General features: G+C 68.7%; 118 protein-coding genes and 1 tRNA gene (2 of these 119 running past the window's edge). 57 read left to right on the forward strand and 62 right to left on the reverse strand.

The genetic code is table 11. The features are described 5' to 3' along the window. Window positions 1-1351, forward strand: the 3' portion of a protein-coding gene (locus EV193_RS17425; RefSeq protein WP_130345187.1) for a sialidase family protein. It extends 77 nt beyond the left edge of the window; only the last 1351 of its 1428 coding nucleotides appear in the window; its start codon lies beyond the left edge, outside the window; the stop codon is at window positions 1349-1351. On the opposite strand, the gene EV193_RS17430 is transcribed toward EV193_RS17425, so the two are convergent. Then, window positions 1336-2031 (reverse strand): TetR/AcrR family transcriptional regulator, encoded by a 696-nt coding sequence (locus tag EV193_RS17430; protein ID WP_130345188.1) that lies wholly within the window; start codon window positions 2029-2031, stop codon window positions 1336-1338. The two genes, EV193_RS17425 and EV193_RS17430, sit on opposite strands and share 16 nt — an antisense overlap. Window positions 2032-2109: 78 nt before the next feature. On the opposite strand from EV193_RS17430, the gene EV193_RS17435 reads away from it, so the two are divergent. Next, complete coding sequence (locus EV193_RS17435) at window positions 2110-3288, forward strand: FAD-dependent monooxygenase (protein ID WP_130345189.1); 1179 nt, start codon at window positions 2110-2112, stop codon at window positions 3286-3288. A gap of 162 nt (window positions 3289-3450) precedes the next feature. Beyond that, entirely contained in the window at window positions 3451-3825 is a 375-nt protein-coding gene (locus EV193_RS17440; RefSeq protein ID WP_130345190.1) for a tRNA ligase subunit PheS family protein, read from the forward strand. Window positions 3826-4108: 283 nt separating this feature from the next. Here EV193_RS17440 and EV193_RS17445 read toward each other — a convergent pair whose 3' ends face one another. After that, window positions 4109-5281, reverse strand: a complete 1173-nt coding sequence (locus tag EV193_RS17445; protein WP_130345191.1) for a trans-sulfuration enzyme family protein — start codon at window positions 5279-5281, stop codon at window positions 4109-4111. Between the two features lie 74 nt (window positions 5282-5355). Here EV193_RS17445 and EV193_RS17450 point away from each other — a divergent pair, with 74 nt between their 5' ends. After that, on the forward strand, window positions 5356-5835 hold the full coding sequence (locus EV193_RS17450; RefSeq protein WP_130345192.1) for a DUF4188 domain-containing protein: 480 nt from the start codon (window positions 5356-5358) through the stop codon (window positions 5833-5835). Here the strand turns inward: EV193_RS17450 and EV193_RS17455 are convergent. Continuing rightward, on the reverse strand, window positions 5825-6466 hold the full coding sequence (locus tag EV193_RS17455; protein ID WP_165401384.1) for a TetR/AcrR family transcriptional regulator: 642 nt from the start codon (window positions 6464-6466) through the stop codon (window positions 5825-5827). The genes EV193_RS17450 and EV193_RS17455 overlap by 11 nt on opposite strands. Window positions 6467-6570: 104 nt before the next feature. Between EV193_RS17455 and EV193_RS34570 the strand changes: the two genes are divergently transcribed. The 4 genes from EV193_RS34570 to EV193_RS17475 are packed head-to-tail and all read left to right on the forward strand — an operon-like array spanning window position 6571 to window position 10371. Further along, window positions 6571-8019 (forward strand): PDR/VanB family oxidoreductase, encoded by a 1449-nt coding sequence (locus tag EV193_RS34570; protein ID WP_341273171.1) that lies wholly within the window; start codon window positions 6571-6573, stop codon window positions 8017-8019. A gap of 60 nt (window positions 8020-8079) precedes the next feature. Beyond that, the gene (locus EV193_RS17465) at window positions 8080-8352 is read left to right on the forward strand and encodes a DUF3311 domain-containing protein (RefSeq protein WP_130345194.1); all 273 of its coding nucleotides are present in this window, start codon (window positions 8080-8082) and stop codon (window positions 8350-8352) included. After that, window positions 8349-9995, forward strand: coding sequence for a monocarboxylate uptake permease MctP (gene mctP / locus EV193_RS17470; RefSeq protein WP_423202178.1), 1647 nt, complete (start codon window positions 8349-8351; stop codon window positions 9993-9995). Before EV193_RS17465 ends, mctP begins: the two co-directional genes overlap by 4 nt. Before the next feature lie 4 nt (window positions 9996-9999). Continuing rightward, window positions 10000-10371: a hypothetical protein gene (locus EV193_RS17475; RefSeq protein ID WP_130345195.1), complete on the forward strand. Its 372-nt coding sequence runs from the start codon at window positions 10000-10002 to the stop codon at window positions 10369-10371. Here EV193_RS17475 and EV193_RS17480 read toward each other — a convergent pair whose 3' ends face one another. From EV193_RS17480 to EV193_RS34130, 8 genes are all read right to left on the reverse strand, one after another. Further along, a complete protein-coding gene (locus EV193_RS17480) occupies window positions 10372-10785 on the reverse strand; it encodes a type II toxin-antitoxin system VapC family toxin (RefSeq protein WP_130345196.1) in 414 nt (137 codons plus the stop codon). Continuing rightward, the gene (locus tag EV193_RS17485; RefSeq protein ID WP_130345197.1) at window positions 10782-11072 is read right to left on the reverse strand and encodes a type II toxin-antitoxin system Phd/YefM family antitoxin; all 291 of its coding nucleotides are present in this window, start codon (window positions 11070-11072) and stop codon (window positions 10782-10784) included. Before EV193_RS17485 ends, EV193_RS17480 begins: the two co-directional genes overlap by 4 nt. A 42-nt stretch (window positions 11073-11114) precedes the next feature. Beyond that, window positions 11115-12344 carry an RNA polymerase sigma factor gene (locus EV193_RS17490; protein WP_130345198.1) on the reverse strand — a complete coding sequence of 410 codons (1230 nt, stop codon included), beginning with the start codon at window positions 12342-12344 and terminating at the stop codon, window positions 11115-11117. Then, window positions 12334-12693 carry a YciI family protein gene (locus EV193_RS17495; RefSeq protein WP_130345199.1) on the reverse strand — a complete coding sequence of 120 codons (360 nt, stop codon included), beginning with the start codon at window positions 12691-12693 and terminating at the stop codon, window positions 12334-12336. The genes EV193_RS17490 and EV193_RS17495 overlap by 11 nt, the downstream gene beginning before the upstream one ends. A 67-nt stretch (window positions 12694-12760) precedes the next feature. Then, the gene (locus EV193_RS33755) at window positions 12761-13948 is read right to left on the reverse strand and encodes an ABC transporter permease (protein WP_207222681.1); all 1188 of its coding nucleotides are present in this window, start codon (window positions 13946-13948) and stop codon (window positions 12761-12763) included. Further along, complete coding sequence (locus EV193_RS33760) at window positions 13949-14608, reverse strand: ABC transporter ATP-binding protein (protein ID WP_207222682.1); 660 nt, start codon at window positions 14606-14608, stop codon at window positions 13949-13951. Further along, window positions 14605-15669, reverse strand: a complete 1065-nt coding sequence (locus tag EV193_RS17505) for a peptidoglycan-binding protein (RefSeq protein ID WP_242613458.1) — start codon at window positions 15667-15669, stop codon at window positions 14605-14607. Before EV193_RS17505 ends, EV193_RS33760 begins: the two co-directional genes overlap by 4 nt. Then, entirely contained in the window at window positions 15666-16208 is a 543-nt protein-coding gene (locus EV193_RS34130) for a hypothetical protein (protein WP_242613459.1), read from the reverse strand. Before EV193_RS34130 ends, EV193_RS17505 begins: the two co-directional genes overlap by 4 nt. Window positions 16209-16329: 121 nt before the next feature. Here EV193_RS34130 and EV193_RS17510 point away from each other — a divergent pair, with 121 nt between their 5' ends. Together EV193_RS17510 and EV193_RS17515 are read left to right on the forward strand one after the other, a co-directional pair. Next, entirely contained in the window at window positions 16330-16986 is a 657-nt protein-coding gene (locus EV193_RS17510) for a response regulator transcription factor (protein WP_130345201.1), read from the forward strand. Continuing rightward, window positions 16983-18140: a sensor histidine kinase gene (locus EV193_RS17515; protein ID WP_130345202.1), complete on the forward strand. Its 1158-nt coding sequence runs from the start codon at window positions 16983-16985 to the stop codon at window positions 18138-18140. Before EV193_RS17510 ends, EV193_RS17515 begins: the two co-directional genes overlap by 4 nt. Before the next feature lie 168 nt (window positions 18141-18308). Here EV193_RS17515 and EV193_RS17520 read toward each other — a convergent pair whose 3' ends face one another. The 3 genes from EV193_RS17520 to EV193_RS17530 all read right to left on the reverse strand — a co-directional run bounded on the left by EV193_RS17520 (window position 18309) and on the right by EV193_RS17530 (window position 21773). Further along, window positions 18309-19412, reverse strand: a complete 1104-nt coding sequence (locus tag EV193_RS17520; protein ID WP_130345203.1) for an SPFH domain-containing protein — start codon at window positions 19410-19412, stop codon at window positions 18309-18311. Window position 19413: 1 nt separating this feature from the next. Next, window positions 19414-19662, reverse strand: a complete 249-nt coding sequence (locus tag EV193_RS17525; protein WP_130345204.1) for a hypothetical protein — start codon at window positions 19660-19662, stop codon at window positions 19414-19416. Between the two features lie 65 nt (window positions 19663-19727). Next, window positions 19728-21773, reverse strand: coding sequence for an amidohydrolase family protein (locus tag EV193_RS17530; protein WP_130345205.1), 2046 nt, complete (start codon window positions 21771-21773; stop codon window positions 19728-19730). Between the two features lie 90 nt (window positions 21774-21863). Between EV193_RS17530 and EV193_RS17535 the strand changes: the two genes are divergently transcribed. The 4 genes from EV193_RS17535 to EV193_RS17550 are packed head-to-tail and all read left to right on the forward strand — an operon-like array spanning window position 21864 to window position 23939. Continuing rightward, entirely contained in the window at window positions 21864-22442 is a 579-nt protein-coding gene (locus tag EV193_RS17535) for a peroxidase-related enzyme (protein ID WP_130345206.1), read from the forward strand. A gap of 16 nt (window positions 22443-22458) precedes the next feature. Continuing rightward, the gene (locus EV193_RS17540) at window positions 22459-22911 is read left to right on the forward strand and encodes an RDD family protein (protein ID WP_130345207.1); all 453 of its coding nucleotides are present in this window, start codon (window positions 22459-22461) and stop codon (window positions 22909-22911) included. A 24-nt stretch (window positions 22912-22935) separates the two neighbouring features. Further along, window positions 22936-23382, forward strand: a complete 447-nt coding sequence (locus EV193_RS17545; RefSeq protein WP_165401386.1) for an RDD family protein — start codon at window positions 22936-22938, stop codon at window positions 23380-23382. Window positions 23383-23384: 2 nt separating this feature from the next. Then, window positions 23385-23939: a hypothetical protein gene (locus EV193_RS17550; protein ID WP_130345209.1), complete on the forward strand. Its 555-nt coding sequence runs from the start codon at window positions 23385-23387 to the stop codon at window positions 23937-23939. Here the strand turns inward: EV193_RS17550 and EV193_RS17555 are convergent, their stop codons facing one another. The 5 genes from EV193_RS17555 to EV193_RS17570 all read right to left on the reverse strand — a co-directional run bounded on the left by EV193_RS17555 (window position 23940) and on the right by EV193_RS17570 (window position 28583). Continuing rightward, window positions 23940-24866 (reverse strand): bifunctional helix-turn-helix transcriptional regulator/GNAT family N-acetyltransferase, encoded by a 927-nt coding sequence (locus EV193_RS17555; RefSeq protein ID WP_130345210.1) that lies wholly within the window; start codon window positions 24864-24866, stop codon window positions 23940-23942. Window positions 24867-24901: 35 nt separating this feature from the next. Further along, window positions 24902-25813: an ROK family protein gene (locus EV193_RS17560; RefSeq protein ID WP_130345211.1), complete on the reverse strand. Its 912-nt coding sequence runs from the start codon at window positions 25811-25813 to the stop codon at window positions 24902-24904. Window positions 25814-26184: 371 nt separating this feature from the next. Further along, complete coding sequence (locus EV193_RS33375; RefSeq protein ID WP_165401387.1) at window positions 26185-26337, reverse strand: hypothetical protein; 153 nt, start codon at window positions 26335-26337, stop codon at window positions 26185-26187. A gap of 260 nt (window positions 26338-26597) precedes the next feature. After that, entirely contained in the window at window positions 26598-27791 is a 1194-nt protein-coding gene (locus tag EV193_RS17565; RefSeq protein WP_130345212.1) for an AAA family ATPase, read from the reverse strand. Window positions 27792-28133: 342 nt separating this feature from the next. Then, window positions 28134-28583, reverse strand: coding sequence for a carboxymuconolactone decarboxylase family protein (locus tag EV193_RS17570; protein WP_242613460.1), 450 nt, complete (start codon window positions 28581-28583; stop codon window positions 28134-28136). 95 nt (window positions 28584-28678) lie between these two features. Between EV193_RS17570 and EV193_RS17575 the strand changes: the two genes are divergently transcribed. Next, on the forward strand, window positions 28679-29560 hold the full coding sequence (locus EV193_RS17575; RefSeq protein WP_130345214.1) for a sigma-70 family RNA polymerase sigma factor: 882 nt from the start codon (window positions 28679-28681) through the stop codon (window positions 29558-29560). Window positions 29561-29623: 63 nt separating this feature from the next. Here EV193_RS17575 and ligD read toward each other — a convergent pair whose 3' ends face one another. From ligD to EV193_RS17595, 4 genes are read right to left on the reverse strand one after another with little or no spacing between them, the layout of a single operon-like run. Next, window positions 29624-30559, reverse strand: a complete 936-nt coding sequence (gene ligD / locus EV193_RS17580) for a non-homologous end-joining DNA ligase (RefSeq protein ID WP_130345215.1) — start codon at window positions 30557-30559, stop codon at window positions 29624-29626. A 9-nt stretch (window positions 30560-30568) separates the two neighbouring features. Continuing rightward, complete coding sequence (locus EV193_RS17585) at window positions 30569-31150, reverse strand: dihydrofolate reductase family protein (RefSeq protein ID WP_130345216.1); 582 nt, start codon at window positions 31148-31150, stop codon at window positions 30569-30571. 19 nt (window positions 31151-31169) lie between these two features. Then, complete coding sequence (locus EV193_RS17590; RefSeq protein WP_130345217.1) at window positions 31170-32546, reverse strand: FAD-binding oxidoreductase; 1377 nt, start codon at window positions 32544-32546, stop codon at window positions 31170-31172. Window positions 32547-32581: 35 nt separating this feature from the next. Then, the gene (locus tag EV193_RS17595; RefSeq protein WP_130345218.1) at window positions 32582-33142 is read right to left on the reverse strand and encodes a dihydrofolate reductase family protein; all 561 of its coding nucleotides are present in this window, start codon (window positions 33140-33142) and stop codon (window positions 32582-32584) included. A 137-nt stretch (window positions 33143-33279) separates the two neighbouring features. Between EV193_RS17595 and EV193_RS17600 the strand changes: the two genes are divergently transcribed. Further along, window positions 33280-35967, forward strand: coding sequence for an ATP-binding protein (locus EV193_RS17600; RefSeq protein WP_130345219.1), 2688 nt, complete (start codon window positions 33280-33282; stop codon window positions 35965-35967). A 45-nt stretch (window positions 35968-36012) separates the two neighbouring features. On the opposite strand, the gene EV193_RS17605 is transcribed toward EV193_RS17600, so the two are convergent. After that, a complete protein-coding gene (locus EV193_RS17605) occupies window positions 36013-37293 on the reverse strand; it encodes an acetyl-CoA C-acetyltransferase (RefSeq protein WP_130345220.1) in 1281 nt (426 codons plus the stop codon). Window positions 37294-37393: 100 nt separating this feature from the next. Here EV193_RS17605 and EV193_RS17615 point away from each other — a divergent pair, with 100 nt between their 5' ends. Together EV193_RS17615 and EV193_RS17620 are read left to right on the forward strand one after the other, a co-directional pair. Next, window positions 37394-38761: a 3-oxoacyl-ACP reductase gene (locus tag EV193_RS17615; protein WP_130345221.1), complete on the forward strand. Its 1368-nt coding sequence runs from the start codon at window positions 37394-37396 to the stop codon at window positions 38759-38761. Between the two features lie 6 nt (window positions 38762-38767). Next, window positions 38768-39634 (forward strand): MaoC/PaaZ C-terminal domain-containing protein, encoded by an 867-nt coding sequence (locus EV193_RS17620; RefSeq protein ID WP_130345222.1) that lies wholly within the window; start codon window positions 38768-38770, stop codon window positions 39632-39634. Between the two features lie 59 nt (window positions 39635-39693). Here EV193_RS17620 and EV193_RS17625 read toward each other — a convergent pair whose 3' ends face one another. Further along, entirely contained in the window at window positions 39694-40704 is a 1011-nt protein-coding gene (locus EV193_RS17625; protein ID WP_130345223.1) for a zinc-dependent alcohol dehydrogenase family protein, read from the reverse strand. Window positions 40705-40784: 80 nt separating this feature from the next. On the opposite strand from EV193_RS17625, the gene EV193_RS17630 reads away from it, so the two are divergent. Beyond that, window positions 40785-41390, forward strand: a complete 606-nt coding sequence (locus tag EV193_RS17630; protein ID WP_130345224.1) for a winged helix-turn-helix transcriptional regulator — start codon at window positions 40785-40787, stop codon at window positions 41388-41390. 6 nt (window positions 41391-41396) lie between these two features. Here the strand turns inward: EV193_RS17630 and EV193_RS17635 are convergent, their stop codons facing one another. After that, window positions 41397-42206 carry an LLM class flavin-dependent oxidoreductase gene (locus tag EV193_RS17635; RefSeq protein ID WP_130345225.1) on the reverse strand — a complete coding sequence of 270 codons (810 nt, stop codon included), beginning with the start codon at window positions 42204-42206 and terminating at the stop codon, window positions 41397-41399. Window positions 42207-42258: 52 nt separating this feature from the next. On the opposite strand from EV193_RS17635, the gene EV193_RS17640 reads away from it, so the two are divergent. After that, window positions 42259-43437 (forward strand): winged helix DNA-binding domain-containing protein, encoded by a 1179-nt coding sequence (locus tag EV193_RS17640; protein ID WP_130345380.1) that lies wholly within the window; start codon window positions 42259-42261, stop codon window positions 43435-43437. On the opposite strand, the gene EV193_RS17645 is transcribed toward EV193_RS17640, so the two are convergent. Continuing rightward, window positions 43434-44099: a TetR/AcrR family transcriptional regulator gene (locus EV193_RS17645; RefSeq protein ID WP_130345381.1), complete on the reverse strand. Its 666-nt coding sequence runs from the start codon at window positions 44097-44099 to the stop codon at window positions 43434-43436. The two genes, EV193_RS17640 and EV193_RS17645, sit on opposite strands and share 4 nt — an antisense overlap. A gap of 104 nt (window positions 44100-44203) precedes the next feature. On the opposite strand from EV193_RS17645, the gene EV193_RS17650 reads away from it, so the two are divergent. After that, window positions 44204-44860, forward strand: coding sequence for an SCP2 sterol-binding domain-containing protein (locus EV193_RS17650; RefSeq protein WP_130345226.1), 657 nt, complete (start codon window positions 44204-44206; stop codon window positions 44858-44860). Between the two features lie 31 nt (window positions 44861-44891). Further along, on the forward strand, window positions 44892-45542 hold the full coding sequence (locus EV193_RS17655; RefSeq protein ID WP_242613461.1) for an SCP2 sterol-binding domain-containing protein: 651 nt from the start codon (window positions 44892-44894) through the stop codon (window positions 45540-45542). Here the strand turns inward: EV193_RS17655 and EV193_RS17660 are convergent. Beyond that, window positions 45539-46174 (reverse strand): TetR/AcrR family transcriptional regulator, encoded by a 636-nt coding sequence (locus EV193_RS17660; protein ID WP_130345227.1) that lies wholly within the window; start codon window positions 46172-46174, stop codon window positions 45539-45541. The two genes, EV193_RS17655 and EV193_RS17660, sit on opposite strands and share 4 nt — an antisense overlap. Before the next feature lie 122 nt (window positions 46175-46296). On the opposite strand from EV193_RS17660, the gene EV193_RS17665 reads away from it, so the two are divergent. The 3 genes from EV193_RS17665 (at window position 46297) to EV193_RS17675 (ending at window position 49580) form a co-directional block, all read left to right on the forward strand. Beyond that, the gene (locus tag EV193_RS17665) at window positions 46297-47148 is read left to right on the forward strand and encodes a poly(ethylene terephthalate) hydrolase family protein (RefSeq protein ID WP_130345228.1); all 852 of its coding nucleotides are present in this window, start codon (window positions 46297-46299) and stop codon (window positions 47146-47148) included. Between the two features lie 74 nt (window positions 47149-47222). After that, window positions 47223-48329, forward strand: coding sequence for a serine hydrolase domain-containing protein (locus tag EV193_RS17670; protein WP_130345229.1), 1107 nt, complete (start codon window positions 47223-47225; stop codon window positions 48327-48329). Window positions 48330-48371: 42 nt separating this feature from the next. After that, window positions 48372-49580 (forward strand): pentapeptide repeat-containing protein, encoded by a 1209-nt coding sequence (locus EV193_RS17675; protein WP_130345230.1) that lies wholly within the window; start codon window positions 48372-48374, stop codon window positions 49578-49580. On the opposite strand, the gene EV193_RS17680 is transcribed toward EV193_RS17675, so the two are convergent. Beyond that, window positions 49581-50123: a cupin domain-containing protein gene (locus EV193_RS17680; RefSeq protein ID WP_130345231.1), complete on the reverse strand. Its 543-nt coding sequence runs from the start codon at window positions 50121-50123 to the stop codon at window positions 49581-49583. It lies immediately after the preceding gene. Window positions 50124-50176: 53 nt separating this feature from the next. Continuing rightward, a complete protein-coding gene (locus tag EV193_RS17685) occupies window positions 50177-50800 on the reverse strand; it encodes a TetR/AcrR family transcriptional regulator (protein ID WP_130345232.1) in 624 nt (207 codons plus the stop codon). A gap of 99 nt (window positions 50801-50899) precedes the next feature. Between EV193_RS17685 and EV193_RS17690 the strand changes: the two genes are divergently transcribed. After that, window positions 50900-51616, forward strand: coding sequence for an SDR family NAD(P)-dependent oxidoreductase (locus EV193_RS17690; RefSeq protein WP_130345233.1), 717 nt, complete (start codon window positions 50900-50902; stop codon window positions 51614-51616). 3 nt (window positions 51617-51619) lie between these two features. On the opposite strand, the gene EV193_RS17695 is transcribed toward EV193_RS17690, so the two are convergent. Then, entirely contained in the window at window positions 51620-52078 is a 459-nt protein-coding gene (locus EV193_RS17695; RefSeq protein ID WP_207222684.1) for a MarR family winged helix-turn-helix transcriptional regulator, read from the reverse strand. Window positions 52079-52157: 79 nt separating this feature from the next. Between EV193_RS17695 and EV193_RS17700 the strand changes: the two genes are divergently transcribed. Continuing rightward, entirely contained in the window at window positions 52158-52958 is an 801-nt protein-coding gene (locus EV193_RS17700; protein WP_130345234.1) for a hypothetical protein, read from the forward strand. A gap of 46 nt (window positions 52959-53004) precedes the next feature. Here EV193_RS17700 and EV193_RS17705 read toward each other — a convergent pair whose 3' ends face one another. From EV193_RS17705 to pdhA, 3 genes are read right to left on the reverse strand one after another with little or no spacing between them, the layout of a single operon-like run. Further along, window positions 53005-54417, reverse strand: a complete 1413-nt coding sequence (locus EV193_RS17705; protein ID WP_130345235.1) for a dihydrolipoamide acetyltransferase family protein — start codon at window positions 54415-54417, stop codon at window positions 53005-53007. A gap of 10 nt (window positions 54418-54427) precedes the next feature. Then, on the reverse strand, window positions 54428-55456 hold the full coding sequence (locus EV193_RS17710) for an alpha-ketoacid dehydrogenase subunit beta (RefSeq protein ID WP_130345236.1): 1029 nt from the start codon (window positions 55454-55456) through the stop codon (window positions 54428-54430). Next, the gene (pdhA, locus tag EV193_RS17715; protein ID WP_130345237.1) at window positions 55456-56670 is read right to left on the reverse strand and encodes a pyruvate dehydrogenase (acetyl-transferring) E1 component subunit alpha; all 1215 of its coding nucleotides are present in this window, start codon (window positions 56668-56670) and stop codon (window positions 55456-55458) included. The genes EV193_RS17710 and pdhA overlap by 1 nt, the downstream gene beginning before the upstream one ends. 493 nt (window positions 56671-57163) lie before the next feature. Here pdhA and EV193_RS17720 point away from each other — a divergent pair, with 493 nt between their 5' ends. Both EV193_RS17720 and EV193_RS17725 read left to right on the forward strand, forming a co-directional pair. Continuing rightward, window positions 57164-58588 (forward strand): M20/M25/M40 family metallo-hydrolase, encoded by a 1425-nt coding sequence (locus tag EV193_RS17720; RefSeq protein ID WP_130345238.1) that lies wholly within the window; start codon window positions 57164-57166, stop codon window positions 58586-58588. Window positions 58589-58660: 72 nt separating this feature from the next. Next, on the forward strand, window positions 58661-59860 hold the full coding sequence (locus EV193_RS17725; protein WP_242613462.1) for a serine hydrolase domain-containing protein: 1200 nt from the start codon (window positions 58661-58663) through the stop codon (window positions 59858-59860). A 555-nt stretch (window positions 59861-60415) separates the two neighbouring features. Here EV193_RS17725 and EV193_RS17730 read toward each other — a convergent pair. Next, window positions 60416-60946, reverse strand: a complete 531-nt coding sequence (locus tag EV193_RS17730) for a hypothetical protein (RefSeq protein ID WP_423202179.1) — start codon at window positions 60944-60946, stop codon at window positions 60416-60418. Window positions 60947-60993: 47 nt separating this feature from the next. On the opposite strand from EV193_RS17730, the gene EV193_RS17735 reads away from it, so the two are divergent. Continuing rightward, the gene (locus EV193_RS17735) at window positions 60994-61296 is read left to right on the forward strand and encodes a hypothetical protein (protein WP_130345239.1); all 303 of its coding nucleotides are present in this window, start codon (window positions 60994-60996) and stop codon (window positions 61294-61296) included. A 28-nt stretch (window positions 61297-61324) separates the two neighbouring features. Next, complete coding sequence (locus EV193_RS17740) at window positions 61325-62167, forward strand: hypothetical protein (RefSeq protein WP_242613463.1); 843 nt, start codon at window positions 61325-61327, stop codon at window positions 62165-62167. Here the strand turns inward: EV193_RS17740 and EV193_RS17745 are convergent. Further along, window positions 62143-63330, reverse strand: a complete 1188-nt coding sequence (locus tag EV193_RS17745; RefSeq protein ID WP_207222685.1) for an alpha/beta hydrolase family protein — start codon at window positions 63328-63330, stop codon at window positions 62143-62145. The genes EV193_RS17740 and EV193_RS17745 overlap by 25 nt on opposite strands. 151 nt (window positions 63331-63481) lie before the next feature. Here EV193_RS17745 and EV193_RS17750 point away from each other — a divergent pair, with 151 nt between their 5' ends. The 7 genes from EV193_RS17750 to EV193_RS17780 all read left to right on the forward strand — a co-directional run bounded on the left by EV193_RS17750 (window position 63482) and on the right by EV193_RS17780 (window position 73373). After that, window positions 63482-65647 (forward strand): sensor histidine kinase, encoded by a 2166-nt coding sequence (locus tag EV193_RS17750; RefSeq protein WP_165401388.1) that lies wholly within the window; start codon window positions 63482-63484, stop codon window positions 65645-65647. Next, complete coding sequence (locus EV193_RS17755; protein WP_242613464.1) at window positions 65644-66285, forward strand: response regulator transcription factor; 642 nt, start codon at window positions 65644-65646, stop codon at window positions 66283-66285. The genes EV193_RS17750 and EV193_RS17755 overlap by 4 nt, the downstream gene beginning before the upstream one ends. An 88-nt stretch (window positions 66286-66373) precedes the next feature. Next, window positions 66374-68167, forward strand: coding sequence for a hypothetical protein (locus EV193_RS17760; RefSeq protein ID WP_130345241.1), 1794 nt, complete (start codon window positions 66374-66376; stop codon window positions 68165-68167). Window positions 68168-68383: 216 nt separating this feature from the next. Then, the gene (locus EV193_RS17765; protein ID WP_130345242.1) at window positions 68384-69364 is read left to right on the forward strand and encodes an ABC transporter substrate-binding protein; all 981 of its coding nucleotides are present in this window, start codon (window positions 68384-68386) and stop codon (window positions 69362-69364) included. A 5-nt stretch (window positions 69365-69369) separates the two neighbouring features. Beyond that, window positions 69370-70305 (forward strand): amino acid ABC transporter permease, encoded by a 936-nt coding sequence (locus tag EV193_RS17770; RefSeq protein WP_130345389.1) that lies wholly within the window; start codon window positions 69370-69372, stop codon window positions 70303-70305. A 19-nt stretch (window positions 70306-70324) separates the two neighbouring features. After that, entirely contained in the window at window positions 70325-71089 is a 765-nt protein-coding gene (locus tag EV193_RS17775; RefSeq protein WP_130345390.1) for an amino acid ABC transporter ATP-binding protein, read from the forward strand. Window positions 71090-71147: 58 nt separating this feature from the next. Next, window positions 71148-73373 (forward strand): translocation/assembly module TamB domain-containing protein, encoded by a 2226-nt coding sequence (locus EV193_RS17780; protein ID WP_242613465.1) that lies wholly within the window; start codon window positions 71148-71150, stop codon window positions 73371-73373. Between the two features lie 9 nt (window positions 73374-73382). On the opposite strand, the gene tgmC is transcribed toward EV193_RS17780, so the two are convergent. Genes tgmC through EV193_RS17805 form a run of 5 tightly spaced genes read right to left on the reverse strand, consistent with a single transcriptional unit; the run spans window position 73383 to window position 77017 of the window. Continuing rightward, entirely contained in the window at window positions 73383-74534 is a 1152-nt protein-coding gene (gene tgmC, locus EV193_RS17785) for an ATP-grasp peptide maturase system methyltransferase (protein WP_130345243.1), read from the reverse strand. Then, window positions 74531-75493 carry an ATP-grasp ribosomal peptide maturase gene (gene tgmB / locus EV193_RS17790; RefSeq protein ID WP_130345244.1) on the reverse strand — a complete coding sequence of 321 codons (963 nt, stop codon included), beginning with the start codon at window positions 75491-75493 and terminating at the stop codon, window positions 74531-74533. The genes tgmC and tgmB overlap by 4 nt, the downstream gene beginning before the upstream one ends. Further along, on the reverse strand, window positions 75490-75846 hold the full coding sequence (locus tag EV193_RS17795) for a hypothetical protein (protein ID WP_130345245.1): 357 nt from the start codon (window positions 75844-75846) through the stop codon (window positions 75490-75492). The genes tgmB and EV193_RS17795 overlap by 4 nt, the downstream gene beginning before the upstream one ends. Before the next feature lie 13 nt (window positions 75847-75859). Further along, complete coding sequence (locus EV193_RS17800) at window positions 75860-76378, reverse strand: hypothetical protein (protein WP_130345246.1); 519 nt, start codon at window positions 76376-76378, stop codon at window positions 75860-75862. 6 nt (window positions 76379-76384) lie between these two features. Then, entirely contained in the window at window positions 76385-77017 is a 633-nt protein-coding gene (locus EV193_RS17805; RefSeq protein ID WP_130345247.1) for a bifunctional DNA primase/polymerase, read from the reverse strand. A gap of 161 nt (window positions 77018-77178) precedes the next feature. Between EV193_RS17805 and EV193_RS17810 the strand changes: the two genes are divergently transcribed. Further along, window positions 77179-78462: a helix-turn-helix domain-containing protein gene (locus EV193_RS17810; RefSeq protein WP_130345248.1), complete on the forward strand. Its 1284-nt coding sequence runs from the start codon at window positions 77179-77181 to the stop codon at window positions 78460-78462. Here the strand turns inward: EV193_RS17810 and EV193_RS17815 are convergent. Next, on the reverse strand, window positions 78459-79172 hold the full coding sequence (locus tag EV193_RS17815) for a Type 1 glutamine amidotransferase-like domain-containing protein (RefSeq protein WP_130345249.1): 714 nt from the start codon (window positions 79170-79172) through the stop codon (window positions 78459-78461). The two genes, EV193_RS17810 and EV193_RS17815, sit on opposite strands and share 4 nt — an antisense overlap. Window positions 79173-79312: 140 nt before the next feature. Next, window positions 79313-79939: a winged helix-turn-helix transcriptional regulator gene (locus EV193_RS17820; protein ID WP_130345392.1), complete on the reverse strand. Its 627-nt coding sequence runs from the start codon at window positions 79937-79939 to the stop codon at window positions 79313-79315. Window positions 79940-80006: 67 nt separating this feature from the next. Here EV193_RS17820 and EV193_RS17825 point away from each other — a divergent pair, with 67 nt between their 5' ends. Then, window positions 80007-80897, forward strand: coding sequence for an alpha/beta fold hydrolase (locus tag EV193_RS17825; RefSeq protein ID WP_130345250.1), 891 nt, complete (start codon window positions 80007-80009; stop codon window positions 80895-80897). 31 nt (window positions 80898-80928) lie between these two features. Here the strand turns inward: EV193_RS17825 and EV193_RS17830 are convergent, their stop codons facing one another. After that, on the reverse strand, window positions 80929-81438 hold the full coding sequence (locus tag EV193_RS17830) for a DUF3558 family protein (protein ID WP_165401390.1): 510 nt from the start codon (window positions 81436-81438) through the stop codon (window positions 80929-80931). 152 nt (window positions 81439-81590) lie between these two features. Here EV193_RS17830 and EV193_RS17835 point away from each other — a divergent pair, with 152 nt between their 5' ends. From EV193_RS17835 to EV193_RS17845, 3 genes are all read left to right on the forward strand, one after another. After that, window positions 81591-82055, forward strand: coding sequence for an SRPBCC family protein (locus tag EV193_RS17835; protein WP_130345252.1), 465 nt, complete (start codon window positions 81591-81593; stop codon window positions 82053-82055). 113 nt (window positions 82056-82168) lie between these two features. Continuing rightward, a complete protein-coding gene (locus EV193_RS17840; protein ID WP_130345393.1) occupies window positions 82169-82462 on the forward strand; it encodes a GroES family chaperonin in 294 nt (97 codons plus the stop codon). An 11-nt stretch (window positions 82463-82473) separates the two neighbouring features. Then, window positions 82474-84363 carry a VanW family protein gene (locus EV193_RS17845; protein WP_130345253.1) on the forward strand — a complete coding sequence of 630 codons (1890 nt, stop codon included), beginning with the start codon at window positions 82474-82476 and terminating at the stop codon, window positions 84361-84363. Window positions 84364-84424: 61 nt separating this feature from the next. Here the strand turns inward: EV193_RS17845 and EV193_RS17850 are convergent, their stop codons facing one another. The 3 genes from EV193_RS17850 to EV193_RS17860 all read right to left on the reverse strand — a co-directional run bounded on the left by EV193_RS17850 (window position 84425) and on the right by EV193_RS17860 (window position 87691). Next, window positions 84425-84736 (reverse strand): GlsB/YeaQ/YmgE family stress response membrane protein, encoded by a 312-nt coding sequence (locus EV193_RS17850; protein ID WP_130345254.1) that lies wholly within the window; start codon window positions 84734-84736, stop codon window positions 84425-84427. A 181-nt stretch (window positions 84737-84917) separates the two neighbouring features. Next, entirely contained in the window at window positions 84918-86777 is a 1860-nt protein-coding gene (locus EV193_RS17855; protein ID WP_130345255.1) for an acyl-CoA dehydrogenase, read from the reverse strand. Between the two features lie 125 nt (window positions 86778-86902). Then, window positions 86903-87691, reverse strand: coding sequence for a LuxR C-terminal-related transcriptional regulator (locus tag EV193_RS17860; protein ID WP_130345256.1), 789 nt, complete (start codon window positions 87689-87691; stop codon window positions 86903-86905). Between the two features lie 310 nt (window positions 87692-88001). On the opposite strand from EV193_RS17860, the gene EV193_RS17865 reads away from it, so the two are divergent. Both EV193_RS17865 and EV193_RS17870 read left to right on the forward strand, forming a co-directional pair. Next, window positions 88002-88454 carry a DUF4304 domain-containing protein gene (locus EV193_RS17865; RefSeq protein WP_130345257.1) on the forward strand — a complete coding sequence of 151 codons (453 nt, stop codon included), beginning with the start codon at window positions 88002-88004 and terminating at the stop codon, window positions 88452-88454. Window positions 88455-88480: 26 nt separating this feature from the next. Further along, a tRNA-Gly gene (locus EV193_RS17870) sits at window positions 88481-88551 on the forward strand. 95 nt (window positions 88552-88646) lie between these two features. Here the strand turns inward: EV193_RS17870 and EV193_RS17875 are convergent. The 10 genes from EV193_RS17875 to EV193_RS17920 form a co-directional block, all read right to left on the reverse strand. Then, entirely contained in the window at window positions 88647-89846 is a 1200-nt protein-coding gene (locus EV193_RS17875; protein WP_130345258.1) for a tyrosine-type recombinase/integrase, read from the reverse strand. A gap of 2 nt (window positions 89847-89848) precedes the next feature. Continuing rightward, window positions 89849-90064 carry an excisionase family DNA-binding protein gene (locus EV193_RS17880; RefSeq protein WP_130345259.1) on the reverse strand — a complete coding sequence of 72 codons (216 nt, stop codon included), beginning with the start codon at window positions 90062-90064 and terminating at the stop codon, window positions 89849-89851. 14 nt (window positions 90065-90078) lie between these two features. Then, window positions 90079-91653, reverse strand: a complete 1575-nt coding sequence (locus tag EV193_RS17885) for a replication initiator (protein ID WP_130345394.1) — start codon at window positions 91651-91653, stop codon at window positions 90079-90081. A gap of 202 nt (window positions 91654-91855) precedes the next feature. Continuing rightward, window positions 91856-93451: a cell division protein FtsK gene (locus EV193_RS17890; protein ID WP_242613468.1), complete on the reverse strand. Its 1596-nt coding sequence runs from the start codon at window positions 93449-93451 to the stop codon at window positions 91856-91858. Next, complete coding sequence (locus tag EV193_RS17895) at window positions 93451-93795, reverse strand: hypothetical protein (protein WP_130345260.1); 345 nt, start codon at window positions 93793-93795, stop codon at window positions 93451-93453. The genes EV193_RS17890 and EV193_RS17895 overlap by 1 nt, the downstream gene beginning before the upstream one ends. A 161-nt stretch (window positions 93796-93956) precedes the next feature. After that, entirely contained in the window at window positions 93957-94214 is a 258-nt protein-coding gene (locus EV193_RS17900; RefSeq protein WP_242613469.1) for an AMED_5909 family protein, read from the reverse strand. A gap of 94 nt (window positions 94215-94308) precedes the next feature. Further along, a complete protein-coding gene (locus EV193_RS17905; protein ID WP_130345261.1) occupies window positions 94309-94539 on the reverse strand; it encodes a hypothetical protein in 231 nt (76 codons plus the stop codon). After that, the gene (locus EV193_RS17910) at window positions 94536-94835 is read right to left on the reverse strand and encodes a hypothetical protein (protein WP_130345262.1); all 300 of its coding nucleotides are present in this window, start codon (window positions 94833-94835) and stop codon (window positions 94536-94538) included. Before EV193_RS17910 ends, EV193_RS17905 begins: the two co-directional genes overlap by 4 nt. Before the next feature lie 3 nt (window positions 94836-94838). After that, the gene (locus tag EV193_RS17915) at window positions 94839-95111 is read right to left on the reverse strand and encodes a hypothetical protein (protein WP_242613488.1); all 273 of its coding nucleotides are present in this window, start codon (window positions 95109-95111) and stop codon (window positions 94839-94841) included. A gap of 5 nt (window positions 95112-95116) precedes the next feature. Beyond that, complete coding sequence (locus EV193_RS17920) at window positions 95117-95533, reverse strand: hypothetical protein (protein WP_130345263.1); 417 nt, start codon at window positions 95531-95533, stop codon at window positions 95117-95119. Between the two features lie 243 nt (window positions 95534-95776). Here EV193_RS17920 and EV193_RS17925 point away from each other — a divergent pair, with 243 nt between their 5' ends. Both EV193_RS17925 and EV193_RS17930 read left to right on the forward strand, forming a co-directional pair. Next, complete coding sequence (locus EV193_RS17925) at window positions 95777-96583, forward strand: GntR family transcriptional regulator (RefSeq protein ID WP_130345264.1); 807 nt, start codon at window positions 95777-95779, stop codon at window positions 96581-96583. Beyond that, window positions 96580-97290: an HAD family hydrolase gene (locus EV193_RS17930; RefSeq protein ID WP_242613470.1), complete on the forward strand. Its 711-nt coding sequence runs from the start codon at window positions 96580-96582 to the stop codon at window positions 97288-97290. The genes EV193_RS17925 and EV193_RS17930 overlap by 4 nt, the downstream gene beginning before the upstream one ends. On the opposite strand, the gene EV193_RS17935 is transcribed toward EV193_RS17930, so the two are convergent. Then, a complete protein-coding gene (locus EV193_RS17935; RefSeq protein ID WP_130345265.1) occupies window positions 97287-97862 on the reverse strand; it encodes a hypothetical protein in 576 nt (191 codons plus the stop codon). The genes EV193_RS17930 and EV193_RS17935 overlap by 4 nt on opposite strands. 1601 nt (window positions 97863-99463) lie before the next feature. Here EV193_RS17935 and EV193_RS17940 point away from each other — a divergent pair. Further along, a complete protein-coding gene (locus tag EV193_RS17940; RefSeq protein ID WP_165401391.1) occupies window positions 99464-100831 on the forward strand; it encodes an NsdA family TPR-like regulatory protein in 1368 nt (455 codons plus the stop codon). Window positions 100832-100842: 11 nt separating this feature from the next. Here the strand turns inward: EV193_RS17940 and EV193_RS17945 are convergent, their stop codons facing one another. Both EV193_RS17945 and EV193_RS17950 read right to left on the reverse strand, forming a co-directional pair. Next, on the reverse strand, window positions 100843-101289 hold the full coding sequence (locus tag EV193_RS17945; protein WP_130345267.1) for a hypothetical protein: 447 nt from the start codon (window positions 101287-101289) through the stop codon (window positions 100843-100845). Between the two features lies 1 nt (window position 101290). After that, window positions 101291-102253 (reverse strand): hypothetical protein, encoded by a 963-nt coding sequence (locus EV193_RS17950; RefSeq protein ID WP_130345268.1) that lies wholly within the window; start codon window positions 102251-102253, stop codon window positions 101291-101293. A gap of 30 nt (window positions 102254-102283) precedes the next feature. On the opposite strand from EV193_RS17950, the gene dcd reads away from it, so the two are divergent. After that, window positions 102284-102868, forward strand: a complete 585-nt coding sequence (gene dcd, locus EV193_RS17955; protein ID WP_130345269.1) for a dCTP deaminase — start codon at window positions 102284-102286, stop codon at window positions 102866-102868. A 52-nt stretch (window positions 102869-102920) separates the two neighbouring features. Next, window positions 102921-104000: an NAD(P)-binding domain-containing protein gene (locus EV193_RS17960; protein ID WP_130345398.1), complete on the forward strand. Its 1080-nt coding sequence runs from the start codon at window positions 102921-102923 to the stop codon at window positions 103998-104000. Between the two features lie 16 nt (window positions 104001-104016). On the opposite strand, the gene EV193_RS17965 is transcribed toward EV193_RS17960, so the two are convergent. Further along, window positions 104017-104373 carry a hypothetical protein gene (locus EV193_RS17965; protein WP_130345270.1) on the reverse strand — a complete coding sequence of 119 codons (357 nt, stop codon included), beginning with the start codon at window positions 104371-104373 and terminating at the stop codon, window positions 104017-104019. Between the two features lie 170 nt (window positions 104374-104543). Between EV193_RS17965 and EV193_RS17970 the strand changes: the two genes are divergently transcribed. The 7 genes from EV193_RS17970 (at window position 104544) to EV193_RS18000 (ending at window position 111018) form a co-directional block, all read left to right on the forward strand. Then, window positions 104544-105836, forward strand: a complete 1293-nt coding sequence (locus EV193_RS17970; protein WP_130345271.1) for an efflux RND transporter periplasmic adaptor subunit — start codon at window positions 104544-104546, stop codon at window positions 105834-105836. Beyond that, window positions 105833-106519 (forward strand): ABC transporter ATP-binding protein, encoded by a 687-nt coding sequence (locus EV193_RS17975; protein ID WP_130345272.1) that lies wholly within the window; start codon window positions 105833-105835, stop codon window positions 106517-106519. Before EV193_RS17970 ends, EV193_RS17975 begins: the two co-directional genes overlap by 4 nt. Beyond that, window positions 106516-107727, forward strand: a complete 1212-nt coding sequence (locus tag EV193_RS17980) for an ABC transporter permease (protein ID WP_130345273.1) — start codon at window positions 106516-106518, stop codon at window positions 107725-107727. Before EV193_RS17975 ends, EV193_RS17980 begins: the two co-directional genes overlap by 4 nt. 26 nt (window positions 107728-107753) lie before the next feature. After that, on the forward strand, window positions 107754-108251 hold the full coding sequence (locus EV193_RS17985; RefSeq protein ID WP_130345274.1) for a hypothetical protein: 498 nt from the start codon (window positions 107754-107756) through the stop codon (window positions 108249-108251). Beyond that, window positions 108248-108940 carry a response regulator transcription factor gene (locus EV193_RS17990; protein ID WP_130345275.1) on the forward strand — a complete coding sequence of 231 codons (693 nt, stop codon included), beginning with the start codon at window positions 108248-108250 and terminating at the stop codon, window positions 108938-108940. The genes EV193_RS17985 and EV193_RS17990 overlap by 4 nt, the downstream gene beginning before the upstream one ends. Continuing rightward, on the forward strand, window positions 108937-110382 hold the full coding sequence (locus EV193_RS17995; protein ID WP_130345276.1) for a sensor histidine kinase: 1446 nt from the start codon (window positions 108937-108939) through the stop codon (window positions 110380-110382). The genes EV193_RS17990 and EV193_RS17995 overlap by 4 nt, the downstream gene beginning before the upstream one ends. A 267-nt stretch (window positions 110383-110649) precedes the next feature. Next, window positions 110650-111018 carry a hypothetical protein gene (locus tag EV193_RS18000; RefSeq protein ID WP_130345277.1) on the forward strand — a complete coding sequence of 123 codons (369 nt, stop codon included), beginning with the start codon at window positions 110650-110652 and terminating at the stop codon, window positions 111016-111018. A gap of 63 nt (window positions 111019-111081) precedes the next feature. Here the strand turns inward: EV193_RS18000 and EV193_RS18005 are convergent, their stop codons facing one another. Continuing rightward, a protein-coding gene (locus tag EV193_RS18005) for an SH3 domain-containing protein (RefSeq protein WP_130345278.1) crosses the window boundary here: on the reverse strand, window positions 111082-111311 show its 3' portion. The gene runs 220 nt beyond the window's last position; 230 of the gene's 450 nt are visible here — the last part of the coding sequence; the start codon falls outside the window, past its right edge; the stop codon is at window positions 111082-111084.

The raw sequence follows: 111311 nt of genomic DNA on the forward strand, positions 1-111311 counted from the left end.
CGGCGCCACCGGCGCACCCAACGCGGTGCCGCCCGGCTGGCCACCCACGGTCAGCACGGCGAACCCGAACTGGATGCCCGCCGCCGCGGGCAACCCGCGACGCGCGATGCCGTCGCTGCACATCACCACCTGGAACGAGAACGGCGCCACCAAGCGCCGCCAGTTGCTCAGCCACTCCGACCATCGCGACGGCAGCGCCGACGATCCGGGCACGCCGACGCTGGACCACAAGTCGATGCGCCTGCTCTGGCGCGACGGCGACGGGGAGGCCTGGCACGTCGCGCGGCGCAAGGTCAACGGGCAGATCGACTGGTCGACGGCGCTGCACGACACCGAGCCGGGCGCCTCGTCCTCGTTCGCCAACGTGCACGAGACCGCGGACGGCACGCTGATCGCGATCAGCAGCCACCTGCGCAAGAAGCCGGACGGCCGTTGGGTGGCGATCCGCTGGGAGTCCACCGACCACGGCATCTCCTGGACGCTGTCGGAGTCGGCGATGACGTTCGGCAAGGGCGTGACACCCGGGATCGTGTACCAGGGGCTCTCGCTCGCGCCGGACGGGCGCACGCTGCTCGCGCCGATGTACTACCGCAACGAGGGCACGTACATGCGGTGGGCGCAGTCGGTGATCGCGTCCACCGACCTCGGGCGCACCTGGGCGGTGCGCGGCGTGGCGGCGCCGGCGAGCCCGTGGTGTCCCGGGCTGGACAAGGTCGCCGGCGCGGTCGTGCGCGACTGGAACGGGTTCACCGAGGCGACCGTGGCGGCCACGAAGGACGGCCGGCTGGTCAACGTCTCCCGCTGCGACCAGTTCTTCCTCAGCGCGCACACCTCGCCGCGCGAGCACGTGCGCTCCTACCTGTACCGGTCCCACTCCGCCGACGGCGGCGCGACCTGGAGCAAGCCGGTGCCGCTGGACGTGCCGAACACCGCGCCGGGCACCGCCGGCCTGCCCAGCTACGGGGTGTCGCCGAAGCTGGTGCGGCTCGGCGGCGACTCGCTGATGCTGGCGTTCGGGCGGCCGGGCAACACGCTGGCGTTCAACCACTCCGGCAACGGCGACGAATGGTGGACGCTGGAGGGTTGGCCGAAGAGCAAGCGGTGGGACAACGCGCCGATCGTGCCGGCCGGCGACGACGGCATCGCGCCCGAGGGCCGGCTCTGGTCGCACCACGGGTCCAGCGGGTACCTGGGCGTCGGGAAGCTCTCGCCGTTCCAGTTCATGGTCGTCGGCGACAACTGCCAGGCGGACTGGGGCTGTACGCAGTACCCGCCGCCCCCCGGATCGCGGTTCCCGCACGGCACCGGGTACCTGCTGTGGAACCTGCTGGTCAGCTACGTGCCCAGGTGAGCGGCGAGCCCGTCCAGGATGCGGTCGATGCCGAACTCCAGCGCCTCGTCCGACGAGCCGGAACCGCTGCCGCCGAGTGCGGCCACGACCTCTGGATAGCGATCACCGTGCTCGCTGAGCACGGACGCGATCGCCGCGCGCAGGTCGTGTTCCGGCCGGGGCGCGCCCGCGGTCTGCTGGATGAGGCCGCGCACGTGGCTGGTGAGCAGGACGATCGTGTCGAGCCGCTCGCCGTACGGCAGGCCGGTGTCGACCAGCGCGCCGAGCCCGCTCTCCAGCCAGCCCATCTCGTTCGGGCCCAGCACCCGGGGGCCGATCGCGGCCTCCAGCCACCACGGGTGGCGGTTGCCGGCCGTCCACAGGTGTAGCGCCCAGGCGCGCAGCTTCGGGCGCCAGCCGTCGCCCGCGTCGGCGAGGTCGGGCGGCGGGCCGAGCGCGGTGTCCAGCATCAGCGCGACCAGCTCCGCCTTGCCGGGGACGTACCGGTACAGCGACATCTTCGTGTAGCCGAGCTCGTCGGCGATGCGCTGCATGGACAGCGTGGCGAGCCCTTCGGCGTCGGCGCACGCGATGGCCACGGTCACGATCGCCTCGACGCTCATGCTCGGCTTCGGGCCTGGTCGCGGCCGGTCGCGGGTACCCCAGAGCAGGGCGACCTCGGGTGGCGGATCCACGGTCATCGGGCGCCTCCTTGCCAGTTATCTGTTTCTACCATAAACTGATCTGCGTCCACTAGAAACAGATAGCTTGGAGGGGTCATGACCAGCAGAACCGCGCTGATCTCCGGCGCCAGCATCGCCGGCCCGGCGCTGGCCTATTGGCTGAGTCGCCATGGCTGGCGGGTGACCGTGGTCGAACGCGCTCCCGCGTTGCGGCCCGGCGGCCAGGCGGTCGATTTCAAGGGCGAGACGCATCGCACGGTGCTCGAACGGATGGGAATCCTGGACGAGGTGATCCGCCGGCAGACCGGAAAGACCGACATGCTGATCGTCGACGAGCACGACCGGACGCTCGCCACCATTCCCGGTGAGCTCACCGGCGGCGATGTCGAAATATTGCGCGGCGATCTCGCTGAGGTTCTGTACGAGCACACCGCCGATTCCGTCGAATACGTCTTCGGTGACCGGATCGCCGCACTCGCCGACACCGGTGACAGCGTCGATGTGACATTCGAACACGGTGCGCCGCGCCGGTTCGACATCGTGATCGGCGCGGACGGCATCCATTCCGCGGTGCGCCGGCTCGCGTTCGGCGAGGAGTCGGAGTTCGTGCGGTTTCTCGGCCACTACTACGCCGTTATCGGTGGCAACGACCGCGTGGTGCGCTCCGACCGGGCCACCGGGTACATGTACAACGAACCCGGTCGTATGGCCAGCATCGACGGGCCGAAGGCTGCCTCGATGTTCGTGTTCGCCTCCGACGAGCGCGGACTCGATCGCGCCGACGTCGAGACCCAGAAGAAGGCGCTCGCCGAGGCGTTCTCCGGTGTGGGCTGGCGGGTACCCGAATACCTCGACAGTATTTCCAGCGCGCCGGATTTCTATCTCGACTCGATGGGCCGCGTGGAGATGGACCACTATACGAAAGGCCGGGTAGCGCTGATCGGCGACGCCGCGTACGGGAACACGCTCGGCGGATTCGGCAGCGGTCTGGCGATCGTGGGTGCCTATGTTCTCGCCGGCGAGCTGGCCGAATCGGACGGCGATGTCGGGAAGGCGTTCGCGCGATACGAGGAGCAGATGATCCCGTACGCCAAGATCGCGCGAAAGGCCAACGCGGGCCCGTATCTCGCGCCGCCGAGCCAGCGTCGGATTCGGATGCGGAACTGGATGTTCCGGCACTCGCTGCCGCTGCGGCTGATCATGCGCATCACCGACAAGTTCGCCACCGACATCGAGCTGCGCGAGTACGCGGTGCGAAATCCAGTCGAGTCATAGCCCGGCGCGCGCTACCGTCGAGACATGGTGTTACGGCGATTTCGCTGCCCCTGGCCCCTTTCGGGCGCCCGGGGGCTCGGCCACGCGCCTTGATCCCTTCGGAGTGAGCCGGCGGGCCAGGGGTTGTCTCCCCCGTCCGTACGCCACTTCCGGAGGACCACCATGCTCACCCGCGATCTGACCGACCCGGCACAGGGACAGCACGCGATCCAGCTACTCGTGCACGATGCCGTGAACGCGTTGGCACACAAGGAAAATCTCGCCGTGCGCTGGTGTCGCGGCGATCACGTCGTCACGGTCGAGGACAACTACGACCGGCTCGGCTACGACCCGGCCGACGTCACCCGAGACGCGCGCTACACCCGGTACGTCGACGCGCGCCGAATGCTGCGCAGCCACTCCACCGCGCTGGTGCCGGCCGCCTTGCGGGCACTCGCCGCCGACCCCGTCGACGACGTGCTGCTGGTGTGTCCCGGCGTGGTGTACCGCCGCGACCAGCCCGCCTCCCCGGAATTCCCCAGTAATGGGTGCCTTTAGTGGACTACTGCGGTCGCGTCGTTCCCGTGGCTGGCTTGCATCCCGTTCCCCTAAGGTGCGGCTGCGGAGCACGCAAGCTCCGACTGTCCGCTATCAAATGTCCACTGTGGACAGTGTGCTGGACCTCCAGGCGTACCGCCCGGTGTCGGCCATGTCGGCGTCCACATCGCGAGTTCCGCGTTCAGACACGGTGAGTCCCGCGCTCGAGCAGCCGGATGGGCCTGCCTGAGCGCGGGACTCGCCGGTGCACAGCGCGGGACTCGCGCGTTCGGGTGATGGCGGGTTAGACTTGGTCGAGGGCCTGCTCGAGGTCGGCGACCAGATCGTCGGCGTGCTCGATGCCGACCGAGATCCGGATCATTCCGGGTGAGACGCCCGCGTTTTCCAGTTCCACGCCGGACAACTGGCGGTGCGAGGTGGACGCCGGGTGCAGCACCAGCGTCTCGGTGCCGCCCAGCGACGGCGCGAACTTGGCCAGCCGCAACGCGGTCGCGAACTTCTCCCCGGCCGCGCGCCCGCCGTTCAGCTCGAACGCGAAGGTGGCGCCGAACCCGCCGGTGAGTACCCGCTTGGCGATCTCGTGGCTCGGGTTGCCCGGCAGGCCGGGCCAGAACACCGACGCCACGGACGGGTGCGTGGCGAGCCGGTTCGCGATCACCTCGGCGTTGGCGCAGTGCTGCCGCATGCGCAGGCTCAGCGTGGCCAGGCCGCGGATGGCCAGCCACGCGGCGAACGGGTCGGGTGTCACGCCCAGCTCGGCCGCCTCGCTCCACAGTGGACGGTGCAGCTCGGCGTCCGCCACGACCGCGACCCCGCCGAGGATGTCGGAGTGCCCGCCGATGTACTTGGTGATCGAGTGCACCACGACGTCGGCGCCCTGCTCGATCGGCCGGCACAGGATCGGCGTGGCGAACGTGTTGTCCACGACCGTGCGCACCCCGGCCTCGCGAGCCACCGCCGCCAGCGCCGGCAGGTCGGAGACGTGCGCGGCGGGATTGCCGATCGTCTCCAGGTAGAGCACCTTCGTGTTGTCCCGCAAGGATTTCCGCACCTCGTCGGGGTCGTGGCCGGACACGTAGTCGACCTCGATCTCGCCGCGCTGGGCCATCGCCCGCAGCGCGGTGTACGTGCTGCCGTAGAGCTGCCGCTGCGCGATCACGTGGTCGCCCGGCCGCAGCAGTCCGCGCAGTGTCGCGTTGATCGCGCCCATGCCGGACGCGGTGGCGATCGCGGCCGTGCCGCCTTCGAGATCGGTGAGCGCGTTCTCCAGCGCGCGCACGGTCGGGTTGGACATGCGGGTGTACACGAACGCGCCGTCCGGGCGGGCGAGCCCGTCGGCGAACACCTCGGCGTCGTCGAACGCGAATCCGGAGGTCTGGTAGATCGGGACGGACAGCGGGGCGGCGCCGTCCAGCTTCGGGGCCTCGACGTGGACGGCTCGGGTCTCAGGGTGCATGCCTCCATACAAGCATCCGGCGACGACAGATAACCGTGTTATCGTAACGATGTTATCAAACGAAGGAGTGCGCCATGCGCGAAGCCAACCCGGTGGTCCCCGGGCGGATGACCGCACATCTGGACGGCGAGTTCGTCGTCTTTCTGATCGGCATGCGGATCAACAAGCCGTGGAAGGTGCACAAGTGGTTCCCGGTGCTCCGGGCGATGCCGCGTTCGCTGCGCGCGTTGGACTGCGAGGATCTCGGCCTACTCGGCTACCGGCTGTCCATGACCGCCACCGGTCCACTGCTCGTGCAGTACTGGCGCAGCGTGGACGAGCTGGTGCACTTCGCCCGCAATCACCTGTATCCGCACCTGGAGTCGTGGCGGATGTTCAACCGCAAGGTCGGATTCACCGGCGACGTCGGCTTCTGGCACGAGACCTACGTGGTGCGCGAGGGCGACTACGAGGCGGTGTACGGCAACATGCCGCGGGTCGGTCTGGCCATGGCGGGCGAGCACGTGCCGATCGCGCGCAAGGGCGACACCGCGAGCGAACGGCTCAGCTCCTAGTCCGCCGGAGTTCCAGGTGTGCCTCGGCCAGTGCCGCCTCCAACTCCCGGACGCGCTCCTCGGCGGGCGGCCGCAGTAGCGGCAGCACGATGTCGTCCACGACCGTGGTCAGGTACTCCTCGTCCACCGGACCGGTGTGCGTGAGGAACCGGAACAGCACCAGCTCCGGGCCGAGGTAGGCGATCGGCGAGTCGATCACCTCGGCGCGGGTGGCGCCGGCGCGCAGGCGCTCGCGCATCGGCCCGAGGCGGGAGCCGAAGAACTGGCCGGCGAAGGCCGCGGCCAGTTTCTCGTCCTGGATCACCGCGGCCATGACCGCCCGCATCAGCGGCCCGGCGGGACCGGTGAGGAACTCGGCCATCGCGCGGAGCGCACCGAGCAGGTCCGTGCGCAGGTCGCCGGTCCACTCCGCCGCGCCGACCGGCATCGCCCGGTCCAGCGCGTCCAGGAGCAGCGCCTCCTTGGACGGCCAGCGCCGGTACAGCGAGGCCTTGCCGGTGCCCGCCCGCGCCGCGATGGCCTCCACGGTCAGCCCGGCGAGGCCCGTCTCGGCGACCTCCTCGATCGCGGCCTGGTGAATGGCCGCGATCAGGTTCTCTCCGCGCCGTCTCGGTCCGGCATCCGGCGCCACCGTCACCTCCGCGGTTCAGGGTCGAGTCAGGGTGATCCCTAGTGTACGTGCCGTATCCAGTCTGCAAGTTTAAGAGACGCAACGGCTCTTAAATGGAGGATCGGATGACACAGACGGATGGTGCCACGCGTGCCCGGCGGATGCGGCCGGGCACGCGCAAGGCAGTGCTCGCCGCACACATCGTCGGCTCGGTCGGCTGGATCGGAGTGTCTGCGTCGATGGTGGTGTTGTCGCTGGTCGGACTGGCGACCGAGCACCCCGGCATCCGGGCGGGCACCTACCACGGGCTGGCCGTGCTGGACGAGACGGTCATGGGGATCGCCGCGCTGTTGTCCCTGGTCACCGGGGTGTGGCTGGCGCTGGGGACGCCGTTCGGGTTGATCCGGCACTGGTGGGTGGTCGTCAAGCAGATCCTGTTCACCCTGGTCATGATCGGCGCGTTCGGGTTCACCCACGGCTGGGTGCTCGGCGGCCTCGACGAGGCACTGCGCACCGGCCAGCCGACCGGCGACGGCCGCGCCCTGGCGTTCGGCGCGCCGGTGATGCTGATCCTGCTGATCGCGACCGCCGTGGTGTCGGTCTACAAGCCGGGAGGACGCACACCGCGCGGGCGCCGGCAGGTGTCCCGGTCCTCGGGCACCCGCGAGGTCACCGTCACCGAGGTGCGGCCACTCGCCGAGGACGTCGTCGGGCTCACCCTGGCCGATCGGAAGGGTGGTGAACTGCCGGCCTGGGAGCCCGGCGCGCACGTGGACCTGGTGCTGCCGTCCGGCCTGGTGCGGCAGTACTCGCTGTGCGGTGACCCGGCGGACCGGACGAGCTACCAGGTGGCCGTGCTGCTGGAGCGCGACGGCCGCGGCGGCTCCCGGGAGATCCACCGGTTGCGGCCAGGACAGCGGATCGGCGTCCGCGGGCCGAGGAACAACTTCCCGCTGGTCGACGCGCCGGCGTACCTGTTCGTCGCGGGCGGTATCGGCGTGACGCCGCTGCTGCCGATGATCCGGGAGGTGGCCGCCCGAGGGCTTCCGTGGCGGCTGGCCTACCTCGGCCGTTCGCCGCGCACCATGGCCTTCGCCGCCGACCTGCGCGCGTCGGCCGGCGTCAGGCTGTACCCGAAGGACGCGGGCCGCCGGGCCGACCTGGCCGAACTCGTGCGCACCGCGCCACCGGCGACGCACGTGTACGCCTGCGGCCCGCACCGGCTGATGGACGCGCTGGAGCGGATGGTGCCGGCCGAGCGCCTGCACGTCGAGCACTTCGCCGCGGCCGCCGACACCGCACCGAAGCGCCCGTTCACCGCGGAACTCGCCCGCACCGGGGCCACCGTCGCCGTCCCGGCCGGGCGGACCCTGTTGGACGCCGTGCGCGAATACGCCCCTGGCCTGGAGGCGTCCTGCGAGAACGGCGTGTGCGGCACCTGCCGGATCACCGTGTTGCGCGGGACGCCGGAGCACCGCGACAGCGTGCTGCAGCCGGCCGAGCGCGGGCGGACCGACGTCGTCTACGCGTGCGTCTCGCGGTCGAAGTCGCAGCGTTTGGTGCTCGATGTCTAGTGACGTGATCGCCTTCGGCGTTTATGGTCATGCGTCACACACGACCCATGCGAGGCAACGATGTCCGCTCGTCCGGCAAGACCGGGGCTGCGCTGGTCCAACTGGAACCTGCTGCTCGCCATCCCGCTGTTGTTCCTGCTGACGCCGGTCTTCAACCGGGAGACCCCCGCGCTGTTCGGCATGCCGTTCTTCTACTGGTTCCAGTTCGTCGGAATCGTCGTCGGCGTGCTGTGCACCTCGATCGTCTACTTCAAGACGCGTGACACACCGGTGGTGCGAGACGCGCCAGACCGGCTTGGCGTGGATGACCTGGACGAGGGGAGCGCCAAGTGAACGGCGGCATCCAGTGGGTCGAGCTGGTCATCTTCGCGCTGCTGTTCGGCCTGGTGACCGTGATGGGGTTCGTGGCGTCGCGGTGGAAGGCCGGCAACACGCTGGACCACCTCGACGAGTGGGGCCTCGGCGGGCGCAAGTTCGGTTCGTGGATCACCTGGTTCCTGATCGGCGGTGACCTCTACACGGCGTACACGTTCGTGGCCGTGCCGGCGCTGATGTTCTCCGCCGGTGCCACCGGGTTCTTCGCGCTGCCGTACACGGTGCTCGCCTACCCGATCGTGTTCATGCCGCTGCTGCGGCTGTGGTCGGTGTCCCGGGTGCACGGCTACGTCACGCCGGCCGACTTCGTGCGCGGGCGGTACGGCTCGCGGCCGCTGGCGACGATCGTCGCGCTGACCGGGATCCTGGCCACGATGCCGTACATCGCGCTGCAGCTGATCGGCCTGGAGTCGGTGCTGCGCACGATGGGCTTCAACGGCTCCGGGGTCGTCGGCCACCTGCCGCTGCTGATCGCGTTCGTGATCCTCGCGGTGTACACGTACCAGTCCGGCCTGCGCGCGCCGGCGCTGATCGCGTTCGTCAAGGACATCCTCATCTACGTCGTGATCGTGGTCGCGGTGATCTACCTGCCGATCAAGCTCGGCGGCTGGGACACGATCTTCGCCGCGGCCGACGCGAAGTTCGACAAGAGCCCGTCCAAGACCGACGGCATGCTGCTGGGGCCGAACAACCAGTTGCAGTACGCCACGCTCGCGCTCGGCTCGGCGCTGGCGCTGTTCCTGTACCCGCACTCGGTGACCGGCGTGCTCGCCTCGCGCGGCCGGAACGTGATCAAGCGGAACATGTCCGCGCTGCCGGCGTACTCGTTCCTGCTGGGTTTGTTGGCACTACTGGGTTTCGTGGCGATCGCGGCCGGCACCACGGCGATCGTGAACCAGGCGACCGGCAACGCCGATCTGAACACGATCATCCCGAAGATGTTCGCCGACCAGTTCCCGTCCTGGTTCACCGGAATCGCGTTCGCCGCGATCGGCATCGGCGCGCTGGTACCCGCCGCGATCATGTCGATCGCCGCGGCGAACCTGTGGACGCGCAACGTGTACAAGGAGTTCATCCGCAAGGACGCGAGCTCGGCGCAGGAGGCCAAGCAGGCCAAGCTGGCCTCGCTGGTGGTCAAGTTCGGCGCGGTGGCGTTCATCCTGTTCATCGACCCGCAGTTCTCGATCGACCTGCAGCTGATCGGCGGCGTGATGATCCTGCAGACACTGCCGGCGGTCGCGATCGCCTTGTACACCAGGTGGTTCCACGTGCGCGGGCTGATCGCAGGCTGGACGGTCGGCATGGTGTGGGGAATGCTGCTGCTCTACGAGATCCCGAACCCGGCGACCGGCAAGCTGCACTTCGGCGGTTCGGCGCTCGCGCTGGAGAAGCTGAGCCTGTTCGGCTGGCACCCGTTCGCTGGCTCGCAGACGCAGATCTACGTCGGCATCGTCGCGTTGCTGTCCAACCTGATCGTGGCCGCGATCGTCACGGTGATCGCGAACCGGCTGCGCTGGCCGAACGGGCTGGACAAGACGAACTCGGAGGACTATCACGCCGACGAGGGCGATCCGAAGCTCAAGGCCGTCGCGGCGCACTGATCCGGTGCTGATCGCGGTCATCGAGGTCGCGGGCGACCCGCCGCTGGTGCGCTTCACGTGTGCGGCGGGCACCGCGACCGTGCGCTGGGACGGCGATCCGCCGCGCGCCGGCGAGCGGCACCACGTCGAGCTGGAGCTGGACGACTCGCGCGTGTCGATCATTCCCACCGAGGCGCGCCGTCCGTCCATTGTGGACACACCGGACGGCGTGCGGATCACCGGAACGGCGGAGGCGGTCGTCGCCGGTGTGCTCTCCGTACGGCTGGCACCCGACTGCGTCATCGACGTCGAACTCGGCACGCGCCGAGAACCCGTTGTGGGACAAGGCATCGAGTTACGCGCACCGCACCCGGTCGCCTACCCCTACCTGGTCTGATCAGCCCGTGAACGGGTTGATCACAGCGACCCCCGTGTGCTCGAAGTCCTTGGTGTTGCGGGTGATCACGGTCCAGCCGTGCACCTTCGCGGTGGCCGCGATCAGTTGGTCGACAGCCGAGCCGCGTGTCGCCAGATCTTGGTCGGCCCACGCCCGAGCGACGTCGACGGTGACCGGGGCGATGCGGTCGGCATAGGTTTCGACCACGTTGTCGAGCCATTCCGCGAACACGTCGGCCTGGCGTCCGTCTCCTCTCGTGCGCACCTTGGTGATGCCTCTGCCGACCTCGCCGATCGTGAGCGCGGACAGGTGAACGGCGGTCAGCGGCGTACCGGACATCCACTCGCGGACGCCGGGGTCGGCGTTCCGCTTGCGGGTTTCGGACAGGACGTTGGTGTCGAGCAGGTAAGTCACTCGGCGATCCCGAGGTCGACTTCACGCCCGAAGTCCTTCTTACGGGCAGCCTCGATCTCGTCCATCACTTCGATCATGTCGTCATCGAAGTATGGCGGGCCGGCCAGCGCGGACCAGGCACTTTGTGAGCCGCCGGTGAGCCGGCGGTACTCCTGGATGTCGATCACGACGGCGACTTCGTCGCCATGGCGCGTGATCGTCTGCGGTCCGTCATCCTCGACCGCACGGAGGACCTCGCTGAACCGCTGCTTGGCTTCCTGGACCTGCCAGTGTGTCGGGTGCGCCATGGTCCACCTCCAACTGGTCTGTCTAGACAGGACAGAATTTTATCACGCCGTGCAGAGGTCGAGCTGGCGGTGGAGGAAGCGGCGTTCCGGCTCGGAGCACCGGCGGGACAGTGCCTCCCGGTAGTGGTGGGCGGCGCTCTCCCGGTCGCCCGATCGCAGGTACAGCGCGCCGAGTGCGGCCGGCAGCAGGTGGTACTCGGCCAGCGCCGGCTCGTCGCGCAACTCCTCCAGCCAGGTCAGCGCCTCGTCCAGCCGGTCGGTCATGGCGGTCGCGATCGCCCGGTTGAGTGCCGCGACCGGTGACGGGCGGATCGCCAGCAGTTCGTCGTACAGCGACACGATCCGCGACCAGTCCGTGTGGGTCGCGTCCGAGGCGGCGGCGTGACATGCCGCGATCGCCGCCTCCACGTGATACACCGACCGCGCGTCGCCGGTGCACGAGTCGGCGAACGTGCGCACCCCTTCGGCGATCATGGCGTGATCCCAGGATCGCCGGTCCTGGTCGGACAGCAGGAGCAGGTCGCCGGCGTCGTCGGTGCGCGCGTGCAGCCGGCTCGCGTGCAGCAGCATCAGCGCCAGCAACGCGCGCACCTTCGGCAGGTCCGTCCGGGGGTCGGCGACCAGCAGCCGGCACAGCCTGATCGACTCGGCGCACAATTCCCTGCGCACCGCCGTGTCACCGTCGCTCGCCTCGTACCCAGCGTTGAACATCAGGTACAGCACGGAAAGCAGACTGTCCACTCTGGACTCGAGCCGCTCGGGCGGCGGCACCTCGAACGGCGCGGCGTTGGCGCGCATCCATTGTTTGGCGCGCACGATCCGCTGTGCCACGGTCGCCGGTTTGCTCAGCAGTGCGGTGGCGATCTCGTCCACGCTCAGGCCGCCGACCACCTTCAGCGTGAGTGCCACCCGGGACGCCGCGGGCAACCCCGGGTGGCAGCACAGGAACATCAGCGCCAGCTCGTCGTCACCGCGAAAGCCGTCCGCCGGCGCGCCGTCGACGAGCAGCGGCAGCTTGTCCCGCAGCACGTCGTCGCGCCGCACCAGGTCCACCGCGCGATTGCGAGCGACCCGATACAACCAGCCGCGCGGATTGTCCGGCAGGCCTTCGTGCGGCCAGACCCGCAGTGCCTGCAGCATCGCGTCCTGCAGGCATTCCTCCGCGATATCGATGCGCGATGGCCCGAGGTTCCGGCACAGCGCGGCCGTGATCGGACCCGCGCTGTGCCGGAACAGGTGCTCGACGAGCCCCCTGGCGTGATCAGGCCTCACAGCCGCGTTCGCCGACCTTGCGCACCTCGATCGAGCCGAAGTCGAGGTGCGGGTGGGTCGAGAACAGTTGCTCGGCCTCGTCCAGGTCGGCCGCCTCGATGGTGATGTACCCGCCGAGGATCTCGGTGGCCTCGACGAACGGCCCCGCGGTCACCGACAGGCCGTTCGCGTCGCGCCGCAGCACGCGGCTCTTGCTGGTGGACAGCCCGCCGCCGGTCGGCGGGTTGCCCTCGGCGGCGAGCTTCTCGCTCCACGCCATGTAGCGCTCCAGCGTGTGCTGCAGCTCCTCCGGGCTCAGATCCGACTGCGCCTCGCCGGTGCCGCGCAGGAATCCGACGTAGTTCGGCATGTCTCCTCCTCAGGTCGTGTCAACGACGAAGAGACGAACGATCGCGTCGGGAATCGACACTACGCGGTCACACCGTGGTCAACGCCTCGGTGGGAGCCATGCGTGCCGCACGAACCGCCGGGTACAGGCCCGCGATCGCCCCGATCAGCAACGTGGCGCCCACCCCGCCGGCGGTGGCCCACACCGGAACGGTCGCCGGCCACCCCCGGATCACGGCGTACACCGCGGTCACGCCGACCCCGAGCAGCACGCCCACGATCCCGCCGAGCGCGGACAGCAGCAGCGACTCGGCGAGGAACTGCAGCCGGATCTGCCCCCTGGTCGCGCCGAAGGATCGCCGAAGGCCGATCTCCGCCCGCCGCTCCAACACGGAGATGATCATCGTGTTGGCCACGCCGACGCCGCCGACGAGCAGGGCCACCGCGCCGAGGCCGAGCAGCAGACCGGAGAACGCGCGGTCGGTCGCCCGGTGCGCGGCCAGCGCGTCGGACGGCCGGGACACCCTGACCTCGTTGGGGGACAACGGGTTCGCGGTCGGTGCCAACACATCGCGCACCCGCTCGACGGCCGACTCCGCGCTGCGCGTGTACACCGTCGTCGGATGCCCGTCGAAGTCCACGATGGACTCCGCGACCTGCCAGCCGATCAGCGCGGCCGAGTCCAGCTCCGGCACCAGAGGCACCGGACGGAGCACGCCGACCACCGTGAACCAGGAGCCGCCGAGATAGACCTGGACCCCGACCGACCCGACGCCGAGCCGCGCCGCCGCGGCCGAGCCGAGCACGGTGGCCGGGTACCTCGCCGTCGCCGCGTTCAGCCAGGTGCCGCCGGCCAGCGTGGCGCCGACCGTCCGGGGCAGGTCCAGCGTGGCGGCCTGCACCGAGATCCCGCCGGACTCGGCGGCCCGGATCTTGTCGGTTCGGTACACCTTCGCCGAGGTGATCCGTCCGGTCGCGGCGACCTGCCGCACCGACGCGATCCGGGAGATCATCGGCACCGACTCCGGAGGGAGCGTGGCCTTGTCCCCGGTCAACGTGTCGCCGGGGGCCACGGTGAGCAGGTTCGTGCCGAGCGCGGCGAGTTGCCGGTCGAGCTGCGCGCCGCTGGACGAGGAGATGCCGACCACGGCGGTCATCGCCGCGATGCCGATCGCGATGCCCAGCGCGGACAGGACGACTCGCAGCGGCCGGGTGCGCAGACCGACGCCGCCGACGCGGAGCACGTCACGCGGGCGCAGGCGTGCCGGTGACAACATTCAGACCACCGCCCCGTCACGCAGGGACACCCGGCGCGGCATGCCGGCCGCGATCCCGACGTCGTGAGTGATCACCAGAACGGTCGCGCCGGCCGCGTTCAGCTCGCGCAGCAGCGACAGCACGCCGGCGCCGGACACCGTGTCCAGGTTGCCGGTCGGCTCGTCGGCCAGCAGCACGGCCGGCTCGCCGACCACCGCCCTGGCGATGGCCACCCGCTGCCGCTCGCCGCCGGACAGCTCGTGCGGCCGGTGGTCGAGCCGGTCGCCGAGGCCGACTCGCACCAACGCTTCACGCGCCTCGTCGCGCCGGCGCCGGAGCGGGACACCCCGGTACAGCAACCCTTCCGCCACGTTGTCCACCGCGGACATCCCCGGCGCGAGGTGGAACTGCTGGAACACGAAGCCGATCCGGCGCGCCCGCAGCGCGGAGAGCTGCCGGTCGGACAGCCGCGCCACGTCGTGGCCCTCGATGCGCACGGTGCCGGACGACGGGCGGTCCAGCGTGCCGACCAGATGCAGCATGGTCGACTTGCCGGAGCCGGACGGGCCGACGATGGCGACCAGCTCGCCGGGCTCGACGGTCAGCGTCACGCCGCGCAGCGCCGTCACCCCGCCCGGGTACTCCTTGGCCACGCCGGCCAACTCGATCACCGCGGTCATGACGGCACCCCGACCCGGGTGCTCTCGGTGATCCCGGCGCCGGTGATCTCGACCCGGCCGTTCGCGAACATGCCGGTCTGCACCGGAACCACGCGCGTGCCGGCGCCGTCGACGATCTGCACGCCGTACCCGCCCTCCGGCAGCGCGAGCAGCGCCGCCACCGGAACGGACAGCACGTTCTCCCGGCGCGACGCGGTGAACGCCACGTCCACCGACGCCTGGTCGAGCCCGGCGAGTACCTGCTCGTCGTCGACGGTGACGGTGACCTCGATCTTCGTGGTCTGGGTGGCCGCCGTGCCGGGCGCGACGATCGTGCGACTTCGCGCGATCCGCCCGCCGGCCACCGTCCCGTTCGGCAGCGTCACCGACACCGGTGTGCCCGTGCGGGCCAGCCGCTGGGCGGACACCGCGAGCTCCACCACGACCACGCGTGTGGAACCGGTGCGGCCGAGCAGTTCCCGGCCCGGCTGGAGCTCGTCGCCGACCGCCGACTTGTGCGCGTCCACCCGGACCGGTCCCGGCGCGTAGACGACACGGCCGAGCTCGACCACCCCGGTCTCCGGCAGCCCGAGGGACTTCTGCCACTTCTTCACGGCCGCCGCGGTGGCCTCGGCGTACTTGTCGTCGACGGCGAATCCCTTGTACCCCAACGCCTTCAGGTTCTGCTCGAACTGCTGGACGTCGGCGCCCACCGTCCCCGGCGCGAGCACGCGGTAGGCCGGCAGCGGGCCGTACAGCAGCACCACCGGCGTGTTGTCCGCCCGGTACAGCGACTGTCCACGGTGGACGGTCGACCCGACGGCTGCCAGCTCGGTCACGGTCCCGCCGAGCCTGCCGGCCACCGGTGTCACGTCGCCGTAGCTCAGCTTGCCGCTCTCGCGCCGCGTGTCGACCAGCGTCCCCCTGATCACCGGCGCGGTCGCCGGAGGGCCGCTGGTCGCGGGTTCGCCCGCCGGGTCGCGCAGCCCGAGGTCGGCGCCGAACGCGGTGACCGCCACGGCTCCGCCCGCGACGGTGAGCAGGACGACCGCGACCGCGGCCACTCGGCGTCCGCGGCTCACTTCGGATCCCGGGGGCTCAGGTGCGGGCCGGCCGCACCGGTCGGCCGGAACTGGGCGCAAACCCGTTCCGCCGCCTGGAACTTCGGGTCCTCGGGGTCCACGCCGCCGGAGCCGTTGGAGTTGCTGCCGTTGCCGTTGCGCTCGACCTGCGGGCCGCCGTCCGGCTTCGGATCGGGGAAGTCGGGCACGCCGTTGTCCCGCATGCACCGCGCCATCTTCCGCATCTGCTCCACCGTCTGGGGATCGAGCTTGCGCGGCTCGCCTCCGTTCGGCATGTACTGCTTGCAGTTCTTCGTCGCCGCGTCCGCCTTGTCCGGGTCGACGCCGTCGGGCAGGCTGACGCTGAACTCGCGATCGCCGCCGCTGGTCGGATCGGGCATGTTGATGCCCTGGTCGCGCATGCACCGCGCGAACTTGATCCCGTCGCCTTTGTCGGACGCCGGGGCGGCCGTCGTGGCGTCGTTCGCGGTGCCGCCGGTCGTGCCGCATCCGGTCAACGCGGCCAGCAGGCCGATCACCAGTCCGGTTCTGATGCGCATCGCGTTCTCCTTTCCCGTCGAGCCGTTCTCGACCGCGGAAAGCGAAGCGGGCGGGACATTTCCCGGCCGTTTCCGAAAACGTTGACGCCCAGGTGACGCCCTCGGCGGCCACCATGGGGAGATGCGGATCCTGGTGATCGAGGACGAGCCGCTGCTCGCCGACGCGGTGGCCACCTGGCTGCGCGGGGACGCGCACGCGGTGGACGTGGTGTACGACGGCGGTGCCGCACTCGAGCGGATCGGCGTGCACGACTACGACGTGGTGGTGCTCGACCGTGATCTCCCTGTCGTGCACGGCGACGAGGTGTGCCGGATTCTGGTGGCGGGCGACTCGCCGGCGCGGGTGCTGATGCTGACCGCGTCGACGCGGATCGACGAGCGGGTCGACGGCCTGGCGCTCGGTGCGGACGACTACCTGCCGAAGCCGTTCGCGTTCCCCGAACTGGCCGCGCGGGTGACCGCGCTCGGCCGGCGGGCCCGTCCGGCGGCACCGCCGACGCTGTCCCGCGCCGGCATCCGGCTGGACCCGCACCGCCGCGAGGTGTACCGCGACGGGCGCTACGTTCCCTTGTCCCGCAAGGAGTTCGCGGTTCTCGTCGAGCTGCTGCTCGCCGACGGCGCGGCGGTCTCCGCGGAGCACCTGCTGGAGAAGGCGTGGGACGAGCACGCCGATCCGTTCACCAACGCGGTGCGGATGACGATCTTGAAGCTGCGCCGCAAGCTGGGCGATCCACCGGTGCTGCTCACCGATCCGGGAGTGGGGTACCGGATCCCGTGAGGCGAGCCCGACTGACCATTCGCGCCCGCCTCACGCTGGTCTACGGCGGGCTGTTCCTGTTGGCCGGCGTGGTGCTGCTGGCGGTGACCTTCGCGCTGATGTCCGCCCGGCTGCCGCGCGAGGGGAACATGGAGTTCCACCAGCAGGGCTCCGCGCCGCCTCCGCCGGAAAGCCACGCCCAGCTCACCCAGGTCGCGGAGAACACCAGGGAGAACGCGCTCGCCGCGCTGCTGACCCAGGGCGGGATCGCGCTCGTCCTGGTCAGCGTGACCGCGATCGCGCTCGGCTGGCTGATCGCCGGCCGGATGCTCCAGCCGCTGCACCGCATCACCGAGACGGCCAGGCGGATCGCCGACTCGCCGGTCGCCGACCGGGGGCTGCACGACCGGATCGCGCTGGCCGGCCCGCGCGACGAGGTGAAGGAACTGGCCGACACGTTCGACGTGATGCTGGAGCACCTCGACCGCTCGTTCGACGGCCAGCGCCGGTTCATCGCCAACGCGTCGCACGAGCTGCGCACCCCGCTGACGCTCAACCGGGCGCTGCTGGAGGTGGCGGTGCACCGTGAACCGGCGACACCGGAGGTGCGCCAGCTCGGCGGCACGCTGCTGGAGATCAACGCCAGGCACGAGAAGCTGATCGACGGGCTGCTGCTGCTCGCCCGTTCGGAGCGGGACGTGGTCGAGCGGTCCTATGTGGACCTCGCCGACATCGTCGAGCACGTGGCGCACCAGCTCCCGTCGGACGGGGTCGCGGTGCACACCGAGGCGTCCGAGGCGCCGACCACCGGCGATCCGGTGCTGCTCGAGCGGCTCGTGCAGAACCTGGTGGAGAACGGGATCCGGCACAACGTCGTGCGCGGCGGCTGGGTGCGGGTGACCAGTGCGACCGACCCGGACGGGACGGTGTCGCTGCGGGTCAGCAACACCGGCCCGGTCGTGCCGGGTTACGAGGTGGCCAGCCTGTCCGAGCCGTTCCGCCGGCTGCACACCGAACGCCAGTCCGGCTCGCCGGGCTCCGGGCTGGGGCTGTCGATCGTGGCGGCGGTCGCGGCCGCCCACCGGGGGCAGGTGCACGCCGAACCGCACGACGACGGCGGCCTCATCGTCACCGTGACCCTGCCAGCGGCGGCCGATGCTAGCGCCTGTTCATAGTTGCTTGGGTAGTTACTTAGGGCACGCCCAGGCGGCGATCTACGGCGTTGGCGTCCGCTCGAGTATGCCCAATACGAGTCGCTCCCATCACACGACCCGATGTAGCTCAGCTCATCCACCTGGACGCGCCCGGTGGGTCACCCTCCGTGGATGGAGTCGAGACAAGGCCTAGTCGTCCGCCGCTTTCTCCTCGCCCGGCGAGAGTGCCTTCTGCAGCGAGTTGAAGACCGTCAAGCCCTGGCCGACCATGCCGTTGATCATCTCGCCGACGCCGTCCGGCCCGTTGAGCACCGTCAGGTTGGCGCCGGCCAGCCCCTGGGAGGCCTGGCGCACGATGTCGGGCAGCTGCTCGATCAGGAGCTGGTCGAGCGCGATGCGGTTGTTGGACGCGGCGGCGTCGGCCTGGATGCGGGTCCGGTCCGCCTCCGCCTTGGCCAGCACCCGAACGCGCTCGGCCTCCGCCTCGGCCGGCTTGATGACCTCGGACACCAGCTCCTGCTCGCGCAGGGTCGCCTGCTTGCGGGCCTGCTCGGCCTGCGCGTCGAGCACCTCCTGGGTGGCCCGCGCCTCGGCCAGTGGTCCGGCCTGGCTCGCCTCGGCGTTGGCCTTGTCCACGTCGCGCTGGTACTCGGCCTTCAGCAGCGAGGTCTCCCGCTGGTACTCGGCCTGCTTGCGCAGCGACTGCTGCTCGGCGTCGGCGGAGCGCTGTGCCGCCTCCGACTGCGCGATCTGGGCGTCTCGTTGCACCGCGGCGTTGTGCGGGGCGGCCAGTGCGGTGATGTAGCCGAGGTCGCCGTCGTCTATCGACTGGATCTGGAACGAATCGACCCAGAGCCCGATGTTGCTCATCTCGACCTTCGACGCGACGAGCACCTCGTCGGCGAGCTTCTGCCGCTCCCGGATGATCTCTTCCACGGTCATCGATCCGACGATGGAACGCAGGTGACCGGAGAAGATGCGACCGGTCAGCACCGACATCTCGCGTTCCTGTTCGGACAGGAACCGCTGCGCCGCGTTGACGATCGACACCGTGTCGTTGGCGACCTTGAACGCGATCACCGCGCGCACCTCGAGCTGGATCGCCTGCTTGGTGACGCAGCGCTCCTTGATCTCGGCCTCGAACATGGCCAGCGACAGGAAGCGCACCTTGCGGAGCACGGGCATGACGAACTTGCCCCGCCCGATGATCACCTTGAACGGCGCGTTCTCCTTGACCCGCGCACCGCTGACGAGCATGGCCTCGTCCGGATCCGGAACGTGATAGCCGAGCATTTCAGCCTTCTCCCCCTGGCCCGTGCCAGTTCATTTCATTGCCGATGGGTGTCCACGGGACGACGTCGACGATGCGTCCCGGATTGACCTGCACGATCAAGACGGTCGCGCCGGAGTCGATCGGCTCCGCCGACCGCGCGATGTAGAGCTCCGTTCCCCCACGAACAGCGACCAGTACCTCACTGAGGTGTCCGGATCCCCGGATAGCGGACGTCAGCGTACCGGTAAGACCCTGCACCGGATCGGTCAATCGTGCTCCTCGACCAAGGGAAATCGATTCGCACAGCGTAGAGCCTGCCGGGGGTGGCCCGTGGGCTATTCCGTTGCGCGGGCCCACATTCGCAGGTAGGTCTCCGCGCCGCGGGCCATGTCGGTCATGATCGCCGGGCCGTCGGGGCCCGCCGCCAGGCGCAGGTCCTCCACCCAGTCGGGCAGCAGTCCGTAGTGCGCGAACCCGTCGGTGTTGACGTCGTAGACCCGCTGTCCGGTGCGCTGGCGGTCGATCACCGTGCCGCCGTCGAAGGACGTGAACGGGTACCGGACCTTGTTGCTCGCGTTGTTCGCGCGCGGCGGGGGCTGTGTGCCGTAGCCGTTGGTGTCGAAGCCGGCGCCGAAGCCGAACAGGTACTTCGGGTCGGACGCCGCCTTGTACTTGCGCCACTGTTCGACGAACTTGGACGACTCGTGACCGTAGGAGGTGGCGATCCCGCCCAGCGCGTACAGGCGCTTCTGGTACAGCGGCTCCATCCACGAGTGGCCGGACACCACGCCCGCGTACTTGTTGTCCTCCAACAGTTTCAGCGTCGCGTCGGCGGCCTTCACGCTCATGTGGTCGATGTCCAGGATCATGTTTCGGGCGATCAGCCCGCGCACCGCGTGCGCGCCGAGGTCGGTCAGCCCGTTGATGTTGCAGTGCGGCGCCTTCGGGTACACCGGCAGCGTCACGCCGAGCGGCACGAGCGCGGCGAGCGGCCCGACGAGCACCTCGGTGAGCGGGTTGTTGAACTCGATCGTGTTGTCGTGCGCCGGACCGGTGCACGTCTCGGCCTGCCAGAACCGGCCGGTGGAATAGAAGTTCGCCGCGTTGACCGCGATTCCCTGCACACCGCCGTCGAATCGAACGCCGCACAGCGCGTTGTCGTATTTGTGGCACAGGAACATCTGCCGGACGCCGAGCGAGTGCAGTTCGTCCAGTCCCTTGTCGATGTCGGCCGCGGTGCACTGCGGGACACCGTTTTTGATACCGCACCCGAACGGCTGCGACATCTCCACGGCGAGTACCACCGCGAGCTTGCCCTGCGCGACGATCTGCCGTGCCTGCGCGGGATCGGTGACGATGCGGAACCAGCCGCGGCCGACCCCGCCGTGCTGCGCGTCGACGAAGTCCTGCAGCTCGTGGATTCGCCGTGACTGCAGGCGAATCGATTCCCGGTCGTCACACGAGTTCTTCTTCAGCGGGTAGATCTCGCACAGCGCGGCGTTGTTCACGAAATGGTTGGTGTACACGCGAAGGCCGCCGCGCCACGCGCGCTCCAGCCATTTGTAGTACGTGCCCTCGTGGGTGAACTGGTTCCATTTCGGCCAGTCCCGGAACGTGGGCCAGCCGGTGGTGTCGTGGGTCAGCGACGGGTACGCGCCGCTGGACACGTTCTCCCACCACGCGCCGAGCCCGGCCGGCTCGTGGTCCGGGCAGTCGCGCAGCGCGTCGGTGATCCCGTAGCCGCTCCACGGCTTCCCGCAGTGCGTCCGGCCGCCGATGCCCTCGAACATCGTCAGGTGGTTGTGCATGTCGAGCAGGCCGCGAACCTCGCCGTCCGGCGTGGTGCCGGAGACCGGTGGCCCCTCGAGGTTCAGCTCCGCCTCGGGGATGTCCGCGCACCCGCTCGCCGGTTCGAGCCGGAACCGGTTGTCGTTGGTGCCACTGGCGTTGCGCAGGGTCAGCGCGTTGACCAGCGGCACGGTGGCGAGCTGTTTGCCGGCCGAGGTCGAGGTGAGCGTGTACCCGTCGCCGGCGGGATCGATGCGCCATTCGGTGGCCGGGCCGGCGGACTTGGCCGGGACGGTGACGAGGTTCAGCGGCGCCGCGGCGATGAAGTCCTGCTTGGTGCCGTACAGCAGGTAGCGCCCCTGGTCGGTGGCCCGCAGGCGGAACACCTGCTCGGGCGCGGCCGCGTTCGCGTCGTAGTTGCCGAGCGCGCCGGTGGCGACGTACTTGCCGGAGCCCACCGACTTCACCGCGAAGCAGCCGCCGTCCAGCGGCTCGGCTGATCCGGCCGGCGCGCCGTCCGCGCCCGGCGCGGTGATCAGCAGGGTGCCCGCCGCGACGGCCACCAACCGGACGAGCATTCCGCGAGCGGTCATCGCCGACACCTCCGACGTGAAGAGAATTCGCATCAGCATCGCGACGAGCCGCGAGTCCGTCAAGCGCCGATTGGGGGATAGCTTTGGTCCATGACTGATGAGGTGAGCCGGTTCGGTGTGGTCGAGCCGGCCGACATGCCGGCCGATCTTCGCGAGCGGATCGGTGCGATCGCGGAGAAGGCCGGGTTCACGCCGAACGTGTTCCGCGCGCTGGCCCGCCGGCCGGACGAACTGCGCGCGTTCCTCGACTATCACGACGCGCTGATGGACAAAGACGACGGGCTCAGCAAGGCCGAGCGGGAACTCGTCGTGGTGGCCACCTCGGGCGCGAACCACTGCACCTACTGCGCGGTGGCGCACGGCGCGGTGCTGCGGATCCGGTCCAAGGACCCGCACCTGGCCGACCACGTGGCGAGCAACCCGTTCAGCGCGCCGCTGACCGGCCGGCAGCGGGCGATCGTGGACCTGGCGCTCGCCCTGTCGATCGACTCGTCGCTGTTCTCCGACACCGACATCGCCACCGCTCGCGCCGCGGGCCTGTCCGACGACGAGATCTGGGACGTCGGCGCGATCACCGCGTTCTTCGCCATGTCCAACAGGCTGGCGCACCTGATGTCATTGCGCCCCAACGAAGAGTTCTACCTGATGGGCCGCGTTCCCCGGGCCTAGGGCAGGATGGCGAGCCATGTCCGAGAAATCGTTCTGGCTCAACATCGTCCGGTACAGCGACCTGCGCAGGCTGCGCAGCGAGCCGGCGCTCCAGAACGCGAACATTCCGGTGGCGCACGGAGACGACAACGACCCGCGCTACCCGTCGAAGACGACCCTGCGCCGGGTGCTGGGGTTCATCGTCGATCTCGCGCTGCACTGGGGGATCGGGATCGGCGCGTTCCTCGCCATGAAGAAGGTGCCCGCGCTGGAGAAGTTCGCCGACAAGGCGTGGCTCGGGCTGTTCCTGGGCTTCCTGCTGGCGTCGATAGTGCACCGGATCTTCGTGCAGCGGCTGGTGTACACCACGCTCGGCAAGGCGATCTTCGGCGTGCGCTACATCCGCAGCGACACCGGCGGCCCGCCGACGCTGTGGTCACTGGTCAAGGAGTGGCTGTTCGGCATCCTGCGCTTCCTCGCGCACTACTGACCGCGGTACGGCAGGATGCCGGCAATGTCGTTCGAGCTGGTTCCCGCGCGGTTTCGCGACGTGCGCCGGCTGCGCCGCCACGGTGCGCCGGCCAGTGTGGCGCTGCCGGCGAAGCACGGCGGAATCGACGATCCGCGCTACCCGTCCGGGACCGGCCTCGGTGTGACGCTCGGATTCGTGATCGACTTCGCGCTGCACGTCGGAGTCGGAGTCGGCGCGTGCCTGGCGCTCCAACGGCTGCCGGCGCTGGAGCGGTTCGCCGACCTGGCGTGGCTCGGGCTGCTCCTGGGGTTCCTGCTGGCGTCGATCGTGCACCGGATCTTCGTGCAGCGACTGACGCACACCACGCTCGGCAAGGCGATCTTCGGCGTGTGCCTCATCCGCAGCGACACCGGCGGCCCACCGACGCTGTGGTCACTGGTCAAAGTGTGGCTGCGCGGTGTGCTCGGTGTGCTCGGCTCCGGGGTCTGACGGTGACCGATCCCTACCGGCGCCGGGAGGCCGTGCGCGATCTCGCCGAGCTGCGGGTGCCGGTCGACCGGGCGGTGGCGGCGCTGGACGGCCTCGGGTCGAGCCGCGAGCACGTGGTGTACACGCTGACCGCCGAGAACGTGCTGAACCTGCTCGCGAGGCACCGCGACGGCGCACTGTCCACAGAGGACTGCCGGCGGTGGGTGCGCGCGCTGCGCGAGTGTGTCGACGTCGGGCTGGAACCGGAGTTCGCCGACCTGCTCGAGCGATTCCTTGCCTCGCCGGTCACACCCGAGTGGGCCGCCGTCTGGGCGGAGCGGCTGCGTGCGAGTGGCGACGAGTTCGAGCCGATCAACGGGTTCGCGGGCAGGTCCGAGTTCCGCCGGTTCCAGCAGTGGATCACCGACCGGCTCGCCGACGGCACGCTGACCGAGGTGCCGGTCACCTCGCCGTACGGTCAGTTCGACGAGCGCTGGTTCCGCACGTCGGACGGGCAGACCTGGCGGTGGGTGTGGCAGGACGGGCCGTTCAACGGGTTGTTCGCGCGGGTGCGCTGATCAGAGGTCGAGCCGCCAGGTCTGGCCGACCACCTTCGTGCCGAACAGCTTCTCCGGCTGCTCGTCGACCATGGTGAACCCGGCGCGCTCATAGATCCGGCGCGCGGCGGCGAGCACGTCGATGGTCCACAGCTCGATCGCGGTGTAGCCGGAGTCGCGGGCGAAGGCCAGGCACTGCTCCACCAGTCGCGAGCCGACGCCGTGCCCTCTGACCGACGGCTCGACCAGCAGCAGCCGCAGTTTCGCGGTCGTGTCGTCCTTGCGCACGCAGAAGATCGAGCCGGCCGGCTCGCCGTCCAACTCGGCGATCCAGGCGGATTCGCGATCGGCGTCGTGCCCGTCGACGTAGTCGGACACGATTCGCGCGATCAGCGCCTCGTAGCCGCGATCGAGGCCGTACTCGTGCGCGTACAGCTCGCCGTGCCGCTGCACGACCCAGCCGAGGTCGCCGGCGCGCAGCGGGCGCAGCACGACGGTTCGCGGTGTCTCGCGTCCGCCGAGCCGGGCGGTGATCACGTCCATCGCCTCGATCAGCCTGCGCTGGCCGTCGTCGTCCACTGTGGACAGAAGTTCGGCGACCTCGGCGGCGGAGGCCTTGTCCAGCTTGCGGAACGCGCGCCAGCCGGCCGGGGTCAGCCGCACGACCTGGCGCCGACCGTCCGATGTGGACTTGCCGCGGTGCACGAGGCCGTCCGCGTCGAACCTGGCCAGCAGCCGGGACAGGTAGCCGCCGTCCAGATCGAGCGTGCGGCGCAGTTCGGCGACGTCGACGCTGTCCCGCTGGGCCAGCTCGAACAGCACCCGCGCCTCGGTGAGCGAGTACGGGCTGTCCAGCAGGCCTTCGTCGAGCGCGCCGACGATCCTGGTGTACATCCGGTTGAACTCGCGGACCCTGTCGATCCGCTGGCGGAGGTCCCGCGAACCCATGACGATCACAACCAATTCGTTGACTAGGTCAACGACTATATATCGGCTCGCAAGGCCATGGCCGCCGCTCCGATCATGCCGGCGTTCTTGGCCAGCGCGGCCGGGGCGATCCTGAGCTGGTCCACATAGGACAGCCGGGCGTGATCGGCGAGCGCCTCGCGCACCGGGTCGAACAGCAGGTCGCCGGCCTTGGAGACGCCTCCCCCGATCACCGCCAGCTCCAGATCGCACACCACCGCGGTGGCGGCGATCGCCATACCGACCGCCCGGCCGCCGCGCTGGAAGGTGGCCAGCGCGATCTTGTCGCCGTGGTTGGCCGCCGCCGCGAGGTGCGCGGCGTCGGCGTGATCGGGCGCCTGCCAGCCCTGGGTTCGAGCCCAGCGCACCATGTTCGGCCCGCTCGCGACGGTCTCCACGCAGCCGCGGCCGCCGCAGGTGCACGGCCAGCCGTCGTCCTCGACGATCACGTGCCCGATGTGTCCGGCGTTGCCGGTGCGCCCGGGGTAGGGCCGCCCGCCCAGCACCAGCCCGCCGCCGACGCCGGTGGACACGACCATGCCGAGCATGAACTCGCTGCCCTGGCCGGCGCCGAGCCAGTGTTCGCCGAGCGCCATGCACACGCCGTCGCCGGCCAGTTCGACGGTCGCCCCAGTGGCCAGCTCGCGCAGTCGCGCGCGCAGCGGGAACTCCCGCCAGCAGGTGATGTTGATCGGGCTGACCGTGCCGGCGCCGATGTCCACCGGGCCGGCGCAGCACGCGCCGATCGCCTCGACGGAGGTGTCCCCGAGGACCTGGCGCGCGCAGTCGGCCACGGCCTGCCAGGTCTGCTCGGCGTCGCCGGTGGGAGTGGGCACCACGGCCTCGGCGAGTACCGTGCCCGCCTCGTCCACCAGCCCCGCCGCGATCTTGGTTCCGCCGATGTCGATGGCCAGCACGGTCCTCGTCATGTGCGGAACTCTCGCCGGTCGGGCCATGCCACACAAGTCGGCGGTGCTCCCCGCACATCGGGGAGCACCGCCGTCTCGGCAGAGAATCGTCAGGGGGTCTTCTTGTCCCTGATCATTCCGTCGGCGCCGGCCTGGCCGCGCTCGCAGTCCTCGTGTCGGTGCGCGGGAGTGTGTCGCGACGGGCTGGGTGGCTCGCCTGGCGGAGTGGTCTCGACGCCGGCTCAGACAATGAGAAGCCCCGCAGTGCTGCCAGGTCGGGGGTCCGCCAGCACTGCGGGGTCACCCGGAACATCGGTCGCCGTTCCGGAGGCGTTACACCTACATCGTACTGTGGTCTGGATCACAGGAGTAGTAGGCGCGGAGTCGTGTCGTCAGCTGAGCTTCTCGCGGTGGGCCTGCGCCTGAGCCATGATGATCAGCTCGTGGCGCATCGCCGGCGTCGCGGCGCTCTCGATCGCGTGGTTGACCGCCCTGCGGTTACGGGCCTCGACGCGGCGGGCTCGGAACTTCGCAGCGATGTTCATCGGTCTGCATCCCCTTCGTTGGGTCGCTCGTTGTTGTGTGACTCCAGTATGCCGCAAACCTCCCTCGAAATCACTCGATTATCCGGTGACCTCCCGCACAAGCCGATGAATCATCGGCTGCGATCCGGTTGAGCCCGGCGTTCTTTCGGTCGTCGCGCGTGATGTGGGCGACAAAGGTGTAACGCCGGGCAGCGCGGAATCACCCGATATCCGGGTTTCTAGCGCAGACGCTAGACAGGTGGAGAAAGCTCGAGGAACGATCAGTCCTCGCGGTCGAGCAGGAACTTCCCGAAGTGCGGCACGGTGAACGCGATCCGGCCGCGCTCGCCGGAGTACACCAGCCCCTTCTTGATGAGGCTGTCCCGCGCCGGCGAGAGTGAGGACGGCTTGCGGCCGAGGAAGACCGCGATGTCCGAGGTGGCAGCGCCCTCGTCGCGCCCCTCGGTCAGCTCGGCCATCGCCCGCAGGTACTCCCGCTCGGCCGGCGTGGCCCGCTCGTAGCGCGAGCCGAAGAACCCGACCGCGAGTTCCGCGTTCGCCTCCGGTGCGGCCACCGCCACGTCCTCCGCGGTGATCGGATCGTCCGGCGCCGCGTCCCACGCCGCCTTGCCGTACGCCTGGATGAAGTACGGGTAGCCGCCGGACGCGACGAACAGCGCCTCCAGCGCGTCCGGCGTGATCCCGGCCTCCTCGCGGTCGATCGGCGCGAGCACGGCGTGGTCGGCGTTCTCCCGGTCCAGCCGGTCGATCCGCACGTACCGGAACAGCCGTTCCGAGTAGGACTTGCTGGCCGAGAGCACCGCCGGCAGGTGCGGCAGCCCGGCGCCGACCACCACCAGCGGCGCGCCGAGCTGGGACAGCTCGTGGCACGCGGCGCACAGCGCGGACACGTCGTCCGGCTCGATGTCCTGCATCTCGTCGATCAGGATCGCCACGCCGGTACCCACGTCCTGGGCCAGCTCCGCGACATCGGTGAACAGCTCCACCAGATCGATCTCGATGTCGCCGGAGTCCGCGCGCCCCTGTGCGGCCGGCACGTCGATGCCCGGCTGCCACCGGTCGCGCAGCTTCGCGTTGTCCGGGTTGGCCTTGAGCGCGAACGCCTTGAGCACGGCGAGCACCTGCTCCACGCGATCGGGCGCACGGTGTCGCACGGCGAGATCGCGCACGGCCCGGTGCAGTGCCGCGGACAGCGGACGGCGCAGATCGGCGTCCGGCCGCGCCTCGATCTTGCCGGCACCCCAACCGCGCCGGACGGCCTTGGATCGCAGTTCGCCGAGCAGCACGGTCTTGCCGACGCCGCGCAGACCGGTCAGCACCAGACTGCGCTCCGGCCGCCCGCGCGCGACCCGTTCCAGCACGACGTCGAACGCCGCGACCTCCTTCTCCCGGCCGGCGAGCTCGGGCGGACGCTGGCCTGCGCCGGGGGCGAACGGGTTGCGCACCGGGTCCATCATCGAAAGGTATCGGCGTTTCTAGTGTGGACCCGATATTGACGAAGAAACCGCTACGGCGTGTCGGTGTTTCTTTATCGAGGGCAAGGTCGCCTAGTCGGCTTCGCCGACGGCCTGTGGTTGTTTTGCTTGGGTGGTTGGGGGCCGCGAGGTGGGTGGCTGGGTTGATTGGGTAGTCCAGCCACGCCACCTCCACGACAGCGGGCTCGTTCCTCGCCCGCTGTCCCTCCGGTGTCGTAGGGGCGACCGCCCTCGACAATGAGTTTCGACCTCAGCGGGCTTTCGCTCGGTGCGGTCGACACACCCGGCTGCGTGAAGTCGGTAGGTGGGTAGGTGGGCCGATTACCAGAGTTGGCCGGCCGGCTCCTTGACCGTGGTGTTGACCCGGTTGAAGAAATTGATCATCCCGACGCTCAGTACGATCGCGGCGACCTGCTTCTCGTCGTAGTGCTTGTTGACCTCGGCCCACAGCTCGTCGGACACCGATTCCTCCGAACGGTCGGCCAGCCGGGTCACGACCTCGGTCAGCGCCAGCACCGCGCGCTCGCCGTCGGTGAAGAACGGCGCCTCCCGCCACACCGCCACCGCCGCGATCCGCTCGTTGGTCTCCCCGTGCTTGGTGCGCAGATAGTGATCGTGCCCGTAGACGCACGCCGCGCAGCCGTTGATCTGGCTCGCGCGCAGGGCGATCAGCTCCAGCAGCGACTCGGGAGCGCCACTCTCGGCCATGGCCTTGTGGAAGTGCTTGATGGCGGTCATGGCCGACGGCAGTGCCATCACGGGGTTGGTCATTCGTGCCTGCATGATTTTCCTCCTGTGTTCGGTCACATCGACCGGGTTTCGGTTCGTCAGCTACAAGACGGGTCGCGGAAAGGGGAATGTGACCGATGGACGAGAACTTTCTCGCCGAGCAGTTCGAGGAGCACCGCGCGCGCCTGAAGTCGGTCGCCTACCGCATGCTCGGGTCGCTCACCGATGCGGACGACGCGGTGCAGGAGGCGTGGCTGAAGGTGCGCCGCGCGGACACCGACGAGGTGGCGAACCTCGGCGCCTGGCTGACCACGGTCGTCGGGCGGGTGTGTCTGGACATGCTGCGCTCCCGGCGATCCCGCCGCGAGGAGCCGCTGGAGACACAGACGCACCTGCCCGATCCAGTCGTTACCCGATCCGAGAGCACCGATCCCGAACAGAGAGCACTGCTCTCGGATTCGGTAGGGATTGCCCTGCTCGTCGTGCTCGAGTCGCTCGGGCCGGCCGAGCGGCTGGCGTTCGTGCTGCACGACATGTTCGGTGTGTCGTTCGACGAGATCGCGCCGATCGTCGGGCGCACCCCGGCCGCGGCGCGCAAGATGGCCAGCCGGGCCCGGCAGCGGGTGCGGGGCAGTGCGCCGACCGGACGCGCCGACCTCGGCCAGCAGCGCAAGGTGGTCGACGCGTTCCTGGCCGCGGCGCGCGGCGGTGACATCGCCGGGTTGATCAGCGTGCTCGACCCGGACGTGGTGCTGCGCTCCGATGTCGGCATGGGCGCGGTCGACGTGATCTCGGGTGCGGAGACGGTGGCCACCCAGGCGGCCGCGTTCCGGCACGCGGTCACCGAGCTGGAGGTGTTCCCGGCCGTGGTCAACGGCAACGCGGGCGTGGTCAGCACGGACAACGGGGTGCCGCGCTCGGTGCTCAGCTTCACGGTGGTCGGCGACAAGATCGTCGAGATCGACATCATCGCCGACCAGGAGCGGCTCGCCGGTCTGGACGTGTCGGCGCTGCGCTAAGGGCGTATCCGGCTCTCTAGTGATCACACTAGAGAGCCGGATACTGTGTTACTTCCTACTGGTCTACTCCGCGTCGAGACCGTCCCGGTCGGCCCACTCCAGCAGCGGCTCCAGGGAGAACGCGCGATCGTCGATGCCGGCGTGCAGGTCGCCACGCTCGGCGAACCGGGCCGACACGGCCGACATCGTGCAGTCATCCGGCTCGACGTCGTCCACCTCGTCCCAGGTGACCGGCGTGGACACCAGCCCATCGGGCACGCCCCGCACCGAGTACGCGCTGGCGATCGTGTGGTCGCGGGCGTTCTGGTTGTAGTCCACGAACAGCGCCTTCGGGTCGCGGTCCTTGCGCCACCACGCCGTCGTGACCTCCTTCGGTGCCCGCCGCTCGACCTCCTTGGCGAACGCCAGCGCGGCCCGGCGCACCTCGCCGAACCCCCACCGCGGCTCGATGCGGACGTAGACGTGCAGCCCGTTGCCGCCGGAGGTCTTCGGCCAGCCGACGATGCCCAGCTCGTCCAGCACCTCGCCGGCGACCCGGGCGACCCGGCGGACGGTGTCGAACCCGCACTCCGGCATCGGATCGAGGTCGATGCGCCACTCGTCGGGCTTCTCGGTGTCGGCCCGGCGCGAGTTCCACGGGTGGAACTCCACGGTGGACATCTGCACCGCCCAGATCACGCTGGCCAACTCGGTCACGCACAGCTCGTCGGCGTGCCGGTTGTAGCGCGGGAAGGTCACCCGCACGGTCTCCAGCCACGGCGGCGCGCCGTGTGGGATCCGCTTCTGGTGCACCTTCTCGCCGGCCACGCCGGACGGGAACCGGTGCAGCATGCACGGCCGCTCGCGCAGCGCGCGCACGATGCCGTCGCCCACCGAGATGTAGTAGCGGGCGAGGTCCAGCTTGGTCTGCCCGGTGGCCGGGAAGTACACCCGGTCCGGGTTGGAGATGCGGACCGTGCGGTCGCCCACCTCCAGCTCGATCGCCGACGACGTGGCCATACCGGAACGCTAGCGCTCGTTCGGGTCGGTGACCGGGCGATAGCGCACGTTGAGGGTGGTCACCTGGTCGTGGTCGTTGAGCAGTTCGAGGTCGACGGGGGCGCCACCGGGATTGTCGAACAGTCGAATCCCGTCGCCGAGCAGCACCGGCACGATGTGCAGATCGATCTCGTTGATCAGCCCGCGTTCGAGGGCCTGGCGGCCGATGCTGGCGGACATGACCTCGAGGTTCTTGCCGCCCGCCGCCTCCAGCCCGATCCGGACGGCCTCGGCGACATCGCAGGTCAGAAACGTCGTGCCGGCGGTGGGCGGGGCGTCCTCGGGATGGTGCGTGAGGATGAAGACCGGGCCCTGCCAGCCGCCGTAGGTGCCGCTGGGCTCGGGGAAGGCGTCGAAGCCGTCCCGTCCGCCCAGCACGGCGCCGGTCGTCTCGACGTACTCCTCGACGAGGCTGGGACGGGAGACGCCCTTCATCCAGCCCATCGCGTGGTTCGGTCCCGCCACGAACCCGTCCAGCGACATCGTGAAGTGCCACAGCACCTTGCCCTCGGCGGTTTGCGGTTTCGTGTCGGCTATCGCTGCTGTGGACATGATCGATCCTCTCTGACGGTCATCGGCTGGGTGCGATGTTCTGGTTGAGCCGGAACACGTTGTCCGGGTCGTACCGGTCCTTGAGCGCGGTGAGGCGGGCGAGCTTGTGCGCCGGGTAGGCCCGTCGAACGCCGGCGGCGCCCTCGTCGATCAAGGTGTTGACGTAGGCGCCCCTGGCGTAGGGCTCGAGTGCGGCGGCGCACCGTCTGATCGCGGCGATCCGGCTGTCGTCCTCGCCGGGCTCGGTCCATCCGGCGGCGGCCACGTACTCGAACATCGTGTCGCGGTGGCTGAAGGCCGCGTCGTCGTCCGGCACGTCGGCGATCGCGCCGCCGTAGGCCTGCAGGCTCACCGACGGCAGGTGCTCGCCGGTCCCGTCCGCGGTGCCGCGCAGGAGAAAGGCGCGGATGGCGTCGTCGGAGAACTCGGTGAGGTAGTGGCCCTTCCAGTACCGGCGCCGCGCGTGTCCTCGCACGCTGTCGTCCGTGGTCTGCAGCCGCAGGTACGACAGCTCCTCGACCCGTTCCGCGACCGGCCGCCCGAACGCCCGCATCGCGGGGAGCAGCCGCCGGCCCTCCTCGAGGTCGCCGACCCACACGAAGCCGACCTGGGCCAGCGCGGTGCCGCGCAGCTCCGGCGGGACGAACTCGCCGTCGGCGATGCCGACCCCGGCGGTGAACGTGGCCGAGCGGGGTGCCTCGGCGTTGAGATCACGCCATTGGCGCAGGACCGGGAGCGCGTCGTCGATCGGGAAGAGGAAGTCCGCGATGAGGGCCTGGGTGCCGACCGGGTGCAGCCGGAACTCGAACTCGGTCACGATCCCGAAGTTCCCGCCGCCGCCGCGCAGCCCCCAGTACAGCTCGGGATGCTCGGTCTCGCTGGCCCGCAGCAGCTCACCGTCAGCCGTGACCATCGTGTAGGAGATCACGTTGTCGCAGGTCAGGCCGTACTGGCGGGCGAGCCAGCCCATCCCGCCGCCGAGGGTCAGTCCGCCGACGCCGGTGTGCGACACGTTGCCGGCGGTCGTCGCCAGACCGTGCTCCTGCGCGGCCCGGTCGAGTGCGCCGAGCAGCGCACCGCCCTTGACCCACGCGCGGCGCCGGACCGGATCGACCCGGACGGCGGACAGCGGCGTGAGGTCGATCATGAGGCCGTCGTCCGGCACGGCGGCTCCGGCGATGCCGTGACCGCCGCAGCGCACGCCGATGGTCAGCTCGTGCGCCCTGGCGAACCGCACGGCCGCCACCACGTCCCGGTCGCTCGCGCAGCGGACGATCAGCCGCGGCCGTCTGTCGATCATGGCGTTCCAGACGGTGCGCGCCTGGTCGTACCCGTCGTCTCCGGGCAGCAGCAGGTGGCCGTCGAGCCGGTCGGACAGATCGGCTGTGGTCTCCATGTGTCCTCCTCCTGGGAGCGAATGTGAGCGCGGCATCAGGCGGCCGATCCGGCGATCGGGCGGTAGACGAGAACGACGAGACCCGAGGTGAACGTCCTGGTCCGCTCCAGGCGCAGCTTCGCCGTGCTGCCGTCCCGAAAGAGCAGGTCACGCAGGTTTCCCCGGCCGAGGAGTACCGGGTGCAGCCAGACCCGCAGCTCGTCGAGCAGGTCGTGGCACATCAGGGTTTGCGCGACCGGGCCGAACCCGTACATCAGGAGGTTCTGGCCGCTCCGCATCAGCTTCGACACCTCGCCGGGGAGGTCATCGCCGATGATCGTGGTGTTGCCCCAGTCGGCCCTGGCCAAGGTGGACGACACGACGTACTTGGGCATCGTGTTGATGCGCGTCGCCACATCCGAATCGGTGGCAGCGGCCGACCACGCCCCGGCGAGCGTCTGGTAGGTCCGGCGGCCCATCACGAGCGCGTCGCTGGCCAGGAGTTGCCGGTGGGCGTACGCGGCGGCCTCGTCGTCGTGGTGGTCGAACATCCACCGTTCCGGGTGTTCGATCACCCCGTCCAGCGACATGTCGACCGATGCGACTGTCCGTTTCATGTCCGATCACCTCCGCCTGACCTCGGTCTTCGCTGCCAGGACAGAGTCCAACGGGACACGGTGGGCACACATCCGTGCCAGCACGGAGTCACCACCGATCGACCCCGGATCGACTCCGAATCGGTCAGACTGTCGCCGTGCATCAGGTCGAGGTGTCCGAGCGTGAGGCAGAGGTACTCGCGGCGGTCGGCGCGCGCCTGTCCAACGCCCAGATCGCCAACCGGCTACACATCTCGGTGCGCACGGTCGAGAGCCACGTGTCGTCGCTGCTGCGCAAGTACGGCGCCACCGACCGGTGGGACCTCGCCGAGCAGGCGCAGCGAGGCACGCCCCCACCCGGTCACCTGGCCGGGCTGCCGACCTCGCGCACCACGTTCGTCGGCCGGGCCCGCGAGCGCGACCTGGTCATCGGCCTGCTCGCGGACACGCGGCTGGTGACGCTGCTCGGCCCCGGCGGGATCGGCAAGACCCGGCTGGCGGCGGCGGTGGCCGAGGCGGCGGGGCCGTCGTTCCCGCTGGGCGGCGCGTTCGTCGACCTGGTGCCGGTGCGCGACGGGTTCGTCGAACGGGCGGTGGCGGCCACCGTCGGCGTGACCGAACGGCCGGGTCAGACGCTGGCGGACAGCATCGCCCAGCGCCTGGGCCGCGGTCGGTCATTGCTGGTCCTGGACAACTGTGAACACCTCGTCGACGCCGCCGCCGAGTTCGTCGAGCGGCTGCTGTCGACCTGTCCCGACGTGACGGTGCTGGTCACCAGCCGGGAGCGGACCGGTGTGCCGGGCGAGCGGACGGTGCCGGTCGAGCCGCTGCCGTTGGCCTCCGACGCCGAGCGGCTGTTCCTCGACCGGGCCACCGCCGCCGACCCCGACTTCACGGCCGGCCAGGCCGTCGTCGCCGAACTCTGCGGCCGGCTGGACGGCCTGCCACTGGCGATCGAGCTGGCGGCGGCACGCAGCGCGTCGCTCGGCGTCGACGGGTTGCTCGCCGCGCTGGACGACGGCCTGCGGGTGCTGACCGGTGGCCGAGGGTCGGTCGAGCGGCACCGGTCCCTGCGCGCGGTGCTCGACTGGAGTCACGACCTGCTGGCCGAGGACGAACGCGAGTTGTTCCGCCGGCTGTCGGTCTTCGTCAGCGGGTTCGACCTGACGGCGGTCGCCGCGGTGGTGCCCGGTCGTACCGGCGGCGCGGTCGCCGACGTGCTCGGCAGGCTGGTCGACAAGAGCCTGGTCGTGCACCAGGGCGGTACGCGGAGCAGGTGGCGGCTGCTGGAGACGGTGCGCGCGTTCGCCGCGGACCGGCTCGACGCGAGCGGTGAGCGGGCCGAGGTCCAGCAGTGGCACCTGCGCTGGGCCGTCGCGGCCGGCGCCGAGCTGGAGACCAGGCTGGACGGCGAGTGGCGGGGTGACTTCGACGCGGTCGTCGACGACCTGCGCGCGGCCCTCGCGGCGGCCGCTCCCGGCCCCGAGGTCCTCCCGCACCGGCTGGCCCGGTCGCTCGGGCACCTGACCTACGCCCGCCGGTTCCTGCACGAAGCCCCCGGCCACTACGAGGAAGCCGCCAGGCGGGCGCTCACTCCTCGGGAGGCCGCACGGGACCTGCGCAGTGCCTCCGACGGCGCGCACGCCTTCATCGACACGGGCCGCGCCTGCGACCTGCTGCTCGCCTCGGCCGAGCAGTCGCGGGTGGCCGGGGACGCGAACGCCGAGGCGATCACGCTCGCCTTCGCCGTCACCACGGCCAACCGGCACCCGGCCGGGTTCACCGAGGAGGTGCCGCACGAGCGGCTGCGCGAGTTGCTCGACCGGGCCACGGCCGTCGGTGATCACCAGGATCGGTTCGTGGCGGCCCATCTCGCCGCCGCGAACGCGTGGAACGCCACCGGGGAGAAGGTCACCCCCGAGCCCGACCTGGTGCCGGCCGCGGTGGCCACCGCCCGCGCGACCGGCGATCCGGTGCTGATCAGCGCGGGCCTCGACGGGGTCGGCATCACGGCACTCGCGGACGGCCGGTTCCGGGAGGCGCACCGGGTCGCCACCGAGCGGATGGCCCTGCTGGACGACATGTCCCGCGACGACCCGTACCCGGCACCCGAGATCACCGACACCTACCACATGGCCGCCACCTGCGCGGTCGCCGTCGGCGAGCTGTCCGCCGCGCTGTCCGTGGCCAGGCTGGCCGCTGCCGACGACCTCGTCGGCCACCAGTCGGCCGTCGCCATGAGCGCACTGCTGCCGGCGCTGGTGCTGCTCGGCGACCTCGACGGGGTCGTGCGCGACGGGCCGGTCATCTGGGACGTCTGCGAGCGGGCCGACAGTCCTCTCGGGTGGGTGTCACCGGCGGTCGCGTCGGTCGCGCTGGCCCACGGTCTGCTCGGCCACGACGACGAGTTCCGGCTGTGGCGGGACAGGGCCGAGCAGGTCGCCGGCAGCGCCCGGTCCCGGTATCTGGCTTCGTTCGCGGCGTTCGTCGACGCCCGGGTGGCACTGCACACCGGGCGGACCGACGACGCCGGCGTGCTGATCGAGCGCGCCTTCGCCGACTTCCCGCGCCAGGACTGGCACCGCGCGTTCGCCAACGCCGCCGGGGCGGAGCTGGCTGTCGCGAGTGGACTGCCCGACGCGGCCGACCGACTCGCGGCGGCGTCGGCCACGGCCACCGAGAACGACTGGGCGATCGCCTGCCTGGCCCGAGCCCGCGGCCGGCTCGACCGCGACGCGGACGCGCTCACCGCGGCCCTCGCCGCCTGGGACCGCATCGGCGCCCGCGTCGAACACGCCTACACCGAGCGGCTGATCGAGGAGCTAGATCTCTCTACGGGAGTCTAGGAACCCCTCCTAGACTCCCGTAGAGCTTGCTACTTCTCCACGCTGTTACTTCTCCACGATGGCGGTGACGCCCTGGCCGCCCGCCGCGCAGATCGAGATCAGGCCCTTGCCCGAGCCCTTCTCGTCGAGCAGCTTCGCCAGCGTCGCCACGATCCGGCCGCCGGTCGCCGCGAACGGGTGACCCGCGGCCAGCGAGGAACCGTTGACGTTCAACCTCGACCGGTCGATCGAGCCGAGCGGCGCGTCCAGTCCCAGCTTCTCCTTGGCGAACTTCGGGTCCTCCCACGCCTTCAACGTGGACAGCACCTGGGACGCGAACGCCTCGTGGATCTCGTAGAAGTCGAAGTCCTGCAGGGCGAGCCCGGCCCGCGAGAGCATCCGCGGCACCGCGTACGCCGGCGCCATCAGCAGGCCCTCGTCGCCGTGCACGTAGTCGACCGCCGCCGTCTCGGAGAAGGTCAGGTACGCCAGCACCGGCAGCTTGTGCGCCTTGGCCCACTGCGGGTTGGCCAGCAGCACGGTGGACGCGCCGTCGGACAGCGGCGTGGAGTTGCCCGCCGTCATGGTGCCGCTCTCGCCGCCGAACGCCGGCTTGAGCTTGGCCAGCTTCTCCGCGGTGGAGTCGGCCCGCATGTTCTGGTCCTTGCTCAGCCCGAGGAACGGGGTGACCAGGTCGTCGAAGAACCCGCGCGCGTACGCGGCGGCGAGCTTCTGGTGACTGGCGGCGGCCAACTCGTCCTGCTCGGCACGCGTGACGTCCCACTCCTTGGCGGTGATCGCGGCGTGCTGACCCATGGACAGACCCGTGCGCGGCTCGGCGTTCTGCGGAATCGCCGGCACGATGAAATTCGGCCGCAGTTTTGTCAGCAGCTTGAGCCTTCCGGCCGCGCTCTTTGTGCGATTCGCCTCCAGCAGCAGCTGCCGGTAGCCCTCGTTGAGCGCGAGCGGCGCGTCGCTGGTGGTGTCCACACCCCCGGCGATGCCGGAGTCGATCTGCCCGAGGGCGATCTTGTTGGCCACCTGGATGATCGCCTGCAGGCCGGTACCGCAGGCCTGCTGGACGTCGTAGGCGGGCGTCTCCGGCGACAGTCGCGAGCCGAGCACGCTCTCCCGTGCGAGGTTGAAGTCCTTGCTGTGCTTGAGCACCGCACCGGCCGCGACCTCGCCGAGTCGCTCGTCCTGCAGGCTGAACCGGCTGACTAGCCCGTCCAGCGCCGCGGTGAACATGTCCTGGTTGGACGCCGTCGCGTACGGCCCATTCGACCGTGCGAACGGAATCCGGTTACCGCCGATGATCGCTACCCGGCGGGTGCCGCTCGAGGCCATTTCGTCCTCCTGCAGAAGTTCTTGGCGCCGCATCGATGTGCACTGGCGATCCTAACCTACCCGTGAGTAGTATTACCACGAGTAGGGAGGCGTGAACGACATGACCGACAGGTACCAGCAGTTCGCCAAGTCCGGTGTTGGCAAGTTGCTCGTCAGCCGTCTGGGGCTGCCGAACCCGACGCCGCTACGCCGATACAAGCCTGGGAAACCACCACTCGATGGTCCCGCGCTGTTGGGCGCGGCGCCAGGCGGGCGACTGGTCGACGGCCTCGGCGTGACACTCAAGTCCGCCGGCGTCGACGTGCTCACCGAGCCGCTGCCGGCGGCACCCGAGGGCAAGCCGTCGCCCAAGTACGGCGCCCTGGTGTTCGACGCCACCGGGATCTCCAGCCCCGAGCAGCTGCGCGAGCTGTACGACTTCTTCAACCCGGTGATCCGCAACGTCGGCGCGTCCGGCCGGGTCGTGGTGCTCGGCACGCCGCCGGAGTCGGCGGCCGGCACCGGCGCGCTGATCGCCCAGCGCGCGCTGGAGGGCTTCACCCGTTCGGTGGGCAAGGAGCTCAAGCGCGGCGCCACCGTGCAACTCGTCTACGTCGAGCCGGGCCACGAGAGCGACGTCGAGTCCACCCTGCGGTTCCTGCTGTCCGGCAAGTCGGCCTACGTCGACGCGCAGGTGATCAGGATCGGCCAGAACACGGCCGGCAAGGTCGTCGAGCCGAAGAACTGGGAGCGTCCGCTGGAGGGCAAGGTCGCACTCGTGACCGGTGCCAGCCGCGGTATCGGCGCCGCGATCGCCGAGGTGCTCGGGCGCGACGGCGCGCACGTCGTGTGCCTGGACATCCCCGCGCAGGGCTCGGACCTGTCCAAGGTGGCCAACAAGGTCGGCGGCTCCACGCTGCAGCTCGACATCACCGCGGCCGACGCGCCGGCCAAGCTCATCGAGTACTTCACCGAGCGGCACGGCGGGCTGGACATCGTCGTGCACAACGCCGGCATCACCAGGGACAAGAAGCTGGCCAACATGAAGGACTCGGGCTGGGATTCCGTGCTGTCGGTGAACCTGGCCAGCCAGCTCAAGGTCAACGACGCGCTGATCGAGGCGAAGACGTTGCGCGCCAACGGAAGGATCATCGGCGTCTCGTCGATCGCCGGTATCGCGGGCAACGTCGGGCAGACCAACTACGGCACCAGCAAGGCCGGCGTGATCGGCATGGTGAACGCCTACGCGCCGATCCTGGCCAAGCAGGGCGCCACGATCAACGCGGTCGCGCCCGGGTTCATCGAGACGAAGATGACCGCCGCCGTGCCGCTGGCCACCCGTGAGGTCGGCCGCCGGCTGAACAGCCTGTCGCAGGGCGGGCTGCCGATCGACGTGGCGGAAACCATTGCCTGGTACGCGAATCCGGCGTCGACCGCGGTCAACGGCAACGTCGTGCGGGTCTGCGGCCAGATGATGCTGGGAGCGTGATCACCGATGCCCACGCGTGAGCTGTCGTCCACGCCGAACCTGGTGTCGCTGTTCGGAAAGGCGGCGCTGGCGAACTTCACCCGGCGCGGCGGCGGGGGCGGCGCGACGCTGCCGGACACCGCCTACGAGCAGGCCGGGATCACGATCGACCCCGCGCACCTCGCCGCGTACAACCGGCTGTGCGAGTTCCGGCTGTCCGACGATCTGCCGATCACCTACCCGCACATGTTCGCGTTTCCGTTGCAGGTCAAGCTGATGACCGACGACGACTTCCCGTTCCCGCTGATCGGGTCGGTGCACCTGGCGAACCGGATCACGCAGGGCCGGCCGCTCCGTGTGGGTGACACGCTGGACGTGAAGGTGCGCGCGGAGAACCTTCGCCCGCACGACAAGGGCCAGCAGTTCGACATGATCAGCGAGGTCTTCGTCGACGGGAAGCCGATCTGGGTGGAGCAGAGCACCTACCTGCGGCGCGGCGGCTCGTCGGCGAGCAACGGCAAGCCCGCCGAGAAGGAGGAGCGGCCGCCGGCACCCGAGCCGACGGCGATCTGGCGGGTGCCCGACGACATCGGCCGGCGGTACGCCAAGGTGTCCGGCGACCACAACCCGATCCACCTGCATCCGTTGACCGCCAAGGCATTGGGCTTCCCCAAGGCGATCGCGCACGGCATGTGGACCAAGGCGCGCAGCCTCGCCGCGTTCGAGGGCCGGCTGCCGGCGGCGTGCAGCGTGGACGTGAAGTTCAAGACGCCCGTGCTGCTGCCGGCCAAGGTCGGCTTCATCACCGAGCACGCCGACGACGGCTGGACCTTCCAGCTGTTCGACGCGCGCAAGGGCAAGCCGCACCTGGAGGGCACCATCACCGCCGGCTGACCGCGAGTTCCGCGCCCTGCACCGGCGAGTCCCGCGCTCTGCACCGGCGAGTTCCGCGTTCAGCCGAATGTCAGCAGCGGTTTCTCGTGGCCCGGCAGTTCGGCGGCACGGGCGGCCTCGGCTGCGGCGTCGAGGCCGAACGGCGTCCCGGCCGGAATCGTGAGCGCGCCCGTGGCGGTGAGGCCGACGACCTCGCCGAGCGCTTTCCCGATCCGGTCCGGGGCCGCCGTGGTGAGCCATCGGTAGAGCCAGAACCCGCGCAGCGCCTTGGTTCCGAAGATCAGGTCGGGCGCGGCCACGGGGAACCGCAGCGCGGCCGGGTCGGCCTGCCGGTGCGAGGACAGCGCGCCGTAGACGACCTGCTCACCACCGGCGGCGAGCGCGCCAAAGACCTCGGCGCCGACATCGCCGGCGAGGCAGTCGATCGCCTTGCGCAGCTCGCCGCCGCCGAGCGCGGCGAGCCGCGCCGGCAGGTCCTCGTCGGCCGTGCAGATCACCTCGGTACCGCCGAGTGCCCGGATGTCGTCCACCGCGTCGCGCCGCCGCACGACGTTGATCGTCCGGAACCCGACGTGATTCGCGAGCTGGACGACCAGCCGTCCGACGGTGGACGTGGCCGCGGTCTGCACCAGCCACTCGCCGTCGCCCATGGCCAGTTCCTCGGTGACCAGCAGCCACGCCGTCAGCGGGTTCACGGTGAGCTGGGCGGCGGCCGAGTCGTCGATGCCGGCGGGGATCGTGACCGCCTGGTGCACGGGAGCGACGACGTACTCCTGCCACGTCCCGGTGACGCCGACGGTCACCACGCGATCGCCGATCCGACTCGCCGCGACGCCGTCGCCGGCCGCGACCACGGTGCCCACACACTCGAGGCCGAGCACGGCCGGGAACTCCGGTCGCAGCGGGTAGCGCCCGCGGATCATGTGCAGGTCGCTGGCGTGGATCGGGGCGGCGTGCACTCGCACCAGGACCTCGCCGGGGCCGGGTTCGGGCACCGCCTTCTCGGTGACACGTAAGACATCGCCGGGTTCGCCGGTCCGCCCGGCCACCACCGCTCGCATCGTCGTCATGACTCCACCTTTCCTGAGTGCTTTAAAAAGTAAAGTACTCAATCGCTTGAAAAAGTCAAGCGCGGGGGTATCGTCGAAGCATGCGCTCCTATGGCCAGTTCTGCGCGGTGGCACGCGCTCTCGACGTGATCGGTGACCGGTGGACGCCGCTGATCGTCCGTGAGCTGCTGCTCGGCCCGCGCCGGTTCACCGAGTTGCAGCGCGGCCTGCCCGGCATCGCGACCAACCTGCTCGCGACCCGGCTCACGACCGCGCAGGAGCAGGGCATCGTGGAGCACGACGGCGCGGTCTACCGACTGAGCCCCGACGGCGAGGCGCTCCGGCCGCTCATGCGCGAGGCGGTTCGCTGGGGCATGCGCCACATGGGTGAGATCGGCGAGGACGACGCCTTCCGCTCGCGGTGGCTGGTGCTCGCCCTGCGGGTGTTGCTGACCGCGCCGGACGGCACCCGGGCGACCGTGCTCATCGAGTCCGGCGACGAGCCGATCGTCGTCACGGTGCGGGACGGCCGGCTCGACGTCGATCTCGGTGACACGGACAGCCCCGACGCCGTGGTCGGCGGGCCGCCGGACGCGGTGCTCAACTACCTCACCGGCGCGATGTCGCTCACCGCCGCGCGCCGGCACGGCGTGCGGATCACCGGTGACCGGAAGGCCGTCGCCGCGCTGCGCACCGAAGAAGGCTGAGCGAGTTCACGAGCCGGCCGGGCCGTCGCGGAGCACGCCGCGCACGGTGTCCACCGACACCGCCTCGTGGTCGAACTCGGCCAGCCACCACGTGGCACCGGCGGCCGCGTACGGCGCGAGGTCGGTACCGGCGGGCAGCCCGACCGCGAAGTCGTACGGCGCGGTCGGGTCCTCCCGCAGCTCGGTGACCGCCGCGACCGCCTCGGCGAGCTGGTCCGGGTGGCTCAGGTTCACCGGGAAGAAGCCGTCCACCCGCGCGGCCCGCCGCCGCGGCTTCACCTTGCCGGGGAAACCGGCCGCCCACACCGGCACGCCGGGCCGGCGCACCGGCCGCGGCAGGAACCGCATACCGTCCACGGTGTGGTGCTTTCCGTTGTGCCACACGGGTTCTCCGCTCCACGCGGCGGCCAGGACGGTCAGCGACTCGTCCAGCATCTCGGCGCGCAGGCGATCGTCGACCTGCTCGCCGGTCGCGGAGAACTCCCGGCCGAACCGGTCGCTGCCGAGCCCGACGCCGAGGATCAGCCGCCCGTCGCCGAGCCGGTCCAGCGTCGCGGTCTCCCTCGCCACCTTCACCGGCCTGCGGCGGGCCAGCGGCGTGACCATCGGGCCGAACCGGATCCGCTCGGTCGCGCTGGCGATCGCGCCGAGAATGATCCACGGGTCGGCCACCTCGACGACAGGCTCCTGCCAGTTCACGTGGTCCCACACGAAGAAGCCGTCCCAGCCGGCCTCCTCCGCCTCGGCGGCGAGCCGCACCACCACGGACGGGTCGGCGAGCTGGTCGAACAGTGGCAGCCATAACGCGGAACGCATGCGGGAACTATATGGCTGTCGTGGTCACCCCATAGGCTGACGAGCCGTGCGAATGTTCACCGTGGAACAACGCCGCGCCCGGCTCGTGGCGCGGCACCGGCTTGCCCCGAGCACCCGTGCCGACGACCCGGTGGACGTCGTGCGCTCGGTGCTCGCCCTGCACGGCACCGACCCGGCGTCGGTGTACCTGCAGGTGTTCGCCAGGAGCCGCGAGCCGAGCGCCGGCGCCCTGGCGACGGCGATCTACGACGACCGCCGGCTGATCCGCATGCTCGGCATGCGCCGCACGATGTTCGTGGTGGACCGCGCGCTCGCCCCGATCGTGCAGTTCTCCTCGTCCGACGCGATCGCGGTGAAGATCCGCAAGGGGCTGGTGCGGGAGATCGAGCAGGCCGGTGTGGTCGATGGCGACGTGAGCGCCTGGCTCGCCGGCGTTGAACAGTCCACAGTGGACGCTCTGGCCGAGCGCGGTGAGGCCATGCCCGCCGACCTGGTCGCCGATGAGCCGCGACTGGCCACGAAACTGTTGATGGCGCAGGGAAAGCCGTACGAGGCGGTCACCAACATCACCAGCCGGGTGCTGAACGGCCTGTCCGCCGAAGGCAAGATCATGCGTGGCCGCCCGCGCGGCTCATGGGTCTCCCGACAGTCCGCCTGGTCCACCACCGAGGCGTGGCTCGGCGCGCCGCTGGACGAGATCGACGCCGACTCCGCCAGGGTCGAGCTGCTGCGCCGGTGGCTGGAGCGGTTCGGCCCGGCCACGATCACCGATCTTCGCTGGTGGACCGGCTGGACGGCGGCCCAGGTGAACAAGGCGCTGGCCCCGCTCGCGCCGGTCGAGGTCGACCTGCACGGCACTCCCGGCGTGGTCCTGCCGTCCGATGTGGACAGTCCACTTGAGACGGTCGACGAGCCGGCGGTGGCACTGCTGCCAGCGCTGGACCCCACACCGATGGGCTGGAAGGAGCGTGGCTGGTTCCTCGGCGATCACCAGGAACCGCTGTTCGACCGCAACGGCAACATCGGCCCGACGATCTGGCTGGACGGCCGGATCGTCGGCGGCTGGGCGCAACGCAAGGACGGCGAGATCGTCACCCGCCTGCTCGAGGACGTCGGCACGGACGTGACCGCCGCGGTGCGCGCCGAGGCGGAGCGGCTGGCCGTGGCGATCGGCGAGATCCGGTTCACCCCGAGCTTCCGCACCCCACTCGAGAAGGAGCTGTGCGGCTAGCTTTCCGGGTGCGTCGGCGTCCAGACGTTGCCTTCCATCAGATCGCCAAAGCCCATCCAAACGAGATTCATCGCGCGGGTGGCGAGCACCCGCGCCGGGATGTCGGGGTGGTCGAGCCACCAGTCCGCCAGTGACTCGCACGCGCCGACCAGTGCCGCCGCGTGCGCCTCGGTGCCCTTGCGCGCCTGGGAGTCCATGCCCTCGCTGCTCGCCGTCTTGGTGAGCAGCGCGTCGATCAGGGTGATCGCGCGCGCCCGCATCTCCAGCAGTTGCCGGCTGAACGGGCCGCCGGCGGAGGTGGCCTGCCGGTGCAGCACCAGCCAGCTCTCGCGGTGATCGTCGACGTAGCCGAAGAACGCGTCCAGCCCGTGCCAGAGCTGCATGTCCGGGGTCAGCTCGGACCGCACGCCCTTGCTGATCGCCTCCATCAGGCCGATCGCCTCACGCCGGATGCACTCGGTGAACAGGTCTTCCTTCGCCCCGAGATAGGCGTAGATCATCGGCTTGGACACACCGGCGACATCGGAGATCTCGTCCATCGATGCGTAGTGGTACCCGTGCTCGGAGAACACCCGCACGGCGGCGTCGAGGATCTGCCGCTCGCGCACCTCGCGCGGCAGCCGCCTGGAGCGCTCCGGGCCCCGTCGTCGATCGCCATCCACGCTCACGATCTTCCTCCCGCTGTCCGTGGCACGTCAGCCGAGGTCCCTTGCCAGTCTACCTACTCGAACGTAGCCTTACTCCGGAGTAGGTAGCGGAGGTGCACATGTCCAACGGCAGCCCCGACGTGGAGGCGATCGGCAAGCTCGACCCCGGTCAGCTGATCGAGTTGCTCGAGCGGTTGGACCCCGCCGCCGAGGCCATTCGGAGTATCGACCTCGATGCTATCGCCGCGTCGATCGATCCTACGAAGATCCGCAAGGAGGAGTTCGTCCGGCTGATGGCCGCGCTGCACCGGCTCACCGCCTCCGGCGCACCGGTGGACCTCGGCTCGGTCACGCCCGAGGTGTTCGCCAGGCTGATCGCCCGCGCCTCCAAGGATCAGATCGACGGGCTGCTCGAACGCCCCGAACTGCGCCGGCTCGTACTCGACGAGATCTTCCTCAACAGAATGCCGGGCCACCTCAGGAAAGATCGCGCGGAAAAGGTGCGCGCGGTGGTGAACTGGCGCATTTCCGGCGGTGACGGAGAAGGCGGCTGCGACCGGTACGAAATGGTCGTGGACGGTGGTGTGTGTACGACGCGAGCCGGCTACGCGGAGAACGCGCGCGCTACGATCACGATATCCCCGGTCGAGTTCATCAAGCTCATCACCTCGAACGCCTCGGCGCCGGTGCTGTTCATGACCGGAAAGCTGAAGGTACGCGGCGACCTGGCATTCGCGGCCGGGCTGACCGGCCTGTTCGATCTTCCGCGCGCTTGACAACGGCCGGCCTTCTGGTTTCCATTCCGGTGTGAACCAACGGCGGGCCACAGTTCGAGGGCTCTTCGCTCGCATCAGGCCGCGACAGCAGGCCGATCCTCCGGCCGAGGCGGAGTCCGCGCAGGTCGAGGTGCCCGAGCTGGACGCGTTCGCCAGGCGGATCGACTTCTCGAAGCTGAGTACCAAGCAGTTCGTGCAACTGTTGGACGCGCTCGACATGCTCGGCAAGACCGGCGCCGGATTCGAACTCTCCACGATGCGCACCGAAACGTTCGTGTGGATCATCTCGCAGGCGTCCACCGAGCAGCTCGACGCTTTGATGGCGAAACCGAACCTGCGCCACGTGGTGTTCTCCGAGATCTTCCGGAGAATGAGCGACCACGTCCGTCCGGAGAGCGGAACGAACGAGCAGGTCGTCGTACACTGGCGGTTTTCCGGCGGCACCGGTGACGATGGATTCGATCGGTTTCAGACGGTAATCGACAAAGGCTCGTGCAAATCCACCATGATCCAGGATCTGGACCCGAGAGCGACACTGACGCTGACTCCGGTAGATTTCCTCAAGGTGGCCACCGGGAATGTCAACGCCACCCTGCTGTTCGTCAAGGGCCGGGTGAAGGTGCGTGGCGACATCCCGTTCGCCGCCAAGTTCGCCGACTACTTCGACCTACCGCACCCCTAGCGCAGGTCGACCAGGCCGTGCAGCACCATCCTGGTCATCTCCTCGACCACGGCGTCGATCGGCGGACGCGGCTCGATGACCGTCCAGTCCTGCATCATCCCGTTCACGGCGCCGATGAACGCCGCGGTGCTGAGTGAGAACTCGCGACGCTCGATCTCCCCGCGGTCGGCCGCCTCCGTGAGCGTGTCGAGGATGAAGTCCGACCACTGCCGCCGGGTGCCGATCCGATGTTGCTCCACGGCCCGGCTGACGCCGATGATCTCGACGTACGCGACCCGCGCGCGACGAAGATCGCTCGTGGTCGAGCCGAGGTAAACCCGAAGCAGGCGCGGCAGCCGGCTGACGTATCCCTCGTCCGGGTGGTCTCGCAAGGTCGCCTGCAGCGCGTCGGCCGCGTCTGTCTGGACCGTGTCGTAGACGGCGAGCAGCAGCGCCTCGCGGTCGGTGAACTCCTCGTAGAACTGGCGGGTGGACAGGCCGGCGACGTTCGCCAGCCGCGCGACCGAGGTGGCCGCGAACCCGACCGTGCCGAACAGTTCGAGCCCGGCGTCGATCAGGCGCCGGCGGCGGTCGGCCCGCCGTTGTTCGACCGAACGGCCCCCGTAGGTGCGTTTCGGCGCTGTCTCGGTCATCGCAACCACGCTAACAGCCGTTGGTGACGGTATGTGCGCACACGGATTGCCACGTGCGGTCACTCTGGCTACAGTGATCCAGCCCACTCTGAAACGCTGTCGTTTCACAACTTGGAGAGATCATGATCAAACGGTTGTGCGTCCCCGTCGCCTTGGCCATCGCGGCGACGGCACTGGTGCTGCCGGTGGCCACCGCGGCTCCAGCCCCGCCCTCGACGGTCGCCGACGTGCCGCCCAGCTTCTACGAGAAGCCGGGACCGTCCGCCGTGACCGTCGTGAAGGGCGGACCCGACCACACCCTGTTCTACCCGACCGACCTCGGCGCCGGCGGCACCCAGCACCCGGTCCTGATCTGGGGCAACGGCACCGGCGTGGACACCAAGCCCTACGACTCCGCGCTGCGCCACCTCGCCTCCTGGGGGTTCGTGGTGGCGGCGGCCAACACCAAGCGGTCCGGCTCGGGCAAGGAGATGCTCGCCGGCGCCAGGTTCATGATCGAAGAGGACAAGCGCCCCGGCAGCGTGTTCGAGGGCAAGATCGATGAGACGAAGATCGGCGCGGCCGGCCACTCCCAGGGCGGCGGTGGCGCGATCAATGCCGGCGCGGACCCGATGGTGAAGACGACGATCCCGCTGCAGCCGGGGCCGCAGGGAACCGTCGGCGCGCTCAAGGGTCCGGCCCTGTTCGTCGCGGGCCAGGTCGACGTGATCGTGCCGTCCTGGTTCGTCCGCAGCCGCTACTCGCAGGCGGGCCACGTTCCGGCGGTCTTCGCCGAGTTGAAGGGTTCCGACCACTTCTTCCCCGGCGAGACCAGGGTGCGCATGGTCGGCGTGGTGACCGCGTGGTTCCGCTACTGGCTGTCCGGCGACCAGCAGGCCAAGAGGATCTTCTTCGGGCCGGACTACTCGCTCGGCGCGGACCCGGCCTGGTCGGCCACCGCGCGCAACGCCAAGGCGGAACAGATCGCCCGCTGACGGGAGTCAGCTCTACCCCGTTGGTGGTGGCCGGCCGACTGACAACTGGCCGGCGCGATCGAGATCGTGGCGGCATGCGGAAACTTCTCGTGCCCGTCGCCGTCCTCGTGGCGGCGATCCTGCCCGTCCCGCTCGCGACCGCCGAGCCGGCGCCACCGGACCTGGACGCAGCCCTGCGCCAGGTCACCGCCGACGGTTACCCCGCGGCGGCGGCATATCTCCGGCATGGGGACCAGGTGAAGCAGGCCGCCGACGGAGTCGCCGACCGTGAGACCGGCCGGCGCGCGCACGCTGAGGACAAGTTCCGGATCGCGAGCAACACGAAGGCGTTCACCTCGACGGTCGTCCTGCAACTCGTGGACGAGGGGCTCCTCGCGCTGGACGAGCCGGCGCGACGGTGGCTGCCCGACGAGCTGCCGTTCGACGTGACCGTGCGGCAACTGCTCAACCACACCAGCGGCGTGTACGACCCGACTGACGAGCCGTCGTTCTGGGAGCCGTATCTGGGTGAGCACGGCAATCGCGGCTACGTGTACCGGCCGCGCGACATCGTGGCGCGGGCGGTCGCGCACGGGCTGAACCCCGGGCACGGCACGAAACACGACTACTCGAACACCAACTACCTGATCGCCGGCATGCTGATCGAGAAGGTGACCGGGCGGCCGGCGCACGTGGAGATCAGCGACCGGATCATCGGCCGGCTCGGCCTGCGAGACACCGAGATGCCGCGCCTCGACCCGTTCCTGCACGGGCGGCACCTGCACGGGTACGGCATGGACGGCAACGACCTCACCACGTTCAGCCCGTCCTACGACTGGACGGCCGGCGCGATCGTGTCGACCGCGCGGGACCTGGCGACGTTCCACCGCGCGCTGTTCGCCGGCAAGCTGCTTTCCCCTGCGGCACAACGGGAACTGCTGACCACCGCGCCCACCCCGATGGGCGGTTACGGGCTCGGTGTGGAGCAGATGACCGCGCCGTGTCCCGGCGGGCCGCGGCTGTGGGGCGCGTTCGGCGCGGGGCCGGGCTACCAGTCCATGTCGTTCACCACGCTCGACGGGTCGAAGCAGCTCGTGGCGGTCGGCACGATCTTCGACATCGGCCGGGAGGTCGCGCACGAGCCGCCGGCTCCCGAGGGCCCCGGCATGTTCGGCTTGATCAAGGCGGCGTTCTGCCCCTGACCACTATCGTGTGACCCCGATCTGGGGAACGCGGAGGGGTCAATGGACAAGTGGGCCGTCGGCGTACTGACGGCCGTGCTGTTGGTCGCCGTCGTCGCCGGCCGGCTGATCCGGAGCGGCTCGACGCATTGGTGGCTTCCGTTCAGGGCGGACGACTCGCCGGGAGTGGACCGCCGCATGGCGCGGTCGGTGGTCCTCTGGCTGCTGATCGCCGTCGTGGTCGGCTCGGCGGCCGGGCTCGGGCTGCTGGCGGTTCTCGGCTGGCCGAGGCTGCCGAAGTCGCCGGAGTTCACCTCGGCGCAGATGCTGGACCTGCTGAAGATCGGGCTGGCGGTTGTCGCCGGATTCGGCGGTGTCGTCGCGCTGGCGGTGACCTATCGCAAGCAGAAGGTGGCCGAGGAGGGACACCGGCTGTCGCTGCGGCAGGACGAGCGCGAGGGTACGAAGCTGTTCAATGAGCGGTTCGGCGCGGCCGCCGAGCAGCTCGCGCACGAGAGCGCGGCTGTGCGGCTGGCCGGTGTGTACGCGATGGCCGGGCTCGCCGACGACTGGGAGGACCAGCGCCAGACCTGCGTCGAGGTGCTGTGCGCCTACCTGCGGCTGCCGCGCAAGGTGGGCGGACAGCAGCCCGCCGGTGAGCCGGAGGTCGTCGGCACGATCTTCCGGGTGCTCCGCGACCGCCTCGCGGCGAGTGGTTTCAGCGACTGGAAGAACCTGGACTACGACTTCACCGGTGTGTCGTTCGAGGACGCGGACTTCTCCGGTCTCGAATTCAAGGGCCACGTGAAGTTTGATCAAGCGGTATTCACTGGCCACGCCGCGTCGTTCGCTGGAGCGCACTTTTCGGGCGAGCTGGGCTGTCAATTTGTGGGAACGTCATTTGAATGCGAAACTCTGGACTTCAACGGGGTCGTGATCGACGGCGCCGCCCGGGTTCAACTCCTTCGGATAGAACTGGCCGAAAACTCGTCGGTCGAATTCGCGGGATCGGCTGTAATATCCGGAACCCTGCTGTTCGCGGACAGCTCGTTCACGAACGTCAAGTTCTCGTTCACGAGAGTTCAGCTCGGCGCACAGGCCGAGTGGCACACTTCCGGCCGCGTCAGGATCAGCGACTGCGCTTTTGACGAATGTCGACTCGACTTTTCTGGCACCAGCCTTGAATTCGGCAGAGTTTCCATGGACAACCCCCGCATGCAGAACACCGAGGTGTCCGGTCTGCCGGCGGCGGTCTACCGAACACCTCAGTGATCAGGAGATCGCGCGGTACCCGAGCAGCCGCGCCGGCACCGACAGCGCCGCGCACAGTGGCAGGTACACCGGATACGGCGGCGCGGTGAGCCGCCATTCCTTCCGGAACCCGTACATCATCGCCATCGACTGCAGGAACGGCGGGCGCGGATTGCCGTGCCGGCCCATCTTGCCGTCCTCGACGAGGTTCCACATGGTCTTGAACATCTCTTCCGTGCGCATCGCCGGAGTGGTCCGCCAGACGAACCGTGCCGGCACGTCACCCGGATTCCACGCGGCGTGCGTCACCCTTTTCGGAATGTGCAGCTCGTCGCCGGCGTTGAGCGTTTTCTCCTCGCCGTCCAGAAGGAACACCAGCGTGCCTTCGAGCACCTGAAAAAGCTCAGTTTGGATTGGGTGGTAGTGCGCCGGCGGGCGGAGATCGCCCATCGGTCCGTAGGTCGCCTCCACCTCGAGGTACTCGCCGCCCGTGTCCGCACTGGTCTTGCGGAACACCATTGTGTCGGTATCACCCTGGCGGAGTGTGTCGCCCGTCTTGACCATGTCAGTCTCCGTGTGCGCCGCAGGAGATGTTCTCCTGAGTGGCGGTCAGCGTACTAGCCGAAGCGGCTGGTGAGCTGTCCTTCGGTGAGCGCGGGGACGTCGATCGGGTGGGCCGCCTCGGTGCGCAGCCCGTCCAGGAAGAACGCCAGGCACCGGCGCCACGCCTGGGGCGCGACGTCCATCGACTCGGTGATCACTCGGGACATGGCCCAGATCAGGGTGGCCAGGTCCGGCAGCTCGAAGTCCTCGCGCAGATCGCCGTTGTCCTTGGCGCGCTGGAGGATTCGGTCGATGTGCCGGAAGCCGCGGTGGCACGCCTCGTCGACCTCGGCCGGCACGGGGAACCGCTGCGCCAGCGCGTCGTTGAGCCCGCGGTCCTGCGCCTGCAGCGCGAACAGCCCCTCCACGAACGCCACGAAACCGTGCCACGGGTCGGGGTCGGCGATCGCCGCGTCGGCGATCCGGTCCAGTGCCGCCAGCCGCTCGGGGAAGATCGCCTCGTACAGCGCGTCGCGGGTCGGGAAGTGGTTGTACAGCGTGCCGATGCTGACGCCCGCGCGGCGCGCCACCTCCTCCAGCGGCGCGTCCAGCCCGCGCTCGCCGAACACCTCGGTCGCGGCGGCGCGCAGCTTCTCCCGGTTGCGGGCCGCGTCGGCGCGCAACGGTCTGGCGGTCATGCGCACAGTCTACTTACTTGAGGTCTCCCTCAAGTTCTGTGCTACGTTCGAGATGAAGTTGAGGGAGCCCTCGACTTACTGTCTCGAAAGGTGATCTCCATGTCCCACAACGGAAAGCGGGCCGCCGTTATCGGCGTCGGCCCTGGTCTCGGCATGTCGATCGCGCGCCGCTTCGGCCGTGAGGGGTACTCCGTCGCGCTCGTGTCCCGGTCCGCCGACCGGCATCCGGGGTACCTCTCCGAGTTGGCCGGCGCCGGTGTCGACGCCACCGCGTACGCGGCCGACGTGTTCGACGCTGAGCAGTTGACGTCGGTGCTGGAGGAGATCGGCACGCTCGACTTCGCGTACTACGGCCCGGGCTCGGTCGACCCGGTGAATCGTCCGGTGCCGATCACCGAGACCGACTCGGCGGCCGTGCGCGAGGCGATGCGCGGGGTGTACCCGGCGATCGACCTGGTCGGCGCGGTCCTGCCCGGCATGATCGAGCGCGGTGACGGCGCGCTGCTGTTCGCCGGCGGGCTGAGCGCCGTGCTGCCGATGCCGGAGTTGGGCAGTCTCGCGGTGCTCTCGGCGGCGCTGCGCAACTACGTGCTGACGCTCAACGCCGGGCTCGCCGACACTGGGGTGTACGCCGGCACGCTCACCATCGGCGGGCTCATCGAGCGCGGCGACATCCACAAGCTCGTGCTGTCCCAGCCGGATCTGGTCGGTGGCGTGCCGCTCACGACGCTCGACCCGGACGAGATCGCCGACGCGGCGTGGGACCTGGTCGGCAAGCGTGATCGCGCGGAGGCGACGTTCAGCGTGTTCGGCTGAGCGTCAGTCGACCATCTCGTCCAGCTCGGCCTCCAGCGCGTCGTCGATCTTGGTGAACGCCTCGGCGATCAGCCGCAACTGGTCGTCGTCGTAGTCGGACAGCGCGGCGTGCCACCGTTTCAGCAGCGGGGTGAACACCGGCGCGACGTGCTCGCGGGTGTGGGTCGGCCTCAGCTTCACGAGTACCCGGCGGCGGTCCGCGGTGTCGCGCACGCGCTGGACGAACCCGCCGGCCTCGAGCCGGTCCAGTGCGGTGGTGATCGACGCGGTGGTCAGGCCGGTCTCGCGCGCCAGCTCTCCCGCGGTGCGCGGACCGGCCTGTAGGAACTGCAGGCAGCGCAGGTCGGTGGTGTTGATCCCGAGCAGCCCCGCCGCCGTCTGGCTCATCTTCGTGGTGAGCACGCTGGTGCGCTGGATCAGGTCGGTGATCGCGTTGATCAACGCGCCACGGTCGCTTGACACGGGCAACTTCCCTTGGTTCTCTGATATCTAGAAGATCTAACTATCAGGTTGTCGAACTGAGGCTACCCCGGAGGACCCTATGTGGCTCAAACGCGCGCGAAAACTGTCCATCCCACTGATCGTGCTGGCCGCCGCCGCACTGCTGACCACGTCGTCGCAGGCCGCCGCCCACCCGCTCACCGACTACGAGGGGCGGTGGAACTACGACCTGCCGGACTTGTCCACCAACAAGAACATCGCGACGCTCGACGTCGGCGGGACGGTGCTGCGCGTGCCCCAGGTCGGCGACATCGTGCTCACCTCGGCGGACGACGGCGGCGTGATCGGCCGCACCGACGTCGGCTGCACCTGGCGGTTCGCCAGGAAATCGGGCGCACTGGAGCTGGACCCGCCCAACCAGCGCTGCTTCAACCCCACCTTCCGGGTGTCGTACACGATCACTCGCTGGACGATCGCCGGCACCGGCCGGCACGCCAGCGAGTCGCTCGTCGCGATCAGCCACCAGCCCACCGGCGACCGGCCGTTCATCCTGGAGAACGGCGCGCGCACGAAGGCGCCGGAACACGATCCGCACGCCACCCGCGACTTCACCGGCCGATGGCGGTACGAGTCGCCGGAACAGGGAGAAATCGCGATCACCCGGGACTACGGAAACCGGATCACCGCACACGAGGGCGGCTGCACCTGGGGTCTCGTGGCACGCGGAGGCACCGCCCGGCTCGACCCGCCCGCGCAGTCGTGCACCACGCCCGCCGGCCCGATCGTGCTGCGCCTGTGGACCATCGCCTCCGACAGCACGCGCCAGGTGACGAGCCGGGTGGGCACCGACGCGCAAGGCCGCGACTTCTCGGTGAGCGGCGCCCTGAATCGGATCCGCTGACCGAACGGGCGGGACCGTCCACAGTGGACGGTCCCGCCCGTCGTGATCAGTAGAGGATCGCGGTGGCCGGGTCGGCGAGCAGCGCGCCGACGTCGGCGAGGAACTGCGAGCCCTGCTGGCCGTCCACCACGCGGTGGTCGAAGCTCAGCGAGAGCTGGCAGACCTTGCGCACCATGATCTCGCCGTCCACCACCCACGGCATGTCCCGGATCGCGCCGAACGCGAGGATCGCCACCTCACCGGGAGTGATGATCGGCGTCCCGGTGTCCACGCCGAACACGCCCACGTTGGTGATCGTGAACGTGCCGTTCGCCATGGCCGCCGGCGTCGTCTTGCCCTCGCGGGCGACCGCGGTGAGCTGCTCGATCGAGTCGGCGATCTGGCGCAGCGACATGCCGTCCGCGTCGCGGACCTTCGGCACGATCAACCCACGCGGCGTGGCCGCGGCGATCCCGAGGTGCACGTACTCCTTGTAGACGATCTCCTGCGCGGCCTCGTCCCAGAACGCGTTCACGTCCGGAGTCCGTTGCACCGCAAGGCAAACCGCCTTCGCGCAGAACGCCAGCGGGGTCAGCTTCACGTCGCGGAACCGCGGGTCGTTCTTCAGCTTGGCGCGGAACTCCATCATCGGCGTGACGTCGACGGTGAGGAACTCGGTGACGTGCGGCGCGGTGAACGCGCTGCTCACCATGGCCGTCGCGGTGTGCTTGCGCACGCCCTTGATCGGCACCCGCCGCTCACGTGCCGCCGCGTCGTACCCGGTGTCCACAGTGGACGGTTCGGGCGCTCCGGAGGCGGCCTGTTGGACCGCGTCGCGGGTGATCACGTCACCGTTGACGGCCAGCGCGCGCAGGTCCACGCCGAGGTCCTTTGCCAGCTTGCGCACCGGCGGCTTGGCCAGCGGCACGTACCCGCCCGGCTCCATCAACGCGGCCGGGGTGTCCGGCACGACCGGCGGTGGCGGCGGGGACTCCGGCGCGCTGGCCGGACCCTGCTGCCGCTCGAACGCGGCCTGCACGGTCGACCGCGCGACGGTGGCTCCACCATCCGAGGCGGCCGCGGCGGCCTTGCGCGGGCGGCGCTTGGCCTGGACCGCCTTGGAGCCGTAGCCGACCAGCGGTTTCATCTCCTCCTCGCCCGAGCCGGCCTCCGCACTGTCCGAAGTGGACGGTGTGGCGGCAGCCGGTGCGGGTGCGGGCGCGGCGGCGCCACCCGGGTCGGTGTCGATGGTCAGGATCGGCGTGCCGACATCGACCGTCTGACCCGGCTCGACGTGCAGCTCGGTCACCACACCCGCCCACGGGCAGGGCAGCTCGACGGCCGCCTTGGCCGTCTCGATCTCCACGATGATCTGGTTGACGGTGACCTCGTCGCCCGGCTGAACATGCCAGGACAGGATCTCCGCCTCGGTCAGCCCCTCCGCGGTATCGGGCAGGGGAAAGCTCTTGAAGGTAGGCATCAACGTTCCCCTAGAAAGCCAGCGACTGGTCGACGGTGTGCAGCACCCGGTCGAGATCGGGGAGGAAGTGCTCCTCGAGCTTGGCCGGCGGGTACGGCACGTCGAATCCGGTCACCCGCATGATCGGGGCTTCGAGCGAGTAGAAGCACTCCCGCTGCACCCGTGCCGCGATCTCCGAGGACAGCGACGACTCCGACGGCGCCTCGGTCACCACGACCAGCCGGCCGGTGCGCCGCACCGACTCGAACACCGGCGCGAGGTCCAACGGGGACAGCGTGCGCAGGTCGATCACCTCGAGCGAGCGGCCCTCCTCCTCGGCGGCGGTGGCCGCGTCGAGGCACACCTTCACCGAGGGGCCGTAGGACACCAGCGTCACCGCCGCGCCCTGCCGCACCACCCGCGAGCTGAACAGCGGGTCGGGCGTGGCCGCCGTGTCGACCTCGGCCTTCATGTTGCCGGAGTGGTACAGCCGCTTCGGCTCGAAGAACAGCACCGGGTCGTCGCAGCGGACCGCCTGCTGGATCATCCAGTACGCGTCCACCGCGTTGGAGCAGGACACCACCCGCAAGCCGGCGGTGTGCGCGAAGTAGGACTCCGGCGACTCCGAGTGGTGCTCGACCGCGCCGATGCCGCCGCCGAACGGAACCCGGATCACGATGGGCATCCGCTGCCGGCCCTGCGTGCGCGCCTGCAGCTTCGCCACCTGCGACACGATCTGGTCGAACCCGGGGAAGATGAACCCGTCGAACTGGATCTCGCACACCGGGCGGAACCCGCGCACGGCGAGGCCCACGGCGGTTCCGATGATCCCCGACTCGGCCAGCGGCGTGTCCAGCACGCGGTGCTCACCGAAGTCCTTCTGCAGGCCGTCGGTGATCCGGAAGACGCCGCCGAGCTTGCCGACGTCCTCACCCATCATGATCACCTTGGGGTCGGCCTCCATCGCGGCGCGCAGGCCGAGATTGAGTGCCTTGCCGATGGTGAGCTTCCGCACGGTGGACGCCGCGCTGTTCGTCTCGCTCAGAACCGGAGCCGCCATCAGTGCTCACCTCCCGCGAAGCCGGCCACGTAGTCCACGTACTCGTCGCGCTGGGCTTCGAGGTACGGGTGCGGCTCGGAGTAGACGTTGTCGAACATCTGCCGGACCGGCGGGTCGGGCATGTTGAAGCAGTAGTCGCGCAGCTCGGCCGCCATCTGGTCGGACTCGGCCTGCACCTGCTCGAAGAACGCGTCGTCGGCCATCTCGTGCCGGATCAGGTGCACCCGCACGCGCTCCAGCGGGTCCTTCAGCTTCCAGGTCTCGACCTCGTCGGACAGCCGGTAGCGCGTCGGGTCGTCGGTGGTGGTGTGCGCGTCCATGCGGTAGGTGAACGCCTCGATCAGTATCGGGCCGTTGCCGTGCCGGCACTCGTCCAGCGCCCAGCGGGACACCGCGAGCGTGGCGAGCACGTCGTTGCCGTCCACCCGGATGCCGGGGAAGCCGTAGCCGCGGGCGCGCTGGTACAGCGGCAGCCGCGACTGGCGCTCGGTCGGCTCGGAGATCGCCCACTGGTTGTTCTGGCAGAAGAACACCAGCGGCGCGTCGTACACCGAGGCCCAGACGAAGCCCTCGTGCACGTCGCCCTGGGAGGTGGCGCCGTCGCCGAAGAAACATACGGTCGCCTCGGCAGTACCGTCACTGTCGTCGCCGACCTTGCCCTCGAAGCGCTGGCCCATCGCGTACCCGGCGGCGTTGAGCACCTGGTTGCCGATCACGATGGTGTACGGGTGGAACCGGGTGGCGGCCGAGTCCCAGCCGCCGTTGTCGGTGCCACGGAAAATACCGAGCAGCTGCTGCGGCGTGATGCCCTTGCACCAGGCGACACCGTGCTCGCGGTAGCTGGGGAAGGCCATGTCGGTGTGCCGCATCGCGCGGCCGACGCCGATCTGCGCCGCCTCCTGGCCGAGCAGTGGCACCCAGATACCGAGCTGGCCCTGACGCTGCAGTGCGTTGGATTCCCGGTCGGCGCGCCGGACGAGCACCATGTCGCGGTAGAGCCCGCGAATGTCCTCGTCGGTGACGTCGGCGATGTAGCGGTCGAACCGCTCGTTGGGGACGCGCTCACCCTCCGGGGTCAGCAGTTGGACGAGGTCCTCGCCGCCTTCGCTGGTCGCTCGCAAGCCGGCGATCACCCGTTCCGCTGTCGGTGCCGCCGCTGTGGCGGGTGGACCCTCTCCCGGTACCGGGTGCGTCCATTCATCTGGGGACGACATCGCGTCTCTCCTTTGTCGACGTCGCACACCGCGCTTGTGGCGGGGGTGCGCGGCTGCGCCGCGGTGCGGCTCGCTCCGAGGTGGCGGACGTCCCGCACCGTCGGCGTTGACGGTGGTTCGTCCCACATCCTGACACGGATAGGTCGGTATTGGTGAGCCCCGAACGTCGGTTCGTTACCCGTTACGTACCCCTTGAGCAGCGGAAACGCTTGGATGGCCGACGGTTGGGCGTCGAACCGTCGGTAGTACATGCGTGTGACCGCACGATCGCCGTCGGTTAAGGAGCCAGTTCAGGGTGCGTGATCAACAGGTGGCCGCCCAACACGCGGACGGGTGCTCCCGGAGAGCGGGAACACGGGTTGCGCAAGGGGTGATCGCGATGTGACCTCCGTCACGCACGCGCCCGTGACCGCGCGGGAACGTTCGACGGCCACGGGCGCGCACCACCGACCTTGCCCGCGCGCGCCTGAGAGAACGGCCAGCGGATGGCAGGATTGGCCGGGTGGACAACTCTGTGGTGAGCAAGACCGTCGGCCAGGCGTGGGAATCCTCCATCCTGCCGAGCCTCTCCGACTTCGTGGCGATCCCCGCGCTGTCGCCGGCCTTCGATCCCGAGTGGGCGGCCAACGGCCAGCTCGACGCCGCCGTCGAACACGTGCGGTCCTGGGTGAACGATCGCGGAATTCCTGGTGTCACAACGGAAATCGTGCGACTCGACGGTCGCACGCCCGTCCTGCTGATCGACGTTCCGGCGACCGGCGACACGACCGACACCGTGTTGCTCTACGGGCACCTGGACAAGCAGCCCCCGGTCGGCGGATGGTCCGACGGCCTCGGCCCGTGGCAGCCGGTGCTGCGGGACGGGCGGCTCTACGGCCGCGGCTCGGCCGACGACGGCTACTCCGGTTACGCCGCCACCGCCGCGATCGAGGCGGTGCGCGCGGCCGGCGGCTCGCACGCCCGCTGCGTCGTGCTGCTGGAGACCGGCGAGGAGTCCGGCAGCCCCGACCTGCCCGTCTACCTCGACCACCTCAAGGACCGGCTCGGTGATGTCTCGCTGGTCGTGTGCCTCGACTCGGGCGGCAACGACTACAGGCGACTGTGGATGACCACCTCGCTGCGCGGCATGGTGTCGGTCGACGTGACCGTGCGCGTGCTGCGGGCCGGTCAGCACTCGGGTCTGGCCAGCGGAATCGTGCCGAGCTCGTTCCGGATCCTGCGCCGGCTGCTCGACCGGCTGGAGGATTCCGAGACCGGCCGGCTGCTGCTGCCGGAGCTGCACGTCGAGGTGCCGGCCGACCGGCTGGACGAGGTGCGCGTGTCGGTCGAGGCGGTGCCCGGCGTGTTCACCCAGATGTTCTCCCTCCCCGACGGAATGTCCACTGTGGACACCGACGAGGTGGAGCTGGCGCTGAACAACAGCTGGCGACCGACGCTGTCGGTGATCGGCGCGTCCGGCCTGCCCGAGCCGCTCGACGCCGGCAACGTGCTGCGCACGCACACCACGTTGTCGCTGAGCTTCCGGCTCCCGCCGACGGTCGACGCGTACGCCGCGCTGGAGGCGGTCAAGAAGACCCTGACCACCGACGTTCCCTATGGCGCACAGGTGGAGTTGGGCCGCACGGACGTCGGGCCCGGCTGGAACGCGCCGGCCTTCGCACCCTGGCTCCGGTCCATTGTGGACGATGTGAGCGACGGCGTGTTCGGCGGCGAGCCGTACGGCACGGTCGGGCTCGGCGGCTCGATCCCGTTCATGGGCCTGCTCGCGGAGAAGTACCCGGACGCGCAGTTCGTGGTGACCGGTGCGCTCGGCCCGGACAGCAACGCGCACGTGCCCGACGAATGGCTGAACATCGCCCAGGCGGCGCGCGTGACCGAGGCCGTGGCGCACATTCTCGACGCACACGCCGCTCGGTAGGTCGACCGAATGACAGATAGATCAACCGAAGGTCGTATCGACGGTCGCCACTCTCGCTGATTCGCTGGTGTCGTGCGAATCAGAGATATGGGAGTGGCGGCCCTCTCCGCCGCGCTGCTGACGGGGTTGGCCGGGACCGCGGTCGCCGAACCGGTCACCGACGGTCGGCCGGAATTGCGGGCGGCCATGGACGAGTTGGCCGCCGCCGGTGCGGCGGGTGTGCAGGTGCGGCTGCACGATGCGCGCGGCGACTGGGTGGGCAGTGCCGGGGTGCGGGAGCTGGGTGGACATCGCCCGCCGTCCACGAAGGGCCGCTTTCGGGCCGCCAGCATCACCAAGACGTTCGTGGCCACGGTGATCCTGCAGCTCGTCGGCGAGAGGCGGATCGAGCTGGACGCGCCGGTCGACGGTTACCTGCCGGAGTTCGGGCTGGACGAGCGGATCACCGTGCGGATGTTGTTGCAGCACACCAGCGGGCTGTTCAACTACACCGGCGAGATCAACCCGGACGGCTCGTTCGAACCGGGAATTCCCGTGTCTGCGGGTAGGGAATTGGTGGAAAACCGGTTCCGTGAGTTCACGCCGGAGGAATTGGTCGGCGTGTCGCTGTCGAAGCCGCCGCGCTTCGAGCCCGGCGCACGGTGGTCGTACTCCAATACCAACTACGTTCTCGCCGGTCTGCTCATCGAGAAGATCACCGGAACGCCGTACGCGGAGCAGGTCGAGCACCGCGTGCTGTGGCCGCTGGGGCTGCACGAGACCCGGGTGCCCGGCAAGCGCGTGGGCATTGCCGGCCCGCACGCACGCGGGTACTTCACCTACACCGAGGCGGGCGTGCGGCGGACCGCGGACATCACCGAGCTGAGCCCCACCGCGGGGTGGGCCGCCGGCGAGATGATCTCCACGACCCGCGATCTCGATCGGTTCGTGAGCGCGCTGCTCGCCGGCAAGCTGCTGCCGCCGCCGTTGCTGGAAGAGATGCTGAGGACGGTTCCCAGTGACACCGGCGGTTACGGCCTCGGCGTGCGGCGGGTCGACCTCGGCTGCGGGTCTGTCTTCGGCCACACCGGAGGAATTCTCGGCTACGACTCGTTCATGTTCAGCTCGCGGGACGGTGCCAGGCGGTTCGAGATGTCGGCGACGATCGGTGTGCTGGACCAGACCGACGAGCCCGCGCTGGCGAAGTACGTGAACGCGCTCAAGACCGTGATGGACGCCGGCCTGTGCGGCTCGGCGGAGAAGATGGCGAGCCGTCCGGGCAAATCGGATTGAGGTTGTCGGCGACGCACCGTAATCTGGCGAGTGCGCAGGGCACTAGCGCTGCGAAGTGGACCCGGCAGCCTTCCGGACGGTTGGTGAGCCGGGTTTCGCGCTGTGAGAGGCAATCCGATTGAGGTTGTCGGCGACGCACCGCAGACTGGGAACTGCGCAGGGCACTAGCCCTGTGAAGTGAACCCGGTAGCCCGCCGGACGGCGGGTGGGCCGGGTTTCGCGCTGTCTAGGCCCCGTCGAGCGTGATGACCTCGGTGACGAGCGGCCTGATCAGGTTCTTCCAGTCGCCGCCCCGATTCCAGCACCATGCGATGGCGTCCGGCACCGAGAGAAGAGCCTCCTGACTGGCACGGCTGACAACTGGCGTGATCGCGGCATCATCGCCACAGCGATCAACGCGAGCGGCCTCACCGCGGTGCCGGGTTTCGCGCTGGCTGGGTAATCGGATTGATGTCGTCGGTGGTGGGTCGTAGACTAGAAACCGCGTAGGGGCACTAGCCCTGCGAAGTGGACCCGGCAGCCTTCCGGACGGTTGGTGAGCCGGGTTTCGCGTTTCTAACGCTGGTCGAGATCAACGACGTCGCCCACCTGGCGTGCGATCAACTTCCCCCAGTGTCCGCCCCGGTTCCAACACCAGGCGAGCGCATCCGGCACGGTCAGAAGCGGTTCTGCGCTCGCCCGAAGATGGCGGTAGATCAAGGTGTCCTCGCAAGCGTGCTCCCGCGCGCGCCGATACAGCGTCCGACGGTCGTTCTCCAGGAGAGAGTCGTCCTGTTCGAGGACGAGGAGTGTCGAGTCCTTCGCGAGGTCGGCGACGAGTTGCGACAGGCACGCGTTGCGCTGGTGCGCCCGATCCACTGCCGAGGTCCGGTAGATGGTGACGAATGGTCCGAGGTCGCTGATCACACCGATGATCTGCTTCCGGCGAGCGTCGCCCTCCTTGTAGAAGTGCACTCGTTTCTGGTTGGGCATGATCAGTGCGCGGATGGCTTGGCGGGCGGTGCGGACTTGGGCGGCCGGGAATGACGCGGCCACGACGACGTAGCCGCGCTCTTTGACCTCGTCGACGAAGACGTGGACCGGCACGGACGGCATCATGCCGTGCACGACTGACAACCGGGCGTGATTGCGGCATGATCGTCACAGTGATCGATGAGCAGTTGAGCCGCGCGGTCGTGGTGTTCGTGTGGAGCGACCCGCGCCGGCCGTGGCCGTCGTCCGACCCGGACGCCGTGGCGAGGGTTTTCGGGCCGGCGGCGCGCGATTTGCTCGGACACATTTCCGGCGTGCTCGCCCAGGTCGATCGCGTTCCGGTGGAAGGTGATCTGGCGCTTTACGGGCGACACGTCACCGAATTCCTGGCGGCGAAGCACCCCGAATTGACCGAGTCGGCACGCGAGGCGATCGCGGCGCGCTGCACCTACGCAGAGCGGTAGGCGGCCGGCGGCGATCTAGTCTTCCGTCGTGCTCAACGCTCTCGACCTGGCCACGCGCAAGATGTGGCGCGCCCTCGGCCGTCCCGTCGACCTGGCCGGCGACCATTCGTGGCTGCGGGCGCCGATGAGCGACGGCTCGACGGTCGCCGACGGCTGGCTGGCCGCCGAGGCGGCCGCACACGGCGGTGAGGTGCACGAAAATGCCCCGGGCGGCGGCCTGCTGCACGATATGAACGCGTTGAACGGTCCGGAATTCGACGCCACTCGACTGCGCCCGGAGATTCGCGACTTCTATGAGCGCACCTCCGCATGGCGAATGGAGGTGTGGACCGGTTGGTCGCCGGCCTTCTGGCTCGGCGGCGAATTGATATCGCGATTGTTCGGCAAACGAGTTCAACAATTGGCGCTGCCCATGCGGCCGCTCGACGTCGCCCGTGGAATGGACAGCCGAATCGCGTTGATCCGCGACCGCGACGGCCAGCAGGTCGCCGCCGCCTGGCTGCGCACGCTGCGCTCGACCGGCGAGTACGTCTACAGCGGCTGCTACGGCCGGCGGCTGCTGCCCGGTGCCGCCGGGCCGAGCGTGCACGTCGCGTTCCCGCTGGAGTCGGGCAACGTCCAGGTTTTCCTCCGGCCCCAGCACGAACCGGACGGCGGCCTGCTGCTGCGCTCCCCGCGCGGCCGGTTCGGCGACAACGGCGCGTACGTCGTGGTGCGCGATCGCGGCCGAACCTTCGCCGCGCGAGCACCGATCCACGAGACGTTCCGCCTTTACGTCGATGACGAGGGCGTGTTGCGCACCGACCACGAGCTGCGCATGTGGAACGCGACCGCCGTCCGGTTGCACTACCGGCTGGAGCCGCTGAGCTGATCGAACTCGGCGACCACCATCGGGAGCGCGAGCTTGACCGACTTGTTGTGGTCCACCTGGCCCACGTCGGTCAGCACCGCGTCCGTCTGCTGAGCACAGGTCAGCGCCTGGGCCGGCGCCACGTCCCGGTCACCGCTGGCGAAGTACACGTGCGTCGGCACTCGGGGCCGCCACCGGCACCCGTCGCTCTCGTCGCGAAGCGCGCGCCGCAGCGTGCCGGTCGGCTGCTCGAGACCGGCGAAGAACTCCGGCGTGAACATGTCGCGCGGCGTCTTGGGCAGCTGGGGAAAGATCTCCTGTGGCGGCGTGAACCCGTCGAACAACCCGGCCAGCTCCGGCTTGCGGAACGCGTCGGCCGGCGAGTCGTACAGACCGTGCACCCGATTCCACGCGGTGACAAGGAAACCGAGGTACGCGGTGGAGTTGGCGGCCTCGCCGGTGACGCCCGACCGCAGCGCGCCGCCCACGTCGTACGGTCCGCTGACCGGCGAGATCGCCCGCACACCGAGGCGCGGTTGGACGCCGTACTGCAACGCGCGGCCCAGGGCCATCGCGGCCGAGCCGCCCTGCGAGAACCCGCTCACCGCGACGTCGCGCTCGGGGTTCTGGCCGTGTCGGCGCGCCAGTTCCCTGGTCGCCAGCAGCGCGTCCACCGACGCGGTGACCTCGGAATCGAGATGCAGATACGGGTGGTAGCCCGGCCCGGTGCCCAGACCGAGGTAGTCCGGTGCCGCGGTGACGTGGCCGGACGCGGCGAGCAGATAGGCGGCCGCGCGATCGGTGCTCTTGTCGTTCATCGAGGCGACGTCGCCTCGGTACACCTGGGTGCCGTGCAGCCAGGCGGCCAGTTTCGGCCTGCCCGGCCCGGTGCGCGGGACGGCGGTCAGCCCGCTCGCCGTGGTCCGCCGGCCGTGCGCGTCGACCGTGCGGTACTCGATCCGATAACCGGTGACGCCGTAGCGCGCCCGGTCCGAGTCGATCCCGAACCGGCGCAGGTAGTCGTGGATTCCGCCGGCGTCGATCTCGTCCACCACGGTCGCCGACACCAGGGTTCCCCTGCCGGGTGTCGCCTCCGCTGAGGTGGCGGTCAGCATGGCCGTCACGGCGGTCGCCACGCACGTCACCGCGGCGACCCCGACCACGGCTCGTCGTTTGAGGTTCATGATCGAAGCGTGCCGGCACCGGGCCCTCGACCACATCCGGGATGATCCCGGAATCGGACCCGTACGGGACGATTCCACCGCTCGGACGACGCGCTCGATCGGCCGCTGCCGATACGATTCCGGTCCCGCGGAGCGATCGGGGGACGCCGAGGTGACGGGCAGGACCGAGCAGCACCTGTTGCGCACCGGCGTCCGGTACGCGCTCGGTGTGCGCACAGCCGTGGCCGGCGCGTCCAGCATCGCCGCCCTCTTCCTCGTCCCGGCCCGCGAACCCGCCGTACTCGTCGCGGTCGTGCTCGGGCTGAACGCCTGGAACGCGTGGTTCGCCTACCGGTTCCCGCGCGGCGGGCGGCTCGTGCCGGCCGACATCGCGGTGATGTGCGCGGTGTGCCTGTCCCAGCCGTGGACCACGCCGGCCGCGACCAGCGCCGAGGGCACCGTGCTGTGGATGCTCGCCGGCGTCGCGATGACCGTGATGACCTACGCGTGGCTGCTGCCGCCGCGCACCTACGTCGTTGCGACCGTCCTGCTGGTGACCGCCCAGCTCGCCGGGTACGCGATCGCCGCGCCGGACAGATGGCTGAGCGGGGCGCCGTTCCAGCTGTGGATCGTGGTCGAGGCCGGCCTGTCCTGGATGCTGTACCGGATGCTGCGGCGCGGTGCGCGCAACGCCGATTCCCTTGTGGCACAACGGGAATCGGCGCGCCGGACGGCGGCGATCGCGGACGCGCGACGGTCCGACGAACGCGAGTACCTTGCCGCGCTGCACGACACCGCGTCGGCCACCCTGTTGATGGTCGGCAACGGCGCGGTCGGTGGGCGGCGCGAACTGGCCGCGCAGGCGAGCCGCGATCTGGACGTGATCAGCGGGCGGATCGGCACAGCCTCCGGCGAGGTCGACCTGGTCGCGACACTGCGCGAGGCGGCGGCGCACACGCCGTTGACGGTGCGCTGGCAGTTACCTGAGCGGCTGTCGGTACCGGCCGTCGAGGCGGCCGCGCTGGCCAACGGCACCCGTGAGGCGCTGACCAACGTGGTGCGCCACGCACACGTCGACGAAGCGTCGGTTTCCTTGTCCCACAACGGAAACCACGTCACCGTGCGGATCACCGACGACGGTGTCGGGTTCGACCCGGCGAGCCTGAACGGCGACCGCTACGGCGTGACCAGGTCGCTGGTGCAGCGGATGGAGCGGATCGGCGGGCACGCCGAGGTGATCAGCCGCCCCGGCGCCGGCACCACCGTCACGCTGACCTGCGACCTCACCGCACCCGAGCCGCCGAGCGAGGACGCCGAGATGATCGGCGCCAACCTCATGGGCCGGATGCGCTGGGCGGCCGTGGCGATCAACCTGGTGATCCTGCTCGGGCTGGACCTGCCGAAGCTGATCGCCAACTGGAACGTGTACCCGTCGCCGTGGACGCAGGTGCTGTTCATGGCCGCGCTGATCGCGATCACGCTGGTGGTCGCGTGGCGGCGCACGCTCGGCCGGTGGACCTGGGTGCTGGCCGGCGCGGTGCTGGCGATCTCGATCGCGGCGCCGGCGGCGATGCCGGCCGAGCTGTGGCACACCTCGGCGCACTGGTCCTTCCGTGAGGCGGCCTGGACGCTCGTGGTGGTCGGGATCGAGTGGCGGCTGGCGGCGCTGGCCACCGTGCTCGTGGTGCAGCACGCGGTCACCCTTGTCCACATTGGACTGTCCGATTTGGACGGTGCGGCGCTGCCGGGTGTGGTGAACGCGACCGTGATGGTGCTCAGCTATCAACTCGCCGTCGGGATGATCGCCGCGCTGATGCGGCCGATCGCCGCCTCGGCCGCGCAGGCGGCGCACGAGCAGGAGCGGCTGCGCACAGCGGACGCGGTATCCGAGCAGCTCAGCCAGGACCGGCGAGACCGGTACGCCGAACTCGGCCGGACCGCCGCGCCACTGTTGGCCGGGCTGGCCTCCGGTGATCTCGACCCGGCCGACCCCGCGGTGCGCCGGTCCTGCGCCACCGAGGCGGCGCGCATGCGGCGGCTGTTCGCCGAGGACTCGACCGCGCCCGATCCGCTGTTGCACGAACTGCGCGCGTGCATCGAATCGGTGGAGGGCCGCGGGTTGACCGTGGCGTTCGCCGAGCGCGGCGACCGGCCGGCCGTGCCGGAGCGGGACGCGCGCACACTGGCCGAGCCGATCGTCGCGGCGCTCGCGACGGCGGTCAGCAAGGCGCGCGTCACGGTGGTCGGCGCCGGCGGACAGGTGACGGTCAGCGTGGTGGCCGACGGTCCGGACGGCGATCTGATGCACGTCAAATCGAGCTGGCGGGGTGAATCGTGATCACGGCGGTACTGGTGGACGACCATCCGGTGGTGGTGGCCGGCGTGCGGGCCTGGTGCGCGCTCGCGGACCCGCCGATCGAGGTCGTGGACGCCGGGCCGTCCGTCGCGGTGGCGTGGCTGGATCCGGGCGCGTCGGCCGACGTGGTGGTGCTGGACCTGCAGCTCGGCGCGTCCGGCGTGTCCTGGGGCGACCTCAAGCGGCTCGTCGACGCCGGCCGGCAGGTCGTGGTGTACACCATGCGCGACGATCGCGAGACCGCGCTGACCTGCCTGGACATTGGCGCGTTCACCTGGGTGACCAAGGCGGAGGGCGAGAGCCACCTGGTCGCCGCGATCCGGGCCGCCGCGCACAACGAGGCGTACACGCCGCCCGCGTTGTCCGGCGCGCTCGGCACCGACACCAACCCGAACCGGCCGAAGCTGTCCGATCAGGAGATCAACGTCCTGCTGTCGTGGTTCCAGTGCGAGTCCAAGGAGTTGGTCGCGGCCGAGCTGAACATCAAGGTCAGCACGGTCAACTCGTATCTGGCGCGGGTGCGCGGCAAGTACGCCTCGGTCGGCAGGGAAGCGCCCACCAAGGCTGCGCTCGTGGCGCGCGCGATCCAGGATGGTCTCGTGACCGTGGACGAGCTGTAGTACGAACAGATGGCATTCCCGCCCGGCGAATCCCCATAGCGTTCTTGTCAGGAATTCCAGGGGTATCGCTTCGGAAAGGGAATTTCCCATGAATTCAAGCTTGAAACGCTGGGGAATGGTAGGGCTGCGTGCGGCCATCCTCGGTGGTGGCGCGACCGTGCTCGGCGTCGTGCTCGCCTCCCCCGCGTCCGCGTCGTCGGGTGACGGCCGGGACGCGTCGGCCCACTGGGGTGAACGCCACGCGCAGTCGGTCGTGGTGTCACACCGGGACGGCGGTGGGCTGTCCGTGCGGTTGGGGCGGTCCGTTGACGTCGACCGGGAATCCAGTGCGCACAACGGTTTCCGGGACTCGGTGCGCACCGACCGGACTGACCGGACTGCCGCGCGGGCGGAGGCCGCACGACAGTCGAAGGCCGCGGCGGAACGGCTGGGGCAGGCGGTGGCCCAGCAGCAGACACAGCGACAGACACAGCGACAGGCACAGCGACAGGTGACCGCGGTCGCCGAACGGCGGGCCAGCATCGGTCAGGCGTTCCAGCAGGCGGTGACCGCGTCCAAGCCGGCATCCGCGCCCGCGTCGAAGGCGCCGGCTTCCACGAAGAGCGCGCCGACCAAATCGACCGGCACGGCCACCACGAAATCGGGTGCACCCGCCGGTTCCGGTGTGAGCACCACCGCCACCGGCGGACTCGGGACGGATTCGAAAGCGTCCGGATCGATCGGTCCGAGCGGCGCGAAAGGCGAGATCAGCGGAAAGTCGGGCCTCAGCGGAAAGGCCGGCGCGGAGATCTCGAACGGCACGGTGGGCGCCGGGACGTCGGTGGACGGTTTCGTCGGCGGCAAGGGCAGCATCTCCGGTGAGCTGGGCCTGGGTGGCGCCAAGGTCGGCGCGGACGGGTTCCTCGGGGCCGAGGTCGGCTGGGACGGTCACGTCGGGATCAGCGGGATCACCGCGGGCGTCAACGCCACCGGGCGCGCCGGGCTCGGCGCGAACGCCAACGCCGGCGCGACGTGGGGCGACGGCAAGATCGGCGTCGACCTGGGCGCGGGCGCCACGCTGGGCCTCGGCGGGAAGGTCGGCGGCTACGTCGAGGTCGACTACGGCCGGCTGGCCGACGACATCGCGGACGCGATCGACTCCTACTTCGGCGGCGACGAGGAAGCCGAGACGTCGTCGACACCGTCCAGCCCGCAGTCCGACACCGCGGACTCTCCGGACCGCCCGGACAACAACGGTCAGGGCACGGGTGCCAGTGGTGAGCCCTCGTCCTACGACAACTCGGAGAGCGACACCTCCACCGACACGTCGACCGGTTCGGGTGGCCACAGCTCGGGTCCGGACTCCCCGGATCGTGCGGACAACAACGGTCAGGGCACCGGCGTCAGTGGTGAGCCCTCGTCGTACGACAACTCGGAGAGCGACACCTCGACCGGTTCGGGTAGCTACAGCTCGGGTCCGGACTCCCCGGATCGTGCGGACAACAACGGTCAGGGCACTGGCGCGAGCGGTGAGCCGTCCTCGTACGACAACTCGGAGAGCGACAGCACGTCGGGGACCACCGGCGGCTACGGCACCGACAGTGACACCGATTCCGACAGTGGCGGCTACGGCGGCTATGGCGGTTATGGCGGCAGCGACTCGGACAGCAGTGGTGACACCGACAGTGGCGATGACGGCGGGTACTCCGGCGGCGGTGGCTCCAGCGGTGGTGGCGGCGCGTCGGGCGGCTGGGGCGGCGACAGCTCCAGCGACACCGACTCCAGTGACACCGACAGCTCCGGCGACACCGGTGGCGGCTACGACGGCGGGAACGACGACTCCGGCATGGGTGGCCCGGCGGATGGCACCAGTCCGTCGGACGGCGGACACGCCGTAGCCTGACGATCTTCCGGGAAACGACGGCGGCCACACCGGCCGCCGTCGTTTCGCGTCAGCCCTGAGCCACCGATGGAGGGTGTACCAGCGACGACACCCGACCTAAAGTGCGCGTCCAGTGATAACGAGGGTTGACACGTCCGTGACCTCAGACCTGATGCGCTGACCGTCTCCCAAATGGCAGGATGCCGAGCACTCGGTTTCCGAAGCGAGGAGTGACCCGTGTCTCGACGACCGCGTAGAACGGCGGCGTACCTGATCTCCACCTTCGCCGTGGCGGCACTGACCGCCACCGCGTGCGGTGGAACGACCGAAAAGCCGTCCGACCAGCCGCAGGGCCAGTCCTGCACGCCAGGGGAGGTCAGCAACGTCCCCGACCCGAAGCCGCTCGACGTCAACCCGGCGGCGGACCAGGCACTCGGCGCGAAGGTGCCGGCCAACATCAAGTCGAAGGGCACGCTGACCGTCGCCACCGACGCCTCCTACGCGCCGAACGAGTACATGGTCGAGGGCACCGGCGAGATCATCGGCATGGACATCGACATCATGCGGGCGGTCGCCAAGACCCTCGGCCTGCAGGTGAAGTTCGAGAACGCCAAGTTCGACGGCATCCTCGCCGGCGTGCAGGCCGGCCGGTACGACCTCGCCATCTCCTCGTTCACCGACACCAAGGAACGCGAGCAGGTCGTCGACTTCGTCACCTACTTCAACGCCGGCACCGGGCTGATGGTCCGCAAGTGCAACCCCAAGGGCATCAAGACGATCGAGGACCTCTGCGGCAAGAGCGTCGGCGCGCAGCAGGGCGTCATCCAGATCGACCAGTTGACCAAGGAAGACGCCGAGGACTCGGTCGTCAAGAAGTGCAAGGACGCCGGCAAGCCGCCGCCCAACGCACAGGGCTACCCGCAGCAGACCGACGTGAACAACGCGCTGCAGGCCAACCGGCTCGACGCCTACCTCGCCGACGGCCCGGTGGTCGACTTCGCGCTGAAGAAGACCGGCGCGGCGTTCGAGCGCGTCGGGTCGGACATCGGTGCGGCGCCGTACGGGATCCCGATCCCGAAGACGTCCGGCACGCTCAAGGAAGCCGTGAACGGCGCCATCCAGAAGATGATCACCGACGGCAGCTACCGCAAGATCCTGGACAACTGGGGCACCACCAGCGGTGCCGTCACGGAGTCCAAGATCAACGGAGCTAAGTGAGTGACATGACCGGACCGTCCCAACACGGGGACGAGCAAGGCAAGGACGCGCGGGCGGCGACGACTACTCCGGCGGAGCAGATCGTCGCCGTGCCCGTGCGCCACCCCGGACGCTGGGTGGCCGCCGCGATCCTGCTGGTGCTCGTCGCCATGCTGCTCAATAGTTTGCTCACCAACCCCGCGTGGGGCTGGAAGATCGTCGGGCAGTTCCTGTTCTCCGAACGGATCCTCGCCGGTCTGTGGGTCACCATTCAGCTCACCTTCTTCGCGATGCTGATCGGCGTGGTCCTCGGCGTGATCATCGCCGTGATGCGGCTATCGAAGAACCCGATCGTCTCCGGCGTCGCGTGGACCTACGCGTGGTTCTTCCGCGGCACGCCGGTCCTCGTCCAGGTCTTCTTCTGGTCGTTCATCGCGAAGCTGTATCCCTATCTGTCGCTGGGGATCCCGTTCGGGCCGGAGTTCGTCTACTTCGACTCCAACATCCTGATCCCGATCTTCACCGGCGTGGTGCTCGGCTTCGGCCTCAACGAGGCCGCGTACATGTCCGAGATCGTGCGCGCCGGAATCCTGTCGGTCGACGACGGCCAGACCGAGGCGGCCGAGGCGCTCGGCATGACCCGGATGAAGATCATGCGCAGGATCGTGCTGCCGCAGGCGATGCGGGTGATCATTCCGCCGACCGGCAACGAGACGATCTCGATGCTCAAGACCACGTCGATCGCCGCGATCGTGGGCGCCGGCGACCTGTTCACCAATGCGCAGCAGATCTACGGCAGCAACTACCAACAGATTCCGCTGCTGGTGGTGGCGAGCATCTGGTATCTGCTGATGACCTCGATCCTGTCGATCGGGCAGTACTTCCTGGAACGGCGTTTCTCCCGAGGTGTCCTGTCGGGACGCGGCGGGTTCCTCGGCCGTGGCGCCAGGTCGGAGGTTTGACGTGAACGACACCGTGGCGATGGTGAAGGCCGAGGGTGTGCACAAGTCCTTCGGCCGCAACGAAGTGCTCAAGGGCATCGACCTGGAGGTGCGGCCGGGCGAGGTGATGTGCGTCGTCGGGCCGTCCGGCTCGGGCAAGTCGACGTTCCTGCGCTGCATCAATCACCTGGAGAAGATCAACGCCGGCAAATTGTGGGTGGACGGCGAGCTCGTCGGCTACCAGCAGAAGGGCGACAAGCTCTACGAGCTGCGCGACCGCGAGGTGGCGGCCAAGCGGCGCGAGATCGGCATGGTCTTCCAGCGGTTCAACCTGTTCCCGCACATGTCCGCGATCGAGAACATCGTCGAGGCGCCGTGCCAGGTGAAGGGCGAGTCGAAGAGCGTGGCGCGGGAGCGGGCGATGAACCTGCTGGACCGGGTCGGGCTGGCCGACCGGTCGCGCGCGTACCCGCGTGAGCTGTCCGGCGGGCAGCAGCAGCGGGTGGCGATCGCCAGGGCGCTGGCCATGGAGCCGAAGCTGATGCTGTTCGACGAGCCGACCTCGGCGCTGGACCCCGAACTGGTCGGTGACGTGCTCGCGGTGATGCGCGGGCTGGCCGACGACGGGATGACCATGGTCGTGGTCACGCACGAGATGGGCTTCGCGCGTGAGGTCGGCGACTCGCTGGTGTTCATGGACGACGGCGTGGTCGTCGAGCAGGGCCGGCCGACGGACGTGATCAACAACCCGCAGCACGAGCGCACGCAGCGCTTCCTCTCCCGGGTGGTGGGAACGGCGCAGTAGTCTGGAGCGTCTCAACTACGTATCGTCCTGAACCGCTGACACTGGGGAGCGACGAGATATGGCCTCCACTGGGGGAGCGCCTTCGGAGTCGGATGAGGCCGCGCCGGTCGAGCCTGCCAAGATCAAACCGTTCGACCCGCGCGATCCCAATCCGGACAAGAAGTACCACCACAGCGCGGACGAGGTGCTGCGCGGGTTCGTCGACCCGGAGACCGGCACCTTCATCCAGCGGCGCTGGCGCGCACGCAGACAGCAGCCCGCGGCGCCGGTGGTGACCGTGCAGGGCAAGTACATCACCGGCGTGCTCGACCTGCGCGCGGTGGAGTTCCCGTACCTGTTGGAGTTCGTCGACTGCCGGTTCGAGAAGCCGCCGGACGTGCGTCAGGCCAAGCTCGCCGGCGCCACGTTCGACAACTGCTGGCTGCCGGGGCTGCTGGGCAAGAACCTCCGCAGTGACAACGACATCAGCCTGATTCGGTCCACTGTGGAGGGTTCGCCGATCGACCTGACCGACGGCGAGATCAACGGCTCGCTGGACCTCACCGGCAGCCTGCTGGACAACCCGCCTGGGCGCGGCCTGCTCGCCGACCGGCTGGTGCTCGCCGGCGCGCTGCTGGCGTACAACCTGGAGGTGCGCGGCGAGTGCCGGGTGCCCGGCCTGCGCACCGGCGGCAACGTCAACTTCTCCGGCGCGAAGCTGTACAACCCGCTGGGCAACGCGATCAACGGCAACGGCCTGCACGTGGGCGGGAACCTGCTGTGCGGTGTGGACGTGGAAAGCGATCAGCCGTTCCGGTCCACCGGCTGGGTGTTCATCCCGAGCGCGCGGGTGGAGTCCGACATGAGCTTCCGCGGCGCGTGGCTCGCGCCGGGCGAGGTGTACGACGTGCCGCCGGCGATGGACGACCGGCGGCCGACGCTGGTGGCCGATCGCATGCGGGTCAACGGCAACGTCGAGCTGGACCGCGGGCTGACCAGTACGGGCACGTTGCGCCTGGTCAACGTGACCATCACCGGCTCGCTGTGGCTGACCGACGCGACCGTGGACGTGACCGACGGCGAGCCGACGCCGTGGCCGCACCGCGCGCTGCACTTCGACGGCGCCGAGGTGCACGGCGATGTGGACGCCACGTCGATGACGGTGATCGGCCAGGTGCGGTGGATCGATTTCAGCGTGCAGGGCAACCTGGAGCTGGACGAGGCGACCATGCGCAATCCGGACGACGCGGTGCTGCTCGCGCACCGGTTGGTGGTCGGCGGCAACCTCGAGGCGCGCGACGTGGACGCCGAGGGTACCTTCGTGCTGCAGGACTGCTCCATCGGAGCGAACCTGGACCTCGGTGGCAGCAAGTTCATCGAGCCGGGTGAACGTGAGGCCGGTCTGCGTCCGTCGGTCGACGCGCGCGCGGCGAAGATCGGCCGCGACCTGATCTGCGTGAAGCGGGGCAAGCGGACGTTCACCGCCGAAGGCGGGATTCGCTTGCACAGAGCGGAAATCGGGCGCGAGGCGACGTTCAAGGGCGCGTGGCTGGGATCGCGCACACGGTTCAAGGACACCGCGCTGGACGCGCACGGCATGGTCGCACAGGAGCTGGTGCTGACGGTCGGGCGCCGGCCGTGCGGCAAGGTCAACCTGCGGCACGCGCGGTGCGCCTCGTTCGACGACAACGCGAAACTGTGGGACGCGACCGGCAAGATCATGCTGGAGGATTTCCGGTACGACGCGTTCGCCACGCCCATTCCGGTGAAGAACGACAAGGCCGTCGAGGAGCGGCTTTCCTGGCTGCACAAGGGAATGCGCGGCGTGTACAGCCCTGGGCCGTACGACCAGTTCGCCGCGATGCTGCGCGCGGCCGGCAACGAGGAGCACGCGTCGACGGTGCTCATGGCCAAGCAGCGGCACCGGTATCGCGCGCTCGCGCAGGGTTACAAGGTGCTCGGGCCGGGTGTGCGAGTGTGGAGCTGGTTCCAGTTCCTGATGGTCGGCTACGGGTACCGGCCGACCCGCGCGGTGGTGTGGCTGCTCGGGCTGCTGGCGTTCGGCACGGTGTGGTTCGCGGTGTACGGCCACCCGCAGCCGATCAACACCGACGACGCGAACCTGGTGTGGAACCCGTTCCTGTACAGCCTCGACCTCGTGGTGCCGATCGTCGACTTCGGCAACAAGAACAAGTGGCAGATCCTCGAGGCGTCCCAGTGGATCTCGGCCACCATGATCGCGATGGGCTGGATCCTCGCCACCACGGTCGCCGCCGGCGTCACCAGAATGCTCCGCCGCGCCTGATCGTCACCGTCAGGTGGTCAGGTTCCACGTGTGTTCGCCGTCGGGACTGTCCAGCCACACGCGTTGCGCGGTGGGCGTGACCGTCAGGCCGAACCGATGCCAGGCGGGGGCACCCATCGTGGCCCACTCGTCGTGTGCGTGTTCCACGTCGGCCCAGAGGTCACGCGGCCCGGCGTGGCGTACCAGGTACCGCCCCGACTCGTCGGCCGTCCGGTCCACCGAGCACCACGACCCGTCCCGGTTGGTCAGGCAGGTTGCCGTAGGCGTGCCGTCGTCAACCGTGAGCGTGTGCTGAGTGCCCGGTGGCAGCCGGAACTGAGCCAGGAACCGGAACCCGCCGTCCAGTTCCACCGGGTCCACGGCCGTGGTGCGTTCCTCGCCCTGGGAGCGGTCCACCGCGGGCCAGGCGTTCCCGACGTTGGCCGCGTCGTGCCGAAGGGCCATGAACCGCCCGTACCAGTCGAGGAACTTCCCTTCCGCCACCGGGTCTTCACCTCGGCGCAGGAGAACGAGATTGCCCGCGCTCAACTGGCCTTCCACGTCCACCAGGATGAGACCACCGGGCGCGGTCTGTTCGATCCACGCGCCGGGGATTGCCGCCACTGAACAGGTTGCGATGATCCGGTCATACGGCGCGTGCTCAGGCAGGCCGCCGCTCCCGTCCACGGCACGAAGCACGGGCCGGTAGCCGATCGCCGCGAGCCGATCTGCCGCCGTGTCCACCAGTTCGGGCCGAAGGTCGATCGAGAACACCCGATCCGCCCCGAGCCGGTGAGACAGCAACGCCGCGTTGTACCCGGTGCCGGTGCCGACCTCCAACACCCGGTGTCCGTCGTGCACGTCCAGCGCTTCCAGCATTCGGACCATGAGGTCCGGTTTCGTGCTGGACGACACCGGCACCTGGCGGCCCGACGAGTCGGCCACGACGGCGGTGATCAACGTGGTGTCCGAGTACACGAGGTCCAGCCACGCCTGGCGCGACGCATCATCGTCGGGCGTGATCAGCCGATAACTTGTGCCCTCCTGTTCGTAATACCGGGGAACCAACTCGTGGCGCGGCACCCCGCGCACGGCGGCTCGCCATTCCGCCGTGTGCAGGTCGCCGTCCGCGGTCAGCTTGTCGGCCAGAGCTTCCGCCCTGGCCTGCCACTCGTCGGTCACGTCGGTTCACCCCGTTCGAGAAGGTCTACCAGCGTGTCCGCGAGCGGGACGCCGGTCCGGGATTCCAGCCACCCATATTGCCCACCAGGGTTGGACTCCAACAGGACCCATTCCCCGGACGGTGTGATGACGAAATCGAACGCCGAGTACGTGATGCGGAACTCGGCCATGAACGCACGTAGTCCCTTCTCCACGTCTGGCGGTAGGTCGAGAACGCCGTAGCTCAGGGCGTCGTGGTCGGACCGCCAGTCGGTGTGACTGGCCTCGCTGCCCGCATAGATGCCGACTGCGTGCATCGTGTCGCCGATGACCACCACGCGCGCTTCGTGATCCTTCTCTACCCAATCCTGAATCTGGTGAAGGGTCACGTCTATTCCGCGAAGGTCGGACAAATCCTCGTCGGTGAGCCGCCGAGTGAATCCGATCTTCCGAACGCCTTCCTCCAGAACCCGGCTGGTGCCCAACGCCTTGTTGATGACACCGGTCTTGTTGTCCTTGGCGAACCTACGGACCGCATTGGGGTCATTGGAAATCAAGGTGCGCGACACGGTGAGTCCACACCGGGCCGCAACCGCGAGCTGCAGCGGCTTGTACACCGCATCGGCGGCCCGGTTCGGGTGGTTGACCCAGCACAACGGCAGGGACGAGAGCACACCACCGAAACCCAACTTGGCTTCCCGGTTGGCGTGCTCGCGCTCCGCCCGGCTCATGCCGGCCGGGAACTCGAACGCCGTAGGACTCCGATACCAGGCCGATCGCAACGATTCCAGCGCCACCGACCGGTGCGGAGTCCTCAGTTCCCCGACCCAACGTCCGCCGTCCAACTCGGCGTCCACGGTGAGCTGTCGCGGGAACCAACTCGTGTCGATCCGCAAAACGGGAATGTCGCGCTCATTGAGTTTGAGCACAACCTGATCCGCGCTCCGGTCGAAGTCCTGAGCAAAGATAAGGACGGTCATACCTGCACCGGATGATCCGGGGCGAAGTCGTTGCCCCAATCCTCGGACGGGCCTTCGTCGCCGTCGTTGTCGGTGATGGACGACCACTCCATGTTCGGAGACAGCTTCACCATCGGCGTTTCACTGTCGTCATCGGAAACCGACACCTGCTGATCGTGGCTGTACTCGTACGGCGGGACAATCGGTTCCGGCATCGCGCGCACGTTCCGCAGGCCGAACGGCCGCGTCTCCGGCGCGGACGGCGCATCGGTGTTGTCCACAGTCGCCAGACCTGGCCGGGTGAGCGGGAATTGCGCACTCACCGGAGCCAACGGATCGTCGTAGAACTGCTCAGTGTCCACTGTCGCTGTCATCGGTACGTCCTTTTCAGATGATGTGTTGTATAGGAGGTCGGACGGTCATTTCCTTGCGCTCGGCGCGGGTAACAATCAGTGGGTGCGGGAACCCGTATTGGTCCTCCCGTGGCGGCTCGTACAGGAGTCCGGATGCGTCTCGTGCATCGGGTGTGGCGAGGTTTCTCAACGCGGTCAGTGACTCGACCGATCCGCCGTAGAAATGCCACACGACGAACCGGGGGTGCCAGATATCGGCCTTGTCGTCGTTCGGGATGCGCGCGGCCTCGGCGCGATCCGCGCCGCGCACGTGGGCCACGTCGATGAACGCGCCGTTGATCCTGGACAACACGATCACGTTCGGCCGGTTCGCTCCACCCGGGTAATACGTCGTGAACCCGTGACGCGTGAACCAGAGAAGCAGGTCAACAGTTTCGGGCGGATCAACACTCGGACTCATGATCAGGCTCTTTCGCGCGTATCGGGCGAAAAACGCCAACGCGACCAGTATCTCGACGGCAAGCGCGAGGACGACGGCAATCGTGTCTGTCAATCGCGGTCACGCCGTCCCCGCCGACTCGGCGCGGTGGGTCGCTGCCAGGCGCAGCGCCTTGCCGAGCACGTCCACGTTGACCGGCGACCAGTCCACCGACCACGGCGGTATCCACCAGTAGACGCTGCTGCCCTGAACGTGGGTCGGTGGAGCTGGGATCCAATCGCCCGGCTTCATCTGGTCAACTTGGCTGCCTGGCATCGCGTCCAGCACCCCGGCCGGCGCGGTGCAGAAGTAGGCCCGTCCTGTGTCCGGGCGGAACGCCACCGGGCCGGGTGACGCCTGGAACACGCTGGTCTGTATCGCCTTGTCAGCCAAGGTGTGCTCCACAGACACCGCCACGAACGTGTCCACGCTGGTCCGCAGCAACACCGACGGCAACACCGACGCCGGCCGAAACCACTTCGCGATCACCCGCGAATCACAGGTGGCGTAGTTGCGCGGCTCCAACGGTCGCAGACCATTCGTGATCTTGCTCTGACCCGGTACCACGTACTGACTGCGCCCGTTCCAGGTCGAACCCGGCAGCACCAGCCAGCCGTGCGCGGCGTATTCCTGCGCGGCCCGCTCTACGCCGCTCGCCTTACCGTCCTCGGCCTCCGTCGACTCGTGTTCCGCGACCATCGTTGTCCCCGTCATCGCTCGTGCCCTTCCATGCTCGCCCTTGGAGTAGTCATGAGCAGGTCGCACACCTGGGAGGACGCGACCAGACCACCGGCTCAACCAGTAGGTTCGTGTGCTTCACTGAGTGAAGTCGATCGATCGCGGGTAGTTGTGAAGAACTGTCAAGAGGGTGGACAGTGTCAAGAGATCAGGGTCTCGGCGTAGTTCTCCGCGACATGCGTAAGTCGCGGAGCCTGACCCTCGCTGCTGTCGCGCGCGAAGCGGGCTGTGCTCCGTCCCTAATCTCGTACGTGGAAACCGGACAGCGAGAACTGCACGCGTGGCTTGCCGTCAAACTCGACAGCATCTATGAGACCGGAGGTGTAATCACTTCCCTGGTGCATGAAACCAGCCGCGCATCAACCAACCGTCGTGCGTCAGGGCCGAACAGCACTGAAATGCTGATCGTGGAGCTACCCGGTGGAGGTGGGGCAGTGCCATTGTCCCGCCGTGACCTTCTGGTCGCCCTAGGAGTCGGAATTTCGAGTAGTGTGGGTTATCGGGAGTTCGAATCGAAGTTAGACAAGTTTGGGTTCGACCCTGACATGCTATCGGTATTTGAAAAAGGGTACGCAGGCTTCCAGACCGCAGCACGCGCCCTGCCATCGTCTGAACTGGTAGACGGGCTAACCGGCAACGTTGCGCTCCTTGACGGGATGCGACGACGGGCCGAGCATCGCTATCGAACTCGCATAGCCAAACTGCAAGCACGATACGCGGAGTCCCTTAGCTGGCTAGCCGAAGAGGCTGGTGACCTTACGAGTGCAATGTATTGGATTGATCGTACCAGCCATTGGGCGGAATCGGCCGAATGGAAACCAATGATTGCGTACGGTTTCGTGCGACGCTCCATGATCGCGGTCAGTTTCGCTAACGACGGTCGTCGAGCGGTGGATCACGCCCAGTCGGTGCTTTGCATGAAGCGTGTGCCACCGAGGATTCGCGGCCTTGCTGCGAAGCAGATTTCATTTGGTTACGCACTCGCTGGAGACGAGACGCAAAGCAAGCGCGCGCTTGACGACGCTTTGACATTATTGGCAAAGCCGGTACAAGAAGGCGACGCGGTTCTAGGGCAGCGAAGTGTCGTCAATGACGATCTATTTACGATATTCAAAGCCACCTGTGATATTTACCTTGGGCGTGGTGAATCCGTAATACCTGTTCTGGAGCCGCGGTTGTCGTCTCTGTCGGGAGCATCGGTCCGGACGGCCACAATTACGCGCGCCAAGCTCGCGCGAGCCTATGCAAACGCGGGCCAGCCCGCAGAGGCAGCCCACCTTGCCGGCCGCGCACTCAGCGACATCGACAAGATCGAGTCGCTTTCGGCAAAGAGTGAGCTTCGGCGAGCGCTACCGATACTTCAACACTGGCATGGCCGGGACGATGTCAGGATGGTTATGGAACGGCTCGCGAACAGCTAGCGAAGTCTTTCGATCGGCAATTTGGTTTCTTCAATCAGACCGTCTTTCGTACGGGTGACCTTGTACGCGCCGCTGTTTGCGCGGTCGCTTATGGCGCGGACGAACGTTGACCCTTCGAAATGAAGACCTGCTCCAGCATCGGTTGCGTATCCGCCTGGCAACAGGCCGTCACGCACACTTGAGTGGAAGAGCTCTCGCCTATCGGCATAATGCACGGCATTGGAGAATGGCAAGAGACCAAGGCCATCTGCTAATGGGCGAACTTCTCCGAAAGAATCTGTCGTGCCTCCCTGAAACCAACAGAGGGATCCGGCGGACTCTCCACCGATCACCACGCCGCTCTGCCAGCAGTCACGTAGTACTTGGTCCAGTCCGTGTGCTTTCCAGACCGCCAGGAGATTGGCCACACTTCCGCGGTCAACCCAAATCATATCTTGTGACTGCAAGTGGCCCGCTACATCTGAGATGTTTGGCTTGTCAAAGAGCTCGACATGACTCGCGTCTACCTGACGGCCCAAAAATGCCGAGTAGAATCCTGAAATGCTCGATCTCCTGTCGCCCGTGCCCGTTGACAGAAAGCAGATCCTGGGCAAATCCCGACATCCAGTGAGTTCGATCGCATACCGAAATATGGGCGACGGCTTCCACGGTTCGCGCGCACGGTTGAACCCCATTGACGTGGCCAGGATAGTTGGCCTTTGCGCAGGCATACATCACCTCACTGGACTAATTGACGTTGTATATCCTATTCGGAATCTACTCTGCCGCACACGTTGACGGGATGATCGACATGTGGATAAGTCGCGCCTGTGGATGGGCGGCGTGACACTCACCAGCGGAGGCGGCCCCGTCAGGCGGCGAAGACGGTGCGGACGATGGACTCGTCGCCGTCGATCTCGACCAGTCCGAGGGCGCGGGCGTCGCTGAGGGTGAGGGCGCCGGCGGCGAGGCCGAGGACGTAGGCGGGGTCGGCGCGGACGGTGGCGTCGAGGTCGCGGCCGTCATGCGGGCCGACCTCGAAGCCGGAGCGCGTCGCGCGCAGTTGGAAGAGCGGGTCGCCGATCTCGAGGCCGACCGTCGCCGAGGTGCGGACCTTGACCCGGGTGTCGAGCAGGGCGGGGACGGCGAGGGTGAGCCACTCGGGGCGGAAGGAGTCGCCGTCGGGGCCGCGCACCATCAGCGGGGTGGACCAGCGGATCAGGCTCTCGATCGGCTGGCGCAGCTCGGCACCCCACGGCGTGAGGGCGTACTCGACCACGCTGCCCTTGCCGGCCAGTCGCCGCTCGACCACGCCCGAGGCCTCGAGGTCGCGGAGCCGGTCGGCGAGCAGGTTGGTCGCGATGCCGGGGAGGCCGTCGATCAGGTCCCGGTAGCGGGCGGGGGCGATGAGGAGCTGGCGGACGATGAGCATGTTCCACCGGTCGCCGACGATTTCGAGGGACCGGGCGAGCCCGCAGTACTGGCCGTAGCTACGCATCATACTTGATTGTCTCAAGTGCACGTGACAAACTCAAGCTTGGGAGATCGAGCCGAGAGGGGCCGCCATGGCCGAGACCACCGAGAGCGTGCGGCCCGCCTGGGTCGACGACGACCTGTTCCCGTTCGTGAGCCGCTTCGTCGACATCGACGGGCACACCGTGCACTACGTCGACGAGGGGTCGGGCCCCACACTGCTGCTCCTGCACGGCAACCCGACCTGGTCCTTCCTCTGGCGCGACGTGATCCGCGCGCTGCGCGACGACTTCCGGTGCATCGCCCTGGACTACCCGGGCTTCGGGCTGTCGACGCCGAAGCCCGGCTACCGTTACCTGCCTGAGGAGCACGCGGACGTGGTCACCGGGTTTGTCGACGCGCTCGGTCTCAAGGGGGCCACTCTGGTCGGGCAGGACTGGGGCGGCCCGATCGGTCTGACCGCCGCACGCCGTCGACCAGGCGTCTTCGATCGGCTGGTACTCGCCAACGCCTGGGCCTGGCCGGTCAACGGCGACCTCTACTTCGAGGCCTTCTCTCGCCTCGGCGGCGGACCCCCGATCCGCTTCCTGGCCCGGCGGCTCAACCTCCTCATCAACGCGTTCATCCCCATGGGCCACCGAAGGCGGAAGCCGACCGCGGCGGAGATGACCCACTACCGCCGGGCGCAGGACACCCCCTCGCGGCGCCAGGCCTCCGCCATACTGCCCAGCCGGATCATCGCCAGCCGGGCCTTCTTCACCGAGGTCGAGGCCGGTCTTGCCGACCTCGCCCACCTGCCAACCCTGATCGTGTGGGGTGACGCCCAAATCGGCTTCCGTGCACAGGAGCGCGAACGCCAGGAAGCGATCTTCACCAACCACAAGACCGTGATCCTCGAGGGCGCCGGCCTCTACGTGCAGTCCGACGCGCCCGAGGAGTTCATCGCCGCGATCCGCGACTGGGCGGCTGAGAGGGACCTGTAGACCACTCTCACCATTGGACGGTTGGAACCGATCACCAGCGGAGCCTGCCGAGGACGGTGGTCACCGACGTGGTCACCTCGGCGCACACGTCGCCGTCGTCGTCCACGGCGGATCGGCTGCCGGGTGCCACGTCCATCAGTACCGACACGCCTCCGGTGTCCACCTCCAGCCGGCAGGTGTGCCGCCCGTCCGGCGACAGGTACGCCGGGTTGCCGCCGACCGCGAGCTTGCGCGACTCGACCCGCTCGCTGTCCGCCGCCGGTGGGCGCAGGCTCAGCTCGACGAAGAACGCGCGATCCGGCCGCCGCCACACGCATCTCGGCTGCGCGCTGAAATCCTCCCGCCGCGCCTGCGGCTCGGCCAGCCGGTCCGATTCGACCAGGTACGGCGCGACCTCGTCGGCGGTGAGCAGCGCGCACGGGTCGATCGACAGGTAGTTCCTCGGCGACGACTGCTGCTCGTCGCCCTGGCCGCACGCGGCGAGCCCGAGCGCCACGCAGGCGGCCGCGAACCCCTTGCGTGGCAAGGATGTGCTCGGCAACGGCCACCTCCGGCCAGAGGACACCGGCCCCCGCCCGGCCTACTGTGCGCTGACCCTAGTCACGCGCGACGGTCGAACGATCCGCCGAACGGAGCAGGTCTGCCGGCAAAGGTGCACCAAGTCCGCCCTCACGGTGGGGCATACTCACGATCGTGAGCACACCGACAGCGCGGGGCGAGATCGACATCGACGCACCGGCCGAGGACGTGTACCGCGTGGTCAGCGATCTTCCGGCGATGGCGGTCGCCGCCGAGGAGTTCGTCGGCGGTTCATGGCTGCGCGGCGCGGAAGAAGCCGCCCCCGGCGCCCGGTTCCGAGGCCGCAACCGCCGGGGCTGGCGCCGCTGGTCGACGTTGGCCACGGTGACCGACGCCGAGCCGGGGCGCCGGTTCGCCTTCGAGGTGACCTCGCTCGGCCTGCCAGTCGCACGGTGGCAGTACGACCTCGAACCGCGTGGTGACGGCTGCCGGCTCACCGAAAGTACTTGGGACAAAAGGAAAAGCTGGTTCAGCCGGCTCACCGTGGTGGCGACCGGCGTGTCCGACCGGGCGTCGGTGAACACCGAGAACATCGCACGCACGCTGTCCCGCGTGAAGGTGGCCGTCGAGACCAGGTGAGCGTCCACAACCACCGAGCGTGAGCGCGAACGCACCGCGAGGGCGGCGCGCGCCGGGGGCCACGACGCGGCCGATACCATTTGGCAGTGCCGGAGCTCAAACTCGAGATTCAGATGCTGCACGACCGCCTGTTGGTGCAGTTGACCCAAGAAGAGGGTGAACGGCGCAGCGGCGGCGGGATCGTCATCCCCGCCACCGCGCAGATGGCGCGGCGGCTCGTCTGGGGCGATGTTCTGGGTGCCGGCACGCACGTGCGCAACGTGAAGGTCGGGGAACGGGTGTTGTTCAACCCGGAGGATCCGCTGGAGGTCGAAGTGCAGGGGCGGACGTACCTGGTGATGCGCGAACGGGACGTGCACGCCACGGCGAGCGAACGCTCCGAGCACGGGACCGGCCTGTACCTATGAGGGAGTGAGCTGTGCCGGATGAGCCGCGGTGGCCGGAGTCGCACTCCGAGCAGACCGACGTCTTCCCCGCGATCCGGAGTGACCAACCCGGTCCCCTGCCCCAACCACCACCGTCACCGGTGGCGCCCATGTCGGCTGAGCAGACCACCGCTTTCCTTGCCGCACAGTCGGAATCCGAGGACGCGAAGCCCAAGCCGAGCGGAGGCGGTCGCCGCCGCGCACTGATCATTGGCGGTGCCGTGGTCGGCGTGCTGGCCGTGCTGTACGCGGTCGACCTCCTGCTCAGCCAGGGCGACGTGCCGCGCGGCGTGACGGTGGCCGGCGTGGACGTCGGAGGCATGTCGCGCGAGGACGCCGAGCAGAAGCTGCGCACCGAGATCGAGCCGCGGCTGAGCAAACCGTTGCAGGTCAAGGCGGGTGACGTCAGCGAGACCGTGCAGCCGGCCGCCGCCGGGCTCACCCTGGACTGGCGCGCCACCCTGGACAAGGCCGGCGACCAGTCGTGGAACCCGATCACCCGGCTCACCTCGCTGTTCACCACCGAAGAGGTGAGCGTCGCGACCAGCACCGACCAGCGCGCGCTCCAGTCCACTGTGGACGGTCTGCGGGCGAAGGTGGACCGCGCGCCGGTCGAGGGCACGGTCACCTTCCAGGGCGCGAAACCCGTTGCGGTGCAACCGAAAACCGGTCAGACGCTGGACACCGGCCCGGCCGCGCAGCTGCTGCTCGACGGGTGGGCCTCCGGCAAGCCGATCGATCTGCCGGTGCAGGCCACGCCGGTGAAGACGACTGCCGAGGGCGTGAACGCCGCGCTCGAACAGATCGCGAAGCCGGCCGTCTCCGGGCCGGTGATCGTGCGCGGTGAGGGCAAGGACGCGCGGCTCGAGCCGGCGGTGATCGCCTCCGCGTTGAAGTTCGCGCCGGCTGAGGGCGGCGGGCTCACCCCGTCGCTGGACAACGCCAAGATCGTTGGCGCGCTGGCTCCCCAGCTCGCGCCGACCGAGAAGCCGGGCCGGGACGCCGCGGTGATCTTCACCGCCGGCCGGCCGGGCGTGCAGCCCTCCGAGGACGGCCGCACGGTCAACTGGGATCCGAGCCTCGTGCCGCTGCCCGAGCTGCTCAAGAAGACCGACGGGCGCGAGCTGCGCGCGCAGTACGCGATGAAACCGCCGAAGGTCACCACCGACCAGGCCAACCAGCTCGGCATCAACGAGGTGATCGGCGAGTTCACCACCGGCGGGTTCGCCGCCGACTCCGGGGTGAACATCCGCACGGTCGCCGCGCGGGTCAACGGCGCGATCGTCAAACCGGGGGAAACGTTCTCCCTCAACGGTTTCACCGGTCCGCGCGGCACCGGGCAGGGCTACGTCGAGGCCGGCGTGATCTCCGACGGCGCGCCCGGCCGCGAGGTCGGCGGCGGCATCTCGCAGTTCGCCACCACGCTGTACAACGCGTCGTACTTCGCGGCCATGAAGGACGCGGGGCACAAGGAGCACAGCTACTACATCAGCCGCTACCCCGCCGCGCGCGAGGCGACCGTGTTCCAGAGCCACAGCGGCGCCAGCCTGATCGACATCAAGTTCACCAACGACTCGCCGACCGGGGTGGCGATCCAGACCGTGTGGACGCCGTCGTCGATCACCGTGAAGTTGTGGGGCACCAAGCGGTACACCGTCGAATCGGTCCCCGGTCCGCGGACCAATCCGACCGACCCGCAGCCCAAGCAGGGCCCGCCGCCGCCGGAGAAGTGCAGCCCCAGCAACGGATCCCCCGGTTTCACCACCAGCGACACGCGGGTGCTCAAGGACGTGGCGAGCGGTGCCGAGGTGCGCAGGGAGACCCGCCACGTGCGCTACAACCCGCAGCCGAAGATCATCTGCGGACCGCCGCCACCGGGCTGACACACGACACGAGAAGGCCGCCGCGTCGGGTGACGTGGCGGCCGTTCGGTATCCCAATCGATCAGGTGCGGGCGGCTGTTCCGCCCTTGGACTTCGACCAGAGGGCTACGGCGAGCGCGACCACGCCGATTGCCCCGACCACCTGCAGACCGTGCCGGATCCAGTCGAAGCCGGCGGTCTCCCTGACGCCGAACAGCGCCGCCAGTACATTGCCGACGAGAGCACCGAGGATGCCGGCCACGATGGTCAGCCACCACGGGATGTTCTGCTTGCCGGGCATCAGAAGCTTGGCGAGGAAGCCAAGCACAATTCCGGCGATGAGCAGTCCGAGGATGCTGTAACCACTGAACGCTTCCTTGAACGCCTGTCCCATGTTCTCTCCTTAGGAGGGTTCCAGGGTTGCGGTACTTCATTGATCAGGGTCGCACCACTCGGGTGACTCCGCTTGACGAGCGTTACCCGGTCGTGGTCGGCACAGCACGACGGCGGCCCACCCGAAGGTGGACCGCCGTCTTCCGCGCCGCGGGATGGCTCGGAGGTTACGTGTGGTCAGATCAGAACGCGGCCTCGTCGAGGTCCATGAGCACGTTGTCGGCGGACTCGACGATCTTGCGCTCGGCGGACAGGGTCGGCAGCACCGTCGCGGCGAAGAACGACGCCGCGGCGATCTTGCCCTCGTAGAACGGCTTGTCGCGGTCGGTGACGCCCGCGTCCAGCTTGGTGATCGAGATCTCGGCGGCATGCAGCAGGCGCCAGCCGATGACCAGGTCACCGGCCGCGAGCAGCAGCCGCACCGCGTGCTGGCCGACCTTGTAGATGTTGCGCGGGTCCTCCTGCGAGGTGGTCAGGTGACCGATGAGCGCGCCGAGCATGCCCTGCACGTCCTCGAGCGCCTGCTTGAGGGCCGCGCGCTCCTCCTTCAGCCGGCCGTTGCCCGTCTCCGCGTCGACGACCTTGCCGATCTCGCCGGCCACGTAGGTCAGCGCCTGGCCCTTGTCGCGGACGATCTTGCGGAAGAAGAAGTCCAGCGACTGGATCGCCGTGGTGCCCTCGTACAGGGTGTCGATCTTGGCGTCCCGGATGTACTGCTCGATCGGGTAGTCCTGCAGGAAGCCGGACCCGCCGAGGGTCTGCAGCGACTCCGACAGCAGCGCGTACCCGCGCTCGGAGCCCACACCCTTGACGATCGGCAGCAGCAGGTCGTTGACCTTCTCGGCCAACTCCTGGTCGATGCCCGCCTCGCCGCCGGCGCGCGCTACCGCGATCTCGTCCTGGATCGACGCGGTGTACAGGTACACCGAGCGCAGGCCCTCGACGTAGGCCTTCTGCAGCATGAGGCTGCGGCGCACGTCCGGGTGGTGCGTGATCGTGACACGCGGCGCGGTCTTGTCGACCATCCGCGGCAGGTCCGCGCCCTGCACGCGCTCCTTGGCGTACTCCAGCGCGTTCAGGTAGCCGGTGGACAGCGTCGAGATCGCCTTCGTGCCGACCATCATGCGCGCGTGCTCGATCACGTCGAACATCTGCGCGATGCCGTCGATCTTCTCGCCGAGCAGCCAGCCCTTGGCGGGGACGCCGTGCTGGCCGAAGGTCAGCTCGCAGGTGGTGGAGGCCTTGATGCCCATCTTGTGCTCGACGTTGGTGACGAAGACGCCGTTGCGCTCGCCGGTCAGCTCGCCGGTCTCCGGGTCGAAGTGGTGCGCCGGCACGAGGAACAGGCCAAGGCCCTTGGTGCCGGGCTTCGGCTCGATGCCGGGGCCCTCGGGACGGGCGAGCACCAGGTGCAGGACGTTCTCGGTCATGTCGTCCTGGGCGGCGCCGGTGATGAACCGCTTCACGCCGTCCAGGTGCCAGGAGCCGTCCTCCTGCTTGACCGCCTTGGCGCGGCCGGCGCCCACGTCGGAGCCGGCGTCCGGCTCGGTGAGCACCATCGTCGCGCCCCAGTTGCGCTCGATCGAGTTCTCGGCCCAGCGCCGCTGCTCCTCGGTGCCGTTCTCGTGCACGATCTGCGAGAACGTCTTGCCGGCCATGTAGAAGAACACGGCCGGGTTGGCGCCCAGGATCAGCTCGGCGGCGGCCCATGCGACGGTCGGCGGGACGCCGAAGCCGCCGAGGTCGGTGCTGAGGCTCATCCGGTCCCAGCCACCCTCGACGATGGCGCCGAGGGCCTTCTTGATCGACTCCGGAATGGTGACTTCGTGCTTGTCGGGGTCGAACACGGGCGGGTTGCGGTCCCCGTCGACGAACGAATCGGCCACCACTCCGGTGGCGAGCGAGTTCAGCTCGCTCAGGACCGTGCGTGCCGTGTCCTGGTCGGCCTCGGCAAACGGCCCGCTGCCCAGGCGCTTCTGGATCTCGAGCACCTCGAAGAGGTTGAATTCCAGGTCTCGGACGTTGCTCTTGTAGTGGCCCATCTCGTTGCTCCGTTGGTCCTGTGGGATCGGGCTACTCGCCGGTAACTACAGGATATTACTTGCCGGTAACCAGCGGCAAGGAAAGTTCCCCCGGATGTGTTCTATCCCAACCCCTACAACTTTCGTCAGCCGCGGTTGCCAGCCCTGACGTGCGCGACGACGCGGTGTGGGGACTGCTCGGCGTGACTCATATCACGTGGGGCGACGAGCACGCCACTGCGAAAGGCGACGGCGACGGCGTGCGTGCGGTCTCGTGCGGCGAGCTTGCGCAGAATGCTCTTCACGTGGGTGCGCACGGTCTCCACCGAGACGTAGAGGATCTTCGCGATCGCCTGGTTCTCCAGGCCGTCGGCGATCAGGTGCAGTACCTGGTACTCGCGCTGCGACAGCGGGCGCAGGCCGTCGCCGTTGGTGTTGTTGTGCGGCGTGCGCGCCCCAGGGGCGGTCACCATCGACGTGAGGGCGGGGTCGATGTGTCGCCGGCGGTCGTACACCGCGCGGATCGCGTCCACGATCTGGGGCGGCTCGGAGGAGCGCAGCAGCACGCCGGCCACGCCGGCCGCGATGCCGTTCGCCACGTACTGGGTGTTCCGGTGGGAGTCGCGAACCAGGAGGATCACGGCCAGGTCGGTATCCGAGCCGACGAGCATGCGGCTGAGCTGGTTGCGCGGATCAAGGCCGGAGTCGACCAGCACCACGTTCGGCCGGAGGCGTTCGCACATCTGCATGGCGACGCTCGGGCTGTCCGCGGCGCCGATCCAGCGGAGCCCGGCGGTGCGCATGACCAGCGCGGACAGGCCCTCGCGGAACAGCGGCACACCGTCGATCAGCGCGACGCCGATGCCGCCGTTGGGAGCCGCCGACCGGCGTGGTCGAGCCGTTTGGTCGGGACGTTGGTCCGCACCCCGTGCCATCCGTCCTCCAGAGACTTGTCGCCCACCCGCCTGAGAGACGCGGCCGCACCCGCCGCGTGACGTGCCTCCTCGCCGTTTTCTGGAGAAACTTGTCGCCGCAACCATCCCATAATCCGCTGCTCAGGCCTTTTTGTCTGCCGTTGTTCATGATTCGGTACAGGTCAGCGCGGAGTAGCCGACCCGCGACGGCGCGGGATACAGCAAACCTTTAGCGTTGCTCTGCGCGATCAAGCTAGGGTCGCGCCACCCCCACGGAGTTGACAGTCACGGCGGCGTTCGCGCCGGCCCGGACCGAGCGAAGGGGCTAGGCGTGGAACCCGACGTGCGGCGCGGTGCGCAGGAATGGTTCAAGCTGATGGTGGATACCGGGCTGGCCCCTGCGTTTCGCGCGTTCGGATTCACCGGGGCCGGGCGGACGTTCAGGATTCCGGTGCACGGCTACTGGGCGCAGGTGACACTGCAACAGTCGACGCCGACGAGCGAGTCGGGCGTGCGGTTCACGCTGTGGCTCACGGTGCACGGGCGCAGCGAGTGGAGTGATCAACTGCGGGTGCGGCCGTATAGCCCGGGACTCACCGGCCGGCCGCTCTGGGAAGCGCCGATCGGCAAGCTGGTCGAGGTGGGTGGGTACCCGCTCGGCGAGCTGTGGTGGACCCTGGAGACGGGTCAACCGTTCGAGGAGATGGCCCTGGAGATCATCGGTGTGCTGCGGCGGTTCGGCCTGCCGGCGCTCTGCGACGAACTCGAGAGTCGGCTCCGCTGACGGCCGTGTATCCTCGTCGAGGTTTCGCGGATGTAGTTCAATGGTAGAACATCAGCTTCCCAAGCTGAGAATGCGGGTTCGATTCCCGTCATCCGCTCGGACGCAAAGATCCCCAGGTCAGACCCGGAATCTCCGGTGACCTGGGGATCTTGCTCTCTAGATCATCTTCTCCCGCGTGCCATTCACATGCCATTACCCATTCGGGACCAGCGCGCCGGCCGCGCCATCGTCTGAATCATCGTCGGGCGTCTCCTCGTTCTTCTGATCGCAGTCCCGGTGCTTGTCAATCAACTCCGAGAGCCGATCCGCGATCCGCTCGTCAGCGTCACTGGTCGCCCGCTGGTAGATCAGCGCGGCCCGCATGTCGTCGTGCCCCATGCGCGCCATGAGGTCACGGGTCGATGTACCCGACTTCGACGCCCAGATGTTGCCGGCGTGCCGGAGGTCGTGGAAATGCACTCCCTTGAGTCCGAGCTTGGCGACGACCTTTGTCCACTTGACCCGCTGATTGAAGTTCGGCCGGCGCAACGCGTTCTTGTCCCGCTGCCCGGTGAACAGCAACGCATCCCGCCCCGGCTTCACGAACTCGTCCAGGTGCCGCACGATCTCCGGCCGCACCGACGCCGGGATGATCAGCTCCCGCACGCCGGCCCGGGACTTCGGACTCCCGTCGATCAACCCGCGTCCCGGAACCTCCACGAACGCGCGATGCACCCGCACCCAGCTCGCGTCCTCGGCGATGTCGCACCGCCGCAGCGCGGTGACCTCTCCCCACCGCAGCGAGCCGAACGCGGCGAGCAGCACGACTACCCGGAAGCGAGCTGGCATCCGGTCCGCGATGTCGAACACCTGCTTGACCGTCAACACGGGACGTTCCGCCGGGTTCTCCCGGTCGGCACCACGCACGCGGCACGGGTTCTTGAGGATGATCTTGTCCTCGTCAACCGCCGTGTTGAGCACCGCCCGAACGAATCGGTACGCCTTGGCCGTGACCGACTCAGAAACGCCGGCCGCCAACCGGTCGGCGCGCCAGTGCCGAATGATCGCCGTGGACAGCTTGCCCAGCTCGACACCGCCGAGCCCTGGTCCAACGTGCTTGCGCAGCAGCCACCGATACAGCTCGACCGTGCGCGGACGCAGGCCCGGACGCTCGGTGATCCACCGCTCGGCGTAGTCGCGTAGGTGGACCTTGGCCCGCTCCGGGTCGATCCACTCGCCTTGCATGATCTGCGTTTCGGTGAGCGACAACCACCGCTCCGCCGCCTTCTTGGTGTCGAAGGTCTGCGGTGCTGTGCGGATCACGCCATCCGGTCCGGGATAGCGCGCCTGCCACCGTTTTGACGGGAGCTGCCGCACGTTGCCGAAACTTCGGTGTCCCTTCTTGTTCGCCATGATCACGCCCCCCGAAGCTGCCGAGCGACCGACGCCACCGTGATCGCTTCGACCCGTCCCGCGTGCACGAACGCGTCGAGGTCCGCGACCGCGATACGGACATGAGCGCCAACCTTGTGGAACGCGATTCGCCGTTCCGCGATCAACCGCCGGACGAACCGGACTTTCGTGTTCAGGTACTCGGCCGCCTGGTGGACGTCGAGGTACTTGTGTGTCATCTCGTCCTCCCTGGTCAGGCCGCGATTGGCGGAGTTGCCGAAGGATTGGGCGGATCGATGCCGGCGGCGAGTAGTGCCTTGTCGTACTCGGCGCGCCAGGTCACCCGTTCGGCTATGGCGTGCATGAGCAGGTGCGCTCTCGGAGGCGCGTTTCGGTCGCCGGGTTGGATCTTGTTCCACACGAACCGCGATCGATCCGGTTCGGTCTTCTCGATACCGACCGCTTTGAGCGCCTGGACGACAAACGCCTTCCGGTCGGCCCGGTGATCGGCGAGGGTCTTGCCGGACCATTTGCGTGACACGAGGACACGCCGGCCAGGCAGGCCGAGGGTGGTTCGCCGATGTGCACGGCCTTTGCAGTGCCCGGGTATGGTCTTGCCGTTGGCGCCCACCGGTTGGATGCCGTAGAGCAGCCACACCGGGCAGCGCGGCGAGCACGGCGTGCGGGACAGCTCCTCGTGCAGCCGGTCATGATGCCGGCGTTGCCGGTCGGAGTCCGCCGTGACGATCTCGCCGGTCGACTTGGTGAGGTACTTCGTCAGGTACCCGATATGCCGGCCCGCCTCTTCCGTCCGGCCGAGGATGCCCTTGGAGTGCACCTGCACCCCGAACCGGGCCACGTGCGCCGGCTCCTGGACGTCTTCGACGGCGGATTCCCAGTCCTGCAACGGTTTCCGGGTGTCCGGGTCCACGAAGTTCTCGCCGTCCCAGATGGGCAACCGGTCGCCGTCGTAGATCAGTTCGTCGTGCGCCGGCCACCACACCTGGTGATAGGTCGCGGCGGTGACTTGCCGCAGCACCTCGTGTGAGATCGAGCCCCGGATCGCGGCGTGCAGATGCGGAGCGGCCCGCTTCTGCGGTTCCACGGTGGCGAAGTACTGCACGTCCCACCCGACACAGCGGCGAAGGTTCTGCCACCACCGGTCGACCAGGGAGGCGAAGTGCACGGCATCCCGCGCTGCCCGCCAATAGTCGTAGGTGGCCGGGTTAGCAGGTGTCCCGTCGTCACGCACTCGCCCATACGAGTCAAGCGTGAGCGTGACGAACATCGACGGCCGGAACCGGCCCGCGTACTCCCGGCCGAGGGTGCGCTTCTCCACCTTCTTACGTGGAAGGTTCGGCGAGTCCTGCCGCCGACGAGTCGACCGCTTCACACCGCGCTTAGTCGGCCCATCCGGCGATGGGAGACGGCCACGCACGCCGAGCTGCCGCAACTCGGCATCGACGCCGCTGATCTCCTCGCGCAGCTCGTCGGCCTCAGCCTCTCCGTCCTCGACGGCTTGCTGATACGCCTGCACCAAGTCGGCACGGAAGGCCAACAGCTCCGTCTGATTTTGTGTCGGAGGCTCCGGCGTGAAGTCCGGTTCCTCCTCGGAGTGCCAGCCTTCCCGGCACTGGGTGATCCGCAGCGCCCGCGCTTTCGTGGCGCACGGTTTGCACACACTGTCCACAGTGGACCCACACGGAACTGCCACGTGTCGCAGCTCCCCGGTTTCCAGGTCGCCCACTTCCATCGTGAACGGCCGCACACACACGCCGTGCTGTTCGGCGGTCGCCGTGATCACGTCCAGTGCGAGCGGTTGCCGCATTCGTTCGGCCCGGGTGCCGGCGTTCTGGATGGTCTGGTCGTGTGTCGTCACTGGACACCTCCAACGGTTCCGGTGTCCTGCGGTGACAGGTCCGCAACCTTGGCGGCAAGCTCGTCGGCCTCACACCAGGGGCAGAGGCCGACGTTGTTGAGCCAGCCAGGCCCCCGGTCCTCGGCGCAGCGTTCACAGGTCGTCGTGTACATCAGGCGACCCCGCTTTCGTTGCGGGGCAACGGCTTCGTCGGCATAGACAGGACGGTGCCGCCAGTGCCAGGCCCGGTGTCGCCAGTCACGAACGCTTCCAGTGCCTTGATCGTCTCGTCGGGAACCCAGCCGACACGCACGCGCAGCGGTTCACGGACCCCTTCTCCGAACAGGTAGCCGACACCGGCTTCGTGTTCGGTGATCCGGTTGGCCCATGCACCGCGCTCGTGGGCCTGGTCGCCGAGGACCATGGTCACGTGCGACTTCGCGGCCACCCGCATGCACACCCGGCGGGGGAACAGATCCCTCACCGGCACCGTGTCCTTCGTGGGCTCCTGCACGTACCCGCGCACGCACACGTTGAGCGCCCGCCCCTGCGTGGTCAACAGGGCCACGCGATCGATGATCTGCTCACGGAGCCGCCGGTCCCCGATGTACTTCGTGAGGGTCCCTATCTCGTCAAACTCCAGCACATCGAGCGGGTTGTCCCGCGAGACCGGGACGGAGCGGGTTTTGCCGGCGAACTCGGCCTTGCGCTTGTCCATCGTGGCGACCAGCTCGTCAAGCAACCCGAGAGCGTCCTTGCCCGTGACGGCGTACCGGTCGCCGAAGATGCGCCGCCCGTAGGCCAGTTCCATTCCCTTCGGGTCGATTCCCCACGGCCGGACCAGGCCGTCCCGGATCGCTGGGGCCGCCGAGACCAGCGGGCACCACATCAGCGAGCCCTTGCCGGCACCGGTCGCCCCGGCCCCGAGTGTGTGGGAGCCGGCCAGCGACAGGAACCAGTCGGTGCCGTACTCCGTGCGTCCGGCGTACACCTTCTTGAGGTCGATCCCGGCACCGGGCACGGTCGACAACTCCGTCAGGTCCCGGCAGGGGACAGCCGCGGTAAGGAGGTTGCGCCGTTGGAAGTCGATCGACACCACGTTCGGCTTGATCTCGCGCACCTGACACCGATTCACCCCACGGGCCGTGGCCAGCGCACGAGTCGCGGCGTCGAAGTCCTCGGGCGTCTGACCCGGCACGAGCCGTACCCGCACCTCGTCCCACGACGGCCCCGACTTCACGCCGAGCACCTTCGGCACCCGCGCCTTGTGCGGCTTCGGTTGGCGGCGAACCTTGTTGCGTGCCAACGGGTTCACCGTCACATGAATCGGCCGATCATGCTCCCGCACCACCAGCCCACACGCGTCGATCCACCTGGGCAGCTTCCGGGCATAGATCGTCCAGCGCTGCCACCACGACCGAATCCGCCGGCCAACCGACCGGTCAAACGACAGCCGATGGAAGTGTCGCCACACCAACAGCGCCACCGTCACCACACCGGCCGTGATCGCGAGCGACGGCCACCCGAGCAGCAACCACCAGGCGACCACCAGCACGGCCGCGATCGAGGTACGCCAGTGCGTGACCAGGTTCCTCACCGCCCAGCCGACGGCCTTGACCGCAAGCCACACCCCGACCGCAACAGCGGCGATGGTCGCCAGGGCCTCCAGAATCGCCGTGAGCGCTTTGCCGATCTTGTTGAGCACCCACACCACCACGGCGACGCCACCGCCACCGAGGATCAGGGTGCCGAGCGTGTTCGCGTCCATCACGCAACACCCCGCAGAGCGCCGCGAGCGGCCAACGACCGGGACTGCTCGGCGAACTCGCGCCATGTTTCCGCGTGACGTTCCGCGCTGCACTGCGCCCTGATCGCCGCCGAGGTGTACACGTCGTATGGGCCGACCCGCGACAAGATTCCGAACCAGCGCGCCTCACGTGCGTACAGCTCCGCGCGCCGATCCTCCTTGACCGCACGCTCCTCGCGGGTGCGCTCCGGCATGTCGTGCCAGGCGATCTCCGCGTACAGCAGCCGCCGTAGGCCACGCTCGACCAGAGTCGCCGTATCAACCTTGCTCGAACCGGCGACCCCAGGTAGCGGCGACCGGTCCATGTGTTCTAGCGTGTTCACTGTCTACTCCAGTGGGTAGGCAGCGCAGGAGCGGCAAAGGTTGGTAGCCGGTCCGCTTCTGCGCCTAGATTCCTTGCAGCACAACAAGGGCGTGCGGCATCGCCACACGACCCAGCGTGTGTTGACTGTCTAAAGTGGACTATCTACTTGGGACTCTTCCCCTCCTCGCCCTTCTCCAGCGCCTCCGCACGTTCGCGATCCCGGCCCGCGAAGTACAGCGCCTCGTAGTGGTGGTCCCGGTCGATCTCGGCGACCTTCGCGTAGACCGCCGCGCTTTTGCGCAGGTACGCCACCAGCTCTGACCGAGGCGCGGAACGTCGAGGCCGCAACTGCCCCAGCAGCTCGTGCACCGCCGCCAACGTGTCGACCCTGTCGAGTTCCCGCCACCGTTCTACGCTCACTGTCACCACCTCTAATCACTCGTGTTGGTGTTGGGAGGCACGGCGGCGGGTGCTCGGCCTGCGAAGCGAGAGACGACCCGCCGCCGTGCCGGCTTCATGTCGGACCGCACCGTTCGGCGAGGCTGGTGACCGCGCGATCGATCGCCGCACGCAAGGTGTCGGCACCGGCCGGGGACATGCCGAGCAGGACGCGGCCAGGATGGCCTTCCAGTTCGAGCACCACCCGCCGCTCCAACACATCGACGTAGGTACGGATCTCGCTCGACGGCTTGATGATCACGGCTGCGTTGATCGGGCCGAACACCAACTCCGCACCCTCGTTCACGACTGCCCACCCTGAACACCGTTGTCATCACTGGTGAACAGGCGATGCCTCGGCTCGTAGGGCCTCCCCGACGCGGGCTCACTGTCCGGGTCGACCGCAGCCGCCAGACGAGCCGCCTCACGGGACAGCTCTCGGCAGAACCGCGCGAGGGCACGATCTCCGCCGGGAAACGGCGGTATCTGGATTGCCAGGTTCACCGGGTCCAGATACATCACCAAGGCCGGCAGCTCCGAGGTGATCTCCACGAAGCCGGCGGCGGCGTCCTTCCCCGGCGTACACGTCACGTTGAAACTCACGCTCTACTCCTCGATTGCTTGCGCGCGGGCGATCTCCAGCCCCACGCGACGTTCGAATTCCTCGGCGGCCACCGTCGCCGCATGCCGCGCCCACAGCGGGACGGAAGATTCCGCCGCCAGTGCGCGCCAGGCGTCGGCGACTTCGGCGTAGGCCGCAGCCAGACGACGGATCGCTGTCACGTCCACGAATCGGGGACTCATGGCCGCGAACAGCGCCGCCGTCTGCTCCGCGTAGGCCGTGTTCCAGCGGGCGACCGCTTCCCGAGACGCCCGCATGGTGATCACGCCGCCTTCGGCTCAGCAGCCACGGACTTGCCACGAGCACCGGCCGGCGCACGCATGCCCTTCGCGCGGAAGCTGTGCGCGATCCGCCCCTTGTTGTTGGCGTACGGCGTGATCGTCAGACCGTCGAACTCCACCGCCGGATACGGGAACCCGCTGGCCTTCGCGGGCGGTACCGGCTGCTGAGGCGCGGCCACCTTGACCTTGAACTCCGCACCAAACCGAGCCGCCTCTTCGTTGGCGTCCAGCGCCCGCACCGTCCACACCAACTCGTTGGTCTCCTTGTCTCGCTCCTGCCGCTTCGGCGCACTCGGGTCCGAGGAGAAGGCCATGGACGGCTCCACCCCCAGCACGAACGCCCCCAGCGGGAACACCTCTCCGAACTCCACCGCGAACCTCGTCGGGATCACCGGCATCGCTCTACCTCCACTTGTCTAATCGGTCTAGCTCGGTTGTACAAGTTACAAGCTACGACAGCTTGGCTAGACAGGTCAAGTGGTGCGAGGAAGTTTGTCTAGCCCGCTAGCTGAGCTAGACAACAGATGTCAAGCTGCGTCAAGATGCGTAAAGCGATGTTTAGATGGCCGAGCTACGGCAAGCGCGACTGACAGGACTGACTGATCATGGCTCTCGACCCGGACGACCCACGCCCGCCGTACGTGCAGGTGGCGAACGCCCTGCGAGCCGCCATCCTCACGCGCAAGTTCTCCGCAGGCGACAAGCTGCCGTCCCGGAACGAGTTGGCCAAGACCTACAACGTCGCCCCGATGACCGTGCAGAATGCCTTGCGCGAGCTACGCGACGAAGGCTTGATCGTCTCCCGACAGGGAAGCGGAGTGTTCGTCCGCGACCGCACTGAGCGCCCGGTCGGCCTGCGCCCGCACATCGAAGCCGCCTTCGAGGCCGAACAAGTGACGATCGACTTCGCCGGCTTCTCCGGCGAGACCCTGCACGGCGCGATGAGCGAGCCCCTAGACAAGATCCGACTCGGCCGACTCCGACCAAAGTCCATCAAGCTCCGCATCCTCGTCCCCGACACCACCGCACCGCTTGCCATCCCGTGCCGCGTTGATGACCTCAGCGACAGCCCCGAGTTTCGCGCTCGCGCCACGGCGATCACCAACCGCCACGTCGGCGCCCTGGTCGACACCGTGCGCGAGCTGGGCAGTCTCGGCCTGATCGAGGAGGCGACGGCGGAAGTCCGCGTGCATCACGCCGCACCGCTGTTCAAGCTCTACATCATCAACGAGTCGGAGACGTTCTTCGGCTTCTACCCCGTGCGCGAGCACGTGATCACCTTCGGCGAGACGCCCACGCCGATCTACGACCTCATGGGCAAGGACACGATCCTGTTCCACCACTCCGTGACCGAAGACGACACCTCCACTGGGTCGCAGTACGTCGAACAGGCCCGCACCTGGTTCGACAGCATGTGGAACACCGTGTCCGTAGAGTTCGCTGTGTGACACCGCCGATCGACGACCCCAAGGCGCTGCGAGAGCTGCTGGCCAACACGCAAGCGCTACTGCTCGACTTCGACGGCCCCATCTGCTCCGTGTTCGACGGTCTCGCCGCGCACCAGGTCGCCGATCAGCTCCGCGACACCCTGTCCGTCCCGGCCGCCGATCTGCCCGCCGAGGTCCGCGACTCCGACGACCCCTTCGACGTCCTCCGCTACGCAGCCACCATCAGCGACGACGAAGCCCGCTACGTCGAAGCCGCCTTCCGAGCCCTCGAAGTCGAAGCCGTCCAAACCGCCAAACCAACGGACGGCGCACACGACCTCATCCACGCCTGGACCGACACCGGCCGCCCCGTCGCCATCGTCAGCAACAACAGCGCCGCCGCCGTCAACACCTACGTGGACCTGCACGATCTTCGCGACCAGGTGACCCACATCTCCGCCCGCGATAGTGCGGACGTTTCCCGGCTCAAGCCATCAGGTTATCTCGTCCAACGCGCCCAATTGGCGCTTCACGCCAACCCCAATGAGTGCACACTTGTTGGTGATGCGATGACCGACGTGCTAGCCGCACGAGTTTCAGATGCTTGTTCCATCGCCTATGTAAATAAGCCTGGCAAGAAGGGGGCACTCGTGGCGGCCGGGCCGAACGCAGTGATAACAACGATGGAAAGCCTTGCTCCTATTGTTGGAATTGACACAAAGAGTTAATGATTGGATGTCATCCAAGACATCGGGACGTCTTTGTCTGTGGCTACGCCCAAGTCGGTTCTACCTTCAGCGACGAACTTTTCGATCCATGTAGTCACGTTTTTGACCTGGTGGGTGAAGTCGCGATTCCCCCAATTCTTGATGACCAGAAGGTGGTAGTCGCTCAGCAATCCTACGCAGCCTCTTCCCAGGTTAGCCATCTCGCCAGGGGCCAGCATAGTCATTTCAGCAACTAGTGCTCTGCATTCACCGGAATGTTCCAAGTAGGAACGATCCATTAGGTCGTCTGGGTCCGGACCTGCCTCACCATGCTGCTCGGCGTAGGCGTTCGCGTCAGAGATTCCCCTGCTGAGATCCCAAAACCAGTCCCGAAGTTCATCGAGCAGCTTGGCGTATAGAGCTCGCTTGTTTTCAATGAAGCGATGCCTGTCCTCGCGCAGCCACTGCGTCTCACGCGCTTCCCTTTCGCGTTCCCACCTTCGATTCTCGTTCTTCCTTGTCGCCAATAGGGTCAGCCCGACACCACTAAGCGCGGAAGCTGCCGATACAACGGCTGTCCAGATGTCTGCCATTTCGTTGGACGCCTTTCAGCTATACGAGTACCGCTCGACCGCCTTGGGTGTCGATTGCCGAACTTAGCTCTATGGGATCAAGGGCGCGCCGCCGTTGGCGGCGCGCAGTGGCGGTTGCGTCGGCGAGCGCACCCATCCCGGCACGGGCGGCTGCCGCTCCGCTTACGCCGCCCGGCCGGTCGGCGCGCCCGCCGCAAGCCGAGCTGCGTACGCCACCGGCCGGCGTCGCGCCGTTGCCCTGTCGCATGTTCGGAAATCGAAGCCTCGTCGCGGCTCGTTACTGTCCGCGCACGGGCACCGGGACGAGGCGCAACGCGACTCACCGGGGCACCCTCGTGGCGAGATCGTCTAACGCCGGGCCACCGGCATCAAGAGCGCCTACGGCGTCGCTACGCGATGGTCGCAAGCGCCCACTCTTGACACCGCCGGCCCGACGCTAGGAGCGGCCTGTACGAGGGGCAGGGGAGGAACAGGGTGCGGGGAAGTTGTGCCATTGGCGTGCCATTCACGGCGGTCAACCACAGTCAACGAGGGCACATGGTGGCACGAGTCATCCGCAGGTCAGGGGCAGTTTCCAGTATGATCACGCTGGTTCCCAAGCTGAGAATGCGGGTTCGATTCCCGTCATCCGCTCGGGTTGGGCAGGGTGTGCCCGCGGAGAGCGCGGACCGAGACCCTCGCCATTATTTCTGGGGGCCGAGCCCCCAGACCCCCACGGTGCGAGTTCCGCACTTACCAGCATTGATCTAATGCACTGTGTGTCCGTAGCGGTTGCCGTGTGACACCGCCGATCGACGACCCCGAGGCCGCGAGCTGCTGGCCTACCCGCAAGCACTGCTGCTCGACTTCAACGGCCCCACCTGCTGGTCAGGATCGTTCCTGCTGGTTGTGGCGCGTCGTGGACAGGTTGGCCGGGTGTCCTTGACGCAGTGGGCGAATCACAACTGGGCGTTGGTGTCGCTCGTCTGGAGACAGGCCACAGAACGGTGGTGCGTTGGTGATCTGGGTCGGTGTTTTCACACTTGGCGGGCTTAAGCGTGAGGATGGACCGAAGCGCCAACGCGGCGGCGTGCTCGTGACGGCCGCGTGTCCAGCACCAGTGCACCCATCGCGGTGCGCTCGCCGTAGACGTAGATCGTCCAATGACGACGACGTAGTTCCTCCAGCCATTTGTCGACATCGGGCCAGTCGCTCATCGGACGACTTGCTTGTCACGGCGCCTTCGTAGCAACGCCCGTGCGCCGGCGCGGATGCCCATTAGCGCGCATGCGCCGTTGAAGAAAAGTGCGAGCCAGACACCGATCATGTCGACGGTGCTCATGATGTGCCCGGGTCCGTCGTTGCGGTGCCCTGCATTTCTCACCCCAGAATTGGCTTGTTCGCTCGTTGCTCACTGTCAGCCGTTTCCCGGCCCGGGGCCATGTCGACTTCGGCATGTTCATGCTTGCTCGGAATATCGCGTGGTCAGTGGCCCACGCCGCGACCCGCTGGTGGGACGTTGTGGCCGTATGTACGCTGGTCAGAGGCAGAGCGACAGCACGTCCGACGGGGGCTCGATGAGCGCATCCGGTCCACAGCGTCGGTGTCAGGGTTGCCAGTCGGTGCTCGCCGCCGACAACACCGCCCGGCTGTGCGGCAGGTGCCATCGGGACCAGCGCGACCAACTTCGCACCCCACCCGCAGAACTCCGCAACGAGTTCTTCGAGACTCCCGAGTTTCGTGCGGCTTTCGAGAGTCAGCACATCGGGAAGGTTTTCAAGGCGTACAGGAGCCATCCGCGCCACCTGAGACTGTTCGGCAAGCCGCTCAACCAGGAGCTTCTTGGTCGGTGGCTCGGTCTCAGTCAAGCTCAGGTGAGTAAACTCGAGAACGGCAAGGCGGAGCAGAATCTGGAGACGCTGCGCAATTACGCACGAATACTGCACCTGCCGCGACATTTGCTCTGGTTCGATTTTCCCGGACAGACCCGCCTGCTGCGGGCCGTCGAAGCCTCTCGAGAGAAGGATTCGCTGATAGCCCATACTGGCATGGACACGCTGGAGTTGTTGCAGCGCGTTCGGGCTTCGGCGATCAATCCGGCAACGATCGACGCGTTGAACATCACGATCGATCAATTGTGTTGCGAGTACTCGCATGCGGACGCCCGCGCGCTCGTCGCAACGGCGAAGCAATGGCTCGGCAAGATGACCGAATTGCTGAATGGTCGCCTGACTCTGGCGCAGCATCGCGATGTTCTCAACGACGCTGGCATGCTCGCGTTGCTCGTGGGTTGCCTCGAATACGACCTCGGCAACACCAGAGCCGCTGAGGCGACCCGGCACATGGCAATGAAGCTCGGCGAGGAATCGGGTGACTCGGCGATCGTCGCATGGGCACACGAAATGCTGGCATGGTTCCACCTGACCGCCGGGAGGTACGCCGCGATGATCCCGGCAGCGGAAGCGGGGGTGCTGGCTGCTCCATCGCAGTCGGTCGCGGTGCAGCTCTACGGCCAACAAGCAAAGGCATACGCCCGCATGGGTCAGGCGGAAGAGGCTCACCAAGCGCTGGAAAGCGGCCGTGCGCTGCTCGACAAGCTGCCCTATCCCGAACGGCCGGAGCATCACTTCGTCGTCGACCCGGACAAGTGGGATTTCTACGCGATGGACACGTACCGCATTGTCGGCGAGGATCAACTCGCGGAACGCAACGCGAACGAAGTCATCCGGCGCAGTGTCAACCCCGAAGGCGAATCGGTCTCTCCGATGCGCAACGCGGAAGCCCAGTTGACGCTCGCCGTCATCGCGGCGAGGCGAGGCGACATTGACGAGGCTGCGGCACTAGGCGTTCCGGCCCTCCAGCACGATCGGTGGAGTCGCCCATCTCTCCTCCTGGTCGCTGGCGAGCTGGAGGATGAACTCGACAACTACGGCGCGGATGCAGGCGCCGACTTTCGCGAGATGTTCGGCGACGTCAAGCGCGCCAGGTGATTCTTTCTGGGTCACTCGTTGAGGTTGTGCTCGCGCAGGATCTCGTCGAAGGCGTCGGGGTTTTGGCGCAGGCGATCGAATTTGGCCTCGGTGATCGGGGTGCTGCGTTCGGCGGACATGAAGTGGACCTTGGGGTCGTTGATGAGCCAGCTCAGGGTGTAGCCATCCGAGGTTCGGCGAGCTATCCAGCCGGGGCCGTAGATGTTGTCGGCGTCGTTGGGTGGCCGCTCGGGTGCGACCTGCGGCGGACCCATTGTGTAGCCGACCGCCTCGTGTTCGTGGGCTTGGGCGATCGAGGTGAGGGCGGCGGGATCGTCAGCGAGGCGCTCGAATTCCGCTTCGGTGATCGTCGCGATGTGCACGCGCGTGCCCTCGGGGATGGCGTGCTCCCAGGTGAGCATGTAGCCGTCCGGTCGACGTTGGGCGTACCAGCCGTCGCCGCGCAGGAAATCGTTCATGTCAGGTGCCGATCGACCAGGTGGCGATGCGCCATGATCGGTCCATGGCGGCGGGCTTCTCCTCCTCGCCCGTTCGAGAGTCGAGTCGGGCGGTCCACGGTACCGTGCGCTCCGCGCCGCTGATCGAGATTTCCATGTCCAACCGAAGCTCCTCGGAGCGCCCCAGATCCTCGGCCCATCCGATGGTTTCTTCCGGGGTGCCCGAGTATGTGGTCATCGCGTAGAAGTTTACGGTCGTCGGGGTCTCTATGTGGACGGCCGGAATGTCTCGCGTCTGTGGAAAGGGCGCGAAGTCGATATTCAAGACGAACGGTTCGCCGGTGGCGCTCTGAATGATGGCGCGTTGTCGATGGCGAGGAAATGTAACCGCGTTGCTGAGGTCGACGAATACCTTCGCGTGGAAGGTCAGTCGTATCACCGGGTCGGAGTCGATGTAGTACTCGGCCGTCGCGCCGGCGCTGAGGAACTCGATCTCCGGAATCTCGGCGGTCGGGGCGAGGAGTCGCATCAGCTCGCGGCGGCGGATGCTTCGCGTCGTGGAGCCGTCTCGCCAGGGGACTTCGAGCTGCGCCTGGCCACGGCCGTCGGTGCGGACGACGTAGGGTGCGCGATCTGTTTCCAGCAGTAGGCCGACTACCGCACCCTCGTCGACTGATACGACGAGGTGGGTCATATCGGGGCGCACGTCTTCGAAATACTTCGCTACTCCGGGCCACCAGTCTTGGATATCGGTCGACTCGGGTGTGTGGATCTGTCCGGTGCTCTCATCGATACCGACGATCCAGAGTACGTCTTCGCCACGCGCGGCATTGCAGATGGCGGCGATCTGGCGCGCTGCTTTCCGTTTGTCGTCCGGAAACTGTCTCTTCAGTTCCACGAAAGAGTCTTCGCGACCCTTGCGGTGCTGCTTGGCGTGTTCGATTTCCAGTAAGATCGCTGCTTCCAGCTGCCGCTTACTGCGCACTCCCCGATGCTAGCGCGCTAGGGTGGGCCGGTGCTGCTGAGCGATCGCGATCTTCACAAGGAGCTCGACTCCGGCCGGTTCGGGCTCGAGCCGTTCGACGAGGCGATGGTGCAGCCGTCGAGCATCGACGTCCGGCTGGACCGCTTCTTCCGCGTCTTCAACAACACGCGGTACACCCACATCGACCCGCGCCAGCAGCAGGACGATCTCACCTCGCTCGTGGAGACCGACGGCGACGCACCGTTCGTGCTGCACCCGGGCGAGTTCGTGCTCGGCTCCACGTTCGAGCTGGTCACGCTGCCTGATGATCTCGCGGGCCGGCTCGAAGGCAAGTCGAGCCTCGGGCGGCTGGGGCTGCTGACGCACTCGACGGCGGGGTTCATCGATCCCGGATTTTCCGGGCACATCACGTTGGAGCTGTCCAATGTGGCGAACCTGCCGATCACGCTGTGGCCGGGCATGAAGATCGGCCAACTGTGCCTGTTCCGGCTCACCAGCGCGGCCGAGCACCCGTACGGCTCGGCCCGCGCCGGGTCGAAGTACCAGGGGCAGCGCGGTCCTACGCCGTCGCGCGCGTATCGCAACTTCCACCAGGTGGACACGCACAGGGGCTGACGTCACACCCGCGTCGGGAAGGCCGGCGCACAGCGGAGCGTTGATCTCCCATGTGAACGTGGACGTGGTGGTGATCGGCGCGGGCCAGGCCGGCCTGTCGGCGGCCTTTCACCTGCGGCGACTGGGTTTCCGGCCGTTCGACGACTTCGTGGTGCTCGACTCCAACGCCTCGCCGGGCGGCGCGTGGCAGCACCGGTGGAACTCGCTGACCATGGCCGACGTGCACGGCATCGCGAACCTTCCGGAGCTGCCCGTGCCGGAGGCCGCCGCGGCCGAGCGTGCCAACGACTTCGTGCCGCACTATTTCGCAGACTATGAGCAGCGCTTCGAGCTTCCGGTGATCAGGCCGGTGACCGTCGACGCCGTGCACGACGGCGACCGGCTCGATGTGGTCACCAGCGACGGCACCTGGAACGCGCGGGCGATCATCAACGCGACTGGCACGTGGACGCGGCCGTTCGTACCGAGGTACCCGGGCGCGGACACGTTCCGCGGTCGGCAGTTGCACACGGCCGACTATCGGGGCGCGCACGAGTTCGCCGGCCAGCACGTGGTCGTGGTCGGCGGCGGCGCGTCCGCGGTGCAACTCCTGGCCGAGATCTCCGAGGTGGCGACCACCACGTGGGTGACCCGCCGCCCGCCGATCTGGCGCGACGACGACTTCACCCCAGAAGTGGGTCGCGCGATCGTGGCGATGGTGGACGAGCGGGTGCGCGCCGGACTTCCCCCACGCAGCGTCGTGAGTGTGACGGGGCTGCACCTTCGCGAACAGGAGCGGGCCGCGGCCGAGCGTGGGGCCTACGAACGGCACCCGATGTTCTCGCGGGTGACACCCGACGGGGTGACGTGGGACGACGGGCGCGAGCAGCGCGCGGACGCGATCCTCTGGGCGACCGGTTTCCGGGCGGCCCTGGCACACCTGGCACCGCTGCGGCTGCGCGGACCGGCCGGCGGAATCACCATGGACGGCACCCGCGTGGTCCACGATCCGCGTATCCAGTTGGTCGGCTACGGCCCGTCGGCGAGCACGATCGGCGCCAACCGGGCCGGCCGTGCCGCCGCCGTGGAGATCCGAAACCTGTTGCGGGACAAGGACTCCAACCTGGTCGGTGGGCTCCCACGCACAGCGTGAGAACCCACCGCGACCGTTACGGGCTGACCCGGCAGAGGAACCAGCGGCGGTTGGTCTCGTCCCACAGACACGCCTGGTCGGCGTACGGGCGACTCTCCGTCGTGACACGACCGAACCACATGCTGCTGGTGAGGACATGCACGTCGTGAATGAGCGCGACGTGCACCATGTGTCCCTCGTCCGAGATTCCCTCCGCGTATCGGGATCCGTCCGGGTTGATCCGGAGGCACGCGGCCCACTTGCCGGACCAGTCCCAGGTGCACCCCGACGCGTTGGCCGCTGCCGGAGCCGCACCCGCGGAACCGCTCGTCCCCATGATCACCGCTGTCGCCGCGGCGGCGATCGCCAGCGTCCCGCCCAGAATCTTCCGCATCCCGTGGTCTCCTTCGTTGTCGATCGGTTGCGCGGCGGACCATATGGGGCGGGTGCTGTCATTCCGCTGACATTCGCTGGTCCGGCCGCACATCACGTGATCGCGCGATTGCCAGGGAGTTCGCAGGAAACTCCCAGGGGCACGCCAGCCCGGTGCGATCTGATTCGCCCATGGCACGGTTACGACGTCGAACGTGGATCGTCAACGGGGCACTGATTCTGGTGCTGCTGGCGGCGGCAGGCGCGACGTACTTCTGGTTCACCGACGACGGCACCGACACCGGCAGCGCGCCGAGGACCTTCCCGGCCAGCACCGGAACGGTCAGCCAGACGGTGTCCGCCTCCGGCACGCTGCAGAGCGCCACCACCGCCGACGCGGACTTCGCGACATCGGGCACGGTGACCGAGGTCCTGGTCAAGCCGGGTGACAGCGTCGCGGCCGGCCGGCCGCTGGCCAAGATCGACCCGGCCGAGGCGAACGCCCAGGTGGAGATCGCGAACTACCAACTGTCCGCGGCGCAGCAGAACCTGAGCAACGCCAAGACAAAGCTCACCGAGGCGAGCGACGCCGGCCAGGACACCACCCAGGCCAGCGCGGCGGTCAACCAACAGCAGGCGTCGGTCAAACAGGCGCAACTCGCGGTCACCAACGCGAAGAAGGCGGCCGCCAGCACGACGCTCACCGCGCCGATCCCCGGCACGGTCACCGCGATCAACGGCGCGGTGGGCCAACGGGTGAGCGGCTCGTCGTCGACCGGCAGCACCGGCACCGGGAACACCGGCAGCGGGAATACCAGCAGTGGGAACACCGCGAGCGGGAATTCCGCCAGTGGGAATTCCAGCAGTGGGAATCCCAGTTCGGGAAACACCGGAACGGGAAACCCGGCGAGTACAGGCACCAGTTCGACGGCGTTCGCGCAGATCGCCGACCTGGGAAGACTCGAGGTGCGCGCGTCGTTCGCCGAGGTGGACGTGGCCAAGTTGAAGATCGGCCAGACCGGCAGCGTCACCCTGAACGCGATCCCCGGTCAGCCGATCGAGGCGAAGGTGGCCGCGATCGACGTGGTGCCGACGACCGCCAACGGCGTGGTCACCTACGGCGCCACGCTCAGCCTCGGCCAGCTCCCACCCGGCGCGCGGCACGGCCAGTCGGCCAGCGTGTCGGTGACCGTCGCCCGCGCGGAGAACGCGGTGGTGCTGCCCACCGCCGCGGTGCGCACGACGGGCGGCGAGAGCACGGTCAGCGTGCTGGACAACGGCCGCGAGCTGACCAAACCGGTGCGGCTCGGGGTGAAAGGTGACTCGACAGTCGAGATTCTCGACGGTGTCTCGGCCGGTGAACAGGTGGTGCTGCCCGGGGCGTCCGGCGGCAGTTCGGGCGACCGGCGCGCACCGAGCGGCGGCCCGATGATCGGCGGGCCCGGCGGCGGCGCACCACGCCAAGGTGGCGGTGGCGGCCGATGAGCACCGAGGCACCGGTGATCGAGGTGACCGCCGTGCACAAGACCTACGGCAGCGGGCACGCCGAGGTGCACGCGTTGCGCGGCATCGACTTCACCGTCGCGCGCGGCGACTACGTGGCGATCGTCGGCGCGTCCGGTTCCGGCAAGTCCACCCTGCTCAACGTGCTCGGCTGCCTGGACACGCCGACACGCGGCCGGTACCGGCTGGACGGCATCGAGGTGTCCACGTTCTCCGAGCAGCAGCTTTCCTTGCTGCGCAACAGAAAGATCGGGTTCGTGTTCCAGTCGTTCAACCTGATCCCACGCACGTCCGCACTGTCCAATGTGGAGCTTCCGCTGGTGTACGCCGGCATGCGGCGCACCCGCCGTCGAGCGCGGGCCCGAGCAGCACTCGAGCTGGTCGGGCTCGCGCACCGGGCCGACCATGTGCCGAACCAGCTCTCCGGTGGCGAGCAGCAGCGGGTCGCGATCGCCCGCGCGCTGGTCACCGGGCCGGCGATGGTGCTCGCCGACGAGCCGACCGGCAACCTGGACACTCACAACTCCGCCGAGGTTCTGTCCATTTTGGACCGTCTGCACGCGGCGGGCCGCACCATCGTGATCATCACGCACGAGTCCGACGTCGCCGCACACGCGAACCGCGTGGTCCGGGTGTCCGACGGGCGCATCGTGGGGGCGCCGTGAACCCGTTGGAGACACTGCGTTTCGCGCTCAGCGGGCTGGCCGCGAACAAGCTGCGGTCAGCACTCACCACACTCGGCATTCTGATCGGTGTCGCGGCGGTGATCGTGCTGGTCGCGGTGGGCAACGGCGCGCAGGCCGCGGTCGCCAACAGCATCACCAGCCTCGGCACGAACGTGCTCACGGTGAGCCCGTCGGCCGGTGGCTCGGCCGGCGCGGCGGCCACCAAACGCCCGCTGACCGTCGCCGACGCCCGCGCGCTGGTCGACCAGCAGGGCGCGCCGGACATCGCCACCGCCGTGCCCGTGGTCAGCACCAACAACGCGAGCACGACCGCCGGTGATGTCAACTACTCGGTGCGCCAGGTGGTCGGCACCGAACCGGGCTATCTGCCGGCCAGCAACGCCACGATCGCGTCCGGCTCGGCGTTCACCGACACCGACGTGGCCGAGGCGCGCAAGGTCGTGCTGCTGGGCCCGACCACGGCGGCGGCGCTGTTCCCGAACGCCGATCCGGTCGGCAGGCAGGTGCTGATCAACAACCTGCCGTTCACCGTCCTCGGCGTGCTGGAACCCAAGGGCGCCACCGGTTTCGGCGATCCGGACGACATCGCCGTCGCGCCGATCAGCACCGTGCAGAACACGCTGGCCGGCTACGGCGGGCTGAACCAGATCCTGGTCACCGCGCGCAGCGCCGACGTGATGGCGCAGGCGCAGGCGGAGATCGGCGCGATCCTGAACAGCCGGCACAACGTCACCAACCCGGCCAACGCCGACTACCGGGTGAGCAACCCGACTCAACTGCTCGCCACGCGCACCGAGGCCACCGAGACGTTCACCGTGCTGCTGGCCGCCGTCGCGGCGATTTCCCTGCTGGTAGGCGGAATCGGCATCACCAACATCATGCTGGTCACGGTCACCGAGCGGATCCGCGAGATCGGCGTGCGCAAGGCCATGGGCGCGCCGCGACGGGTGATCCTCGCCCAGTTCCTCACCGAGGCGACCCTGCTCGGGCTGCTCGGCGGCGGGCTCGGCGTGGTGGCCGGGCTCGTCGGCAGCCGGTTCACGATCTACGAGATCGAACCGGTGATCTCCTGGCCGTCGGTGGTGCTCGCGTTCGCGGTGTCCGCCGCACTGGGCCTGTTCTTCGGCAGTTACCCGGCCAACCGCGCGGCCCGGCTGCGCCCGATCGAGGCCCTGAGACACGAATAGCGCCACGAGTGAAGGAGTTTCCCCAAGTGTCACAACAACTTCCCGACCGGGACGACCTGCTCACCCAGCCCGATCAGTCCACATTGGACGCCGAGCTGCGCGAGTCGAGCGGGACCAGCAAGGTAACCGTCGTGCTCGCCGCGGTGGCACTCGCCGGAGCCGCGTTCGCCGGCGGGGTGTGGGCGCACTCCGCGCTCGCCGACGACGGTCAGCCGGCCGCCGCACAGCCGGGTGGCGGCATGGTGCGCGGGCCGGGCGGCGGTGGTGGCCAGGGCGGGCCGCGTTCCAATTCCGGCCCGGTCGCACGAGGGATCACCGGCACCGTGGTCCGGGTGGACGGTCAGCAGATGGTGATCAAGACAGAGAACGGCCAGGAGATCACCGTCGCGCTCGCCGGCGACACGAAGGTGCAGGTCGCGACGCCCGGCACGGTCGCGGATCTGACCAACGGCGCTACCGTTGCGGTCCAGGGTCAACCCGAGAACGGCACGATCAAGGCACAGGTGATCACGAAACAGCCATGACCGAGCGCATCAGGTTGTTGGTCGTCGACGACGAGCAGTCCATCAGGGAACTGCTCGCCGTCAGCCTGCGCTTCGCCGGGTTCGACGTCGGCACGGCCGCCACCGGCACCGAGGCGCTGCGCGCGGCCGAGCGCGACCAGCCCGACCTGGTGCTGCTCGACGTGATGCTGCCCGACCTGGACGGCTTCGAGGTGCTGCGCTGGCTGCGGACCGGCGGACGCCGGGTGCCGGTGCTGTTCCTGACCGCGCGGGACGCCACCGAGGACAAGATCAACGGTCTGACGCTGGGCGGCGACGACTACGTGACCAAGCCGTTCAGCCTGGAGGAGGTCATCGCCCGGGTGCACGCGGTACTGCGGCGCACCGGCGTGGAGGCCGAGGACAGTGTCAACGTGCTGCGCTACGCCGATCTGGAACTGGACGAGGACGGCTACCAGGTCGCCCGCGCCGGACGGCCGGTGCAGCTGTCGCCCACCGAGTTCAAGCTGCTGCACTTCCTGCTGCGCAACGCCGGGCGGGTGGTGTCCAAGCAGCAGATCCTCGACCAGGTGTGGAGCTACGACTTCACCGGCGGCGAGGGCGTCGTGGAGTCCTACATCTCCTACCTTCGGCGCAAGATCGACCACGTCGAGCCCCGGCTGATCCACACCGTGCGGGGTATCGGCTACGTGCTCAGAGAACAGCGATGAACGCCCGGCTCCCCCTGCGCTGGCAGCTCCTCGCGGTGCTGTTCCTGTTGCTGCTGCTGGCTTTCGTGGGCAGCGCGATCGCCGCGCCGGCGGCCATGGAGAGCTACCTCGTGTCCCAAGTGGACACTCGGGTGAAACGGGCGGCGCAGGGCGCGATGAACCAGGTCGACACCGGGTCGCCGCGGCCGCGGCCGACTCGGCCGGGCCAGGCTTTCGGCGCGGCGCCGCAGGTGTTGCCGAGCGACTTCGTGATGCTGATCAGCAATGTGGACGGTTCGCCGGCCGGTCAGGTGATCCGGTCCACGGCGAACGGGGAGCGGCCGGGCGAGCCCGATCTGCCGAGGCTGGACTCGGTGCGGCTGGGCGAGCCGTTCACCGTCGGGCCGGCCATCGGCGACCACGACTGGCGGGTGGTCGTGCAGCGCGCCGGCGAGGATCAGTACCTCGTGGTGGCCGCCGGGTTGGAGGACGTGGAGAGCACGGTCACGCAGTCCCGGGTGAACATCCTGATCATCGGCGGGTTCGCGCTGGTGCTGTTGCTCGGACTGGGATACCTGTTGGTGCGCCGCAGTTTCCGGCCGCTGGAGCAGGTTGAGCGGACCGCCGCCGAGATCGCCGACGGAGACCTGTCCCGGCGTGTTCCGGTGGACAACCCGCACAGCGAGGTCGGGCGGCTCGGCTCGGCGCTGAACACGATGCTCGGCCAGATCGAGTCGGCGTTCCGGGCTCGCGAGTCCTCCGAGGCGGCGGCGCGCTCCTCGGAGGAGCGGATGCGCCGGTTCGTGGCCGACGCCAGCCACGAACTGCGCTCGCCGCTCACCTCGATTCGGGGCTACGCCGAGCTGTACCGGCAGGGTGCGGTGACCGGCGATGCGGAGATTTCCCATGCACTGCAACGGATCGAGGACGAGGCGGCTCGGATGGGCTTGCTCGTGGACGACCTGCTGCTGCTCGCCCGGCTGGACCAGCAGCGGCCGTTGCGGTCCGAGGAGGTGGACCTGGTCGTGGTGGTCGTCGACGCGGTCGAGGACGCGCGCGCCGGGGCGGGTGGGCGCACGATCGGGCTGGACGTGTCCGGCGGTCCGCTGACCGTGCGCGGTGACGAGGCCCGGCTGCGGCAGGTGGTGGCGAACCTGTTGAACAACGCGGTGCGGCACACTCCCGACGACGCGTCCGTCCACGTTGGACTGTCCACTGTGGACAATGGATGGTTCGCCGAGGTCGAGGTGGCCGACACCGGCAACGGGCTCGCGCCGGAGCAGGCGGAGCGGGTGTTCGAGCGGTTCTACCGTGCCTCGCCGGGCCGGTCGCGCGACGACGGCGGGGCCGGGCTGGGGCTGGCGATCGTGGCGGCGCTGGTGGCCGCACACGGCGGCACGGTCGGCGTCGAGTCCCGCCCGGGTGAAGGTGCCACGTTCCGGGTGCGCCTCCCGCTCGTCTGACGTCACACCGTGACCCGTGTGAGTGAACAAATGCCCTGAAACCCCTGGTCAGCGCCCCACCGCGGGATCGAGCCCGCTGAATCCCGTTCGGGTTCACGGGTTCGTGGCGCCGTGTGCGTCGCTGGGCTATGACGCAGCGCGATCGGTGGCCGTGTGGGTGACACTCGTGCAGGTCAAGTTGATTGGCGGGACCGCTGGGGCGGTGGTGGACTCCTCGCGCGGCGAGACGCTCGCCGTGTGGCGTCACAAGATCGAGGAGTGTGTGTAGTGACCGATCAGGAGCGTTACGGGGAGTCCGAAGAGCGCGGCGGCTACGGCTCGTCGTCCGGTGGCCGCGAGTCCGGCGGGGGGTACGGCGACGGGGGTGACCGGGACAGCCGCGACAGTGGCTCAAGCGGGGGTTCCAGCGGGGGCGGCTACTCGTCGGGGCGCGAGTCCGGTGGCGACCGGGACAGTCGCGACAGCGGCGGGTACGGATCTTCCTCGTCCGGCCGGGAGTCCGGCGGGGATCGCGACAGCAGGGACAGCGGGTACGGCTCGCCCTCGGGCGGCGGCCGGGGTGACGGGGGCGACCGGGACAGCCGCGCCGGTGGTTCCAGTGGGGGTTCGAGCGGCGGCTACGGCGACCGCGACTGACGACCGTCCACAGTAGACACACCAGGGGCGCGACCCACCCGGGTCGCGCCCCCTTTCATCACGTCAGCCCTTGTAGCAGGTGCCCGGAATCAGGTCCAGGTACTTCGCGTAGACCCAGCCCACCTGCGGGACGGAGTCGTGATATCCGACCTTGTAGCCGTTCATGTTCTCGCCGTATACGCCCTTGAACCACTGGCCCTTGTACAGGAGGCCGACCCTTGGCGAGCCCTTCTTCGGGTCCTCGCGCACGGCGACCCCGTCCGCGGTGACCCGGTACTTGCAATACGTGCGCT

The sequence above is a fragment of the Herbihabitans rhizosphaerae genome (assembly GCF_004216555.1).
Lineage (GTDB): Bacteria > Actinomycetota > Actinomycetes > Mycobacteriales > Pseudonocardiaceae > Herbihabitans > Herbihabitans rhizosphaerae.

What these genes read in the sequence shown, in the direction of transcription:
- EV193_RS17560 (WP_130345211.1), bottom strand. Translation starts at nt 25,813, where the DNA reads ATGACGAGGACCGTGCTGGCCATCGACATCGGCGGAACCAAGATCGCG.
- EV193_RS17775 (WP_130345390.1), top strand. Translation starts at nt 70,325, where the DNA reads ATGGTGAAGGCCGAGGGTGTGCACAAGTCCTTCGGCCGCAACGAAGTG.
- EV193_RS17745 (WP_207222685.1), bottom strand. Translation starts at nt 63,330, where the DNA reads ATGAACCTCAAACGACGAGCCGTGGTCGGGGTCGCCGCGGTGACGTGC.
- EV193_RS17430 (WP_130345188.1), bottom strand. Translation starts at nt 2,031, where the DNA reads ATGACCGTGGATCCGCCACCCGAGGTCGCCCTGCTCTGGGGTACCCGC.
- EV193_RS17605 (WP_130345220.1), bottom strand. Translation starts at nt 37,293, where the DNA reads ATGGCCTCGAGCGGCACCCGCCGGGTAGCGATCATCGGCGGTAACCGG.
- EV193_RS33375 (WP_165401387.1), bottom strand. Translation starts at nt 26,337, where the DNA reads ATGAACATCGCTGCGAAGTTCCGAGCCCGCCGCGTCGAGGCCCGTAAC.
- EV193_RS17995 (WP_130345276.1), top strand. Translation starts at nt 108,937, where the DNA reads ATGAACGCCCGGCTCCCCCTGCGCTGGCAGCTCCTCGCGGTGCTGTTC.
- EV193_RS17630 (WP_130345224.1), top strand. Translation starts at nt 40,785, where the DNA reads ATGCGCTCCTATGGCCAGTTCTGCGCGGTGGCACGCGCTCTCGACGTG.
- EV193_RS17875 (WP_130345258.1), bottom strand. Translation starts at nt 89,846, where the DNA reads ATGGCGAACAAGAAGGGACACCGAAGTTTCGGCAACGTGCGGCAGCTC.
- pdhA (WP_130345237.1), bottom strand. Translation starts at nt 56,670, where the DNA reads ATGTCGTCCCCAGATGAATGGACGCACCCGGTACCGGGAGAGGGTCCA.
- EV193_RS17675 (WP_130345230.1), top strand. Translation starts at nt 48,372, where the DNA reads ATGGACAAGTGGGCCGTCGGCGTACTGACGGCCGTGCTGTTGGTCGCC.
- EV193_RS17795 (WP_130345245.1), bottom strand. Translation starts at nt 75,846, where the DNA reads ATGACAGCGACAGTGGACACTGAGCAGTTCTACGACGATCCGTTGGCT.
- EV193_RS17920 (WP_130345263.1), bottom strand. Translation starts at nt 95,533, where the DNA reads ATGCCGGTGATCCCGACGAGGTTCGCGGTGGAGTTCGGAGAGGTGTTC.
- EV193_RS17510 (WP_130345201.1), top strand. Translation starts at nt 16,330, where the DNA reads ATGCGGATCCTGGTGATCGAGGACGAGCCGCTGCTCGCCGACGCGGTG.
- EV193_RS17615 (WP_130345221.1), top strand. Translation starts at nt 37,394, where the DNA reads ATGACCGACAGGTACCAGCAGTTCGCCAAGTCCGGTGTTGGCAAGTTG.
- EV193_RS17440 (WP_130345190.1), top strand. Translation starts at nt 3,451, where the DNA reads ATGCTCACCCGCGATCTGACCGACCCGGCACAGGGACAGCACGCGATC.
- EV193_RS17535 (WP_130345206.1), top strand. Translation starts at nt 21,864, where the DNA reads ATGACTGATGAGGTGAGCCGGTTCGGTGTGGTCGAGCCGGCCGACATG.
- EV193_RS17565 (WP_130345212.1), bottom strand. Translation starts at nt 27,791, where the DNA reads ATGGACCCGGTGCGCAACCCGTTCGCCCCCGGCGCAGGCCAGCGTCCG.
- EV193_RS33755 (WP_207222681.1), bottom strand. Translation starts at nt 13,948, where the DNA reads ATGTTGTCACCGGCACGCCTGCGCCCGCGTGACGTGCTCCGCGTCGGC.
- EV193_RS17650 (WP_130345226.1), top strand. Translation starts at nt 44,204, where the DNA reads ATGTCCAACGGCAGCCCCGACGTGGAGGCGATCGGCAAGCTCGACCCC.
- EV193_RS17860 (WP_130345256.1), bottom strand. Translation starts at nt 87,691, where the DNA reads ATGGCACGGGGTGCGGACCAACGTCCCGACCAAACGGCTCGACCACGC.
- EV193_RS17590 (WP_130345217.1), bottom strand. Translation starts at nt 32,546, where the DNA reads ATGGAGACCACAGCCGATCTGTCCGACCGGCTCGACGGCCACCTGCTG.
- EV193_RS17945 (WP_130345267.1), bottom strand. Translation starts at nt 101,289, where the DNA reads ATGAACGATTTCCTGCGCGGCGACGGCTGGTACGCCCAACGTCGACCG.
- EV193_RS17465 (WP_130345194.1), top strand. Translation starts at nt 8,080, where the DNA reads ATGTCCGCTCGTCCGGCAAGACCGGGGCTGCGCTGGTCCAACTGGAAC.
- EV193_RS17495 (WP_130345199.1), bottom strand. Translation starts at nt 12,693, where the DNA reads ATGCCGAACTACGTCGGATTCCTGCGCGGCACCGGCGAGGCGCAGTCG.
- EV193_RS17965 (WP_130345270.1), bottom strand. Translation starts at nt 104,373, where the DNA reads ATGCGGAAGATTCTGGGCGGGACGCTGGCGATCGCCGCCGCGGCGACA.
- EV193_RS17760 (WP_130345241.1), top strand. Translation starts at nt 66,374, where the DNA reads ATGAATTCAAGCTTGAAACGCTGGGGAATGGTAGGGCTGCGTGCGGCC.
- EV193_RS17780 (WP_242613465.1), top strand. Translation starts at nt 71,148, where the DNA reads ATGGCCTCCACTGGGGGAGCGCCTTCGGAGTCGGATGAGGCCGCGCCG.
- EV193_RS17850 (WP_130345254.1), bottom strand. Translation starts at nt 84,736, where the DNA reads ATGGGACAGGCGTTCAAGGAAGCGTTCAGTGGTTACAGCATCCTCGGA.
- EV193_RS17700 (WP_130345234.1), top strand. Translation starts at nt 52,158, where the DNA reads ATGTGGCTCAAACGCGCGCGAAAACTGTCCATCCCACTGATCGTGCTG.
- EV193_RS17815 (WP_130345249.1), bottom strand. Translation starts at nt 79,172, where the DNA reads ATGCCTGCGCAAAGGCCAACTATCCTGGCCACGTCAATGGGGTTCAAC.
- EV193_RS17880 (WP_130345259.1), bottom strand. Translation starts at nt 90,064, where the DNA reads ATGACACACAAGTACCTCGACGTCCACCAGGCGGCCGAGTACCTGAAC.
- EV193_RS17640 (WP_130345380.1), top strand. Translation starts at nt 42,259, where the DNA reads ATGTTCACCGTGGAACAACGCCGCGCCCGGCTCGTGGCGCGGCACCGG.
- EV193_RS17570 (WP_242613460.1), bottom strand. Translation starts at nt 28,583, where the DNA reads ATGACCAACCCCGTGATGGCACTGCCGTCGGCCATGACCGCCATCAAG.
- EV193_RS33760 (WP_207222682.1), bottom strand. Translation starts at nt 14,608, where the DNA reads ATGACCGCGGTGATCGAGTTGGCCGGCGTGGCCAAGGAGTACCCGGGC.
- EV193_RS17825 (WP_130345250.1), top strand. Translation starts at nt 80,007, where the DNA reads ATGGCCGAGACCACCGAGAGCGTGCGGCCCGCCTGGGTCGACGACGAC.
- EV193_RS17545 (WP_165401386.1), top strand. Translation starts at nt 22,936, where the DNA reads ATGTCGTTCGAGCTGGTTCCCGCGCGGTTTCGCGACGTGCGCCGGCTG.
- EV193_RS17705 (WP_130345235.1), bottom strand. Translation starts at nt 54,417, where the DNA reads ATGCCTACCTTCAAGAGCTTTCCCCTGCCCGATACCGCGGAGGGGCTG.
- EV193_RS17770 (WP_130345389.1), top strand. Translation starts at nt 69,370, where the DNA reads ATGACCGGACCGTCCCAACACGGGGACGAGCAAGGCAAGGACGCGCGG.
- ligD (WP_130345215.1), bottom strand. Translation starts at nt 30,559, where the DNA reads ATGGCCACGTCGTCGGCGATCGAGCTGGAGGTGGGCGACCGCACGGTC.
- EV193_RS17575 (WP_130345214.1), top strand. Translation starts at nt 28,679, where the DNA reads ATGGACGAGAACTTTCTCGCCGAGCAGTTCGAGGAGCACCGCGCGCGC.
- EV193_RS17885 (WP_130345394.1), bottom strand. Translation starts at nt 91,653, where the DNA reads ATGCGGCAACCGCTCGCACTGGACGTGATCACGGCGACCGCCGAACAG.
- EV193_RS17685 (WP_130345232.1), bottom strand. Translation starts at nt 50,800, where the DNA reads ATGACCGCCAGACCGTTGCGCGCCGACGCGGCCCGCAACCGGGAGAAG.
- EV193_RS17620 (WP_130345222.1), top strand. Translation starts at nt 38,768, where the DNA reads ATGCCCACGCGTGAGCTGTCGTCCACGCCGAACCTGGTGTCGCTGTTC.
- EV193_RS17555 (WP_130345210.1), bottom strand. Translation starts at nt 24,866, where the DNA reads ATGGGTTCGCGGGACCTCCGCCAGCGGATCGACAGGGTCCGCGAGTTC.
- EV193_RS17485 (WP_130345197.1), bottom strand. Translation starts at nt 11,072, where the DNA reads ATGGCGCACCCGACACACTGGCAGGTCCAGGAAGCCAAGCAGCGGTTC.
- EV193_RS17970 (WP_130345271.1), top strand. Translation starts at nt 104,544, where the DNA reads ATGGCACGGTTACGACGTCGAACGTGGATCGTCAACGGGGCACTGATT.
- tgmB (WP_130345244.1), bottom strand. Translation starts at nt 75,493, where the DNA reads ATGACCGTCCTTATCTTTGCTCAGGACTTCGACCGGAGCGCGGATCAG.
- EV193_RS17990 (WP_130345275.1), top strand. Translation starts at nt 108,248, where the DNA reads ATGACCGAGCGCATCAGGTTGTTGGTCGTCGACGACGAGCAGTCCATC.
- EV193_RS17585 (WP_130345216.1), bottom strand. Translation starts at nt 31,150, where the DNA reads ATGTCCACAGCAGCGATAGCCGACACGAAACCGCAAACCGCCGAGGGC.
- EV193_RS17435 (WP_130345189.1), top strand. Translation starts at nt 2,110, where the DNA reads ATGACCAGCAGAACCGCGCTGATCTCCGGCGCCAGCATCGCCGGCCCG.
- EV193_RS17670 (WP_130345229.1), top strand. Translation starts at nt 47,223, where the DNA reads ATGCGGAAACTTCTCGTGCCCGTCGCCGTCCTCGTGGCGGCGATCCTG.
- EV193_RS17530 (WP_130345205.1), bottom strand. Translation starts at nt 21,773, where the DNA reads ATGACCGCTCGCGGAATGCTCGTCCGGTTGGTGGCCGTCGCGGCGGGC.
- EV193_RS17625 (WP_130345223.1), bottom strand. Translation starts at nt 40,704, where the DNA reads ATGACGACGATGCGAGCGGTGGTGGCCGGGCGGACCGGCGAACCCGGC.
- EV193_RS17975 (WP_130345272.1), top strand. Translation starts at nt 105,833, where the DNA reads ATGAGCACCGAGGCACCGGTGATCGAGGTGACCGCCGTGCACAAGACC.
- EV193_RS34130 (WP_242613459.1), bottom strand. Translation starts at nt 16,208, where the DNA reads ATGCGCATCAGAACCGGACTGGTGATCGGCCTGCTGGCCGCGTTGACC.
- EV193_RS17635 (WP_130345225.1), bottom strand. Translation starts at nt 42,206, where the DNA reads ATGCGTTCCGCGTTATGGCTGCCACTGTTCGACCAGCTCGCCGACCCG.
- EV193_RS17890 (WP_242613468.1), bottom strand. Translation starts at nt 93,451, where the DNA reads ATGGACGCGAACACGCTCGGCACCCTGATCCTCGGTGGCGGTGGCGTC.
- EV193_RS17915 (WP_242613488.1), bottom strand. Translation starts at nt 95,111, where the DNA reads ATGCGGGCGTCTCGGGAAGCGGTCGCCCGCTGGAACACGGCCTACGCG.
- EV193_RS17710 (WP_130345236.1), bottom strand. Translation starts at nt 55,456, where the DNA reads ATGGCGGCTCCGGTTCTGAGCGAGACGAACAGCGCGGCGTCCACCGTG.
- EV193_RS17895 (WP_130345260.1), bottom strand. Translation starts at nt 93,795, where the DNA reads ATGGACCGGTCGCCGCTACCTGGGGTCGCCGGTTCGAGCAAGGTTGAT.
- EV193_RS17735 (WP_130345239.1), top strand. Translation starts at nt 60,994, where the DNA reads ATGATCGTCACAGTGATCGATGAGCAGTTGAGCCGCGCGGTCGTGGTG.
- EV193_RS17820 (WP_130345392.1), bottom strand. Translation starts at nt 79,939, where the DNA reads ATGCGTAGCTACGGCCAGTACTGCGGGCTCGCCCGGTCCCTCGAAATC.
- EV193_RS17935 (WP_130345265.1), bottom strand. Translation starts at nt 97,862, where the DNA reads ATGGCAGACATCTGGACAGCCGTTGTATCGGCAGCTTCCGCGCTTAGT.
- EV193_RS17855 (WP_130345255.1), bottom strand. Translation starts at nt 86,777, where the DNA reads ATGGGCCACTACAAGAGCAACGTCCGAGACCTGGAATTCAACCTCTTC.
- EV193_RS17540 (WP_130345207.1), top strand. Translation starts at nt 22,459, where the DNA reads ATGTCCGAGAAATCGTTCTGGCTCAACATCGTCCGGTACAGCGACCTG.
- EV193_RS17840 (WP_130345393.1), top strand. Translation starts at nt 82,169, where the DNA reads ATGCTGCACGACCGCCTGTTGGTGCAGTTGACCCAAGAAGAGGGTGAA.
- EV193_RS17445 (WP_130345191.1), bottom strand. Translation starts at nt 5,281, where the DNA reads ATGCACCCTGAGACCCGAGCCGTCCACGTCGAGGCCCCGAAGCTGGAC.
- EV193_RS17665 (WP_130345228.1), top strand. Translation starts at nt 46,297, where the DNA reads ATGATCAAACGGTTGTGCGTCCCCGTCGCCTTGGCCATCGCGGCGACG.
- EV193_RS17690 (WP_130345233.1), top strand. Translation starts at nt 50,900, where the DNA reads ATGTCCCACAACGGAAAGCGGGCCGCCGTTATCGGCGTCGGCCCTGGT.
- EV193_RS17660 (WP_130345227.1), bottom strand. Translation starts at nt 46,174, where the DNA reads ATGACCGAGACAGCGCCGAAACGCACCTACGGGGGCCGTTCGGTCGAA.
- EV193_RS17520 (WP_130345203.1), bottom strand. Translation starts at nt 19,412, where the DNA reads ATGCTCGGCTATCACGTTCCGGATCCGGACGAGGCCATGCTCGTCAGC.
- EV193_RS17450 (WP_130345192.1), top strand. Translation starts at nt 5,356, where the DNA reads ATGCGCGAAGCCAACCCGGTGGTCCCCGGGCGGATGACCGCACATCTG.
- EV193_RS17595 (WP_130345218.1), bottom strand. Translation starts at nt 33,142, where the DNA reads ATGAAACGGACAGTCGCATCGGTCGACATGTCGCTGGACGGGGTGATC.
- EV193_RS34570 (WP_341273171.1), top strand. Translation starts at nt 6,571, where the DNA reads ATGACACAGACGGATGGTGCCACGCGTGCCCGGCGGATGCGGCCGGGC.
- EV193_RS17680 (WP_130345231.1), bottom strand. Translation starts at nt 50,123, where the DNA reads ATGGTCAAGACGGGCGACACACTCCGCCAGGGTGATACCGACACAATG.
- EV193_RS17805 (WP_130345247.1), bottom strand. Translation starts at nt 77,017, where the DNA reads ATGACGGGGACAACGATGGTCGCGGAACACGAGTCGACGGAGGCCGAG.